Raw genomic sequence first — 114,331 nt, forward strand, 5'->3', positions numbered from 1 at the left:
ATAGGCGCTGGCACCGCCAATCGCCATGATGCCGGCGGCGGAGCTGATGTTGACGATGGCACCACCACCCGCCGCCTTCAGCGCTGGCAGCACCGCCTTCATCCCCAGCCAGCAGCCGGTCTGGTTGACCTGGATCACCTGCATGTATTCGTCGAGGCACATGTCCTCGATGCGGCCCCAGCGCAGGATGCCGGCGTTGTTCACCAGCACGTCGAGTCGTCCGAAGCGGGCCAGCGCCGCCTCGACCGCCGCCGCCCATTGCTGCGGGTCGGATACGTCGAGATGCACGGCAAGCGCATTGGGCCCGAGCTCATCGGCCAGCCGTGCGGCATCGCCATCCAGCACGTCGGCGAGCACCACGCACGCGCCCTCGGCGTGGAACAGCCTCGCTTCCACTTCACCCTGGCCGCGTGCGGCACCTGTGACCAGAACCACCTTGTTCTCGAAACGCTTCATCGACGACATCTCCTCGTGTGGGTTCGCTGCATGGGTCCGGCCTGCAAGAGCCGGCTTGAGTACCGGGTTCGACCGAAGAGCGTCGCCGCCCTCAGGCCAGCGGCGCGACGCCACTGAGCAGGACCCGCAGCAACTCGGCCTGGCGCGTGACGCCGGTCTTGGCGAAGATGGCGCGCACCTGGCAGCGCGCGGTGTTACGGCTGATGCCGAGAGCCTGCGCGGCCTCGTCGACGGTGCGCCCGGCCATCAGCTCGAGCGCGAGGCTGGCTTCGGCATTGGTGAGGCCGTACAGGCGCTTGAGCTGCTCGTCGGAGGCCAGCAGGCGCACATCCGGGTCGCGGATGATGACCATCGCGGCCGGTCGGCTGGAGGGCTCGGACCACTCGGTCGGGGGCATCGCGCGTACGGCAACGCCAAGCTGCGGGCCGCCCGAAGGCCGGCTGATCGACATGCCATCGACGACGCCGGGCTCGTGACGCGCGCCAGCGACAACGGCCCGTTCGATCAGCCCGCGCAGCGCCCGCCCTTCTCCATTCAAGGCTGCCGACAGGCTGCCTGCGACCACGCTCAGGCCGTCGCGCCGGCCAAGGATCTCGGTCGCCGCCTGGTTGAGGCGGAGAATGCGCGCATTGCGGTCGAGCAGCACCACACCGACCGACAGGCGATCGAGCATGCCGACGTAGCAATGGCGCTCGACCTCGGCGATGTCGAGGCTCGCGCGCAGTTGGACCGCCGCATGCAGATGAGGCAGCAACAGGTTGCAGATCGCGCGCTCGCGCTCGCCGAAACGTTCGGCCCAGGGTGGCCGCGACACGCGCAGGCGGCAGCTCGGCTCGGCCTCCATGCCGATGTCGGCGCCCATGTGGTAGCGCAGGTTCAACGGCTCGTGAAAGCTGCGGTAGTACACGCCCGCCTGCCAGGCAGCCTCGTCGATGAGCTCATCGAGCATCACCATGCGGTCGCGCGGCAGGTTGACAAAGGGGTCGACCGCGGCAAGCTCGGCCTCGTAGGGCTGCACGATCGCAGGCCGCGCCTCCCCGGCGAACACCACCTGCAGGGATTGGCTCGCCCCATGCGAGCGCAGGATCAGGGTGACGTAGTTCGCACCCAGCAGCGTGCGCAGGCTCTCCAGCAGCTGCATCCACGGCACCGCGTCCTGCGTGCCGCCGTAGGCAAGCGCAACGAGACTGTCGTAGTCGTCGAAATCCAGCCCGCTGCGCCGGAACAGCGTGTTGCGATCACCCGGTTCGAGCGCCCGCAACGGCACTCGCAACCCGGATGTCCCGCGCACGGCCGGATCGCCTGCATTGCTCTTCATCGTTCTCCCTGTCGGCCCCTGGCACGGCCGCGACATGGGCGGCCGGCTCGTTTTCCGTTCGGGCACTGTGTCATGCCTGCTGCACCGCCTCATCACCAGAATGGATGATGTATCCAGGCCGGCGAGACGCAGCCCGGTCCTTAAGCAGTTTGCACGATGACGACAAAGGCGGCGCCCGAATAATGAGCTGATCGCAATCCTGTCCCCGAAGGAGCACACCTTGCCGCTCGACCCCCAGGCCCAGGCCATCGCAGACCAGTTCGCCCGCCTCCCTCGCCCCGATCTCGACACCCTGAACGCTGCCGCCTACCGCGCTGGTCTGGCCGCCTTTGCCGCGCTGGCGCCCGCCCTGGACGCCGGTATCCGCATCGACAACCTTGTGCTGGACGGCCCTGCGGGCCCCCTTGCAGCGCGTGCTTACCAACCCGGCAGCGCCGACCCCCGGCCACTGGTGGTCTACTTCCATGGCGGCGGCTTCGTCAGCTGCGGCCTCGATACCCATGACGCCCTGTGCAGCCGCCTCGCCCTGCTCGCCGACGCGATCGTGGTCTCCATCGACTACCGCCTGGCGCCCGAGCACCCTTACCCGGCCGCCGTCGACGATGCGGTGGCGGCCGTGCAGGCGATCCACCGCGCGGCCGCAACGCTCGGTGCAGACCCGGCGCGCATCGCGGTTGCCGGCGACAGCGCTGGCGCCACGCTCGCCACCGTCAGCGCACGGCTGACGCGGGACAGCGGGCTTCGCCTGGCGCACCAGTTGCTGATCTACCCGGTGACCGACAGCGCCTGCGACACTGCATCGCACCGCGAGCATGGCGACGCGCCGATCCTGGATAGCGGGCTGATGCGCTGGTTCTGGCGCCAGTACCTGCCCAACCCAGAGGCTGGGCTCGACCCGCGCGCGTCGCCCCTGCGCGCGCCTGAGCTCGCCGCGATGCCACCGGCCACCGTGATCACGGCCGGCATCGACCCGCTGCGCGACGAAGGCGAAGCCTACGCCCTGGCGCTGGTCGCCGCCGGCGTGCCCGTCACGCTGCGGCGCTGGCCCGGCCAGTTCCACGGCTTCGCCAGCCTGCTCGGCCAGCTCGACGCGGCCGATGAAGCCCTCGCCTTCGCCGCGGCGCAGCTGCGCGGCGCACTGGCGCGCTGAGTCGGTCCCGCCCCTCGCACATCCCCCTGAAAAGGAATCGCCATGGACACCTCAGCCTCGACCCTCGCTGCACCGGCGCCACGCCGCCTGCGCATCGCCATCATCGGCGCCGGCATGGCCGGCATCCTCGCCGCCATTCGTCTCAAGGAAGCCGGCACGCACGAACTCGTCGTCTTCGAAAAAGCCGACCGCATCGGCGGCACCTGGCGCGAGAACACCTACCCCGGCCTCACCTGCGACGTGCCCGCACACGCCTATACCTATTCCTTCGCCCCGAATCCGGACTGGAGCAGCTTCCTCGCCCCGGGGCCGGAGATCCAGCGCTACTTCGAGGACGTCGTCCGCCGCTACGCGATTGCACCGCTGATCCGCTTCGGTTGTGCCATCCGGTCCTGCCGCTTCGACGACACCCGACGCCTGTGGACGATCACCGACGACCAGGGCCGCGATGACGATTTCGACGTCGTGATCGCCGCCACCGGCGTGCTCCACCACCCGAGCATGCCTGCCCTGCCGGGCCTGGGCGAGTTTGCCGGAGCGTGCTTCCACTCCGCACGCTGGGATCACGGCGTCGCACTCGACGGCCGTCGCATCGCGGTCGTCGGCAGCGGCTCGACCGGCGTGCAGATCGTCTCCGCGCTGGCGGGCCGCGCCGCCCGGCTGTATCACATCCAGCGCACGCCGCAATGGATCATGCCGATGCCCAACGAACCCTACAGCGAGGCCCAGCGTGCCGCCTTCCGCGCCGACCCCGGCCTCATCGACGAGATCCGCTACGGCGAACACTACACCGGCCTGGTACGCCGTTTCACACGCGCCATCATCGACGCCGATGCGCCCGAGATGCACGAGATCGAGACCATCGTCCGCGACAACCTGGAGCGCAGCGTACGTGACCCGCAGCTACGCGAAGCCCTGCGCCCGAACTACCGCGCAGCGTGCAAGCGGCTGATCTACTCGTCGGACTACTACGACAAGATCCAGCAGCCGGACGTGGAGGCCGTCGTCGGCGCCATCGAATGCATCGAGCCCGAGGGGGTGCGGATGAAGGACGGCAGCCTCAAGGAGGCCGACGTCCTCGTGCTCGCCACCGGCTTCCAGGCCGACCGTTTCGTACGGCCGATCAAGGTCCGCGGGCGCGGAGCTGCGGATCTCGATGCCCAATGGACGCCCAGCCCCTCGGCCTACCTCGGCATCACCCTGCCCAGCTTCCCGAACTTCTTCATGCTCAACGGCCCCACCGGACCGGTCGGCAACTTTTCGCTGATCGACATCGCCGAGCGCCAATGGGCCTACATCGAACAGTTGCTCGCCCCGCTCGCGCGCGCCGAGTGCGCCCTCGTCGAACTGCGTGCGGACACCCTGCGCGCCTACGACGAACGCCGCATCACCGCAGCGCGGCGGACGATCTTCGGCTCCGGCTGCTCGAGCTGGTACCTCGACGCCACCGGCATACCCGCAAGCTGGCCATGGACTTACGAGGCATTCGCCGAGCAGACCGCCAAGCCGCAGGCCGGGGACTATCTTTTCACGGCCTGAGACCGCGCAGGATCAGATGCCGATCGACCCGAAAAAAAAGCCGCCAACCCTTTCGGGAGGCGGCCTGAAGAGAGGAGGAACCATGCTACGAGACGACAACTACAGGTACTGCGAACCACAAAGCTGAAACCACTTCCGGCGTGAATGCCGGGACATCACATGTACAGGATCACCAGGTCGTTGATGACCGACGGCCGCTCGCTGCCGACGACATGGGTGACGATCTCCATCGTCAGCTGCATGCCCTTGGGGAGTTTCTCGACCGACTTGACGCGAGTACGTGCATGAATGCGTGAACCTGCGGGCACCGGCGCCGGGAAGCGCAGGCGGTCGGAGCCGTAATTGACCATGTTGTTGAAACCGACGACCTCGTAGTCGAGCGGGATGCGCAGGCGCGACTGCAGCACCTGCACCAGCGCACCGTGGGCGATGGTGCCGCCGAAGGGGCTCTGCTTGCGCGCGCGCTCGGGATCGGTGTGGATCCAGTAGTCATCGCCCGACAGCTTGGCAAACTCATCGATCAAGGCCTGATCGACCACGATCTGGTTGCTCCAGGCCGAGTAGGCCTCGCTCACCAGCGACTTCATCGCCGCCTCGTCGTCGAAGCGCACCTGGCGCTTGTCGGCCACCTCGGCCGTGCTCGCCGCCGCCTCGGCGGCCGCAGCCAGCGCCGCGGGCGTGCTGTCGATGCGTTCGGCCATATCCTTATCCGCGGCGGTGAATCGCAGCAGGGCCGTGCCATTTGCGCTCACGGTGTCGAACACCGGCTTCACCCGCATGCCGACCTTGATCTCGGATTCATCCACGCCGATCAGGGTGGTATTGATGCGCACGCCCTCGTCGAGCTCGACCACCGCCATCTTCTGCGGCATCTCGTCGGCGAAGTCGGGCAGCGTCGGGACGCGGGTCAGCGTGTAGGTGTAGAGCGTGCCCGTACCCTTGACCTCCTTCCACGCCAGGTCCTGCGACCAGCACTTGTCGCAATGGCGGCGGGGGAAGAAGACCCAGTGACCGCAGGACTTGCATTGCGGGATCGTGAGGCGGCCTGCCTTGAGGCCGTTCCAGAACGGTGCCGAGATCTCGGTGGCCGTCGGCAGCGGTTTGTTGGTCGACATGCTCGTCATGCTCCCTGGAGAATCAGTGCGCCCTGCTCGCTCATCACGCCGCCAGTGCCGGAAACGAACACGGTGTCGCAGCGCTTGAGCTGGCGCTCGCCGGCACGGCCGGAAATCTGGTGGAAGGCCTCGATCACCTGCGACATGCCGCCGGCGGTACCGCTCTGACCGAAGCTGAGCTGGCCGCCGTGAGTGTTCATCGGGAAGTTGCCCTTGTAGGTCAGGTCATGCTCGCGCACCCAGCGCATGCCCTCGCCCTTGGGGGCGAAACCGGCATCTTCCAGCGTCAGCAGCACGGTGATGGTGTAGCAGTCGTAGATCTGCGCGGCGTGGATGTCGCTGCGCTGGATGCCCGCCATCGCAAAGGCGCGCTCGGCGGCGGGGCCGATCGGGGTGTCGGTCATCTCGGTCGCGTAGGTCGGCGACTTGAAATACAGGTGCTCGCCAAAGCCGGTGATGCAGGCGCCACGGTTCTTCGCGCGCGCTGCCACCTCCTTCGAGGCGACGATCACCGCCGCGCCGCCGGCCACCGGCATCACGATCTCGAGTACGCGCAGCGGCTCGGCCACCATCTTGCTGGCGAGCACGTCCTCGATGGACAGCGGCTTGCCGAAGAAGCTGGCGTCCGGGTTGGCGAGCGCGTTGGTGCGCTGGTCGACCGCGATCTTGGCCATCGCCACCGGGTCGTAACCGTACTTGGCCGCGTAGCGCTGGGCGATCATTGCGTAGCCGGTGTTCTGGCCCATGTGGCCATAGGGCAGGTCGAACTCCGCCTCGGGCGCGCCGAAGGCGGTGCTGTGGCCACCGAAGCGCATCGCCCGCGCCATCCAGCTCGGATCCTCGTCCGGCCCGAAGGGCGCCATGCGCGCGGGAATCACGCACAGCACGGCCTGGCACAGGCCCATCTCGACCGCCATCGCCGCGCGCCACACCGCTGCCACCGACGAGCAGCCGCCCAGATCGACGACTTCGGCGAAGTTGAGCGACAGGCCAAGGTACTCGGCCGCCATCGCCGGCACGAAGACCTGCGCTTCGTGGAACTGCGGGCCGTGGATGACCAGACCGTCGATGTCCGAGGCCTTGAGCCCCGCATCGGCAAGCGCCTGGCCGGCCAGGTCGGCCACCTGCTCGAGATGGAACATCCGCGGCGCGGTCGCGTACTTCTCCGGCCTGTACTGCGCGGCGCCGACGATTGCTGCGTTTCCTTTGAGACCCATGCTCCCTTACCTCGCGTATGCGGGCACTGTCCGGCCCTGTGTTGAGCGCAACGATGCCACAGCGCCCACAGGGGGCAATCGTTCAAATCGACTAGGCGGGGCGGAGGATCCCATCCGGACGGACGATTCGCGCGCCCCGCCAGCGCCCGATCATGCACGAGTCATCCGCATCCCGCGGCCGCATTCATCCCCAAGGAGTCCCCACATGCGTCGCTCTCCCTTGAAGACAATGCTCACCGTACTGGCGGCGGGCTGCGTCCTCGTCATCCAGGCCCCCATCGCTGCGGCAGCGGCAGCGCAGGCCGCGCCTGCCGGCAGCGAATGGCCCCGCCATGGGCTGGACAGCGCCGAGACCCGCTTCAGCCCACTGCGCGCGATCGACGCCGCGTCGGTCGCGCAGCTCGGCCTGGCCTGGCATTTCCGCTTCGACCGCCCGCGCGGCGTGGAAGCCACCCCCATCATGGTCGGCGGCACGCTGTATGTAAGCGGCCCGTGGGGCGTGGTGTACGCGATCGACGCCCGCAACGGCCGGCTGAGGTGGCAGCACGACCCGCAGGTACCGGCCGGCAAGGGCATCCACGCCTGCTGCGATGTAGTCAATCGCGGCGTGGCGGTGGAAGACGGCCGCGTCTTCGTCGCCACCATCGACGGCCGCCTGCAGGCCTTGGACAGCAGCGACGGGCGCCTGCTGTGGTCCACGCCGACCTTCGACCCCGAGCTGCCCTACACGATCACTGGCGCACCGCGTGTAGCGGACGGACTGGTGATGATCGGCAACGGTGGCGCCGAGTACGGCGTGCGCGGCTTCGTGTCGGCCTACGATGCCGCGACCGGCGCCCTGCGCTGGCGCTTCTACACCGTGCCCGGCAACCCGGCAGAGGGCCCGGACGGGGCGATCTCGGACCTTCCGCTGCAAGCACTTGCGCTGCCCACCTGGCAGGGAGAATGGTGGCGCTATGGCGGAGGCGGCACGGTCTGGGACGCGATGGCCTGGGACCCCGAGCTCGACCTGCTCTATTTCGGCGTCGGCAACGGCTCACCGCACGACCGCGACCTGCGCAGTCCGGGAGGCGGCGACAACCTGTTCCTGTCGTCGATCGTCGCGGTCCGCCGCGCGACCGGCGAGTACGTGTGGCACTACCAGACCACGCCCGGAGACAGCTGGGACTACACCGCCACCCAGCACATGATCCTCGCCGAACTGGAGATCGACGGAACGCCGCGCAAGGTCCTGATGCAGGCCCCCAAGAACGGCTTCTTCTACGTCCTCGACCGTGCGACCGGCGAGCTGCTGGCCGCGGACAAGTACGTGCCGGTGAACTGGGCCAGCCATATCGACCCGGCCAGCGGACGGCCGGTGGAGGCCGCAGGCGCGCGCTACCCTGCCGGCCAGCCCTTCATGGTCCAGCCCTCGCAGCTGGGTGGCCACAACTGGCAGCCGATGGCGTGGAACCCGCACACAGGCCTGGTCTATATCCCCGCCCAGGAAAACGTCGGCTTCATGATGAAGGAGCCCGACTTCAGGCTCGAACCCGGACGCTGGAACACCGGCGTGCCGAACCCGCCCGTGCCGCCCGACGCCGCCATCATCGACCAGGCCAGGCAGTCGATGAGCGGCCACCTGCTGGCCTGGGACCCGGTACGACGCAGTGCCGCATGGCGCACACCGCATGCAGGGCCATGGAACGGCGGCGTACTCGCCACCGCCGGCGGGCTGGTGTTCCAGGGCGTGGGCGGAGAGGGGCTGGCAGCTTTCGATGCACGCACGGGCGAGCGCCTGTGGCAGTCGGACACCTGGCTCGACATCCTGGGCGGCCCGATCAGCTACGAGCTCGACGGCGAGCAGTACATCGCAGCCGCGGCCGGCTTTGGCAGCTCGATCCACCTCAGCTCGAGCGTGCTACTGCCCCGCCGCGGTGGCAACGCCGCAGGTGGCGTGTTCGTATGGAAGCTGGGCGGGACAGCACCCATGCCGGAGGCGGAAAGCCTGCCCATGCGTGCAGCGCCGCCGGACACCGGCAGCGCTGCCGCAGTGCGCCGTGGCGGCGAGCTGTACGCCCGCTACTGCATGCAGTGCCATGGCGCCGGCGCAGTCGCCGGCGGCGGCATACCCGACCTTCGCCACTCCCCCTACCTGGCCGAGGCCTCGCTGTTCCGCCGCCCCCTTGTCGACGGCCTGCTGGCCGCGCGCGGCATGCCCAGCTTCACCGATACGCTCGCAGCCGACGACGCCGACGCGATCCGCGCCTACGTCGTCCGCATGGCCCATATCACCCGAACTACCGACTGAGGGCCACCCCACCATGGAAAATGCCCTGCTTTCGCATATCGAAAGCAGGGCATCCTTGTCTTTGCCCGGCAGCAGCAAGCGCGCCGGCGATCAGTGCATTGCGAGCATCATGAAGAAACGATCGGTGGAACCGTTGACCGCCGCATTCGCGTTCTGGCACTGCTCCGCAGCACCGGCACAGGCCGGCATCTGCACGAGGGAGTCAAGCGCCCGGGCATGCCCCCGATCCAGCATCGCAGCAAACGCTGCAAGAAACCCCATGACGCAGCCACACAGCAGGGCCTTGGTGATCATGTCCTTCTCCTTCGCGATCCACACTCAGGCGCTCATGCCACACGCCGCCTGCAGGAACCGGGTACGACGCCGCTTTGCCGCGACTACCGTCCAGATGTCTCCTCCTGCACGGTGCTGAGATTGTCGCAAGCCGGCAAGGCAAACATCGTCCAAATGGACTAGGTCCAGAAAAATGGCGCCCGAAGGCGCCATGGCGGTCTCGACCCCGTTGCGGGCGTTCAGGCGAAGGGCGGCAAACCGGCGCGCTGGAGTGCTTCTTCCGAATAGGGCTGGTAGGTACCGGCCCGCTCGTCGCGCACGAACAGGGGGTCGTCGAACGCACTCGGGTCATAGCCCTGGCGCTGCAGATCGACCTTGCGCAGCTTGTAGGTGGTGGTGAGATCGGCCGCGCTCGACACGCGCACGAACTGCGGCGCCGCGTAGCGGGGCAGACGAGCCTCGGTGAGCGCGAAGAAGGCCTCGGGGTCGAACACCCTGCCCGGCTGCATCACGATCGCCGCCATGCCGGCACGACCCTCGTGCCCGGGCACCTTGACGCCGTAGATGTTCACCAGCTCCATGCCCGGATAGTCGGACAGCGCATCCGCCACCTCGGCGGTGGACACGTTCTCGCTCTTCCAGCGATAGGTGTCGCCAATGCGGTCGACGAAGTAGAAGTAGCCTTCGTCGTCATAGCGCAGCAGGTCGCCCGAGCTCCAGAACGCGTCGCCGTCGGCAAACACGTTGCGCAGGATCTTCTTCTCGGTCGCCTCCTGCGAGGTATAGCCCTCGAAGCGACCGCCACCGATCTCCGGGTGGTTGACGATGAAGCCGATGCCCTCGCCGACCTCGCCCGGCTTGCACAGGATGTAGCGGCCGTTGTCGTCGCGCGGATGCGACTCGGTCTCGACGTCGTAGCGCACCAGGCGGAAGTTGGTCTTGTTCCAGTCTGGCACCCGGCCGCAGGAGCCGATGTAGTTATCGACGTTGATGAGCGCCGTGTTGGCCTCGGTCGAACCCCAGCCCTCGAAGACCTGGATGGGGCCGAAGCGCTCGAGCCAGCGCGTCCAGGTCTCGGGCGTGAGCCCCGCACCCAACATGCAGCGCAGGCTGTGGTTGCGATCGTCCGCCTGCGGCGGCGCATTGAGCAGGTAGCGGCAGATCTCGCCGATGTACTGGAATATGGTGATGCGGTTCGCGCGCACGTCCTTCCAGAACTCGCGGGTGCTGAACTTGCGCCGCACCACGATGCTGCCGCCGGCCTTGAGCGCGGTCGAGGTCACCGAGGTGGCCGCGGCGCCGTGGTAGAGCGGCAGGCAGCAGTAGAAGACATCGTCGGGCGTGACGTCCAGCGTGACCTCCATGACGTCGCCGGACGACATCCAGCGCATGTGGCTGTAGCGCGCAGCCTTGGGCAGGCCGGTGGTGCCGGAGGTGAAGATCAGCAGCATCGAGGATTCGGCACGCACCTCGGCACGGCCCGCGCGCGGGAAGGTGCTGCGCGCCGCCGCGGCCACCTCTGCGGTGATGTCGGCTGCGGCAATGGCGCGCCGCGCCGCGCTGGCGGGCTTCTCTGCATCGGCCACGACATACAGCGGCTGAGCGGGGCGGTCGGCGGTGAGGACGAAGTTCTCCAGGCACTCCTCGCCCACGATCACTGCGCGCGCCTGGGTGGTCTCGAGCGCATGCACGAGCGGACGGCCATTCACCTGGGTGTTGATGACCGCGGTGACGACGCCCAACTTGGCCAGGCCGAACCAGTAGAAGAAGAACTCGGGCCGGTTCTCCATCGCCAGCGCGCACACGTCGCCACAACGCAGGCCGCGCGCATGCATGGCATGGGCGACCTGATCGGCGCGGGCATCGACCTCGGCATAGCTGTAGCGTTGGTCGCCGTAGATCAGGAAGACGTGGTCGCCTAGACGGCGTGCCTGCTCTTCGACGCGGTCGGCGATCGTGTACGTGTCGCCCGGCTTGATCAGGTTCGCAGCACGCGAACGCTGGTCGAGCTTGGCCTGGGTTTGCTCGCGCGGCACCACCTTGCTGGTGGCCGCCTGCGGGTTCAGGACAGCAGCGGAATCGGACATGCGCCCATCTCCATTTCGTGTTGTCGAGCTTGGCTCGCTTGCAGGTCGGTCACGCCAGTGTCAGCGCACACGGATCCGCGGATCCGGCGCACCGCGGCGCAGGGTTTTGAGGAAGCATTCGAGCGGCGCCGGCTCGGCCACCTCGGGCAGCTGAGCCTTGTCCGGGCGCGCAGCCCAGAACGCATTCCAGGACGGGAACAGGTCGTGAAAGGTGCCCTGGTAGGGCTCGCGCCCCGGCCAGCGCATCTTGCGGTCGCCGATGGGCGGCTTGTTGAGATCGGTGGCGTACCAGTAGCAGGGCAGGCGGCGGCGGAAATACCAGCGCCCATCGATTCTCTCGTAATCATCCCAGTACAACATCTGCATGATGACCCACTCCGGGCCGGTCTCATGCTCGTTCTTCGAGTACACCACGCCGATGGCATGGTCCGGATCGGTGAATTCGATGATGTGCTGGCCGAGATGGTGCGATGTACCGCTGAACTGGTCGCGCAGGGTGTCATCCACCCAGGCCTTGAGGTGGGCCCGGCCCACCTTCTCGCGACCGACGCGGATGTCGGGCGCAAAGAGGTTCACATGCGCATCGAGGTCGCGCATGTCGAGCGACAGCGAGTACTTTCCGGCAAGCTGGCGGATGGCCTCGATCGATTCCAGGCGGTCGATGCGGGCGAGCAGGTCGGCGGAGGCTGCGGCGTTGGTCATGGCACCGCCGCTCAGATGAAGGCCATGCCGCCATTGACGGCAATGTTCTGGCCGGTGATGAAACCGGCATCGTCGCTGGCAAGGAAGCCGGCGACGCGGGCGATCTCCTCCGGCTCGCACATGCGGCCGAGCGGGATGGCCTTGATCATGGCCTGCATCCATTCGTCGGGAATCCCGGCCATCATCGGCGTGTTGGTCGGCCCGGGGACGATGGTATTGACACGGATGCCGCTGGGCGCGAGTTCGCGCGCGATGCTGCGCGTCAGCCCCATGACGCCCGCCTTGGAGGCGCAGTAGTGGCTCGGCCCCTCGCCCGACATCGCGGCGGTGCTCGATACGTTGATGATCGCGCCCTTGGCGCCGCACTTCTGCATCAGGCGGGCGCCCTCGCGGCAGCACAGGAAGCTGCCGGTGAGGTTGACGCCGATCACCCGCATCCAGTTGTCGTCGGGGGTATCGAGGAAGGCGTCGACCGAACCGATGCCGGCGCTGTTGATCACCACGTCGACACGGCCGAAGCGCTCATCGACGGCCGCGAAGGCGGCCTTGACGGAGGCTGGGTCGGACACGTTGCAGGCCAGCGCGAGGCCGCGTTCGCCAAGCGCCGCAACCGCCTCGGCCGCAGCGTCTGCGTTGATGTCGGCAGCCACCACGCTCGCACCTGCTGTTGCGAAATGGGACACGATGGCGCGCCCCATGCCCTGGGCAGCGCCCGTCACGAATACCACCTTGCCTGCAAAGCTCATCGATCGTCTCCACGTATGCGTTCTGGCCAACCCACACCCTGGCCAGGCGTGGGACGCTATGGCGATCAGTGTTCTCCCGACGCACCCCATCGACATCGTCCAATGAGACTACCCACGCCGACAGCGCATACGGTGAAACGCCTGCCTGCAACCGTCGTCTGAATGGACGATGCCACGCTTGCCAGCGCAGCCGAGGATAGGCATGCACAAAGAGAAGAGCCGCCCGCCCGGCTGACAAACACTAGGAGACATGGCCGTGAGCACGAGCCCCGCTGCCCCGCACCGCGTGACCTGGCATAGCCACTATGCCCTTTTCATGCTCGCGGTGATTTACATCTTCAATTACATCGACCGCCTGGTGATCTCGATCCTGATCGAGCCGATCAAGCTCGAGTTCGGCATCTCGGACACCCAGATCGGCCTGCTGTCGGGCGTCGCGTTCGCGATCTTCTACACCTTATTCGGCTTCCCCTTCGGGCGCCTCGCAGACCGCATCGGGCGCAAGCCGGTGATCGCACTCGCCTGCATCGCCTGGAGCGCGATGACCATGCTGTGCGGCATCGCCACCAGCTTTGCGATGCTGCTGCTGTTCCGTATCGGCGTGGCCGTAGGCGAGGCCGGCGGCACGGCGCCATCGGTGGCGATGGTGTCCGAGCTCTACCCGCCCGAACAGCGCTCCCGCGCCCTCTCGGTGTTCCTCATGGGCCCCAGCCTCGGTGCAGTGTTCGGCCTGGGCCTGGGCGGCTGGATCGCCGAAACCTACGGCTGGCGCACCGCCTTCCTGGTCATCGGCGCACCGGGCGTGCTCATCGGCCTGATCTTCCTGCTCACCGTGCGCAGCCCGCGCATCGTCGCACCCGCGAGGAGCGCAGCCGGCGCGCAGGACGAGAACTGGCGCAGCACCCTGCGCGCGTTGTTCGAGACCCCCGCCTTCATGCTCGTGGTGGCCGCCGGCACGCTCGCCGCCGTCATGGGCTACGCCATCGGGACGTGGAACCCGAGCTTCCTGATCCGCTCGCACGGCCTGACCATGCAGCAGGCCGGCCTGCTCGTCGGCATCGGCGGCGGCGTCGCCTCCACCATCGCCACGCTGATGTGCGGCGCCATCACCGACCGCATGGTCGCCAAGGACCCGGGCTGGCAGTTGATCATTCCCATCATTGCCTGCGTGATCACCGTCCCCCTCGGGCTGGCCTTCTACCTCTGGCCGGCGGGCGTTGCCTTCCACATCGGCTCGCTCCCCGTCCCCGAGGCCTACCTGTTCTACCTGGGCTTCTGCTTCACGGCGATCTGGTGGTCGGTGCCCTGCTTCGGCGCGATCAGCCACCTCTTCCCGCCGCACCGCCTGGCACAGGCCACGGCCATCTTCGTCATGGCGATGACGCTGCTGGGCGTCGGCCTGGGTCCGATCATCGTCGGCGGCCTGAGCGACCTGATGAACCCCAGCCTCGGCCAGGAGGCGCTGCGCTACGCACTGGCGGCGTCGGTACTGCTGTACCTGCTCACCGCGGCCTGCCTGCTCGCCGCCCTGCCGCGCTATCGCCGCAAACTCCAGGCCACCACACCGCCGCCGGCCAACGCCGCAGTCGCGCGCGCCTGACCCTCAACAAGACAACCCAGCCCCCGGAGACCCGCGAATGACCTCATCATCCGATCTGCCCATCCCCCTCGACCAGTTCGCCGAGCTCGACAGCGGACTGCGCCTGCACTATCTCGATGTCGGCCAGGGGCCGGTGGTGGTGTGGCTGCACGGCAGCGGCCCGGGTGCGAGCGGCTACAGCAACTTCAAGGGCAACTACCCGGCCTTTGCCGAGGCCGGCTTCCGCAACATCGTGCTCGACCTGCCCGGCTTCGGGCGCTCGGACAAGCCCGCGGACGTGCAGTACAACCTGGCGTTCTTCGTCACCTGCCTGAACGCTTTCCTGGGCAAGATCGGCGTGGAGAAATGCACCCTGCTCGGCAACTCGCTGGGCGGCGCGATCGCGCTCGGCCAGGCACTGGCCCACCCGGACACGGTCGAGCGCCTGATCCTGATGGCGCCAGGTGGCGTCGAGGAGCGCGAGACCTACTTCAAGATGGAAGGCATCGTGCGCATGGTGGAAACCTTTGCCAAGGGCCCGATGGGCCCGGTCGAGATGCGCCATGTGATGAGCCTGCAGGTGTTCGACCCCAGCCTGCTCGACGACAGCATCATCAACGAGCGCGCGGCCATCGCCCCGTCGCAGCCGGCCAACCTGTTCTCGACCATGATGGTCCCGAACATGACCACGCGCCTGCACGAGATCAAGGCGCCGATCTTCGGCTTCTGGGGCACGGACGACAAGTTCAACCCGCACACCGGCGCGCTGAAGGTGATCGAGAACGCACCCAACGCGCGCATGATCCTGCTCAACCAGTGCGGCCACTGGGTGCAGGTTGAGCACCGTGAGCTGTTCAACCGCAGCTGCATCGATTTCCTGACCAAGGGGTAAGCCACGCCATGGGAGCCTTCGACAACCTGCTGCAGCCCGGCCGCATCGGCAACATGGAAGTGCGCAACCGCATCGTAATGGCACCGATGGGTTCGAACTTCGCCGAGGCGGACGGCACCTGCGGCGAACGCATCCAGGCCTATTACGAAGCGCGCGCCGCGGGCGGCGCCGGCCTGCTGACCATGGGCGTGGTCTCCATCGCCTACCCGCACGGCACTGCCGAGCCCTACCAGGTGGGCCTCTCGGACGACAAGTTCATCCCCGGGCTCAAGGGCATCGTCGACCGCGTGCACAAGCACGGCGCGAAGATCGCCGCCCAGCTGCAGCACGCCGGCAAGACCTCGGTACGCGACCTCGCCGAGGGCCGCGAGCTGTGGGTGCCGTCGATGCCGCCGGCGGTCAAGACCGACATGTTCGCCGCGCTGACGCAGGAAGAGCTCGGCGCCTTCATCAGCTCGTCGAAGGGCCGCGAGAAGGCCGGCGTGAAGATCCGCGTGATGGACAAGGCCGACATCGCGCAGATGATCGAATGGTTCGCCGCTGCCGCCGAACGCGCCCAGCGCGCCGGCTTCGACGGCGTCGAACTGCACGCCGCCCACAACTACATCATTGCCGGTTTCCTGTCGGGCTACTACAACAGGCGCGACGACGAATACGGCGGCTCGATCGAGAACCGTGGCCGCTTCCTGCGCGAAGTGATCGCCGGCGTGCGCGCTCGCGTCGGTGCCGACTACCCGGTGTGGCTGCGCCTGGACGCCTATGAGCTGCGCACCGAGGGCGGCATCACGCTGGAAGAAGCGAAGGTCTTCGCGCGCATGGCCGAACAGGCCGGCTGCGACGCGGTGAGCGTGTCGGCCTACGCCAACACCAGCACCGGCGTGGCCTTCACCGAGGCGCCGCTGGTGCAGCAGAAGGCCGGCTTCCTGCTGTGGGCAGCCGAGATCAAGGAGGCGGTGAAGGTCCCGGTGATCGCCGTCGGCCGCCTCGAGCCCGAGGTCGCCGACAACGCCATCGCCGCCGGCCAGTGCGACTTCGTCGCCATGGCGCGCAAGATGCTCGCCGACCCGGAACTGCCCAAGAAGCTGATCGAGGGCCGCCCCGAGGACATCCGCCCCTGCATCTACTGCTACGCCTGTGTCAGCCAGATCTTCGTCAACCAGCGCGTCAAATGCGCGGTCAACCCGATGACCGGCCACGAGGCCGAGATCCGCCTGGTGCCGGCCGTCAAACCGGGCCACGTGCTTGTCGTCGGCGGCGGCCCGGCCGGCATGGAGGCGGCGCGTGCCGCTGCGCTGCGCGGTCACAAGGTCACCCTGGTAGAGCGCAGCGGCCGGCTGGGCGGCACGCTGTTCTTCGCCGCACTGGCCTACGCCGAGAACGGCGCCCTGCTCGACTACCTGACGACGCAGATGAAGAAGCTCGACATCGACGTGCGCCTCAACACCGTCGCCACCCCCGAGCTCATCCGCCAGCTCGGCGCCACCGCAGTCATCGTCGCCACCGGCGCCGAGCGCAATGCGCCGCCGATCCCGGGGGCCGACATGGACCACGTGTGGTCGGGCGACGAACTGCGCCGCCTGATGACCGATGACCGCGCCGAGGAGATCGCCAAGCGCAAGCTCTCGCTCGCGCAGCGCGCACTGATGAAGGCTGGCAGCCTGGTCGGCGTCACCGACAGCACCGACGCCATCCAGAACCTGTCGCGGGTGTGGATGCCGCTTGGCAAGAAGGTCGCCATCATCGGCGGCGGCCTGGTCGGCGTCGAACTGGCCGAGTTCCTGGTCGATCGCGGCCGCGAGGTCGTGGTGCTGGAAGAAGGCCCCAGCCTGGGCCGCGAGCTGTCGATCGTGCGCCGCTGGCGGGTGCTGGACACCCTGCGCCAGCATGGCGTGGCGCTGCACACCAAGGTGAAGGTCGACGCGATCGACAAGAAGGCGCTGCGCTACACCGACGCCGAGGGGCAGCAACACACCCTGGCGGCCGATTCGGTCGTGCTCGCCGTCGGCGCCCGCCCGGACGACAGTCTGGCACGTGCGCTCGAAGCGGCCGGCGTGCCGGTCAGCGCGGTCGGCGACGGCGCGCAGATCGGCTACATCGAGGGTGCCGTCAAGTCCGGCATGCTCGCCGGGCTGTCGGCCTGAGCCTCACCATCGTCCCTGGGCCGGGCGCGCGGTGCACATGCCGCCGCCCGGTTTTTTTCGTTTCCGCCCACCCCACGCAGGGGCGACGCCCCCACGGGAGCACACGATGAGCACCGCCGCCACCGCAATCTGCAACCTCCTCTACCGCTACGCCGAAGCCATCGACGAAGGCCGCCTCGAGGACGCCGCCGCCCTCTTCCGCCACGCCCGCATCGAGACCGGCGCTGCCGGCCCGCTCGACGCCGACGGCCTGCTCGCCCTGTGGCGCAAGATCCTCGTCATCCACCCCTGCGGCACCCCCCGCACCCGCCACCTCGTCACCAACCCCATCCTCGACATCGACGAAGCGGCCGGCACCGCACAGGCCCGCTCCTGCTTCACCGTGATGCAGGCCACCGACGCCTTGCCGCTGCAGATCATCGCCAGCGGCCGCTACCACGACCGCTTCGCCCGTATCGACGGCGAGTGGTGTTTCGTCGAGCGCGACTACCGCCAGCTGGACTTCACCGGCGACCTCAGCCAGCACCTGCGCATCGCGATCAAGCCTCGGCCGCAGCCCTGAACGCCCAAGCGGCGGCGCACTTCCAATAGACTGTGCGCCCCGACACCTCCGCTGCGCAGACCGATGAAGATCGACAAGCTCCCGCCCGGCGCCCGCTTCCACTGGAAAGGCCGCAACTACACCAAGGTCGGCCCGATGACCGCCGCAGCGGACGGCGGCGGGGTGGACTTCATCCCCAAGCACGCAACGCTCCAGCCCATCCCAGGCGAAGCATGGGCCACCGAGGCAGAAGAGGAACCCACCCCCGCGCTGGATTCCGTAAAGGTCAGGGCCGCGTTCGAGACCTATCACCGCGCAGCGCTGCGGCTTGTGGACGACGCCGGACGGCTGGAACTGGAAAGCGCGCGCGTGCGCTTCCTGGCCGAGATCGGATGAGGCGCTTGCGATGCATGGGTGACGCGCAAGGCAGCGGCGATCTGTCGCGCTAGGCGCTAATCTGCTCGGAGACCTCTATGAGATTTCCATCCGGGTCGCGCAGATACACGGAAAGTATGGGCCCGATCGCCCCAGTACGCCTGACGGGGCCTTCGATGATGGGCCTACAGCCTCGCACACTGCGCGGCCCCGGGTCCATGCAATCCATCATCCTCATTCACCCTTATCAACCGAGGACCGTTCTCTCATGACCGATCTGTTCACCCCGCTCCAGGCCGGCGACCTCCTCCTGCCGAACCGCATCCTGATGGCGCCGCTGACACGCTGCCGCGCCGAGGACGGCCACGTACCCGGCGAGCTGATGGCCACCCACTACGCCCAGCGCGCCAGCGCCGGCCTGCTGATCGCCGAGGCGACGATGGCGATGGAAGGCAACTCCGCTTTCTGGCGCGAGCCCGGCATCCACTCCGAAGCCCAGGTCGCGGGCTGGAAGAAGGTCACCGACGCGGTGCATGCCGCCGGCGGACGCATCGTGCTGCAGATCTGGCATGGCGGCCGCGCCTGCCACCCGCTGCTCAACAACGGCCGCCAGCCAGTGGCGCCCAGCGCGCTCGCGATCACCGGCGACGAAGTCCATACGCCCGAGGGCAAGCAGCCCTACGTGGTGCCGCGTGAGCTGTGCGACGACGAGTTGCCGGCCATCGTCGCCGGCTTCGCACGTGCCGCCGAGAACGCGCGCGCCGCCGGTTTCGACGGCGTCGAGGTGCACGGCGCCAACGGCTACCTGCTCGACGAATTCCTGCGCGACGGCAGCAACAAGCGCAGCGGCCCCTACGGCGGCCCGCGCGAACACCGCGCCCGCCTGCTGTTCGAGGTCATCGAGGCGGTGTGCACGGTGTGGGGCAGCGGTCGCGTTGGTGTGCGCCTGTCTCCGCTCAACAGCTACAACGACATGGTCGACAGCGACCCGCTCGGCCTCATCGAGTGGCTCGCCGGCTGCCTCAACGACTACCGCCTCGCCTACCTGCACCTGATGCGCGGCGACTTCTTCGGCAAGCAGCACGGCGACGTGATGACGCCGGCGCGGGCGATGTTCCGCGGCGTGCTGATCGGCAACATGGGCTACAGCGCCGACGAAGCCGAGGCCGCGATCGCCGCCGGCAAGCTCGACGCAGTCGCCTTCGGCACCGCCTTCCTCGCCAACCCCGACCTGCCCGAGCGCATCCGTCGCAAGGCCGCGCTCAACACACCCGACCCCGCGACCTTCTACACCCCGGGACCGCAGGGCTACACCGACTATCCGACCCTGGCTGCGGGCGCGTAAGGCCCCGCCACACGGCGCCGGCACGCAGTCCTCAGCGTGCCGGCCTCCGCACTCGTCCCCTGCATTGGCCCGTCACCAGGCGGCGGAACACCCCGAAGCGCCATCGGTGTCCCCGTGTATCAACCCGTTCCGGGAGCGGGCGGCCACACGGGTGACCGTACTTCGTGTGCCCGTAATCTGCGCGATATCGTTCAGTGAGCCGAGTGAACCTGCTTAACGTCTAGCTTTTTTAACTCCGTGAAGGGCCCGAACCTGCGGTTAGCACATTAGCGCAACGACGCGCCCCAAACCGGCCGCTTCGTGCTCGCCGACGCAGTCGATGAGTTCGAAGTCCCGGAGTGCTGCGGCCGTGCCAGTCACGGAGTGGCCTATCAGCGCGATAAGCTGCGGTCTGCCTACCGACCGATGAAGCTTCGTCGCCGCATCGATCTCGAACTGCACCCACCGGCTCTCCATGGCGCCCGGCGAGAGGGCGACGATGAAGACATCGCACATACCGATGCTGCGCCGCAACTGATCAGCAACGGCCCGATCGCCGATGAGGGAATCGCGACCGAACCAACTGGCGAAGGGCATGAGCCAGTGCGGGATGTTGGCATGCTGAAGGACCCTGGCGACACGTCCTGCGAGTGCATCGTCTGACGAGGCATAGCTGACAAAACATGTTCGCTTGGTCGCAAGGTGGGGCATGAGCCCGAGGCGCTCGTCGTCGTCGGACCATTGCAGGCATTCCAGAAACTGTGCCGCGTCAAGCTGCGCAGCGAAGAAGCTCACGTGCCTGAGACGCGTCATGTACCAGATGGCACCCCGCAGGTCCGCATGGGAAAAACAGCACTGATACAGAGCCGCCTTAGAAAAGTTGGCGTTGATGCAAACCGCACTCGTCAGGTCGACTCCATCCAGCGCTGCATTGTCCAAATACGCATCGCTAAGGTCGGCGTGGGCAAGGTTCACATTGCTCAGTGTTCTGCCGCTTAGGAACGCATGGCGGCGTGAAGCGTGCTCGAAGTAGCGCTCTCCTCTCGCGTAGCGGGCCAGAAGTTCCTGGTGTCCAACAGGCGGTATGTAGCCTTGAGGCTTGCGATACTTGAACAGGGTCATCGGCGACCTCCTGGGCTGACTTCGCCTTAGTTGCGCTCGAAATTCCACGCATTCAACGTTGGAGGTAAGGAGCGCGTATCCGGGCTTCCGGTGGAGGGAGCAAACTAAGCCTCATACGACAGCAAGACCATTTCCGCTGCCTCCTGCCGAAGCGGGATGAGTGACTGATACGCAGCCGACGAAAACCAACTATTCAAAGCGGTGACGGTTGGAAAACGGATGACGACGATATCTGGATGTGGGTTATCGCCAGCAAGGGCAGCCAATTGTTTGCCACGAAAGACAAGTTCGCCTCCCCAAGGAGTTAATGTCCCAGGGACTTTGCTTCGATATTCCGCCCACATTTCGTGGTTCTTCACCGTGATGTGACCAACGACGTATGCGCCATTCATTCTCAAGAGTTCCAAAGGTGATTAAGAGTAGAGACACCCAACGAATAGGGTTTATCCCTCGCGCCGCAAGCGCCGTTCAGTGTGCGGGCGCCTGCCGCGAGGGATAAGCCTTGTCGAACTGAGCCGATCTGGCGGTAATGCTGCCGATTCTACGCTCGGGCCGGCAGCGCCCGGCCTTACGCTCAGTGGCGGCGCGAGCGTGCCGGTTTTTTCAACTGATCAATAGCCATGATACTCAGGAGCGCGAGCATCGGTCAGCCCAATACTTGAGCTGCTCGAACGAGTGAATCCGCTCGAAGCCGACAGGTTCCTCCTTGGCTTCTTCAGCATCCACCTTGCGCTTGAAGACGGGAATCTCCGGTGTGCAGCGGGCCGCAAGGTCACGAATGCAGTATTCATCTTCCTCGGAGATTCTCGGCCCCAGGAACACCCTGGTTATCGCGCTTCGTTCGAATGGAACAATCCGCGCTTCTGTAGCCTGCTCACTATCTGCCAAGAGGAGTAGCCTCCACTCTCCCTCGTCGCGCCAGTGCCAGTGCTTGATGCAGCACAGGGCACCACAAAGCCACTGGTCGAGAGTGAGCGAATCAGTGAGGAATTCCGATGGACACAACTCCAAGCGCTTCTCGAAATACAACACTGGCATGAGATAGGAGGCAAATCCGGCCCTGTCCGTTGATGTCGAGAACTCTATAACCGCGCCTGTGTGATTAGCTCCGTACGTTCCCCACATCCTTTGATTGTTTCGATACTGCGAGAAACAGGTTACGCCCGAGTGCCGCATGACACTAGAAAGCATTGCGTTAAGCTGCTGAATGAAATACGCGTAAGTCTCTGTCGCCTGACTCTCCAGATCGCCGCTCTTTATTGCCTCGACCGCCTCCTGCACGGAATCGAACCAGCGCTCGTGAACCAGTTGCTTTGCAAGCACGCGGTACTTGCTCTCGGGCACCTCGGTGTAGAGCGAACGGACACGAAACTCGTACAGGTCATTCAACTGCGAAACAGGGGCAAAGTAGAACGCGAGATCACGCATGATCTGCGCGACTCGAGGTGCAGATTGGTACTTGTAGATATAGTCAGGCTTCTCCATAGCGCGCCCTGCACCTCCCGTATGAGTCCGACGTCATGTCATGGATTCAACATAGACGAGCACCATGGACTCGCAAGTGGATTGCGGGCTGGGGTGGCACCACGACCTCAGCCCGCAGAGCATCGGCCCCGCCAGCATGTCGTCCGATCGGACGATGCTCCCCGACCATCAACTCTCGTAGCGTGGTTGGCACCGCATGCGCCCGCAGCGCCGGGCGTTGCGCCTACCCCATGGAGACAGTTAGATGGTCATCGACAACACAACAACAATTGGCGTCATCGGCGGCACCGGCAAGCTGGGCGCCGCGCTTGCGCGCCGCTGGGCAAAGGCGGGGCTGCGCGTCGAGATCGGCTCGCGTGACGCCGGCAAGGCGCGCGAAGCGGCGGCTGCGCTGGCTGCGGAGACCGGCGCCGCGGTCGGCTCGGGGCTCAATGCAGACGTCGCCGCCCGCGCCGACCTGATCGTGGTCAGCGTGCCCTTTGCATCGCAGGTGGCCACGCTGGAGGAGATCCGCGCCGCGGCGGCCGGCAAGCTGGTGGTGGATACCACGGTGCCGCTGATGCCGCCCAAGGTGATGCGCGTACAGCTGCCGCCCGAGGGCTGCGCCGCACTGCGCGCCCAGCACACGCTGGGCGAAGCCGCCCGCGTGGTCTCCGCCTTCCACAACGTGGCCGCGCACAAGCTGGCGACCGATGAGGACATCGCCTGCGACGTGCTCGTGTTCGGCGACGACAAGGCCGACCGCGCCCAGGTGGTCGCGCTGGCCGATGCCGCCGGCCTGCGCGGGCTGCACGGCGGCGCCCTGGCCAACTCCGCAGCGGCCGAGGCGATGACCTCGGTGCTGATCTTTCTCAACAAGACCTATCGTGTCGACGGCGCCGGCCTGTGCATCAGCGGCGAGCTCGACATGAACACCGACGCCTGAGGAGCCGGCCATGGGACGCCGGCTGTGTTTCGAAGCGCTTGCCGGCATCCCCGAGGTCCGGCCCGGCGACGCGCTGGCACCGATGATCGTGGCGGCGCTGGCGGCGACTGGCAGTGCGCTGGGCCACGACAGCATCGTCGTGGTGGCGCAGAAGATCGTGTCGAAGTCGGAAGGCCGCTTCGCCTGGCTCGATGAGATCGTCCCTTCTACCAAGGCGCAGGAGCTCGCCGACATCACGGGCAAGGATGCACGCCTGGTCGAGCTCACGCTGTCCGAGTCCACCCGCGTGCTGCGCGCGGTACCGGGGGTACTTATCGTGCGTCACCGCCTGGGTTACGTGATGGCCAACGCCGGCATCGACATGTCCAACGTGCCGGACGAGGTGGGCCGCGAACGCGCCCTGCTGCTGCCGCTCGACCCCGACGCCTCGGCCGCCGCGCTGCGCGAGGCCTTGCGCCTGGCCACCGGGCAGGCGGTGGGCGTGATCGTCAGCGACAGCTTCGGCCGCCCGTGGCGCAACGGCGTGGTTAACGTGGCGCTCGGCTCGGCCGGGATCCCCGCGCTGATCGACCGCCGCGGCGACACCGACCGCCACGGTCGCACCCTGCAGATCACCCAGACCGCCTTTGCCGACGCGGTGGCCGCCGGCGCCGCGGTGGTGATGGGCGAAGGCGACGAAGGCATGCCGGTGGTGGTCGCCAGCGGCTTCATGCCGGCCGCGCCCGAGACGGATTGCCGGGCGCTGGTGCGCCCGATCGACACGGACCTGTTCCAATGAGCGCAGCCAGCATCCTCGCCCTGAGCGGCGGCGTCGGTGGCGCCAAGCTCGCCGACGGCCTGCTGCACGCGGCCGGCCGCGGCCGGCTCACCGTCGTGGTCAATACCGGCGACGACTTCACCCACCTGGGCCTGCACGTCTCGCCCGACATCGACACCGCGCTATACACCCTGGCCGACCTCGCCAACCCCGAGACCGGTTGGGGCCGGCGCGACGAGACCTGGACCTTCATGGACGCGCTGGCCCGCCTGGGCGGCGAGACCTGGTTCCGCCTCGGCGACGGCGATCTCGCCACCCACGTCGAGCGCACCCGCCGGCTGGCGGCCGGCGAGCCGCTGTCGGCCATCGTTGCCGACTTCGCGCGCCGCCTCGGCATCGACGCCGACATCGTGCCGATGTCCGACCAGGCGCTGCGCACCCGCGTGCAGACGGATGAAGGCACGTTCGACTTCCAGGACTATTTCGTGCGCCAGCAATGCCGCCCGGTGACGCGTGCGGTCGAATTCGTGTTCGCACCCGACACGCGGCCCTGCGCCACGCTGGAACGCGCGCTCGCCGACGAGGCACTGGGCGCCATCGTGATCTGCCCTTCCAACCCCTACCTGAGCATCGCTCCCATTCTGGCCGTGCCCGGCCTGCGTGCGCTGCTGCGTGCACGCGGCGTGCCGATCGTTGCGGTTTCGCCCTTGGTCGGCGGCGCTGCGGTGAAGGGGCCGACGGCGAAGATCATGACCGAGCTGGGCGTTCCGGTAAGCGCAGACGAAATCGTCCGCCACTACGGCGACCTGCTCGACGGCTTCGTGCTGGATGCGCGCGATGCCCACCTGCGCGAGCGCATGGCGCTGCCGGTCCATGTCACCGACACACTGATGCTGAGCCCGGCCGACCGCGTCCGCGTTGCACGAGAGACGCTGGCCTTCGCGGCCGCGCTGCACCACAAGCCCTGAGCGAATCGCGTTCCATCCCATCGACGCAATCGCTCGCCCGAAAAACCGAGCTTTTTCAGCTTTAGCCTTATTGCATTACAAAGAAGCCAACAAAACATTGTTTTGATTGCGCTTTTTGCTTCTCCCTGACAGGCCGCCAGCACGCCAAAGCGAGTAGCCGTCGTCGTATCTGAGGTGTTTCAATTTTGCCAAGGACAGCACCAAGACCATGCAGACACGACACTCCACTCCCCTCGCAACCCTGGCCACAACGCCTGCCACGCAGCGCGCCGGGTGTGCTGCCGCCTCGGCGGGAGCGCGGCCATGAGCTGCTGGGCCGTGGTGCCGCTCAAGGCACGCCGCCTCGGCAAGATGCGGCTGGCCGGCATGCTCGACGAAGCCGCCCGCGCCAGACTGGTGCAGACGATGCTCGACACCGTGCTGTCGGCCCTTGCGGATGCGCAGGAGATCGACCACGTCGCCATCGTCAGCAGCGAACCCGAGCGTATCCCCACCGGCGTGCTGGCCCTGCCCGACCTCGGCCAGGGGCTGAACCCGGCCCTGAGCACGGCCGCCGACAGGCTGCGGGACCACGGTGCGAGTTCGCTGCTCGTCATCCACGCCGACCTGCCTCTGGTGCGAGCGAGCGAGATCGACCGCTTCGTCCGCGCCGGACGGCGACAGGGGCTGGCACTGGCGTCCGACCGCCACGGCACCGGCACCAATGCGCTGTTCATCGCGGACAGGCTGGACTTCCCCTTCCACTTTGGCACAAACAGCCTGTCGCACCACCTGGCGGAAGCACGCATCCGTCACATCACCCCGGCCCTGCCCGCATTGAACGGCCTCGCCATCGACATCGACACGCCCGCCGATCTCGCCTGCCTGCTGCCGGCAGCGGGCGTTTCCCTCAAGCCCTCCCGCTGGAGCCTGACGCCATGCACAACCTCGCCATGCACGACCTCGCTCTGAGCCTTCTCGACCGCGCGCAGGCTGGACACACGCTGTCGCCCGACGACATCCACCTGCTGGGCGAGCACGCGTCGCACGCCGAGCTGCTGCAGGCCGCCGAGGCCCTGACCGTGGCCGGCCATGGCACCAGCGTAGGCTACTCGCGCAAGGTCTTCATCCCGCTCACCCGGCTGTGTCGCAACACCTGCGGCTACTGCACCTTCGCCACCACGCCCAAGTCGGTGCCGAGTGCCTACCTGAGCGCCGACGAGGTGCTGGCCATCGCCCGCGCCGGCGCGGCGGCAGGCTGCCACGAGGCCTTGTTCACCCTTGGCGAACGCCCCGAGTCGCGCTACCAGGCAGCACGCGACGCCCTCGCCGCGCTCGGCCACGGCTCGACCATCGAATACCTGGCGGAGATGGCCGCGCTGGTGCATCGCGAGACCGGGCTGCTGCCGCATGTAAACCCCGGCACCATGAGCGCCGAAGAGATCGCCCTGCTGCGCCCGCTGTCGGCGTCGATGGGCATCATGCTGGAGTCCTCCTCCACCCGCCTGTGCGAACGCGGCGGCCCGCACTGGAAATGCGTGGACAAGCACCCCGAGGTTCGCCTCGAAACCTTGCGCCTGGCCGGCGAACAGGCGGTGCCGATGACCACCGGCATCCTGATCGGCATCGGCGAGACGCGGCGCGAACGCGTCGACGCCCTGCTCGCCCTGCGCGAGGTGCACGCGGCGCATGGGCACCTGCAGGAGATCATCGTGCAGAACTTCCGCGCCAAGCCGGGGACGGTGATGGCAGGGGCTGACGAACCCGGTCTGGACGATCACACCTGGACGATCGCGATGGCGCGCCTGATCTTCGGCGCCCGCCTGTCGATCCAGGCGCCGCCCAACCTGCGGCCTGGCGAGCTCGGCCCGCTGCTGCGCGCCGGCGTCAATGACTGGGGCGGCATCTCGCCGGTCACGCTCGATCACGTGAACCCGGAAGCAGCCTGGCCGCAGATCGACGCACTCGCCGCCGAGACCGCAGCCCACGGCCGCCACCTGCGCCCGCGCCTGCCGCTCATCCCCTCCTACGTGCGCGAGGCCGCGCGGTGGACCGACACGGCGATGTGCACCGCCCTGCTGCGCCGCGCCGACGCGAGCGGCTTCGCGCGCGCCGACGACTGGATCGCCGGCACCGGCCAGGCCCCCTCGCCCGCGGCGCTGCGCGTATTCGCACCGCAAGCCGGCGCCACGGCGCCCTCGCAGGCCATCCGCGCGCTGCTCGACAAGGCCCTGGCAGGTCGCGAGCTGGCCGAGGACGAGATCGTGTGCCTGTTCGATGCGCAGGGCGCCGACCTGCACGCCGTGATGGCGGCCGCCGACCGCCTGCGCCGCGACACCGTGGGCGAGGCGGTCACCCACGTGCGCAACTGCAACATCAACTACACCAACATCTGCCAGCACCGCTGCGGCTTCTGCGCCTTCGCCAAGAGCCACGCCGCCTCCACGCTGCGCGGCCCGGCCTACCGGCTCGAAGCCGAGCAGGTCGCCGCCCGTGCGCTCGAAGCCTGGGCGCGCGGCGCCACCGAGGTGTGCATGCAGGGCGGCATTCACCCGCACTACACCGGCGACACCTACCTCGAGCTGCTGGCGGCGGTGAAGCGCGCGACGCCCGACATGCACATCCATGCCTTCTCGCCGCTGGAGATCCGTCACGGCGCCGCCACCCTGGGCCTGTCGCTGCACGACTACCTGCGCCGCCTGCGCGACGCCGGCCTGCGCACCCTGCCGGGCACGGCGGCGGAGATCCTCGACGACGAGGTGCGCGCCATCATCTGCCCGGACAAGCTCGACAGCGCGCAATGGCTCGAGGTGATGGAGGCTGCGCACGCAGTCGGCATGCGCAGCACCGCGACCATCATGTTCGGCCATGTGGATGCGCCGCGGCACTGGGCGCGCCACCTGCTCGCCATCCGCCGCCTGCAGGCGAAGACCGGTGGCTTCACCGAGTTCGTGCCGCTGCCCTTCGTGCATATGGAGTCGCCGCTGTGGCACAAGGGCCGCGCCCGCTCCGGCCCGACGCTGCGCGAATCGGTGCTGATGCACGCGGTCGCCCGCCTGGTGCTGCATCCGCTGATCCCGAACATCCAGACCTCGTGGGTCAAGATGGGCGCCGAAGGCGCGGCGCTGTGCCTGCAGGCTGGCGCCAACGACCTCGGCGGCACGCTGATGTACGAATCGATCACGCGCGCCGCGGGCGGCGCCAACGGCCAGTTGATGGAGACCGCCGACCTGCGCGCGATTGCGGCGCGCTGCGAACGTCCGCTGCGACAGCGCAGCACGCTCTATGAGGCGGTGCCGCCCGCGGCCGATCGGGCCGCAGTCGGACCACCCCAACACCCGCGGCAGGTGCATAGGCTGCACGCGACCGCCTGAACCCCCACGCTCCACGCAGTACCGAACCGCGCCACCCCGGCGGCGCGGCCGGCCCCCTACGTCCCTAGATCCCGCAACAAGCTGGAGAATCCATGACACTCACCCACCTGCAACGGCTCGAAGCCGAAAGCATCCACATCCTGCGCGAGGTCGTCGCCGAAGCCGACAACCCGGTGATGCTCTACTCCATCGGCAAGGACAGCGCGGTCATGCTGCACCTGGCGATGAAGGCCTTCTACCCGGCCGTGCCGCCCTTCCCGCTGCTGCACGTCGATACGCGCTGGAAATTCCAGGAGATGTACCGCTTCCGCACCCGCATGGCGCAGGAGACGGGCATGGACCTGCTGGTGCACATCAACCCCGAGGGCGTGGAGAAGGACATCAACCCCTTCACCCACGGCTCGGCGATCCACACCGACATCATGAAGACCGAGGGCCTCAAGCAGGCGCTCGACCAGTACGGCTTCGACGTCGCCTTCGGCGGTGCGCGCCGCGACGAGGAGAAGTCGCGCGCCAAGGAGCGCGTGTTCTCGTTCCGCACCGCGCAGCACCGCTGGGACCCGAAGAACCAGCGCCCCGAGCTGTGGAAGCTCTACAACGCCAGAAAGCACAAGGGCGAGTCGATCCGCGTGTTCCCGCTGTCGAACTGGACCGAGCTCGACATCTGGCAGTACATCTACCTCGAGAACATCCCCATCGTGCCGCTGTACTACGCCGCCGAGCGCCCGGTGGTCGAGCGCGACGGCACGCTGATCATGGTCGACGACCACCGCATGCCCTTGAAGCCCGGCGAGGTGCCGATGATGAAGAAGGTGCGCTTCCGCACCCTGGGCTGCTACCCGCTCACCGGCGCGGTGGAGTCCGAGGCCGACACGCTGCCGGCGATCATCCAGGAGATGCTGCTCACCAAGACCTCCGAGCGCCAGGGCCGGGTGATCGACCACGATTCCGCCGCTTCCATGGAAAAGAAGAAACAAGAGGGGTATTTCTGACATGGCACACGTTTCCGACCTCATCGCCACCGACATCGAGCAGTACCTGAAGGCGCACGAACACAAGAGCCTGCTGCGCTTCATCACCTGCGGCAGCGTGGATGACGGCAAGAGCACGCTGATCGGCCGCCTGCTCTACGAATCGAAGATGCTGTTCGAGGACCAGCTTGCCGCGGTCGAGGCCGACTCGAAGAAGTTCGGCACCCAGGGCGACCAGATCGACTTCGCGCTGCTGGTCGATGGCCTGGCGGCCGAGCGCGAGCAGGGCATCACGATCGACGTGGCCTACCGCTTCTTCTCCACCGACAAGCGCAAGTTCATCGTCGCCGACACCCCGGGACACGAGCAGTACACCCGCAACATGGTCACCGGCGCTTCCACGGCGGATGTGGCGATCCTGATGGTCGATGCGCGCAGGGGCATCCTCACCCAGACGCGCCGCCACAGCTACCTGGTGTCGCTGCTGGGCATCCGCCACATCGTGGTGGCGATCAACAAGATGGATCTGGTCGACTACTCGGAGAAGGTCTTCCGCGACATCCGCGAGGACTACACCGCCTTCGCCGCACAGATCGGCCTCGAGGACGTGAGCTTCATCCCGCTGTCGGCCTTCAGGGGCGACAACATCATCGAGCCCAGCAGCGCGATGCCCTGGTACCACGGCAGTACGCTGATGGCCTACCTGGAAACGGTCGAGATCGACGACGCACGCATGCAGCGCGCGCCCTTCCGCCTCCCGGTGCAGTGGGTCAACCGCCCCAACCTGGATTTCCGCGGCTTCGCCGGCCAGGTGGCGAGCGGCGTGATCCGCCCGGGCGACCGCATCCGCGTGCAGCCCTCGGGGCGCGAGAGCACGGTGGCGCGCATCGTCACCCACGGCGGCGACCTGGCGCAGGCCGTCTCCGGCCAGTCGGTGACGCTGACGCTGGCCGACGAGATCGACATCTCGCGCGGCGACGTCATCTCCACGGTGGAAGCGCCCGCCGAGGTGGCCGACCAGTTCGAGACCACGCTGGTGTGGATGCACGACGAGCCGATGCTGCCCGGCCGCCCCTACCTGCTCAAGATCGGCGCCAAGACGGTCGCGGCCACGATCACCGACATCAAGTACCAGGTGAACGTGAACACGCTCGAGCACGTCGCGGCCAAGAAGCTGGAACTGAACGCGATCGGCGTGTGCAACATCAGCCTCGACCGTCCGATCGCCTTCGATGCCTACCGCGACAACCGCGACACCGGCGGCTTCATCCTCGTCGACCGGCTGTCCAACAACACCGTTGGTGCCGGCCTGCTGCACTTCGCGCTGCGCCGTGCGCACAACATCCACCTGCAGCATGTCGATGTCGACAAGGTGGCGCGCGCAACCCAGAAGCACCAGAAGAGCTGCGTGCTCTGGTTCACCGGCCTGTCGGGTGCGGGCAAGTCCTCGATCGCCAACCTGGTCGAGAAGAAGCTGCACGCGCTGGGCCACCACACTTACCTGCTCGACGGTGACAACGTGCGCCACGGGCTGAACAAGGACCTCGGCTTCACCGACGCCGACCGCGTCGAGAACATCCGCCGCGTGGCCGAGGTCGCGAAGCTGATGGTCGATGCCGGCCTCATCGTGCTCACTGCCTTCATCTCGCCCTTCAAGTCCGAACGGCGCATGGCGCGCAGCCTGATGGGCGACGACGAGTTCATCGAGATCTTCGTCGACACGCCGCTCGAGATCGCCGAGCAGCGCGACGTGAAGGGCCTCTACAAGAAGGCCCGGCGCGGCGAGCTGAAGAACTTCACCGGCATCGACTCGCCCTACGAGGCGCCGGAGAACCCCGAGCTGCGGCTGACCACGCCCCAGCTCTCCCTCGACGCGGCCGCCGACGCGGTCATCGCCACCCTGCGCCTGCGCGGCGTGATCGCCGACTGAAGGCAGCGGGCCCCGCCGGGGCCCGCCCCACCAACGCGAACTGGAACAAACATGACCAAGACCTCCGATCTACGCGCCCTGCTCGACGCCTTGTTGCCAATCGCCCGCGCCGCCGGCGACGAGATCATGCAGATCTACGCCACCGATTTCGCGGTACGCGGCAAGACCGACGCCTCCCCTGTGACCGAGGCCGACGAGCGCGCCGAAGCCCTCATCCTGCCCGCGCTCGCCCGCCTCAGCCCGGACATTCCGGTGGTCTCCGAGGAGGAAGCCGCGGCCGGGCGCATTCCCGCGGTGGGCGAGCGCTTCTGGCTGGTCGATCCGCTCGACGGCACCAAGGAGTTCATCAGCCGCAATGGCGAATTCACCGTAAACATCGCGCTCATCGAGCACGGTGCCCCCATGCTCGGCGTCGTCTTCGCCCCCGCCCTCGACCGCCTGTTCGCCGGCGCAGCCGGGATCGGCGCGACGGTGGAGGACAAGGGCGTGCGCCGCACGATCGCGTGCCGCACACCGCCCGCCGAAGGCCTCACCGTGGTGGCCAGCCGCTCGCACGGCGACGCCGAGGCGCTCACCGCCTTCCTCGCCGGACGCAAGGTCGCCAGCCAGACCAACGTCGGATCCTCGCTCAAGCTGTGCCTGGTTGCTGCCGGCGAGGCCGATGTCTATCCGCGCCTGGGCCGCACCATGGAGTGGGACATCGCCGCCGGCGACGCCGTGCTGCGCGCCGCCGGCGGCATCGTCCGCACGCTCGACGGCACCACCCTGCGTTATGGCAAGGCCGATTTCGCCAACCCCCACTTCGCCGCCTGGGGCACGACCGCCGCGGCCTAGCGCAACAAAAACCGAGCAAGGCTCAGTTTATGCGAAAGGGAATCTGAAGCAGCCTGCAAGCCACTGTTTACAAGACGCTTTGAATCCACCCGCCGTTCGCCTCCGTAAATCGAAAGCGAGTAGCCAGGCGGTGGATGGCTTGCTCCAATGACCACGTCACGCGAAGGAAAGCCCATGGCCTCCCACCACTCTCCACTGCGCCGCAGCCCGACCCAATCCCGAGCGACCGCGACCCTGCGTGCGATTCGCGAAGCGGCGCTGCGCATTCTTAAGGAGGAGGGGCATGCACGCCTGACCACCAACCGTATCGCCGAGGTTGCGGGGGTCAGCATCGGCAGCCTTTACCAGTACTACACCGACAAGCACGCCATCGCGGCCGACATCTGCAATGCGCTACTGACCTCGGAGCTCGACGAGATCAAGCGGCTCGACCGCCAGGCAATCGCCCTGGCGGAGAACTCGCTCGATGCGACGCTGGCCTTCTTCGTGGAGGAACAGGTTGCGCGCCACCGCCGCCTGTACCTGCAACTGCAGGACTTCTACCTCGAGATCCACTGGAAGTACGACTTCGAGGCCTATTCACGCAAGCGCTACCCCAACAAGCCAAGCACTGCCGAGTGGCTGCCGTCCGCCCTCGGACGCCACAAGGACGCGTTGCGGGTGAACAACTTCGCGCTCGCCGCGCAGATGGTGGCCAACGCGCTCGAAGGCACGATCCACGCCACGCTCGACCGCAACCCGGACCTGATCCTGACCCAGGACTTCGTCGACGAGCTGCACGCCATGCTCGTCCGCTATCTCAAGAAGATGCCCGGCGAAGGCATCCCGAACGACTAAGGAGACCCCCTTGCTGTACTACTTCGACTTCACCGTCTGGTTCAAGCTGCTGCGCCTCGTCGGCCAGGAGCCCAACTCGCGCCGGCGGCGCGGGCTGTACAAGCTCCTGCTGCTGCATGTGCCACTGCGCGCCGCGTTCACCGCCGTGTGCTTCTTCCTCGACGGCATCCTGTTCCCCGGCCTGTGGCGCACGCGCGTCAAGACGCCGGTCTTCATCATCGGCCACGCGCGCAGCGGCACCACGCTCGCCCACCGGCTGATGGATGCCGACGAGCGTTTCTCCACCTTCAAGTACTACGAGCTGCTGCTGCCCTCGCTGCTGCAGAAGAAGCTCGTGCGCCTGGCCGCATGGATCGACGCCCACCTGCTCGGCCGCGCGCTGGAGCGCAGGCTGCAGGCCTGGGAGAAGCGCAAGTTCGGCCCCATGCAGCACATCCACAAGATGGGCCTGACCATCCCGGAAGAAGACGACCTGCTGTACTTCAACTCCTGCGCATCGGGCTTCTGGCTGACCAAGCTGCCCTACATGAGCGAGCTCGACTTCTTCCACATCGACCAGCGCCCGGCCGCGAGCCGGCGCCGGATGATGAAGTTCTACAAGGAATGCGTGCGCCGCCAGCTCTACCTGAACGGCAGCGACCGCATCCACCTCAGCAAGAACCCCACCTACTGCGGTCGCGTCGAGTCCCTGATCGAAGCCTTTCCCGATGCGCGCTTCGTGATCCTCTACCGCAACCCGCACGAGACCATCCCCAGCCTGCTCAAGCTGCTCAACGTGGGCTGGAAGCTGCAGGGCAACCTGTCGGAGGACCGCATCCGCGAATCCAACCAGGTGATGACCGGACTCTCCTACGAGTCCTACCTGCATCCGCTCACGGTGCTGGAACGCCACCCCGAGACCCCGCGTGCAGTCATCGACTACCGCCGCCTGACCACCGACCCGAAGGGCACGATCGAGGACGTCTATCGCGATCTCGGGCTCGACATCACCCCCGCCTTTGCGAGCTTCCTGGAGGCCGAGGCCGCCCGTACCCGCAAGCACGAAACCGAACACCGCTACAGCCTGGCCGAATTCGGCCTCGACGACGCCGAGATCCGCGCGCGGCTGGCGCCGCTGTTCGAGCAATTCCACTGGGACGAAGACGTCCCCGCCGCCCAACACAAGGACAAGGAAAAGGAGCTGGCCCATGCATGAGCCCAACCCCCGGCACGATGCCGTCTTCGAGGCCGTCAAGGCCCACGTCGAGCCCCGCGACCCAGAGACACGCGACGCCGCAGTCCAGCTGCGCCAGGCCTGGGACGGCATGATCGCGCAGCTGCAGGACGCCCGCGACGCCATCGACGACCCCAAGCTGTGGCCCCCGCCCGCCACGCCGCGCAACCTCGCCGAAGGCTACCGCTACGTGCTCGGCTTCCTGTACGGCTCGATCTCGCGCTGTCTCGGTCCGACGCCGGAGTTCCCTTACTTCGTGCGCGCCATCCAGCCGCTCAACCGCTCGACCATCGACAACTGCGACGCTCTCTACCTGATGGCGCCGATCGACGGCAACTACAGCTACACCATCCGCGGTCGCGCCGCCGACACCAGCGCCTGGCGCGGCGGCAAGGCGCCGGCCGGGGTGCGCAAGGCCCCGCACTACGTGATCTTCGAGACGCCCAGCGGCTACTCGGGCGAAAGCGGCAGCCTCAAGGAGATGACCCCCGGCTCGCGCATCAACTGCGCGGAGCTGGACTGCACCGAGCTCAAGGTGGAGGCCGACGGCCGCTTCGAGATCCTGCTCGCGCCCGAGAAGCCGCCCGGCTACGAGGGAAACTTCATGCTCACCCGCGCCAGCCGCACGCGCAAGCAGAAGGACGGCAGCAGCGTCACGCGCGAATACGTGAGCCAGCTGGTGATGCTGCGCGAGCTGTTCTCCGACTGGGAGAACGAGGACCTGCTCGAGCTCTTCATCTACCGCAACGACCTGCTCGGCAAGCCGATGCCGGCCTACACGCCCGAGGTCGCGGCCAAGCAGATCGCAGACATCGGCCGCTTCACCCGCAACCAGGTGCACTTCTGGAACGAGTTCTACGCCGTCGTGTGCGAGTGCTACGGCGACATGAACGGCGACGGCCAGTGCTTCATGCCGCGCAACGACTTCAACAAGCCCAACGCCGCCTCGCTCGCCACCGCCGGCGGCATGGCCACCAACGTGTATTGCGGCGGCATCTTCGAGCTGGCAGCCGACGAGGCCCTGGTGGTCGAGATGCACCAGCCGGTGGAGCCGGTTTACATCGGCTTCAGCCTGGGCAACATGTGGGGCGAATCGCTGGACTTCGCCAACTACCAGAGCAGCCTCGGCGGCCTGCAGGCGCACCGCGATGCCGACAACGTCTTCCGCCTGGTGGTCTCGCACACCGACCCGGGCATCGCCAACTGGCTCGACACCACCGGCCAGCCCGAGGGCTACATGGCGATACGCTGGGCCTACCCGGTCAAGCCCATGGACAACCTGCCCTGGGCCACGGCGAAGAAGGTGCCGCTTGCCGAGCTGCGCCAGCACCTGCCGGCCGACACCCGCCTGATCTCGCCCGAGGAGCGCCGGCAGCAGATCGCGATCCGCCAGGAACACGTGCAGCGCCGCTACCGCCAGCACTGACAAGGAGCCCCGCATGCCCCACACCCTCAAGGACAAGGTGGCGATCGTCACCGGCGCCAGCCGCGGCATCGGCGCGGCAATCGCCGAACGCTTCGCCGCCGAAGGCGCCAAGGTCGTGCTCGTGGCGCGCACCGGCGAACCCGGCGGCAAGCTGCCCGGCTCGCTGGACGAGACCGCGGCGCGCATCCGCACGACGGGCGGCGACTGCCTGTGCGTGCAGGCCGACCTGGCCAGCGCCGCCGACCGCGAGCGCATCATGGGCGAAACGCTAGGTCATTACGGCGGCATCGACATCCTGGTCAACAACGCCGCCTGGGCGCGTTTCGGCGCGGGTTACGCACAGTCGCCGGAGCGCGTCCAGCTCGCCTATGCGGTCAACCTGTTCGCGCCCCACCACCTCGCCCAGCTCGCCATCCCGGCGATGAAGGCGCGCGGCGGCGGCTGGATCCTCAACCTGTCGAGTGCGACCAGCACCCGCCCCGGCCCGGCACCCTACGACCCGAAGGAACGCGCCTACCGCTTCCACACCACCCACTCGCCCACGCTCTACGGCTCGACCAAGGCCGCGCTCGAGCGCCTGAGCACCGGCATGGCGATGGAGCTCGCCGCCGACAACATCGCGGTGAACACGCTTGCCCCGGTGGAGGCCGTCGCCAGCGAGGGCGCGCTCGTCAGCGGCTCGATCGACGACCTCGCCCATATGGAGCCGGTGGAAGCCATGGCCGAAGCGGCCCTGGCCTTGTGCTCGCGCCCGCAGGCCGCGCTGTCGGGCCGGGTGGCGCTGAGCCTGCCGCTGCTGCGCGAGCTCGGCCTGCCCGTGATGCGCCTCGATGGCGCCGGCCCGCTGCCCGATTTCAAGCTTTGACCCTTGCCCTGGACTCCCCCCATGTTCGAGATCTTCGCCTCCACCCCTGAAAACCTGAACCTGGCCGACATGGGCGCTTTCGCCCGCCGCGTCGAAGCCATGGGCTACGACGGCCTGTTCGTGTCCGACGCGATCCACGACGGCCTGCTGCTCGCCTGCCAGGCGCTGTCCGCAACCTCGAAACTCAAGGTCGGCACCTCGGTGCTGATTGTCTTCCCACGCAGCCCGATGAACGTCGCGCTGGCGGCCTGGGACCTGCAGAAGATGTCGGGCGGCCGCTTCGAGCTCGGCATGGGCACGCAGATCAAGCAGAACATCGAGGATCGCTACTCGGCGCGCTGGCTGCCGCCGGCCGCCGGCATGCGCGAATACGTCGGCGCGCTGCGTGCCATCTTCCACGCCTTCCGCACCGGCGAGCGGCTCGAGTACATCGGCGAGCACTACAAGTTCACCCGCCTGCAGCCCTTCTTCAACCCGGGGCCGATCGATGCCCCGGACGTGCCGCTGATGCTCGGCGCGGTCGGCCCGAAGATGCTGGAGCTGGTCGGCAAGACCGCCGACGGCATCCACACCCATCCGACCAACACCTCGGTGCGTTACCTGAAGGAAGTGATCCTGCCGCAGATCGCGGTCGGCACCGCACAGCGCGACCCCGGGCGCGCCAAGCCCTTCATCAGCGCCAGCCAGTTCGTTGCCACCGGGCCGGACGACGCCACCGTCGCCGCCGAGCGCGAACGCTTCCGCGACATGCTCGCCTTCCTGTTCTCCACCCCGGCCTACTGGGCCAGCCTGGAGCTGTTCGGCTGGCAGCACGTCGGCGAACAGCTGCTTGCGCTCACCCGCGAGGGGCGCTGGAAGGACATGCCCGGCGTATTCACCGACGAGGTGCTCGACACCTTCCTGGTGTCCGGCCGCTACGACCAGTTGCCGGAGCAGCTCGCCGCGCGCTTCGGCGGCCTGGTCGACCGCATCACGCTCACGGTGCCGACCGACCCGGCGAACGACGCGGCGGCAGCGGAAGCGATCAGGCAGATCCGCGCCTATCGCTGACGCCCGCGCTCCCCCGACCTAGCGCGCGAAACGGAAGGTGGTGTCGCGGTTGAAGGCGTTCGGGTAGACGGTCTAGAAGCGGTTGGCCTGCAACCCGGCAAACGAGTCTGACCGTCCAATTACGCCCTTACCGTGAAGATTGATACCGAAGATGCGCTCGATGCGGCCTCAGAGCTCAACGAACCGATGCAGGCGCTGCATCTCGGCGCGGGCCTCTGCCAGCAGCTGGTCCCAGTCGTCCGGCGGATGACCACCTTCCAACATCCTGCGGAATACCCGGTAGGCGTCGTCACCACGCTCGTACGCGCGTTTGGTGTCCTCATCGTTCACCCAGGCGAAGACGATCAGCCTGGTGGGTGCGTGGTAGCGAAAGAACAGGCGGTACTGCTGGAAGAACTTTGCCCGGAACCAGTGCCTGTGCTCGCCACCCAGAGTGCTGCCCTGGCGGTACTCCGACCGCGTCGGATCCTGCGGGATGATGTCGAACGCCAGCCTGGTGATCGCCGCCAGCCGCTTGCTGACATTCTTCTTCACGTATCCGGCCGGATCCTTGCCCTTGAGGACCTCGACCTGCTGGGCGAGCGCGTCAAGCTGCGCGAGGAACAGCGGATGCGCGAAGACCGTCCAGCCGTGAATCACCAAGGGCTCAGGCTTGCTGCGCGTCATTCATCGTCTGCCGACAAGGCAGCGTCAAGATCCACCTCGACGCCGCCGACCAGCGCCTGCAGCCGATGAACAAAACCCGGGTCGACCGCCTGCAGGCGCTCTGGGTGACTGGCGATGTCGCGGGCGAGGAAGTCGAGGAAATGTCCGAGTACCGGATCATCGCCTGCGGAGGTCTCGGCGCGGGTCAGCACCACCTCGCCGCCGGGGCGGATGCTGTAGTGGATCCTGTCGCGCTTGCCCAGCCGAAGCGCGCGGCGCACGGTTTCCGGCACGGTGGTCTGGTAACGGTCGGTCAAGGTGGATTCGACTTCGAGGCTGGCGGGCATGGCGCACTCCGAGCAGATGGGGGTGATGCTCCAGATAGTAATGCGGTCGCCCTGCCCATGCAATGCAATCGCATTACTCAAGACCACTGCAGCGGTAGAAGGCTCGGCGTTTGCGACGTTTTCGGTCGCGCCCCTCGAAGCGCCCGTGGGCCGCGCGGCGGAGCACTCAGGCAACCGGCAGGCGGCGGAGGTTCGCGGCAGGCGGGCGAGGCGCCCTCTCAGGCCTCGACCCGCAGCGGCGCGACGCTGTTCAGCAGGATGCGAACCAGCTCGGTCTGCCGCCGCACCCCGGTCTTCGAGAAGATCGCGCGCAGGTGGGCACGCGCGGTATTGCGGCGAATCCCCAGCGCCTCCGCAGCCTCCTCGAGCGAGGTCCCATCGGCCAGCTTGAGCGCGACGGCGGTCTCCGTCGGGGTGAGGTTGAAGAGCTGGCGCACTGCCTCCGCGTCTGCCAGCGTGCGGCCCGCCGGGTCGCGTACGTACAACACCACAACCGGCCTGCCACGCCCGCCCGCCCACTCCCCCGGCGGCAACACCTCGACGACGATGCCCAGGTGCGGCTGACCCGATGGCCGCGATATCGACAAGGCCTCGGCCACGGCCGGCTGGCACGAGGCATGTCGTGCGAAGGCGCCGCGTATCAGGTTCTGCAGCGCGCGGTTGTCACTCGGATAGAAGGCCTCGAGCCGGCCTCCGGCCACTTTGAGGCCGTCGCCATTGGCAAGGATGTCACGCGCAATCGGATTCTGGTCGAACACCCGGCCGCGCTCATCGAGGACGACCGTGCCGACGGACAGGCGGCCCATCGCGCTGGAGTACATCCCGCCCAGGGACTCCTTCCGGCGCAGCTGATTGTGCAGTTGCAGCGCACGGCGCAAATGCGGCAGCAGGGCCTGGCAACGCGCGCGGTCGCGCTCGCTGAACGCGGGCGCGGACTCCGGGCGCGTGATCCGCAGCGGCAGACGCCCCGCCCCTGCGATCGAGATATCCACCGACATGACGTGAAAGACATCGTGCGGCCTGCACGACTGCTGAAAGTAGGCCGAGCGCCGCCAGTCCGAGCTCGCCATCAGGTCATCGACGACGTGGATCCGGTCCGCCGCCAGGTTCGCGAACGGCGTAAGGTCGTCACGGGCGGGCTCGAAGCGCGCGCTCCCGCCTTCGGCTCCGTCGCCGACCCAGACGATCAGCCCCGGGTCTTCAAGCGATGCCTCGCGCAGGATCAGGGTCAGGAAATTCGCGGCGAACAGGCCTCTCATTTCCTGCAGTGCATCCACCCATTTCTGGTGATCCATTGCGGATGCATAAATGATGCTCACGATGCGATCGTGATGCGCGATGTCCATGTCCGCCGCACGAAAGACCGCGGACGCATCGTGCGCGCTCACGCCATCACCTCAATCTCTAGCCTGCAATCGAGCCCGACATTCATGGAAGGACTATTCCCAAGCCCCCGGTGCAGCTCATCGTCCATCCGGACGATAAGGCCCTCGTCCCCTTTCACGATGTCACATCCGAGCCAGGACCCAACAATCGTCCGGAGCCGGCAGCTTGCCGCTCGAAACTTCAACAGGGGGTCGTGAGACATGCTCGATTTCGATGGAAGGACAATCTTGGTCACCGGTGGCGGTGCGGGTATCGGGCGGGCGACCGTCGAGAAATTCGCCGGCCTGAAGGCGAAGCTACGGGTGATCGAATCGGACGCGGCACGCGCGGCCGACGTGGAGGCCTGGCTCGCCGACCAGGGCGACGGACACCGGGTCTTCCATGGCGACGTGACCAGACCGGACGACGTCGTGCGCGTGTTCGCCGAGCTGACCGCGACGGACGGTGCGCTCGACGTCCTGGTGAACAACGTCGGCGACTCGCTGCAGATGGCAAAGCCCTTCGAAGCGTATTCGGATGCGGAGATCGACCGTCTCTACGGGACGAACCTGCGCCAGGTATTCGAGGTGACGCGCTGCGCCTTGCCGCTGCTGAAGGCTCATCGAAGCCCGACCGCAAGCATCGTCAATCTATCGACCATCGAAGCCTTCCGCGGCGTCCCCAACCTGGCGTTCTACTCGGCCTTCAAGACCGCGCTGGCCGGCTTTACCAAGAGCCTCGCCGTCGAGCTGGGTAGCCACGGCATCCGCATCAACCAGGTCGCCCCCGAAGCGACCGAGACCGCCCAGTTGCCCCTTTCGCAGTTCATCAAGCCCGAGTACCGCGAACGCCTGTCGGACTGGGTACCCCTGGGCCGCTATGGCACGGCCGCGGAGATCGCCGACGCTGTCGTCTATCTGGCCAGCGACATGGCGAGCTGGGTCAGCGGCACAACGCTGCATGTGGACGGCGGCGCCCTCGCGGCCAGCGGCTGGTACCGCACGCCGCAAGGCGGCTGGACCATCGCACCGGTCATCCAGACCAACGGTTTCAATTTCTGAGGAGACACACAAGCATGAAGACTCTCGTCGTCGGTGGTACCGGCCTGTTGGGCGGACACGCAGCCTTGCACCTGAAAGCGCATGGGTTCGACGTCACGATCGCATCGCGGACATCCCCCAAGGCCCCGCTGCTCGCTGCACTTCCATTCATCAGCATCGACTACACGAAAGCCACCGCCCCATCGGTGCTGAAAGGATTCGATGCGCTGCTGTTCTGCGCCGGCCAGGACATTCGCCATGTCGATCTCGGGCAGTCCCTGGACGAGCAATGGCACGAGCGCAACACCGTCGCCATCCCGCGCTTCTTCGCTGCCGCACGCGATGCGGGCATGCGCCGTGCAGTCCTGCTGGGCAGCTTCTATCCGCAAATGGCACCCGAGCTGATCGAGACGATTCCTTACGTCCGCTCCCGCCATCTGTCGGATGTCGGTGTACGCGCCCTGAACTCGGCCAGATTCGAAGTCGTGTCGGTCAACGCGCCCTTCATGGTCGGCCACGTGCCGGGCCTGCCGAACCCGATGTTCGAAGCCTACGTCGCCTATGCCAAGGGGCAGCTGCCCGATGTGCCGGTATTCGGGCCGAAGGGCGGCACCAACTTCATGTCGGTTGGCGCGCTGTCCGAAGCACTGCACCAGGCGCTGCTCAAGGGCACACCCGGCAAGGCCTATCTGGTCGGCGACGAGAATCTGAGCTTCGCCGAGTACTTCAGCCTGTTCTTCGAGGCCGTCGGCAATCCGCAGCCGGTCCCCGAGCTCGACGAGGAACACCCACTCCTGCCGGACGTCGCCATCTATACCGGGCGCGGCAACTACGCACGCTACGAGCCCAACATGTCCCTGGCCTATCGCCGCAATGACGTGAAGGCTGCCGTGCGCGCCTTGGTCGAGCAGATCAACGCATAGGGTCGGTTCGCGGTCGCATGCGCATGGCAAATGCGACCGCAACCGCGAAGCTCAGCGCCAGCAGCAGGAAGGCCTGCGCATAGGCCTGGAACAGCCCGCCCGTTCCCGCGCCCTCCACCGCCGCGCGCCACTCCACGAACACCGCCACCACCGCCACGCCCAGCACCCCGCCCAGCTGGCGGGTGTAGTTGCTCACCATCGACGCCTGCCCCATCAGCGCGGGCGCGACATGGGCCATGGTGGCCACCATCAGCGCCGGCACCGTCAGCCCGAGGCCAAGCCGGCCGAGCAGGCTGAAGGCGATCACTTCGGCATAGCTGATCTCACCGCCCCGCCAGGCGAACAGCACGAAGGACAGCCCGAACAGCGCCAGCCCCCACACCGTGATCCAGCGCGGCGAATGGCGATCGGTCAGCACGCCCGCGAGCGGGATCACGACGGCGAGCAGAATGCCCGAGGGCAGCAGGGCCAGCCCGGCATAGGTGGCGTCGTAGCCGAGCGCGCTCTGCAGGAAGACGGGGATCAGATAGGTGGAAGCGTAAAGCCCGAAGCCGTACACGACGGTGACCAGTGCCGCCATCGCAAAGCTGCGCTCGGCAAACAGATCGAGCGACACGATGGGCGCCGCGGCACGCCGGGCATGGCGCACGAAAGCGACGACACACAGCATCGACAGCGCCAGCAGGGCCAGCGTGCGCGCCGCGAGCAGGCCATGGCCGCGCAGGCTGGCGATGAAATCGATCGCCAACAGCGAGGCCGCACACAGGATCGCCACGCCCAACCAGTCGAAAGGCCGCGGCGGCGACGGTTCGTGGCGCGGCAGCAGGTACAGGCCCATGATGCCGGCAACGACGCAGAACGGCAGGCTCATCAGGAAGATCGACGGCCAGCCGAAGCGGTCGAGCAGCACGCCCGCCAGCGCTGGCGCCACCGCTGGCGCCAGCACGATGCCGAAGCCCAGCATGCCATGCGCCCGCCCCTGGCTCCCGGCCGGGAACAGGCGCATCACCGCCAGCATCGGCAAGGGCTGCAGCAGCCCCGCAGCCACTCCCTGCACGATGCGCATGGCGACGACGAAGCTGAAGCTGTCGCCCAGCGCACCGGCAACGCTGCTGGCCCCAAGCACCAGATTGGCACCGAGGAAGAGGCGCCGGAAGCCGATGCGGTCCAGCACCCAGGGCGTGGGCAGCATGGCCACGGTGAGCGCGGCCATGAAGCCCGTGATCGCCCACTGCACCTGATGCTGACCCAAGCCGAAGAACGCACCCAGCGCCGGAACCGCGACGTTGAAGCTCGTCGTCGCCAGCACCGCGGCGATGGTGCCCAGCCCCACCACCGTCAGCGCCAGCCATTTGAAGGCCGGGCCATGCTGGGCGCGCAGCTCTTCGCCCGTCCGGACCTGAGGCAGCCAGCGCACGCGCAGGGTGCCTCAGGCCTCGATCATGCTCAGGTCGCCGTAGCGCTGCACGTGGAAGTCGCCGTCGCCCAGGCTGGCCTGTGCGACGCGGATGCGCTTGAGGTGGAGTCCGACGTCGAGCTCGTCGGTGACGCCCATGCCGCCGTGCATCTGCACCGCCTCGCGGCTGATGCGGTGGGCTACGTCGCCGGCCTTCCACTTGGCGAGGCTGGCCATGCGCGCGCGTGCGGCGGCGTCGAGCGCCGGGTCGTCCATCGCCGCCAGCCCGGCCATCACCGCGCTGCGCGCGAGCTGCAGGTGGGCGTAGCACCATGCGGCGCGGTGCTGCAGGGCCTGGAAGCTGCCGATCGGCACGTCGAACTGCACGCGCGTCTTCAGGTACTCGACGGTGGTGTCGAACAGGCTCTGCGTGGCGCCCAGCAGCTCGGCCGCCAGGCACACGCGGCCGCGGTCCAGCGCCGCGTCGAGCGCGGCGAAGCCCTCGCCCTCCGCGCCCAGCAGCGCTGCGGCGCCGACACGCACCTCGTTCAGCACCAGCGTAGCGTGGTTGCGCGAGTCCAGCGTCTTCATCGGCGACACCTGCACGCCGACCGCATCGGCGGCGACGATGAACAGGCTGATGCCGCCCTGCTCGCCTGGCTGGCCGCCCGTACGCGCAGCGACGATGAAGGCATCCGCCCCCACGCCGTCGGCGACGAAGGCCTTGGTGCCGGTGAGCACGTAGACATCGCCTACGCGCGTGGCGCGCAGCGCGACCGCAGCCGGGTCGTGGCGCGGCGTTTCATCCACCGCCAGCGCGATGCGCTTGTCGCCACCGATCAGCGCCGCCATCCACTCCGCCTGCTGCGCTTCGGAGCCGGTGAGCTCGATCACCGAACCGCCGAGCACGACGCTCGACAGCAGCGGCGAGGCCGACAGGTTGCGGCCGATCTGCTCGAACACCGCGCCCAGGCCCTTGCAGCCAAAGGCGAGGCCACCGAGCGCCTCGGGGAAGGGAATCGCGCTCCAGCCCATGTCGACCATCTCGCGCCACAGCGCGGCATCGAAGCCCTCAGTGACGCCCCCTGCCACATCCCCATCGCGCAGCTTGCGCTGGGCGGTGACGGGGCTCTTCGCCATCAGGAACTCGGCGGCGGTGTCGGCCAGCAGTTGCTGCTCTTCGGAATAAACCAGACTCATGACACCCTGCTCCTCACTTGCCCTGCTTGCCGCTGTTGCCTTCGGGCAACTCCAGCACGCGCTTGGCGATCACGTTCAACTGCACCTCGGACGAGCCGCCGGCGATGGTCTGCGCAAAGCTGCCCAGCCACGCCTTGGTGAGCGCCAGCTCCTGCGCCTCGAAGGCGTCGCCTTCCCAGCCCAGGGCGCGGTGGCCGAGCACGTCGACCAGCACCTCGAACTTGTCCTTCTCCTGTTCGGAGTGCACCAGCTTCATGATCGACATCAGCCCGGACACGTTCTTGCGCGCGCGCGCTTCCTCACCCATACGCTGGGCGGTGAGGCTGTAGGCCATCTCGTCCATCGCCGTCGCATACACGCGCTGGCGCAGCGCAACGTCGGCCGGCGAGGACGCATCCTGCGCCGGCAGGTACTTGCCGGCGATCGACAGCAGGTCGAAGTGGGTCGGCAAAGCGAACTCGCCGAACTTGGACATCGCCCGCCGCTCGTGCTGCAGCAGCGCCTTTGCCAGGGTCCAGCCGCCGTTGAGCGGGCCGATGAGCTGGCCCTTGGGCACCTTCACGTTGTCGAAGAAGACCTGGCAGAAGGACGACTTGCCGCTGATGAGGTCGATCGGCCGCGCCTCGATGCCCGGCGAGGCCATGTCGACCACCAGCAGGCTGATGCCCTGCTGCTTGGGCACGTCGGGGTTGGTGCGCACCAGCATGTACATCCAGTCGGACTTGTCGCCGTAGGACGTCCAGATCTTGGTGCCATTGACCACGAAGTGGTCGCCGGCATCGACCGCGCTGGTCTTGAGGCTGGCAAGGTCGGAGCCGGCGTTGGGCTCGGAGAAGCCCTGGCACCAGCGGATCTCGCCGCGCGCCATCGGCGGCAGCAGCTCGCGCTTCTGTGCCTCGCTGCCGAACTCAAGGATCACCGGGCCCAGCATCCAGATGCCGAGGTTGATCTGCGGCGGGCGGCAGCGCAGGCGGCGCATTTCGGCCTCGAGCACCGCGTTCTGCTCCGGCGTCAGCCCGCCGCCGCCATACTCGGCCGGCCAGTCGGGGCAGAACCAGCCCTTGTCGCGCATGCGCTCGAACCACAGGCGCTGGTCCTCGTGCTTGAACTCGACCGTGCGCCCGCCCCATACCAGCTCGCCGTCGGGCATCGCGGTGCGCATCGAGGGCGGGCAGTTGGCCTCGAGCCAGGCCCGGGTCTCGCGGCGGAAATCTTCGAGGGTGCTCATGTCTTCTTCCTGTGCGGGGTTCAGCGCGAACGCGGCATGCCGAGGCCGAACTGTGCCACCAGTTCGCGCTGGATCTCGTTGGTGCCGCCGCCGAAGGTCAGCGTGACCGAGGCGCGCACTTCGTACTCGAGCTCGCCGAGCAGGGCGGCTGCGGCCGAGCCTTCGCGCACCAGGCCGCTGGCGCCGACGATCTCGGACAGCTTGCGCAGGATATCGACCACCGACTCCGAACCGTACACCTTGGTGGCCGAAGCCAGCGCCACGTCCATGTGGCCGCGCTCGAGGTCGGCGGCGATGCGGAAGTTGATCAGCCGCATGGCCTCGATCTTTGCGTAGCACTCGGCGAGCAGGCTGCGCACCCAGGCCGCATCGACCGCGCGGCGGCCGTTCTCGTCCTGGGCCTTGGCCCACAGCAGCACGCGGCGGAACAGGGCGACGACCTTGTCCGACCACGAGCCCAGGCCCAGGCGTTCGTGGTTGAGCTGGGCGGTGATCAGCTTCCAGCCGCCGTTGAGCTCGCCCACCAGCATGTCCCTGGGCACCTTGACGTTGTCGTAGTAGGTGGCGGCGGTGGGGTTGCTGCAGGTGGGGATGACAGTGTGCGAGAAGCCTTCCGCCCGGGTGTCCAGGATCAGGATGGACACGCCCTTGTGGCGCGGCAGGTTGGGGTCGGTGCGCGCGGCGAGCCAGACGTAGTCGGCAGCCTCGGCGCCCGAGGTCCACAGCTTGTTGCCGTTGACCACGAAGTGGTCGCCTTCGAGCCGCGCGCTGGTCTTGAGCGTGGCGAGGTCTGAGCCCGCCTCCGGCTCCGAATAGCCGATGGCGAACATGATCTCGCCGGCGGCGATGCCGGGCAGGAACTTCTTCTTCTGCAGCTCGGTGCCCGACTCCATCAGCGCCGGACCGACCGTGCTGATGGTGACGAAGGGCAGCGGCGCGCCGGCGATGTTGGCCTCTTCAAAGAAGATCAGCTGCTCGGTGGCGGCATAGCCCTGGCCGCCGTGCTCCTTGGGCCAGCCCACCGCCAGCCAGCCGTCCGCGCCCATCTTGCGGATGGTGTTGCGGTACAGCTCGCCGCCTTCCTTGCCGCGCAGCTCGCTGCGCAGCTCGGGGGTCATCAGGGTCTGGAAGTAGTCGCGCACCTGCAGGCGCAGCGCGTGTTGTTCCGGGGTCAGATCGACGAACATCGTTCGTTCTCCTTCGCTCAGGCGACGCCGAGGATGAGGCCGCTGGTGGGCACGCCGGTACCGGCGGTGACCAGCACGTTCTCGACATCGGCCACCTGGTTGGCGGCCGTGCCACGTACCTGGCGCACCGCCTCGGCGACGCCGTTCATGCCGTGGATGTAGGCCTCGCCGAGCTGGCCGCCGTGGGTGTTGATCGGCAGCTTGCCGCCGCGGGCATGCTCGCCGGCACGGATGAAGTCCTTCGCCTCGCCACGCTTGCAGAAGCCGAACTCTTCCAGCTGCGGCAGCACGAAGGGGGTGAAGTGGTCGTAGATGACGGCGGTCTGGAAGGCGTCGGGGCCGAGGCCGGACTGGGCGTAGAGCTCCTTGGCCACCACGCCCATCTCCGGCAGGCCGGTGATGTCGTCACGGTAGTAGGAGGTCATGCTCTGCTGGCCTTCGGTGATGCCCTGCGAGCCGGCCTTGATGATGACCGGCTTCTGCTTGAGGTCGCGGGCGCGCTCGGCCGAGGTGATGACCATCGCCACCGCACCGTCGGATTCCTGGCAGCAGTCGAGCAGACGCAGCGGCTCGGCGATCCACTTCGAGGCCTGGTGATCTTCCAGCGTGATCGGCTTGCCGTAGAAGAAGGCGGCCGGGTTGGTGGCGGCGAAGTCGCGCACGGCGACCGACACGCGGCCGAAGTCCTCGCTGGTGGCGCCGTATTCGTGCATGTAACGCTGGGCGAACATGCCCACCCAGGCGGCCGGGGTGTGGAAGCCGTAGGGCATGTACCAGCCGTAGTTCACGTTCTCGAAGATCGGCGTGTCGCCAAAGCCGTAGGTGCCGGTGCCGAAGCGGTACCACGAACGCTCGTTCATGGCGCGGAACACCACCACCACCTTGGCCAGGCCGGTGGCCACCGCCATCGCGGCATGCACCACCGGCGCGCAGGCGGCGCCGCCGCCGTGCGGGATCTGCGAGAAGAACTTGACGTTCTTGCAGCCGAGCAGGCGCGCGATCTCGTAGTCGGGCACCTTGTCCATGGTGTAGGACGAGAAGCCTTCGACCTCGGAGGGGTCGATGCCGGCATCGGCCAGCGCGGCCAGGGTGGATTCCATGGCCAGGCGCAGCTCGGTGCGGCCGGAGTTCTTGGAGAATTCGGTCGCGCCCAGGCCAACGATGGCGGCGCGGCCGGAAAGGGACATATCCGTCATGTGTTCGGTTCTCCGCGTGTCAGGGCAGCACCAGCGTGGCCGTGCCGGTCACGTGGCTGCCCATCGAGTTCTTGCCCTTGAGGGCGACGTCCACCTCGCGGCTGGCCGCATCGGTGCGGACGACCTCGCCGCTGAAAGTCATGGTGTCGCCCGGGTAGTTGGGCGCGCCGAGCTTGATCCGGAGATCCTTGAAGCGCGCCGCCGGACCGGCCCAGCCTTCCACGAAGCGCTGGGTGAGGCCGCTGGTGGTGAGGATGTTCATGAACACGTGCGGCGAGCCGAGCTGCTGGGCGGCTTCCATGTCGTGGTGGCCGGGGAAGTAGTCGCGGGTGGCGATCGCCGCCGAGGCGATCAGCGTCGTGGTGATCGGGATCGCCAGCTCGGGCAGCGCCTCGCCGAGGCGCACGTCGTCAAAGCGCTTGCTGTTCTTCGAGGTCATATTTCCATCCCAGCTTGTCGTTGTTGGCGAGCCAGTCGCCGAGTCGTTCGAGCGTGGCGGCGCTGCCGCCCAGGGTGATGCCGAGCGCGCGGCTCCAGTACAGGTAGCGGTGGATCGGGTAGGTCAGATCGACGCCGATGCCGCCATGCACGTGCTGCGCCTTGTGGCCGACGAGGTGGCCGCATTCGCTGGCGAGGTACTTGACCGCCAGCGCCTCGGACGGCGATGGCAGGCCGGCATCCAGGCGATACACCAGCTGCCACAGCGCGGAGCGCAGCGCCTCGATGGCGATGTGGGCGTCGGCCATGCTCATCTGCACGGCCTGGAAGGTGGCGATGGCGCGGTCGAACTGGCGGCGGTCGTTGATGTACTGGACCGTGCGGCGTACCTGCTCGGCGCTGACGCCCAGCTGCAGCGCTGCCAGCGCGGCGATCGCACGCTGCTCCAGCCAGGGCAGCGCGGCCTCGGGCAGCACTGCGTCCGCCGCAAGGCGGTGGGCGTTGAAGCCGAGGTCGGCGACCGCCTCGCGATGCGTGAACACGCCCGGTACTTTCTCGATGCCGGCTGCACGCAGGTCCACCGACACCAGGCGGGGGCCGTCGTCGGTCTCGGCCAGCAGCAGCGCGCGGCACACTTCCGCACCCAGCGCCACGGCGGCGACCTTGCCATCCAGCACCCAGCCGTCGCCCTCGCGGCGGGCCTTGAGCGCGATGCCGTGGGCACGCGCGGCGGCACCGAGCGCCAGCGTGATCATCAGCTTGCTCTCGGCGGCGGCTGCAGCGACCTCGGCACCGCTGGCGCCACCAAAGCGCGCCAGCGTGGCGGCGGCGAGCTGATGGCGCCACAGCGGCACATGGCCGAGGCCGCGCCCCTGGGCCTCGAGCACCAGCATCAGCTCGGTCATGCCCAGCCCGCTGCCGCCCGCTTCCTCGGGAATGGCCAGCGCATGCAGGCCGGTTTCGACGCACTGCTTCCACAGGTCGGCCATGAAGGGCTCGCCGGCGGTATCGAAGGCGCGCAGGCGGTCGTCGGTGCACAAGTCACCGAACAGGCTGCCTGCCATGTCGGCGATGGCGCGCTGGTCGTCAGTCAGTTGGAAATCCATGCTCTTCTCCTCAGGCCGCAACCGGGCGGAACATCGGCAGGGTCAGCTCGCCGTCGTCGAAGGACTGGAACTCGACCTGCACGCGCTGGCCGATCTTGACCTCGTCGCGCTTGACGCCGACCAGGCCGGCGATCAGGCGCACGCCCTCGTCGAGTTCGATGAGGCCGATCGGGTTGGGATGCTCGAAGGGCGGCACCTCGGGGTAGTGCATGACGACGAAGGAGTAGATGCTGCCCTTGCCGGAAGCCTCGACCGTGTCCCAGTCGAAGGAATGGCACTTGATGCACACCGGCGCCGGCGGATGGCGCAGCGTGCCGCAGCTGGTGCAGCGCTGGATCAGCAGCTTGCCGGCGGCGGCGCCTTCCCAGAAGAAGCGGGTGTCGTCGCTGACGCCCGGCTTGGGACGCTTGAACTTGGGTACCGCAGGCGCCGCGCCCTTCTCCACCGGCTTGGGCACGTTGGCGGGGCGGAACTTGAACACGCGGAACAGCAGCTGGCCCACTTTTTCATCACCGCCCGCCTTCTGCGAGAAGAAGCTCATGATCAGGGTGACGAAGTAGCCGGTGCCGAGCGCGGTGGTCTTCTCCTCGCCGACCGCATCCAGGCGGGTGGTGTAGTAGAGCTTTTCACCCAGCGTCACGTAGCGCTCGAAGCTGAGGTCGGAATTCACCGCCACCACCGAGGGGTAGCCGTGCGCTTCCATGATCTTGAGCACTTCGTAAGGGTTTTCGTCAGTCGAACCCGGCGCGTAGTTGTTCATGTGCAGGCCTTCGAGACACCAGGCCTGCAGCATTGCCGGCGGCGCCACGATGCCGCCGAACTCGGTGGTGGCGGCGTAATCCGCATCGAGGTAGAGCGGGTTATCGACGCCCATCACCTCGCACCACTGGCGGATCATCGGCGCGTTGACCTCGTCCCAGGCGTAGACGCGACCGTACTCGCGACCCACCTTGGCACGCACTTCGGACATCCATTCCTGTTCAGCCAAGTTCGTCTCCTGCTGTTGTGTGAGGCGCGCCCGATCGACGGCGGCGCCTGCGGGACCCTGCCGCGACCAGCGGCGCGCATGCATCTGGTGATGCGTCGCAGCTTTTCGCAGCGCTTGCAGCGAGTCTAAGAGCAGGACCCTCGGCGACACTTCGTCTGAACGGACGATGGACAAGGCAAGCGAAACCCGACATTCGGCAGCGAACCGGGTGCCGATCGCCGGCCTCCGTTTCCGAGCCCGCTTTAGTCCCATCGGACGATGTGTCCCCACCCCCCGGGCCCGACCATCCGCCCGACAGAACAAGGCGGCGCGCATCCGCATGCGCTGCATACGGAGACAGCCCATGGATTCACGTACCGACACGCGCTCAGCCTGGGCGGTGTATGCCGCGCTGCTGTTCGGCACCTTCATCACCATCGAGGCTGCCGCCTTCCAGGCCCCTGCGCTGCCGAGCGTGACCCGGCATTTCGGCATTCCGGTGAACATGTCGGCGCTGATCCTGATCCTGTACTCGCTGGCACTGACCGTGTTCGCGCCGATCATGGGCCGCCTGGGCGACCAGTACGGGCGCAAGCGGGTGATCACGATCGGCATGCTGGTGTTCGCAGTGTCGGAGTTCGCCGCCGCCTGGGCGCCCAACTTCGGCTTCTTCCTCGGCGCCCGCTTCGTCCAGGGCCTGGGCGCGGCCTGCATCCTGCCCGGCGTGTTCGCGTATGCGGCGCACCTGTTCCCGGACAACAAGCGCGGCCTGGCGCTGGGCATCCTCGCCTTCACGATGACTTTCGGCGCGGCCTCGGGCGGCCTGCTCGGCGGCCTGCTGATCGACCGCCTGGGCTGGCCCAGCGTGTACTGGATCAGCGGTGCGCTCACCCTGGTCGGCCTCGTCCCCGTGCGCATGCTGGTGCCCGAGATCGCCCCCGCCAAGCACCAGGCCGCCTTCGACTACACCGGTGCGATGCTGCTGTTTGCCGTCATCGCCTCGCTGCTGTCGCTGCCCACCTGGGCAACCAACTTCGGCAAGGAATCGCCCATCACCTGGGCCATCGTGGTCGTGGGCATCAGCGCGCTGGTGGTGCTGTGGCGCCACAGCAAGCGCGCGCCGAACCCGGTGATCGACCTCGGCATCCTGTCGCGCGGCGCCTTCGCCACGCCCTCGGCGATCTACTGGCTGCACATGATCTTCTCCAGCGGCGTCGTCTACTCGCTGGCCTTCTTCATCAACAGCCGCCCGGGCGGCACGGCCGCGCAGTTCGGCTTCGTCACCCTGTTCCTGTACGGCAGCGGGCTCATCAGCTCGCCGATCGCGGGCAAGCTGGTCGACCGCATCGAGCCGCGCGTACTGGTCATCATCGCCATGCTCGCCAGCCTGGGCGGCACCTTGCTCTTCCTCAACATCGACGTCACCACGCCGCTGTGGATGGTGATCGCGGTAGCCTGCATCATGGGCCTGTCGATCGGCTGCAACACCCCGGCGATCATGAAGCTGGCCCTGGGCGCGGTGCCCGCCAAGAACATGGGCGCCGGCAGCGGCCTGTTCAGCATGTTCCGCGACCTCGGCAGCCCCACCGGCTCGTCGCTGTCGCTGGCGGTGTTCGGCGCCAGCCTGGCCTACGCCACGCAGGACGCAATCATGCGCCAGACCGCAGCGCTAGGGCTCGACACGGCGAGCCTGGAGGCGCTGGCCCGCGCCACCGGCAGCCGCGCCCGCGAACTGCCCGCCGAAGTCGCCACCCGCCTGGGCGAGGCCGGCCTGTCGGCCAACACCGTGCTCGCCGAAGCCAACATCGCCGGCCTGAATACCGCCCTCACCAACGTGGGCTACATGCTGCTCGGCCTCATCGGCCTGGCGCTGGTGCTGAGCCTGCGGCTCAAGCGCACGCGCGCGGCGGCGGTGACGGGGGACGCGCAGGCGCGGGTGAGCTGAGGGAAGTACTTACGAAGCGCAAGGCCGCGGAGCCCTGGGCCATTGGGGGCTGGTCGCCGGCCATCAAGCCGGCACTTTCATTTTGCGAATGGGCTTGTGCACCACTGTTGCTCACAGGGGACACCATCATTGTTGCCGTCCATTCGAACGTTGGGGCAATTGCGAAGGAAGAAGGTGGCTTCAGCGCAGGACGTCATCTGCGAGCAGTGGATACGGCCATCGCACCGGTAGTTGGCTGAAACTTCCTGAACCTCCGGTTTGGGGCTGCTTGCCGGCAGCGGGGCGTTACGGCGGGAATACTCCTCGTAACCGTAGACGCCCAAACCCACCACAATCAACAGCGGAACGACCCGCCCGAACAATCCGGGACGCTCCTTGCGGGGAGAGGATGACGTCCTGCGGGAAGGGGTGGTGCGCACAGCGCTTGGTCGCTGGGGGCACAACAGGTTCTTGGCCCGCTTCTTTCCGTTGTTGTCGATCTCTATCTCAAAAGTGAGCTGCTCTCCGAGCGATGGCCGTACGCCATCCTTCGGAAATGCAGAGACATGAACAAAGATTTCCTGACCTCCCTGGGTGGGCGTGATGAACCCGAACCCACGGTCGTCGTTCCACTTCGAGAGAGTGCCTTCAATACGCATTGGGATGTCTATCGCAAAAAGTCACCGGGATAGCCGGAAGCAGTGAGGCCGAAATATCGGCAACGGGCAAGTTACGACCAGTGAGCACTGGAAGAACTTCGTCAAGGGATGAAAGTGCTTCGATGTTCATAGGCTGAGGAGAAAACCTTACGCTTCAGCGGACGACGAAATGCCCAGTCTTCCGTCCGTTGCAAGCAGTGGTTAGCCATTATGATTAAAAGGACTCATAACAGCCCCCTGTATTGCGGCGATGAATACAGCGACCATGGCGGTCTCGGCGATTGCCAGAACAAGAAAGAGCTGAAAGAACACGGGTTTGTTGTGTTTCCACGCGGCGCAAATCAGTCTCGATGTTCGCTTCCATGCTTTTAAGTCTTGTTTCTTTATGGCTGCAACTTGCTCGTCCAGCGCTGCATTAGAGGTAATTGCTGTATCGATGAAGAGACTGACATTGGCGACGGTTGCGCCAAAGAAGACAATCAAGCACATAACAAACGGCGCCGCGTTCGCTACTCCTTGACCACTCAAGTCGACTCTTGTGAGATCGAGCTTCATCCCTAACATTAATGCAAGCGTCAGAAACAGAATCTGAGGCGTCAGATTCCTGAGAAATTCGAGCAGTGCTCTTCGTGCCTCTCCGGTAAACATACTGCTCCTGCAAGTCTGGATTACTGGCTAACGTTTGAGCTCATTCCGCGGCTCGTCAGTGCCGTCGCGCCGGAAGCGAGTGGATAGAGAGCCTACACATCAACGCAAGCTTCCCACGAGTATTTCCTAGAAATAAGTTCACGGTATTTTTTACCTACATACAAAGCACCCATATCGTTGAACCGCTTAAGGTTCGCGATGGACGCTTGGTAGAGGGTCTCCAGACGAGGAACGCTCAGCTCGATAAATTCCTGCGGCTGCGCGGAAGTTAGCAACCCCGCGAGCGACTGCGCTGATGATATGAGGTTATCTGTTTCCTCCATCATGTAGCACAGAGCTTCAATACATTGCCGCTGCTCAGAGGTTAGCTCATCAACGACATCGGAAGTCAGCTGCCGTATTTGAGCCGTATTGAACCGAAGTAACGGCAACCCGTGTACGGCACTGCGGCCCTTGAGATCGGCTCGCATGCCGCGCAACGCGTCAATCTTTACCGAAGAAAGTGCAATGTTGAGCTCGATCTCGGCTGCGATCGCTCTCACCTTTCTCTTCGCCCTGCGTCGATCTGTCGCAACAACAAGCAAGAACGCAAAGAACGCTCCTAGAAACGCGCTAACAGATCCGTTGTCTAGAATCTCGAGTATGGCTTCCAATAGGACTCTCCAAGGCTCTCCAGCGACTAAGCTAACAGGCGAGCAAAAGCACAGCTGTTGTGAATCCAGTGAGCGCATAGAAGTCTGTTGAACGACCAGTTAGGCTGGAGAGCGGAGGCAGGATGATGGCGGTGCCGCCTACAAACCTCATGCCTTCTCCATAAGGAAGTATGGACCATCAGTGCCTGTTTCCTCTCGCAGAATCGTCCAACCTTGAGTTTTATAGAACTGCAATGCGTTGAAGTTTGCTACCAAACACTTAAGCGTTGAAGGCTTATTGAAGTACTTTGCACAGCTCCCAAGCAGCGCTTGACCTATGCCCTGTCGCGTTGCAGATGGATGAACAAACAGGTTGTGCAAAAAACTCTCTGGTTCCCATATCGATGCAAAGCCAAGGACTTCACCCTCTACTACAGCAACCAAAATTCGCTCACCTTCGGTGTGCGCATCGAAGTCTGCAAGTTGATGGTGATCGATCGGGCTCCATGTGAATGCCTTTTTTCGGGATTCCAGATACAAATGGCGGAGCGCTTCTCGATCAGACTCTTCGAATTCGCGAATGATGATGCGCATGAGTGGGGCCTAACGTTGTAGGTAAAGGGCGCTGCGCGGCGCTTTATCGCGCAGCGTCCAGCGACCGGAGGGAGCAGCTTTGACCGCAATGTTAGGCATGGCTACCGCCCTCTGAACGAGCGTGCAAAGCAGCACCAGCGCGGGCAAAAAATGCTCCACTAAGGATGCCAAGCGAGAGGCTGACCGCACCAATAAACCAAGGCTGAAAAGCGATGGCGAGGTTACGCGCCAAGGCATAGCCCGTAACGTACTTGATAAAGAAAATGGCCATCATGAGGGCAAGGGGCCACCAGCTACCCTGCACAAGAAAAGTACCCGCTGGCCCTGGTTGAACCGAAGCCTTTAACCTTTGCGAGAAAAGGGACGCGACGGCTCCAACGCCTAAAGCCCAGGCAAGACAGGAAAGCAACTCCAAACCGAAGGACGAAGCAACGCCATAGAAGGACAAACCGAGCATTGCCACGGGAAGCAGTAAGAGCCTTCCGCGCCCCACTGTTCGGTTACGGCTCTGCTGATAACCAAGAACAAGAAGGATGATGAACACGACAAAGACCCACGATGGCGTATGAGTCAGAACGGTGTGAAGTGAAGGCTGATTCACGGTGTAGCCTGACAAACGAATAGGGTTTATCCCTCGCGCCGCAAGCGCCGTTCAGTGCGCGGGCGCCTGCCGCGAGGGATAAGCCTTGTTGAACTGAACCGCCGCTCTGGCGGTGATACTGGGGATTCTACGCGCGGCTCATCCACATTGGATAGAGCGCGACAGACCCCTGGCATCAGCGGGTCGCCGCTCCCGGCTCAGCGCTCGCGGCCATCGCCGTAATCGGCCGCAATCGTGTGCCGACCGTGCGTCGGGCGTGTGGTGTCGGTCGCGTTCGCCAGTCCGGGAACGTGCCACGGCCTGCCTGTGCGAACGCCGCATCAGCGAGGATTGAGACGGGGGCGCGTGAGTGTTCATGGTGGCCCATCCCGACAGCGCGGCGCCGGCGCGGGCGGATCGCACCGGCGAGCGATGACGATCTCGACCGTGTGCCAACGCCCGACCCTACAGCGCGGGCAGCATCGCGGGTCTTCGCCACTGACGTGGTCGAGGAAGTCCTCGGCTGCTTCGATCACCACCGCTTGTGGTGCCAGCGTCTGAAGCGCCGCACGGGCGGCGGCGAGCCGGGCCCGCTTGTGGCCGCAGGCGAGCAGCCCGTAGTGGCGCAGGAAGCGTCCGATGAAGGTGGCGATCGGCGGGCTGACCGTGCGTCTGCCGCCGGTCTCGTTGTCGCGCACTCGATCGCGGGATTGAACAGGCGAGGTCGCTCGCTGCGTGGGCATTCTGCAGACGGGTGCGGTTGACCCCGATGTCTCTGGGTTTGAGCGCTGCCTGGTAGATAAGGCCTACGCTACGTCGGTGCCTTGCAACGCATGGCGCCGACCGCGTGTCCTCAGTGCCCTGGCCAGTTCAAGATCGCGAGGACATCCCGGGCGTGGTGCAGGACGCGAGCGATGGTGATCCCATTGTCCTCAACGACACAATCTGATCAATTAAGCGGTCGGCAGCCTCGACATTGGCCTCGGCGATGAACAGCCAAGCCTCAAGCAAATCGTTTTCCGCACTGGCGGAATACAGAACCTTGCTCACGCCGTCGCTACGCCGGTCGCCGAGCTGCCAGTGCTGCCCGGCCGCGTTGCTTGATTTCGTTGATGTCGAGCTCGCGCGCCCGGCCCGACGCGATGTCGGCGACACCTTGGGCGATGTCGGCTTTCAGACTGGCCAGGTTCGCCGCCTGCACGCCCTGGTAGGCCTCGAACAATCGCAGTGCTTCGCGGATGACTTCGCTCGCAGAGCTATAGAGGCCAGACTCCACGTGCTGGCGCACCCGCTTTTCCAGCTCCGGTGGTAAGGAGACGTTGAGGGACATGGCGCACTCCAGGCGATGCCAAGCAATGGCATAGTTTGCCACTAAACCGACTGCCCGTGCGCCTGGCAGCGCATTCCTGCAGCCTCGAAGAGCAGCTCCCTTTCCCCCACTCACCAATCCCCCCGCTCCCCCGCAAACTCCCCCGGCGTCGCCCCGAAATGCTCCCTGAAGCTGGCGATGAAGGCCGACACCGAGTCGTAGCCGCAGGCGATGGCGACATCGGTGACGCGCTCGCCGGCTTCCAGCAGGGGTAAGGCGCTGATCAGGCGCAGGCGTTGGCGCCAGAGGCGGAAGTTCAAGCCGGTGTGCTCGCGGAAGAGCCGCGCCAGTGTGCGTTCGGAACACCCCAGGCGTTCCGCCCAGGTGGCCAGGCCTTCGCGTGAGTCGGGTTCGGCCTCGAGCGCTTCGCAGAGCTGGCGCAGGCGGGGTTCCCGCGGCAGCGGCAGCATCAGGCCCAGCGTGGGCGCTGCGGCCACCTGGTCGAGCAGGACGGCTGCGAGCCGGCCGCCCGGGCCGCGCTCGTCATACTCCGCGGGCAAGTCGCCGAAGCTGCGGATCAGCTCGCGCAGCAGCGGGCTCACGGCAAGCACGCGGCAGCCGCCCTGCGCAGCGGGCAAGGCGGCGGGCTCGATGTACAGGCTGCGGATCTCGGTGTCGGCCGAGCAACGCACCTGATGCGCCACACCCGCGGGGATCCACACCGCGCGCTGCGGGGGCGCGATGAATCGCCCGCTGTCGGTGCGCACGTCGAGCACGCCCGCCACCGCATACGCGAACTGGACCCAGGGATGGACGTGGCGATAGCCGAGCGCGCGATTGGCCACCGACTCGGCGTGGCCGAAGACCGATCGCGGCAGGACGACGAGCCCGGCAAGTTCTTCTGATGGAGACAGCGGCATGTCTGGTCAGCGATATTGAAGAGCCGACTGGCGTTAGCTGGAAGTATCGCCCTTGGTTAGGCTCCCTCACAAGCGCGCCGCCGTCATGCCGAGCCCCCCTCCACAGGCCTGTTTCCAGCCCGTTTTCTACCGCTTTTCTTACGCAGCTTCCCGCACCGCCATGAACCTTCTGCATCTGCTTTTCGACCGCTTCACGATCCTGCTCACTGCCGTCGTGGTGCTGGCCACCGTTGTGCCGGCGCAGGGCGCATTCGCCGTGTTCTTCGACTGGCTGACCCATGCGGGGATCGCGTTGCTGTTCTTCCTGCACGGCGCACGGCTTTCGCGCCGCGCCATCATCGACGGGGCGATGCACTGGCGCCTGCACCTGCTGGTGTTCGTGTGCACCTTCGCGATGTTTCCCTTGCTCGGCCTGGCACTCGGGCCCGTGCTGCGGCCGCTGCTGGGCGACGCGCTCTGGCTTGGCATGCTCTATCTGTGCCTGCTGCCGGGCACGGTGCAGTCGGCCATCGCCTTCACCTCGATCGCACGCGGCAACATTCCGGCGGCCGTCTGCGCGGCGTCGGCCTCGAGCCTGGTGGGCATCGTGCTGACGCCGCTGCTGGCGGGCCTGGTGCTGGGCAGCACCGGGGCGGGCGTGCCGCTGGGGGAAGCCGTACTGAAGATCGGCCTGCAGTTGCTGCTGCCCTTCGCGGCCGGTCATGCCCTGCGGCCATGGATCGGCAGCTGGGTGATGCAGCAACAGCGCTGGCTGCGCCTTGTGGACCAGGGCTCGATCCTGCTCGTGGTGTACACGGCCTTCGGCGCGGCGGTGCTCGACGGGATCTGGCGCGTGGTGCCGGCCTGGGCACTGGCGCAGTTGGTGGTGTGCTGCGTGGTGCTGCTTGCGCTGGTGCTGGTCGCCACCACCTGGCTCGCGCGCACGCTCGGCTTCAGTGTCGAGGACGAGATCACGATCGTGTTCTGCGGCTCGAAGAAGAGCATGGCCACCGGGGTGCCGATGGCACAGATCATCTTCAGCGGCGGGGCGGCAGGCCTCGCCATCCTGCCCTTGATGGTGTTCCACCAGATCCAGTTGATGGTGTGCGCCGTGATGGCGAGGCGCTACGCCGATCGGGCGTCCCTGACCGAAGCGTCAGCTCCGCGTCAATGAGCCCGACCGACGCATATGCGCCGTGCTGCGATCTAGGTCCGGAAGTCCGAGATCGCACCGGCCAGGCGATGCGTCGCCTCGCGCAGGCTTGCCGCCGATTCACTCATTCGGCGTGCGGCGCCGCTGGTTTCCCCCGAGGACCGCGAGATTCTCTCCATGTTCTGAGCGATCTCGGTGCTGGCGATCTTCTGCTCCCTGACCGAGAGGGCAATCTCGTCGACGCCCCTTCCTGCGTGTTCGACCGATGTTCGTGCCTGTTCGAGCGTGGTCTCCACGTCGCCGGCAAGGCCAGAGCTCACCTCGACCGACCTCAGGCCCGCCTCCAGCGCAGTGCGTACCTGTGCCGTCCGTTCCATGATGCCGCGCGCAACGCCGTCGATCTCGGCTGCCGAGCTGGCAGACTTCTCTGCGAGCTTGCGGACTTCATCCGCCACCACGGCAAAGCCGCGTCCCTGCTCACCTGCCCGCGCTGCCTCGATAGCCGCGTTGAGCGCCAGCAGGTTGGTCTGGTCGGCGATATCCCTCACCTCGCCCGTCATGTGGGTGATCGCACTCGTACTGCTGACGAATTCCTCGACCGCATGCGCGATGCCGTCGACCGTGTTGCCGATCCGGCGAATTTCGGCAACGAGCTGGGCAACCTTTCGATGACCTTCGGTGCTGTTGGATACGCTCTCCAGGGATTGCCGGTGCACGACGTCGGCCGACTCCGCAACCGTGGCGATGGACACGGTGAGTTCCTCGACCGACGCAGCATTGCTTGATACCGCCTGGGACTGCTCCTCGGCGGTGTCCTGCAGGGTATCGGCCGTTTTCGCCACATCGCCCGCCGTACCATTGACGGACTGGACCGACACGGCGACCTGCCCAACCAGCGAATGCATCTTGGCCAACATCGCGTCAAGCGCATTGGCCATCTTGCCGATCTCGTCCTGGTTCGAGATCCTGGCGCGCAGCGTCAGATCATTCGTGCGGGCGACTTCCGCCATCGTGTGTTCGAGTTGCATGACCGGCCGGGTAATGGAGCGGATGATCATCCAGGCGAGGGCTGCGAGTATCGCAACCGCAGCTGCGATGAAAACCGCCAGTCCGGTCTTTACGGCAGCGTAAATGTCGCGCGCGGCCTGCGCCTCCGCCGTTGCCCGCTCGCTGGCAATCGCCACGATCCGCTCCACCAGACCATCAATCTGCGCAGTGGGCGCACGATCGACCCCCCTGACCAGCGCGTCGACCTTCGTTGCCGGGTCGAGGTCGTCACGATCGTAGGATCTGAGCGCATTCAGATAAGCCGGAGCCAGTTCAGCGAAGATCGTCCTGACCCGAGCGACCTCCAGACGATCGGCGATCCCCATCTCTCGACTCAGCGCCTCCAGGCGCTCCAAAGCGTCGGATACGGCCTTGTCCTGCTGGTTGAAGCCCTGGAGGTGGCGTTCGTAGCTGGCCGGATCCTTGCCCCGGAGCAGCACATTCTTCCACTCCTGGACCTGGGTCTTGAAACTGACCTGAGCGCTCCGGGCGGTATCCACGGCACGCATCAGCTTCTCGCTATCGCCGACGACAACCTCCAGGCGGTCGTTGAGCCTGCTGGCCTGAAAGAAGGAGAAGCCGCCGACGAGAATCAGAAGCAGTAGGCAACAGAGCGTCAGCAGGAACAGCCGCGCCTTGATCGTGATGTTCTTCATTTCCGGTTCTTCCTTGCTGTGAGCTAAGCAACTCTGAACGCCCTCGACGTTCAACATACGCCGGCAGCGAGGCGCGGCCGTGACAAGGCCCGGGAAACGAAGTCGTCACACGGCTCGGGCAGAAAGCGCTGTTGCGGACAATAACGGCAGATCGTCTCGATGAATTTAGACGGATTCATGCCTGCGGGTGAAGAAGATCGTCGTGCCCGCCCTGGCCCGACGGCTCGCCACCCCGCACGCCACGCCCACCGCTGGCGCAGCGGCCCTCTGCTAGCGCTGCTCCGCCGTATTTGCCGCCGCCAGGAAGGCCGGCCGCTCGCCGCCACCGTGCAGCAGCAGGTTGGTGCCGGCGAAGTAGGCCGCCATCGGCGAGCCGGCGTACAGGCAGGCGTTGGCGATGTCGTCCGGCGTGGCCATGCGGCCGGCAGGGATGGTGGCGCCCACCGCGGCGATGCCTGCGTCGTCGCCGTAGTGCAGGTGCGACTGCTCGGTCTGCACCAGCCCCGGGCTGACCGCGAGCACGCGCACCTTGGGCGCCCACTCCACCGCCAGTGACGATGCCAGCGACAGCACGCCGGCCTTGGCCGCGCCATACGCAGCGGTGCCCGGCGAAGGGCGCGAGGCGGCGACGCTGCCGATGAAGATGATGACGCCGCCTTCGGCCTGCTCCTGCATCAGCGCATTGGCTTGCTGGGCGACGTTGAGCGGGGCGATCAGGTTGAGGCGGATGATGCCTTCGTGAAAGCGCGGCGAGGCCTTGTCGGCAAGCGCGAAGGGCGCGCCGCCGGCGTTGTTGACCACCACGTCGAGGCGGCCGAAGCGCTCGCGAATGGTGGCGAACAGCGCCTGCAGCGACTCGATGTCGCGCACGTCGGCGGGGATGAAGTCGGCGCGGGCGCCGCCCGCCTCGGGCAGGGCCTCGGGCGCGTTGCGACCACACACGACCACCGCCGCCCCGGCGGCGAGAAACCCGCGCGCAATGCCCGCGCCGATGCCCTTGGTGCCGCCGGTCACGAGCACGACCTTGCCGTGGTAGCCGAGCGCTGCGGCGCCGGTGGAAGCCTGTGTGTTCATGCGTTTCTCCGCAATGGTTGGATGCCTGCGAGTCTAGGTGCGGCCCCCGTGGCATTCGTCGTCTGAACGGACGATGAGCCGCTTGCGCCGAGGGCGGAACATGCATCCCATCCCCTTCCCCGGTCGCCGCACCCGCACGGGCCGTCGCACCGGGAGCGTCCCCTGGAGGCTCCATGACCACAGACCCGACACCGCCGTCCGACCCGGCCTCGCCCCTGCTGCTCGAACGCCTCGACGGCGGCGTTGCCGTGCTGCGCCTGAACCGGCCGCAGGCGACCAACGCCCTGTCGCTCGAACTTCAGGCCCTGCTGTCGCAGCGCTTCACCGAGCTGGCGACCGACGACACCGTGCGCTGCATCGTGCTCACCGGCGGCGACAAGGTGTTCGCAGCCGGTGGCGACATCACCAGCATGGCCGGCGCCGGCCCGATCGAGATCACCCAACGCCACACCGAACGCGTGTGGGGCCCCATCCAGCATTGCCCCAAGCCGGTGATCGCCGCAGTGTGCGGCTACGCCTACGGCGGCGGCTGCGAGCTGGCGATGCTGGCCGACATCATCGTCGCCGGCGAGGGCGCGCGCTTCTGCCAGCCCGAGATCCGCATCGGCATCATGCCCGGCATCGGCGGCACCCAGCGCCTGGTGCGCGCAGTCGGCAAGGCCAAGGCGATGCGCATGGCGCTCACCGGCAAGCCGATCAGCGCGCACGAGGCGTGGACCGCCGGCCTGGTGAGCGACCTTGTGGCCGACGACCAGGTGATCCCGACCGCGATCGAACTGGCGAGCGTCATCGCCGCCATGCCGCCACTCGCCGCCGAGCAGATCAAGGAGTGCATCCTGCTCGGCATGGATGCCCCGCTCGAGACCGCGCTGGCGATGGAACGCCGCGCCAACGCGCTGCTGTTTGCCTCGCGCGACCAGAAGGAAGGCATGCAGGCCTTCATCGACAAGCGGCCACCGCGCTTCGAAGGCCGCTGAAAGCCTGTCTCCACACATTCCACCCGAACCAGAGGAAGCACGATGTCCGACTCACCGATGACCCCGGCCCTTTTCAGACTCGATGGCTGCGTTGCCATCGTCACCGGCGCCGGCCGCGGCATGGGCCGCGGCGTGGCCGAGACCCTGGCACGCCAGGGCGCCACCGTGGCGATCAATGACTTCTTCCCCGAGCGCGCCGAGGCCGCAGCCGCCGAGCTGCGCGCCGCCGGGCTCAAGGCCCTGGCCGCGCCCGCCGACGTCACCGATTACAACGCCGTGCAGAAGATGGTCGCCGCCGTGCGCGAGCAGGCCGGCATCGTGGACGTCTACGTCTCCAATGCCGGCGTACCGACCACCGGCATGGGCTACGGCAAGTTCCTCGAGTCGAAACCGGAGGATTGGGAACGCTTCGTCAAGCTCAACATGTACGGCCTGATGAACGGCTGCCACGCCGTGCTGCCCGGCATGATCGAGAAGAAGTGGGGCCGCATCGTCGCCATCACCTCCGAGTCCTGGCGTGCCGCGGTACCGATGGGCATCGCCGCCTACGCCGCATCCAAGGCCGGCGTGGTCGGCTTCGTGCGCCAGCTCGCTGCCGAGGTCGGACGCAAGGGCGTGAATGTGAATGCCCTGTCGCTGGGCACGATGAACAACTGGGAAGGCTCGGAGGAGCTGGCACGCAAGAACTGCATCATCCCGCGCGCCGGCTCGCCTGCCGATGTCGGCGCCGGCGTGGCTTACCTCGCTTCGCGCGAGGCCGAGTGGGTCACCGGCCAGATCGTGCCGCTGAACGGCGGCGGCATCACCGCCTGAGGCGGGTCGGCAGCCCAGCGGGGCAGCCGCCGAGTTTCGCGCCAGGCACCGCTAGTCTGGCCGCGAATTCTGGAGGATGCCCTCGATGATGCGGGCAGTGCTGAGCAGGCGCTTGACCGACTCGCGGGTGAACGCGTGGGTGCGGTCATCGATGCCCTCACGCAGTGCGTCCCAGAGCCCGTCCTCGGTTCGCCGGACCTTGCCCCGTTGGCGCAGCTTCTCGAGCTTGCGCCGCACGGTTTCCTTGGGCAGCCCCGTCACCTGGACGAGGTCGGTCAGGCGCACCGGGCGATGTGCGCCCAGAAGAAAGCCATCCGGCGCCAGCAGTTCGGTAGGCGGCGCCCCCGGCCGGATGGCTTGTGCCACGTTGAGGTGAGCCAGCGTCCCCCACAGCATCGCGCTCTCGAGATCCATGTCGAGGGTCGTGGTCATCCGGCGCATGTGATCCACCAGATGGCGGTTGGCCGCAAAGGCAACCATGGTGAAGGCCTTGTCGATACGGCGATCAAGGTCGTCCATCTCTTCGTACTCCTGTCAGGCTGGCCCAAAATGGGCCAGCAGCGCTGTCATGATGTGGATCGAGCCGTTACTCTGCAACGCTGGCGTCCGGATGCGGACCCTGCGCTGACAGATCTCTCGCCATGAAACTACTCATTTCGGGCCTCGGCCCAGACACCGACCTGGACACGCTCCGCGAGCGCATGCGGCATTTCGGGCCGGTCCTCGACATCCTCGTCGTGCGCGAAGGTGATCCCGAGCGACCATGGTTCATCATCGACATGGACATCACGCCCGACGTTGCCACCGAAGTCGCCCGCCGCATCGACGGCATCTATTTTCACGGCAGCTTTGTACACGCACGCGTGATGCTCCATGACTGACACCCTGAGCCGACAACGGCGATCGAAAGTTCGTCTGTCGCGCTTGTCCCTCCGTCACGATATGCGCTTAAGCTAGGCACTCCGGATGCCAAACCTCGATTCCGTCTCGATCATGCCTAATCAGAAACACCTCGCCGCTGCGACCGGCGCCGCACTGCTGCTCGCGCTGTCGGCATGCACCGAAGCGCCCGTCCCCGACAGCGCTCCGCCCGCCGTCAGGCCGGCACTGATCGTCACCGTCGGCGCCCAGGACACGCACGATGCGCTGCGCTTGCCTGGGCGCATCCGCGCTGCCAAACGCGCGGAGCTTTCCTTCGACGTGCCGGGCTTCGTCGACCGCTTCAGTCTCGAGGAAGGCCGCGAGGTGAAGGCCGGCGAGGTGGTCGCGCGCCTCGACGACAGCGTGTACCGGGCGAGGCTGGCGTCCGCCCGGGCCGAGTTCGAGCGCGCAAGGAACGATCTCGCGCGCTACCAGCGCCTGTGGGACACCGAAATGGCGGTCGCCCGTGCCGAGGTCGATGATCGCAGCGCCCGCCTCGAGCTCGCACGCACCAACCTCGCCGCAGCCGAGCAGGATCTGGCCAACACGGTCATCAAGGCGCCCTTCGCCGGCGTCATCACGCGCCGCCGCATCGAACCCTTCACCAACGTCCAGGCCAAGCAGCCGATCGCGGACCTGCAGGACCTGCGTGCGCTCGAGGTGGTGGTGAACGTGCCCGAACGGCTGGTGCGGCGCCTGCAGCCGCATCAGGAAGCCGTCGCCTTTCTCGACGGCGAGCCCGGGCAGCCTTTGGCGCTGGCGCTCAGATCGTTTGCTGCCGAGGCCGACCCGCAGACCCAGACCTACGTCGTCGTGCTTGCGCTGCAGACCATGCCGGCAGGCCTGAACCTGCTGCCCGGCATGGCGGTGAACGTGGAGCCGCTGGCCGCAACCCCGCGCGGGCAAGACGCCTCGCCCGCGGCCGGCGCGGCGCTCACCATCCCGCTTGCCGCGGTCGCTGCCGACGCCCAGGGCCAGCCGGGTGTGTGGGTCGTGGATGAAGACGGTCGCGTTGCGCGCGCGCCGATCCGCACCGGCGCTGTCGTGGGCGCGGAGATCGTCGTCGAGTCCGGGCTGGTGCCGGGCCAGCGCATCGTCGGCGCCGGCGTCGGCGCGGTGCGCGAAGGCATGCTCGTGCGCCCGCTCGAGTCGCGCTGAACGCGGGGACCAGGCCATGAACATCGCCGAATACACGATCCGCAAAGCGGTCGTCGCCTGGGTCGCCACCGTGCTCGTGCTGGTGGGCGGCTGGTTGTCCTACGAACGCCTCGGACGCTTCGAGGACCCGGAGTTCATCATCCGCCAGGCGGTGGTCGTCACCGCCTATCCGGGGGCCTCGCCGGCGCAGGTGGCCGAGGAAATCACCGACCTGATCGAGGGCGCCGTGCAGCAGATGCAGGAGGTGGAGGAAGTCACCTCGGTGTCGCGCGCAGGCGAGTCCATGGTCAAGGTGGAGGCCAAGCTTGCCTTCTCCCGCAGCCAGGCCGAACTCGACCAGGTTTGGGACAAGCTGCGCAGCAAGATTGCCGAGGCCGCGCGCGCACTGCCGCCGGGTGCGGCAGAGCCGGTGGTCAAGAGCGACTTCGGCGATGTGTTCGCGCTCTTCTACGCGGTCACCGGCGACGGCTACAGCCCGCGCCAGCTGTGGGACTACGTCGATCTGCTGCGCCGCGAGCTGGTGCTGGTGCCTGGCGTGGCACGGGTGGCCCTGCTCGGCGAGCGCAAGGAGGCGATCTACGTCGAGGTGTCGAGCGCGCGTGCGGCGCAGCTTGGCGTGCCGCTCGACCGCATCTATGCCTCGCTGCGTGCGCAGAACCTGATCACCCCGGCCGGCGCGGTCACCGCTGGCCCGCTGCGCCTGCAGATCCAGCCTGCGGACGGCGTGCTGTCGGTCGACGCGCTCGGCGAGCTCGTGGTCGCAGGCGACACCAGCAGTGGCCTGCTGCGCCTGCGCGACGTGGCCGAGATCCGCCGCGAGTACGTCGATCCCCCGGCAGCGCTGATGCGCCACGACGGTCGCCCGGCGATCGGGTTGGGCATCTCCAACGTGCAGGGCGGCAACGTGGTCGAGATGGGCGACGCGGTCAAGCGCCGGCTGGCGGAGCTGGAGGGGCAGCGCCCGGTCGGGATGGAGCTGAACGTGGTTTCCTTCCAGTCGGACTCCGTGCGCGCCGCGGTGTCGGGCTTCGTCGACAACCTGGTCGCCGCGGTGGCGATCGTGGTGGTGGTGTTGCTGTTGTTCATGGGGCTGCGCAGCGGCCTGATCATCGGCGCGGTGCTGGTGCTGACGGTCGCCGGCACCCTGATTGCGATGCTGATGGACGGCATCGCCATGCAGCGCGTCTCGCTCGGTGCGCTCATCATCGCGCTGGGCATGCTGGTGGATAACGCCATCGTCGTCACCGACGGCATCCTGGTGCGGCTGCAGAAAGGCGAGCGGGTCACGGCGGCGGCGGGCGCGGTGGTGCGCGCCACGGTGTGGCCGCTGCTCGGCGGCACCGTGGTCGGCATCCTGGCCTTCAGCGCGATCGGGCTGTCGCCCTCGGACATGGGGGAGTACACCGCCTCCCTGTTCTGGGTGATCCTGTATTCGATGCTGCTGTCGTGGCTGTTCGCGATCACCCTGACACCGCTGCTGTGCGCCGCCTTCCTCAAGGTGAAGGCGGACGCGGAGGTGCACGAAGGCCGCCTGCTGCGCGCCTACCGCGGCCTGTTGCAGGGTGTGCTGTCGCACCGTCTCAGCAGCGGCCTGGTGCTGGCCGGCCTGCTGGCCGCAGGCGTGGTCGCGTTCGGCCATGTGCTGCCGGGCTTCATGCCCGATTCGGCGCGGCCGCAGTTCGTGGTCGACCTCGCCCTTCCCCAGGGCACCGACATCCACACCACGGCGGCAGTCGTCGCCCGCGCCGAGCAGAAGGTGCGCGCCGCCCCCGGCGTCACCCACATCTCCAGCTTCATCGGCCAGGGCGGCCTGCGCTTCATGCTCACCTACAGCCCGGAAGATCCCAACCCGGCGTATGGTCAGTTGCTGGTCGACGTCGAACGCTTCGAGGACATCTCCGGCCTCATCGACCGCCTGCAGCCCGAGCTTGAGGCGGCCTTCCCTGAAGCCAGCGTGAAGGTGTGGAAGTTCATGCTCGGCCGCGGCGGCGGCAAGAAGATCGAGGCTGCCTTCCGCGGCCCCGACCCGGCAGTGCTGCGCCAGCTCGCCGAGGAGGCCAAGGCGATCATGGCTGCCGACCCCGAGGCAGTGGCGATCCAGGACGACTGGCGCCAGGCGGTGCCGGTGGTGCGCCCGCGCTTCTCGGTCGAGGCCGCGCAGCGTGCCGGCGTGCTGCCGTCGGACATCGCCGCCGCGCTCGAGCGCCACTACGTCGGCCAGCAGATCGGCGTGTATCGCGAACACGAGCGCCTGATCCCGATCATGGCGCGGGCGCCGGCAGACGAACGCCACGGCGTCGAAGACCTCGGCAACGCCCAGGTGTTCAGCGCCGCCGCCGGCAAGTACGTGCCGGTGAGCCAGTTCGTCGAGCGCGTCGACACGGTGTGGGAAGACGCGCTGATCCGGCGCGAGAACCGCTTCCCCACCATCAAGGCACAGTGCGACCCGCCCGCCGGACAGCTGTCTGCGCCGCTGTTCGAGCGCCTGCGCCCGCAGATCGAGGCCATTGCGCTGCCGCCGGGCTACGTGCTCGAATGGCACGGCGAGCACAAGGCCTCTGCCGAGGCCAACGCCGGGCTGGCCGCCGCCGCGCCCTTCGGCTTTGCAGCGATGGTGGTGGCGGTGATCGTAATGTTCAATGGCCTGCGCCAGACCGCGGTGATCTGGCTCACGGTGCCGCTGGCGGTGGTGGGGGTGGCGGTCGGGCTGCTGCTGTTCCAGGCGCCCTTCGAGTTCATGGCCATCCTGGGCTTCCTGAGCCTGACCGGCATGCTGATCAAGAACGCGATCGTTCTGGTGGACCAGATCGACGTCGAGATCCGCGACGGCAAGCCGCGCCTGCTCGCGGTGCTGGACGCCTCGGCAAGCCGCGCACGGCCGGTCTTCCTCGGCGCCGCGACGACGGTGCTGGGGGTGGCGCCGCTGCTGGTCGATCCCTTCTTCCGCAGCATGGCGGTGACGATCATGTTCGGCCTGATCTTCGCCACCGGGCTGACCCTGGTGGTGGTGCCGCTGCTGTACGCGAGCTTCTTCCGCATCCGGAACGACGAGATGGAGGCGGGTCGATGAAGCGATCGCCACACCCTGTGCGCATGCTGCCCATTCTTGCGCTGCTGCTGGCGGCGTGCCAGCCCTCGCCCGTGGTCCGGCCCGAGCTTCCGGTGCCCGCCGCCTGGCCGCAGACCGGGCATGCGGACACGGACCCGGCCGGTGCCAGCCTGGCCACCTTGCCCTGGAACGCACTCCTCCCGGTGCCGGAGCTGCATGCCCTGATCGCGGACGCGCTCGCGGCCAACACGGATCTGCGCATCGCGATTGAACGCATCGAACTGGCGCGCGCGCAACACGGCATCGAGCGCGCCGCGCTGTTCCCGGGCATCAACGCCAGCGCGGCGGCGAGCCGCGAACGCATGCCGGGCTTCGACCCGCGCGAGAATCGCATCGGCGAAAGTGCGTCGCTGGGGCTGTCGCTGCCAGCTTGGGAGATCGACCTGTGGGGGCGGCTCGCCGCACGTGCCGAGGCTGCGCGCATGGAGGTTCTGGCCAGCGCCGCGCTGGCTGACGGCGTACGTACCAGCCTGATCGCGCAGGTGTCCTCGCTCTACCTCGAGCTGCTCGACCTGGACGCCCAGCAAGCGATCACCGAGCGCACGCTCGACGGCCGGCGCAAGGCGCTTCGGCTCACCCGTGCGCGCTTCGAGGAGGGCATCTCGTCCATCCTCGATGTCCGCCAGGCCGAATCCCTGCTGGCCGGATCGGAGCAGGCCCTGGCCGACCAGGCACGACGCAGTGCCCAGGCCGAGAACGCGCTCGCCGTGCTGCTGGGGCGCAATCCGGGCCCGATCCCGCGCCACACCCGGCTGGACGACCTGGGCCCGCCGCAACGGGTCACCGCCGGCCTGCCTGCCGAACTGCTGCAGCGGCGCCCGGACATCCGCGCCGCCGAGGCGTCCCTGCTGGCCGCCGGGGCCAACGTGGAGGCCGCGCGCAAGGCCTTGCTGCCGCGGATCACACTGACCTCGCTGCTCGGCTTCGCGACCACCGATCTCGCGCAACTGTTCGACAGCGGCCGCCATGCCTGGTCGCTGCAGCCCGCGATCGGCTTGCCCCTGTTCGATGGCGGACGGCTGCAGGCCGGAGTCGATGCCGCCGAAGCCCAGCAGCGCATCCTGGTCGAGCAGTACGCCGCCGTCGTGCGCCAGGCGTTTCGCGAGGTGAGCGATGCACTCGCCGCGTTCGAGCACCTGAGCCGGCAGCGCGAGGCGACCCGCGCCGTGGTGCTCGCCAACCGCGAACGCCTGCGGGTGAGCAACGCCCGTTACCTGGCGGGGATCTCGAGCTATTTCGAAGTGATCGATGCCGAGCGCCAGTTGTTCGACAGCGAACTCGGCCTGTCCCAGACCACCCGCGCCCTGCACCAGGCGGTCGTACAACTGTACCGGGCGCTCGGGGGCGGGCTGTCCGACGCGCAGGCGGGCTGACGCCCGCGTTGCGCCCGCCTGCGCTCAGGCCAGGCGGAAGCGCCCGGAGAGTTCGTCCAGTGTACGCGCCAGCGCATCCAGCCCGGCAGCCGACTGCGCGCTGCGACCGGCACTTGCGGACAGATCGCCGGTGCCGCTGGACACGCTGTCGATACGGCGCACGATCTCGCGGGTGGATTCGGCCTGGGCCTTGATCAGCTCACCGATGCTGCCCACGGCCTCGAACACCGCATGGGTGCCCTCGCGGATGCTTTCGACCGAGACCTCGGCTTCGCGCGACAGCCCCTCTCCTGCCGCAACGCGCTCGACAACCTGCTTCATGCCGGCAGACACGCCGCGGGTACGGTCCTGGATGTCGCTGATGGTGACGATGATCTCCTGCGTCGACGCTGCCGTGCGTTCGGCGAGCTTGCGCACCTCATCGGCGACAACGGCGAAACCGCGCCCCTGTTCGCCTGCACGCGCGGCTTCGATCGCGGCGTTGAGGGCCAGCAGGTTGGTCTGCTCCGCCACCTCGCGGATGACATTGACCACGCCGCTGATGCGCTGCGACAGTTGCTCGAGCTCCTTGACCTGGACCGCCGTGCTGTCGACCACCTCGGCGACACGGTGCATCTCCTTGGCCATGCTGCGGATGAACTGGCGGCTGTCCTCGGCGCGGGCCGAGGAGCGCTCGGTGGTCTGCAGCGACACGCTGGCATGCGTCTCGACCTGGTCGATCGACTCGACCAGGGCGTTGGCGGCCTCGGACATGCGATTGAGCGCCTCTTCCTGCGACAGCGCATGCTCCGAGGCCGTGCCGGCGATGTCCGACATCTGGCGCGCCTCCACCCCGAGCTGCTTCACCTCGCGGCGCAGGTCGTCGACCAGGCCGTGGAGACGGTCGCGCATGTGGCCGATTTCGCCGAGCAACACCCCGAACTCGTCGGCCCCCAGCGCAGGCACGCTCACCGAGAGGTCGCCCTCCGCGATCGAGCGGGCGACGCCGGACGCCACGCCGAAGGCGGTGCGCAGGCGCCGGAGCGTGCTCACCGCGATGAAGACGCCGCACACGGTGCCGATGACCGAGAGCGCGATATAGGCAGTGATGGTGGCGTGGTAGCGCTGCTGCGCGGCCTCGTACATGCGCGCGGTAAGGTCGGTCTGGTGGGCATGCAGCGCCGCCAGGGCCTCGCCCGTGGCATCGCCCGCGGGCTCACCGCCCTGGACGAAGGCGCTCATGTAGGTCGGGCGAAAGTAGCCGGTGCGCAGCGAGGCAAGCACTTCGTCGACCTGGGCCAGCCACTCGCGGTAGTGCGCCTCGAACGCCTCGAACAAGGCTTCTTCCGCGGGGTCGCGCAGGCGCTCGCGCTGCGTCTGCAACAGGGCCTCGATCTCGCCGGTGTTGCGATCGATCTGCTCCAGATAATGCGACAGCGGGCGCTCGTGCGCCGAAGCCAGGCCGCCCTCGGGGTCGAGCTGGAAGGCCAGCGGGACCAGGCGGCGGTTCGACAACAGCCGCAACTGGATCGCCTCGAGCCGCCCCAGCGTGGCGATATTGATCTCGTGAACCTCGCGCAGGGATTCCTTGGCCTGGTGGAGTCCGTACCAGCCGAACGCCACCGCGGCCAGGAACAGGAAGCCGGAAACCGCCGCCCAGATCCACAGGCGCTGTGCAATGCTGAGTTTCGTCACGCTGGGATCCCCCCGTCAGCCCGCTGCACGCACGCGGTTGAGCGCCGGGTCGTTCGGCGCGTTGAGCACGCACATGGTGCCGGCCGGGTGGTAGATGTAGGGCACGCAGCGGTTGCAGTTGATGCAGCCCGAGGCCGTGGCCTCGCCGCGCGCGAACTTGTTGACCAGCTGTGCGTCGTGGATCAGCGGCCGCGCCATCACCACCGCGTCGAAGCCCTCGGCCATGGCCTGCTCGGCGTTGGCGAGCGAGCGCGCACCGCCCAGGTAGCCCAGGGGCACATCGACTGCAGCACGGATGCGGCGCGAGTATTCGAGGAAGTACATCTCGCGGAAGCTCACCTTGGGCGTGCCGAACTGCGCCAGCTTCATCATCAGCCCGGTGAGCCAGCTGCCCTTGAGCACCTTCTTCATCTCGTCCATGTCGAAGTTGCTGCCGAACATGAACCAGCCCGACTCGATGTTGCGCCCGCCTGACAACACCAGCAGGTCGGCACCCGCCTCCTGCAGCAGGCGGGCGGTGACGATGGCATCGTCCACCGTCGCGCCGCCGGCCACGCCGTCGGCCACGTTGATCTTGGCGAGCACCGCCATCTGCCGGCCGACCTTGTCCTTGACCCGGCGCAGCACCTCGGCCGGAAAGCGCGCGCGCTTGGCCGCAGTGCCGCCATAGTCGTCCTTGCGCTTGTTGGAGAGCGGCGAGATGAACTGGTTGAGCAGGTAGCCGTGACCCATGTGGATCTCGACCGCGTCGAAGCCGGCCTCGCGACACAGCTCGGCGGCGTCGACGAACTGCTGGGCGACGAGATCCATGTCAGCGCGGGTCATCGCGCGCTGAAAGAGGTTGCCGCGCATCATGCCGGCCTTGTTGATGCCGCCCGAGGCGCTCATGGTCGGCCCGTCGACCTTGAGCGAGGTGACGAAGGAGCCGCCATGGGTGAGCTGGTAGGAGATCGCGCCGCCCTCCGCGTGCACGGCATCGGCCAGGGCCTTGAGGTCGGGCAGGATCTCGCGGCGCATCCACACCTGGTTGGGCAGGGTACGGCCGACCTTGGCGACCGCGCCGTAGGCCACGGTGGTGAGACCCACACCGCCAGCGGCCATGTCGCGGTGGTGTTTGACCAACGCCTTCGTGGGCGCGCCATGGAGCACCATGCCCTCGTTGGCGCCGGCGCGGATGAAGCGGTTGCGCAGGCTGATCGGCCCCAGCTGGAAGGGGGCGAACAGTTGATTCTTCTGGCTCATGGATGCCTCATGGTGTCGATGGCTGGGCTGCGCTGACGCAGCGCAATCACGCAGAAACACGCAACTGCGCCCTCAGTTCGTTCTTGGCGACCTTGTTCGAAGCATTGACCGGCAGCGATACGAAGAAGCGCACCATGCGCGGCACCTTGTAGTTGGCCATGCGCTCGCGCGACCAGGCGATGAGCCCGGCTTCGTCCAGCGCCTGGCCGGGACGCAGCACGACGCAGGCGCAGCCGACCTCGCCCATGCGCTCGTCGGGCACGCCGATCACCGCCACCTGGGCGATCGCCGGGTGGGCGGTGAGCGCGGCCTCGATCTCGGCCGGGTAGCAGTTGAAGCCGCCGACGATGAACATGTCCTTGAGGCGGTCGGTGATGCGCAGGTAGCCGCGCGCGTCCAGGGTGCCGACGTCGCCCGTGTGCAGCCAGCCCTCGGCGTCGATGGTCTCGGCGGTGGCCTTGGCGTCCTGGAAGTAGCCCTGCATGACGTGGAAGCCGCGCAGGCAGATCTCGCCCGCCTCGCCGGCCGGCAGCGGGCGGTTGTCGGCGTCGACGATGCTCACCTCGGTGCCGGGGATGGCATGACCGCTGGTGAGGGCGACCGTCTCGGCGTCGTCGTCGGCAGCGCAGATCGTGGCCAGGCCGCCGCATTCGGTCAGGCCGTAGGCGGTGAGCACGACCTTGAAGCCGAGCTCGCGACGCATGCGCTCGATCAGCACCGGCGGGATGGTCGACGCACCGGTCACCGCCACGCGCAGGCTGGAGAGATCGGTGTGCGCCAGCTTCGGATGCGCAAGCATCGACAGATAGAGCGTGGGCGGCCCCGGCAGCACGCTGATGCGGTCGGCCTCGATGCGGCGGAACACCGCCTCGGCGTCGAACACCGGGTGCGGCAGCACGGTGGCACCGGCGATCAGGCAGGTGACCCAGCCGGCCTTGTAGCCGAAGGTGTGGAAGAAGGGATTGACGATCAGGTAGCGATCGCCGGCCCGGATGTCGGCGATCTTCACGTACTCGATGAAGGCCTGGATGATCTGGCGGTGGGCGCTGACCACGCCCTTGGGGCGGCCGGTGGTACCCGAGGTGAACATCAGGTCGGACATGTCGCCAGGCTGCACGCCCGCGGCGCGCGCGCGCGCCAGCGCTTCGCCCACGCCCGCAGCGCTGGCGATGAAGCTGTCCCAGTCGGTGTCGGCATGTGCGCCGGCGTGGCCGATCGCGACCACCTTTTCCAGCGTGGCCGGGCGGCAGTCGGCTAGCATGGCGGGGTAATCGACGTCCAGGAAGCGGTCTACGGCGAAGAGGACGCGGGCGCCACTGCGCTCGATGATGTCGGCTGCCTCGGCGCCCTTCATGCGCGTGTTGATCGGCACCATCGCCGCGCCGGCGCAATGGATGCCGAGCGCGGCGAGGATCCATTCGGCGCGGTTCTCGGCCCAGATCGCGACACGGTCGCCAGGTGCAATGCCATGGGCGATCAGGGCGCGGCCGACGGCGAACACGTGCGCAGGCAGGTCCGCATAGCGGATGCGGCGGTCGCCGTCTTCGATGAAGATGCGCTCGCCGTGGCGTTGCGCGGCCTCGAGGACGAGTGCGGGCAGGGTGCGGGCGGCGGGGGCGGTGAATGCTGCAGTCATGGTCGTTCCGGGAGTGTTGCGGCGGCTCAGATGCTCATGACGAACTGGCCGCTGTCGACGCGCAGCTCGATACCATTGACCGCGCGCGAACCATCCTCGGCAAGGAACAGGATGGCGGCGGCGACATCCTCGGGCAGGCAGGCGCGGTTCATCGGGTCGGCGTCGATGGTGAAGCGTGCCGGGTCGATGCCCTTCGGGTACGAGCCCGCAGTCATCGGCGTCATGATGCCGTCGGGGTGGATGGAATTGCAGCGGATGCGGTACTTGGCCTTGCGGCAATGCGCGGCAACCGCGCGCGTGAGGCCCGAGATGGCGGCCTTGGAGGCGCCGTAGGCGGCGTAGTCTTCCTTGGCGGCAATGCCGGCGATCGAGGACATGTTGATGATCGAGCCACCGCTGCCGGTCTTCATCAGCGCCACGGCGGCCTTGCAGCCGAGGAAGACGCTGTCGGCGTTGACCCGCATGAGGCGCTGCCAGTCGTCCAGCGAGGCGTCCTCGATCGATCCCTTGATCAGGATGCCGGCGTTGTTCACCAGGATGTCGAGGCGACCGAAGCGCTCGCGCACCGTCGCCATCACCGCGTCCCAGTCGGCCGCCGAAGCGGCATCCTGAAGGATGAAGAACGCCTTGCCGCCGAGCCCGGCGGCAAGTGACGCACCCGCGTCGGCGTTGAGGTCGGTGAACACGACCTGGGCGCCTTCCCTGACGAACAGTTCCACCGTTGCACGGCCAACGCCGCTCGCGCCCCCGGTGACGAGCGCCACCTTGCCTTCGATTCGTCCTGCCATGTGCGCTGTCTCCTGTCGATTCGTCACGCGTTGGCCGCGATGTGGTGCGCGGCGATGTAGCCGAAGGTCATCGCCGGCCCGATGGTGGCGCCGGCGCCCGGGTAGGCGGTCCCCATGACCGAGGCCGAGGTGTTGCCGATGGCGTAGAGGCCTTCGATCGCAGAACCGTCCGCGCGCACCACGCGGGCATGGGCGTCGGTCAGCAGCCCGCCCTTGGTGCCGATGTCGCCGGCGTCCATGCGCATGGCGTAGAACGGGCCCTTTTGGATCGGCGCCAGGCAGGGATTGGGCTTGACGTTGACGTCGCCGTAGTAGCGGTCGAACACGCTGTCGCCGCGGCCGAAATCGGCGTCCTTGCCGCTGCTGGCATAGGCGTTCATCTTCGCCACCGTGTCGTTGAGTCCGGCGGGATCGACGCCGATCTGGCGCGCCAGCTCGTCGAGGGTGTCGGCCTTCCAGTACACGCTGCCCAGCCACTCCTTGCGCAGGCGGCTGTCGGGCATGATCTGCGCCGGCATCAGCGGCCCCATCGCGTAGTTGAAACGGAAGTGGGCGTCGAAGATGCACCACGCCGGCACATTCTTGCCGCCGGTGGCGTCACGGTCCTTGTACATGGCGTCGCCGAACTCGAGGTAGCCCTGGGCTTCGTTGCAGAAGCGCTTGCCGAGGCTGTTGACCACGATCGCGCCGGGGAAGGCGCGCTCGGCGAACACGCCGCGCGGCTTGTCCTCGCCGACCACGGCGATGGTCGGCGCCCACCACGCCCATTCGAGCAGGTCGGTGGCGGCCCCCGCAGCCATGCCGGCCTCGAGCGCGGCGCCGGTGTTGTTGCCCGGCGGCGTGGCGCTCCAGGCGGCCTTGGTGGGCTGCGGCAGGTACTTCTCGCGCAGCGCCTGATTCTGTTCGAAGCCGCCGGCGCCGAGGATCACGCCGCAGCGGGCCATCAACGTCAGCTCACGGCCTTCGCGCGAGACGCGGACACCGATGACACGGTCGCCATCGAGCACGAGCTCGCGGAAGTCCGTCTTCAGCCACAGCGGCACCTTGCGGTCGAGCAGCGAGGCACGCAATGCACACACCAGCGAACTGCCGAGGCCGGCGCGGCGGTCGAACTTGCTCTTCCTGCGCCACCTGAAGTCGAACTTGTAGCGCAGCATCAGGCCGAGCACCTTGAAGCGCCAGCCGCGCTCGCGCGCCATGGCGACGTGGGCGTCGCGCGCGGTCCACGCGATGCGGCCCATGAGCAGGGTCGAAGGCGAAGGCCGGCGCAGGTTGGCGAGCTCGTCGCCGAGCGTGCTGGTATCGAACAGCTCGGGGTCGAGCGAGCGGCCGCCGGGCAAGGCGCCGGGCAGGTGCTGGTAGTAGTCGGGGTACTTCTCGGCCACCGCGTAGCGCACGCGGGACTTGTCCTCGAGGTACTTGATCATCTTGGGCGCGTGGTCGAGGTAGGCGCGCACCTTGGTCTCGTCGGCCTTGCCGCCACCGGCTGCCAGGATGTACTGCAGCGCCTTGTCGTAGCTGTCCTGGCCGCCCTTGGCCTTGAAGTAATGGTTGTTGGGAATCCAGATGCCGCCACCGGAGATCGCCGAGGTGCCGCCGAACTTGTCGCTCTTCTCGATCACCAGTACCGACAGCCCCTGGTCGGCGGCGACTACCGCCGAGGTCATCGCGCCCGCACCGGAGCCGACGACGATGACGTCCCAGCCCATCTGTGACTGATCTTGCACGCTCACGCTCCACCCCTGATCTTGTTGGAATGTGGGCGATGGTGGCGGCAGGCCGGGCACGCTTCATCGTCAATGCGGACTAGACGCGCACGCGCCGGTCGGCATGCGCGCCGACATCATCCAATCGAGGGATGCGGCACAGGCTGCGGGCTCCGATGATCGTGCGCGGAGACCTCCATGCAGCCAGATACGATAAGGAAAAGCACATGAGCACAAGCCCTTCCCCCACTCCCGACGCACCGCCCCGCCACAGCCCCGCCCGCGCCTGCCGGGTCGAGGAGGTGCCGCACTGGGACATCGAGACCGACATCGCCGTGATCGGCTTCGGTGCCGCCGGCAGCTGCGCGGCGATCGAGGCGCGCGCGGCCGGCGCCGACGTCCATGTCTTCGAGGTGGCAGCCGCCCCCGGCGGCAGCGCCTCGTGGTCGGGCGGCGAGGTCTATGTCGGCGGCAGCGGCGGCACCCGCGTGCAGCGCGAGCACGGCTTCGAGGACAGCACCGAGGATCTGCGCACCTACCTGATGATGGCCGGCGGCCCGGGCGCCGACGCGGACCGCGTGCGTCTGTACGCCGAAGAGGCCGCCGCCCACTTCGATTGGCTGGAGGCCCAGGGCGTGCCGTTCAAGGGCACTTACCTGCCGGGCAAGTGGATCGAGCCCACCACCGACGACACCCTGCTGTGGTCGGGCAGCGAGGCGGCCTGGCCGTTCAGCGCCAAGGCCAAGCCGGCGCCGCGCGGCCACACTGCGCAGTTCGAGGGCTGGGGCGGCGGCAAGGTGCTGATGGAGAAGCTGTGTGCGCGCGCCGAAGCCATGGGCGCGGTCGTGCATTGCAACAGCCGCGCGCTCAGCCTGATCGTGGACCGGACGAACAGCGTGGTCGGCGTGATCGTGCGCATCGAGGGCGCGGAAAAGTACGTGCGCGCCCGCAGGGGCGTGATCCTGTGCGCCGGGGGCTTCATCGTCAATCGCGAGATGGTGGCGCGTTTTGCGCCCGGCGCGCTGGCCTGCTCGGAGATCGTCTCCGGCGGCAACGACGACGGCTCGGGCATCCGCATGGGCATGAGCGTGGGCGGCGCCACGATCCACATGGAACAGTTCTTTGCCACCATCCCCTTCTTCCCGCCCGAGTCGCTGGTGAAGGGCATCTTCGTCAATGCGCGCGGCGAGCGCTTCATCAACGAGGACGCCTACCACGGCCGTGTCGGCCACTACGTGTTGCGCCAGCCCGAGGGCAAGGCCTGGCTACTGGTCGATAACGAGATCTTTGGCCGTCCGGTGATCCAGCCCGACCTCAAGATTGCCGCAGTCGGCGAGACCTGGGAGGAGGTGGAGCAGGAGCTTGGCCTGCCCACCGGCAGCCTGGTGCACACGGTGGCCGAGTTCAACCGCCATGCGGCCGAAGGCGAGGATCCCTTGCTGCACAAGGCGGCGAACTGGCTGCGTCCGCTCACCGAAGCGCCCTTCGCCGCGCTCAGCTACTGCAGCGAGGACATGAAGGCCCACGCCTTCACCATGGGCGGCCTGCACACGCGGCCCAGCGGCGAGGTGCTCGACGCGGATGGCCAGCCGATCGCCGGCCTGTACGCCGCCGGGCGCACGGCCTGCGGCCTGCCGCGCTGGGGCGAGGGCTACAGCTCGGGGATGTCGCTCGGCGACTCGACCTTCTTCGGCCGCCAGGCCGGACTGGCCGCTGCCCGGCGCTAGAGACGGCGCCGCGGGGGCGACGCACAACCACGACGCCAGAGCGGAAACGCCGCGCACACCCACCTGGGGTGGCGCGGCGTTTTTCGTTACCGCAGGACTGCACGCCCTGCCAGAGGCCGTCGCGGCGACGACCTCCTCCGGCGTGCCAGGCTCAGGGCGTGACCTGCGCCTCCATCATCGCCAGGAAGTGCTCGGAGTACGGCGGCAGCAGGCCCCATTCGCGGCGCGGATCGTAGGCCGGCGCCTTGAACACCGTGCGGGTGTGGCTGAACTCGAGGAAGCCTTCGCGGCCGTGGTAATGCCCCATGCCCGAATCGCCCACGCCACCGAAGGGGGCGTCTTCCATCGCGGCGTGGAACATCGCCTCGTTGATCGTGACGCCGCCCGACAGGGTGTGCTCGAGCACGCGCTGCTGCTCGGCCGCATCCTCGCCGAAGTAGTACAGCGCCAGCGGACGCGGGCGGCCGTTGATGTCGGCGATCACGGCGTCGATCGCGTCATAGGGCTTCACCACCACCGCCGGGCCAAAGATCTCCTCCTGCATGATCTTCGCGCCTTGCGGCGGATCGATGACGATGGCGAGCGGACGCTGACGCCCCGCCGCGTCCGCCGCCAGCGGGGCCGGGGCGCATTCCACCCGGGCGCCCGCCTGGGCGGCGTCGCTGAGGTAGGACTCGACACGCGCCAGATGGCGCTCGTTCACCACCGCGACCATGTCCGGGTTGCCGGCCACGCTGGGGAACAGCTCGCCGAAGCTGCGCTTGAGCGCAGCAACGAAATCCTCGAGTTGCTCGCGAGCCACGTAGACGACGTCCGGGTTCACGCACAGCTGGCCGCCGTTACTCGCCTTCGCGGCGGCGATGCGGAAGGCCGCGGTCGCCAGGTCGGCGCTGCGGGCGACGATGGTGGGCGACTTGCCACCCAGTTCCAGCGTCACCGGCACCAGGTTCTGCGCTGCGTTGCGCATCACCGCCTTGCCGACCTGGGTGCTGCCGGTGAACACAATGTGGTCGAAGGGCTGGGCGGTGAAGGCCTCGCCCATGTCCGGGCCGCCGGTAACGACGCCGACCACGAGCGGATCGAACATGTCCACCACCGCCTCGGCCACCACCTGCGCGGTACGCGACACCACCTCCGAAGGCTTGAGAATGGCGCGGTTGCCAGCGGCGAGCGCGCTGGCGAGCGGGCTGAACAGGGTAAACAGCGGCGCGTTCCAGGTGCCGATGATGCCCACCGTACCCTTGGGCTGATACATCACCCAGGCCTGGGCGCCGAGCTGGTCATAGGGCGGGAAGGGGGTGCGCGGCTCGCTCGCCATCCACGGCTCGAAGTGGTCGCGGGCGTACTTGAGCGAGGTCAGCGAACCGAGCACGTCGTTCATCAGCGAATAACCCTTGGGGCGGCCGCCGAAGTCGGCATCCATCGCCTCGACGAGGGGCTTGTGATACTTCACCAGCAGGTCGATGGCGGTCTGGATGCGGCGCTTGCGCTCGGCCGCGGGGACGGCGCCGGCGGCGGCAAAGGCCTGCTTGTGCGCCTGCAGCAGCAGGCCTAGGTCTTCCGGGCGGGTGATGATCTGTCTGTTCACGGCAAGCACTCCGGGGTCGAAGGTCGATAAAGGAAGGGCGGGCGGGTCGGCGCCGGACACGCACTCCGGTTGCTGACCCTGCACACGCAATCATGGGCGGACCATACCCTGCGCCCGCAGGCCTTGCGTAGTCCAATCGGACGAGCGCATCGGCAGCGCTGCCCGCTGTGCCGGGAAAACCGTTAGTCCGTTGGGACGATGCCTGCGCCCCTGCCCCACTTTCATACTCGGCACCATCTCCACCCGTCCCGCGAGACACGACATGACGACGCACAAGGGGTTCGACCCCCAGGACTTCCGCGCGGCGCTCGGCACCTTCACCACCGGCGTCACCATCATCACCACCCGCGCCGCGGACGGCGAGCCCATCGGGATCACCGCCAACAGCTTCAACTCGGTGTCGTTGAACCCGCCGCTGGTGCTGTGGAGCCTGGCCAAGAACGCACGCAGCCGCGAGGCCTTCGCCAACGCCAAGCACTGGAACGTGCATGTGCTGTCGGCCGCACAGGAGGCCTTGTCGGGCCGCTTCGCGCGCCAGGGCGAAGACAAGTTCTCCGGGCTTGAGCTCGACGAGGGCATCAGCAAGGCGCCGCTGCTCAACGGCTGCACCGCCCGCTTCCAGTGCCGCACCGCGTTCAGCTACGACGGCGGCGACCACATCATCTTCGTCGGCGAAGTCCTCGCCTACGACCGCAGCGAACTGCCGCCGCTGGTGTTCCAGAGCGGCCAATACGCGCTTGCCGCGCGCAAGCCGCGCGAGGAAGTGCGCCTGGGTTCGACGCCGCCGCCCGAATGCAGCTACACCGAGGACCTGCTCGGCTACCTGCTCGGCCGCGCCCACTACCAGATGCTGCACGCGCTGCGCCAGTTGCTGAGCACGCAGGCGCTCGACGAGCGCTCCTTCTTCATCCTGTCGGTGCTGTCGATCCGCGACGGGCTAAGCCTGCAGGAGATCAACGGCTTCATCTCCTACACCGGCATGCTCGCGGACGAGACGTCGATGAGCGCGCTGGAGTCGCAGCGGCTGGTGGCCATCGAGCAGGACGAGGAGCGGACCCGCTACGTGCTGACGGCCGACGGCCGTGAAGCCTCGCTGCGCCAGATCGCGCTCGCCAAGGCGGTGGAAGAGGACGTTGCCGCCAAGCTCGGCACCGGCGACACCATGGCCTTGAAGCTGCTGCTCAAGCGCCTGATCGCTTCCAGCGACCCCGGCATGCCCGACCTGTGGTCGCCACGCTGACCCCTGCATAAAGGAACCTACTGCATGAGCATCATCCAACGCTTCAGCCTGGAAGGCCAGGTTGCGATCATCACCGGCGCCGGCCGCGGCATCGGCCGCGGCATTGCTCTGGCCTACGCCGAGGCCGGCGCGGACATCGTCTGCGCCGCGCGCACGCTGGCCGACGTCGAAGCGGTCGCCGCCGAGGTGCGCGCCCTCGGCCGTCGCGCCATTGCCGTCAGCTGCGACGTCACCGACCTGGCCCAGCTCGGCGGCGTGGTCGATGCCGCGCTCAAGGAATTCGGCCGCATCACCCACCTGGTCAACAACGCCGGCGGCTCGGGCCCGAACGACCCGCTGAAGATGTCCACCGACAAGTTCGAGGGGGTGTTCCGCTTCAACGTCAGCTCGGCCTACGAACTGACCCGCCTGTGCGTACCCCACATGCGCGCGGCCGGCGGCGGCAACATCGTCAATATCACCTCGGGTGCGGCGCGCTACGCCCAGCCCCACTTCAGCGCCTACGGCACGGCCAAGGCCGCGCTCACCCAGCTCACCCGCCTGCTGGCACAGGATTTTGCCCCGGTCGTGCGCATCAACGCGATTGCCCCCGGCCCGATCATGACCGCCGCGCTCGACCGTGCGCTGCCCGCCAACATGCGCGAAGGCATGATCAACAACACGCCGCTCAAGCGTCTCGGCGAAGTCGAGGACATCGCGGCCGCAGCACTCTACCTCGCAACCCCGGCCTCGGCCTGGGTGACCGGCAAGGTCATCGAAGTGGACGGCGGCGCCGAATCGAGCGTGTGGCCGGGCTGACCGCTCAGGCTCCCAGACCAGGAAACCGCTCATGGACCCGAACCTGATCCGCCAGCTCGGCGACGAGCTCTACGCAGCATTGCGCCAGGCGCGCACGCTCGTCCCGCTGACCGAACGCCACCCCGGGATCGGCATCGAGGACGCCTACCATGTCTCGCTGCACATGCTGTCGCGGCGTGAGGCCGACGGCGAACGCGTGATCGGCAAGAAGATCGGCGTGACCAGCAAGCCGGTGCAGGACATGCTGAACGTGCATCAGCCCGATTTCGGCTTCCTCACCGACGCCATGCAGCACGCAGACGGCGCGGCCATCGACATTGCCGCGACAGGCTTGATCCAGCCGCGCGCCGAGGGCGAGATCGCCTTCATGCTGAAGGCCGACCTGAAAGGCCCTGGCGTGACCCGCGACGCAGTGCTGGCCGCCACCGCCTGGGTCGCGCCCTGCTTCGAGATCGTCGATTCGCGCATCGACGACTGGCGGATCCGCATCCAGGACACGGTCGCCGACAACGCATCCTGCGGTGTCTTCGTGGTCGGCGAGACGCGGACCGACCCGCGTGAGCTCGACCTGGCGGCGGTGCGCATGCGCATGTCGCGCAATGGCGAACCCTGCGGCGAAGGCCTGGGGTCGGCCGTGCAGGGCCATCCGGCCGAAGCCGTGGCCTGGCTCGCGAACACCCTGGGCCAGTTCGGCATCCCTTTCCGCGCCGGAGAGCTGATCCTCTCGGGTTCGCTGGCGCCGCTGGTGCCGGCACGTGCCGGCGACCGCTTCGAGATGCAGATCGAAGGCCTCGGCGGCTGTTCGGTGAGCTTTCGCTAGCAGCGTGTTCCTCGCAGCCGCGCGGCGGGCATCCCTCCCTCCTCCGTCCGCCGCGCGCGCTGCACCTCTCAGCCAACGTCATGCCGAGCCGGACTGCAAGCGGCCGGCACACCCTACGGGACTGAACCCATGAACAAGATCAAATGCGCCCTGATCGGTCCGGGCAACATCGGTACCGACCTGCTGTACAAACTCAAGCGCAGTCCGGTGCTCGAGCCGGTGTGGATGGTCGGCATCGATGCCACCTCCGAAGGCCTGGCGCGTGCGCGCGAGCTCGGCCTCAAGACCACCGCCGAGGGCGTCGACGGCCTGCTGCCGCATGTGCTGGCCGACGGCGTGCAGATCGCCTTCGATGCCACCTCGGCCTATGTGCACGCCGAGAACAGCCGCAAGCTCAATGAACTGGGCGTGCTGATGATCGACCTCACCCCGGCGGCGATCGGCCCCTTCTGCGTGCCGCCGGTCAATCTGGTGGAACACGTCGGTAAGGGTGAAATGAACGTGAACATGGTCACCTGCGGCGGCCAGGCCACGATCCCGATGGTCGCGGCCGTCTCCCGCGTGCAGCCGGTGGCCTACGGCGAGATCGTCGCCACCGTGTCCTCCAAGTCGGCCGGCCCCGGCACGCGCAAGAACATCGACGAATTCACCCGCACCACCGCGGGCGCGGTCGAGAAGGTCGGCGGCGCGAAGCAGGGCAAGGCGATCATCATCCTCAACCCGGCCGAACCGCCCTTGATCATGCGCGACACGGTGCACTGCCTGACCGAGACCGAACCCGACCAGGCGGCGATCACCGAATCCATCCACGCCATGATCCGCGAGGTGCAGAAGTACGTGCCCGGCTACCGCCTGGTCAATGGCCCGGTGTTCGACGGCAAGCGCGTCTCGGTGTACCTCCAGGTCGAAGGCCTGGGCGACTACCTGCCCAAGTACGCCGGCAACCTCGACATCATGACCGCGGCCGGTGCGCGCACCGCCGAGATGTTCGCCGAGGAGATCCTGGCCGGTCGCCTCAAGCTTGAATCCAACCGCGCCACGATGGTGGCCTGAGCGCCCCGGCCACAAGGAGAGATGAACATGGAACTTCGCGGCAAGAAAGTCACCGTGCATGACATGACCCTGCGCGACGGCATGCACCCCAAGCGCCACCTGATGACGCTCGAGCAGATGAAGACCATCGCCTGCGGCCTGGACGAGGCGGGCATCCCGCTGATCGAGGTCACCCACGGCGACGGCCTGGGCGGCAGCTCGGTGAACTACGGCTTCCCGGCCCACAGCGACGAGGAGTACCTGTCCGCCGTGATCCCGCTGATGAAGCAGGCCAGGGTGTCGGCGCTGCTGCTGCCGGGCATCGGCACGGTCGATCACCTCAAGATGGCGCACGAACTGGGCGTCTCCACCATCCGCGTGGCCACCCACTGCACCGAGGCCGACGTCTCCGAGCAACACATCGGCTACGCCCGCAAGCTCGGCATGGACACCGTCGGCTTTCTGATGATGGCGCACATGAACAGCCCCGAAGGCCTGGTCAAGCAAGCCAAGCTGATGGAGAGCTACGGCGCCAACTGCATCTACGTCACCGACTCGGCCGGCCACCTGCTGCCCGACACGGTCAAGTCGCGTCTCAGTGCGGTGCGCAATGCGCTCAAGCCCGAGACCGAACTCGGCTTCCACGGCCACCACAACCTGGCCATGGGCGTGGCCAACAGCCTGGCCGCGCTCGAAGTCGGTGCCAGTCGCATCGACGCCGCGGCCGCTGGCCTGGGGGCCGGCGCGGGCAACACCCCGATGGAAGTGTTCATCGCGGTGTGCGACCTGATGGGGATCGAGACCGGCGTGGATGTGTTCAAGATCCAGGACGTGGCCGAGGACCTGGTGGTGCCGATCATGGACTTCCCGATCCGCATCGACCGCGATGCGCTCACGCTGGGCTACGCCGGCGTGTATGGCTCCTTCCTGCTGTTCGCCAAGCGCGCCGAGAAGAAGTACGGCGTGCCCGCGCGCGAGATCCTGGTCGAGATGGGCCGACGCGGCATGGTCGGCGGCCAGGAAGACATGATCGAGGATACGGCGCTCAACCTGGCGCGCGCACGACAGGCATAGCGCGGAGTCCGCAACGGCCATGCACGACACGTCCCCGTCTGCGCCCGCCCCCTTGTCCGCGTGGCGCACGCATGGCCTGCTGTTCCTGCTCGCCTTCCTGTACGCCGACAACTTCATCGGCCGCCAGATCGTCGCGGTGATGATCGAGCCGATCCGGCTCGAGTTCGGCGCCAGCGACACCTCCATGGGCCTGATCTCCGGCCTCGCCTTTGCCGCCGTGTTCGCAGTGCTGGGCCTGCCGGCGGGGCGTCTTGCCGACCGCATGTCGCGCACCCGCCTGCTCGCCCTGTCCAGCCTGTGCTGGGGCGTCGCCACCATCCTGTGCGCGCTGTCGGGCAACTTCGTGCTGCTGGTCGCCGCCAGGATGCTGGTGGCGGCGGTCGAGGCCCCCGCCGCACCGGCCGCCCTGTCGCTGATCGCGGATCTGTACCCGCCGCAGCGCCGCGCCTTCGCCATCAGCTGCTTCACCGCCGCCCCCACCTTCGCCGCCATCCTGGCGCTGAGCCTCGGCGCCTGGCTGGTTGACCAGTACGGCTGGCGCACGACCTTCGTCATCGTCGGCACCCCAGCCTTGCTGATCTCTGCCCTGCTTGCCTTCGGTGCGCGCGAACCGGTGCGCGGGGCCTGGGACGGCAGCGCCCGGGTCGAACTCTCCACCAGCCTGCTGGCCACCGTCGGGCAGCTGTGGGCGAACAGGCCGGTACGCTACCTGATCCTCGCCGGTGCGGTGGCAACCCTGGGCGGCAACGCGTTCGGCATGTGGAATGCAAGTTTCCTGGTGCGCTCGCACGGCCTGGAGCTGCGCCACGCAGGGCTGCTGACCGGACTGATCGGCGGCACCGCCGCCGGCCTCGGCGTGCTGTTCAGCGGCTGGCTGACCGACCACCTGGGCAAGCGCGACGCGCGCTGGCGCTTCCGCATCCCGCTCGTCGGCCATGTCGTCGGCATTGCTACGCTCGCCGCCTACCTGAGCTGGCCGACGGACGTGCTGACCTCGATCGCAGGCGTGCCGGTTCCCACGGCGATGCTGTGGTGCGGTATCAACGGCTTCTTCATGGTGTGGTGGCTGGGGCCGTCCTTCAGCATGCTGACAAGCCTGGTCGCCCCGGCCAACCGCGCCGTGGCGATGGCCCTGCAGACCATGCTCAGCACCCTGTGCGGCGTCGGCCTGGGCCCGGTGCTCACCGGCGCCCTAAGCGACCTGCTGCAGCCGGCCTTCGGTGTCGAGTCGCTGCGTTACGCGATGTTCCTGAGCTGCACCGCCACCAGCGTGGCGATCGTGCTGTTCCTGGTCATGCGCGCAGCGCTGCTGCGCGAGCAGCCTGCGCAGGCCGTCATGACGACGGCCTGACAGCCTACACGGCCAGATCGTCGAAGGCCGCGTACACGGCCTTCAGCCAGCTCTTGACGCGCTGGCGCTCGAGCATGCCCAAGGCATCATCGCCCGCACGCCGGTTCATCGCCGCCCAGAAGCTGGCATCCTGGCGATCGATCTTGCGCATGCTGGCTTCGTGCAGTTCCGGCAGGTTGATCACACGGGCCCCCATGGCTTGTGCGGCAGCAAGCTCGGCCGATGCGTCGAGCTGGGAAAAGTCGCTTCCACGGCCATGGTTCTTGACCACCACATAGCGCGGACCTTCGCCGTAGGTGTCGAGCAGCGCGCCCAGCAGGTCGACAGAATCCTTGCCGGCATCGGCCAGGTGCCAGAAGTTGACCTGCACGCCGAGCTCGGCAAGCAGTTCCAGCAGTTCGGACGTCTTGATCCAGCGCGCCAGCGGTGCGGCCGTCTGTGCTGCAAGATCGACAATCACGCTGTGGCCGATGCCCTCTTCTGGTGCGTCCTCGAACGGCAGCGCGATCTGGTCCAGCCCCTCGTAGCGGTCCACCACCACGGGGGCGGCATAGTCGGCGTAGAAACGGGCGAAGGTAGTGTGCGAGCGATCGGTATCGAAGCCGGTGAAGGGCCGGCCCTTGTCGATGTAGTACTGGGCCAGGGCGCGAGCAACAACCGACTTGCCCACGCCGCCCTTTTCGCCGCCGATGAAGTTGAGGGAACGCATTGTGTGTCCTGAGTGAATTACGCGGTGCTCCGCTTGCTGGCAAAGGCGCCATGCCAACGGCTACAAGCAACGATCGGGCCACAAGGAGAGCATCGCAAGGATGGGGCAGCGAAGCGACTTCAGCCCCACGCGCACAGGACACGATTTCCGTACGGATCAACACAAAGCAAAATGGGCCAGGTCCGTTAAGACCTGACCCATTGAATTCTCTGGCGCGCCCGAGACGATTCGAACGTCCGACCCCTGCCTTCGGAGGGCAGTACTCTATCCAGCTGAGCTACGGGCGCGCGGTGTGCGTGGAAAGACGTCCACGCAAGGCCGGGAAGCATAGCCGCGTTTGCAGGCAAAGTCCATGCCGCACTGCCACAATGGTTTTTACACAGCTATAATCGCGGCTTTAGATCTCGTCTTGCGCCACCAGTCAAAGGACCCAAGCATGTCGAACCAACGCAACCAGCGCCCCGTCCGCCTCGCAATGCCTGTCGTCGCCATGGTCGCAGCCGCGCTGCTGGCGGGCTGTGGCAAGCAGAGCTCCGTCGATCCGGAGCTCACGGCGACCCTGATCCAGCCCGTCGCCCGCGTCGAGATCCAGGCGGTCACGATTACCCCGGGGACGCGGACCGGCGAGCAGATCTACAAGTCGATCTGCGCAGCCTGCCACGACTCGGGCGCCGTGGGCGCACCGAAGACGGGTGACGCCGCTGGCTGGAGCGATCGTCTCGGCCTGGGCTTCGAGGGCCTGACCGCCTCGGCCATCGCCGGCAAGGGTGCGATGCCCGCACGCGGCGGCGGCAGCGACCTGACCGATACCGAAGTCGCACGCGCAGTGGCCTATCTGGCCAACACGGTCGGCGCCGGCTACACCGAGCCGCCGGTCGAGCAGTAAGACCCGCAGCGGCACCCGACTCGGGACACGCACCGCAGCAACTGAAAGGGCAGCCTCGCGCTGCCCTTTTTTGTGGCTGTCACTGCGCGCGCAGCCGGTTCAGGCCTTGCCGTCGCGGTTCTCGAACATCGCCATCAGGTTGGCCAGCCGCGCCTTTCCCTCTTCTTTCGACACCGGCTGGGCGGTCTTGCGGTCGTTCATCTTGATGTCGCCGCCCATCTCCGCGATGAAGCGGCTCGGCTCGCAAGGGCGGAACTCCTTGCCCGACTTGCGCCGCTCGCACCAGGTGATGTTGAGGCTGCGCTGGGCGCGGGTGATGCCCACATACATGAGCCGGCGCTCTTCCTCGACCTTGTCCTCGTCGATGCTGCTCTGGTGGGGCAGCAGGCCTTCCTCGACGCCAACCAGGAAGACGTGGGGGAACTCCAGGCCCTTGGAGGCGTGAAGGGTGGCCATCTGGACGCCGTCGAAGTCGGGGTCTTCCTTGTCGAGCATGGACATCAGCGCGATGGTCTGGGTGAGCTCGAGCAGGTTCTTGCCGTCCTCCTCACCCTTGCGGCCCAGCCAGCCGACGAAGTCGCGCACGTTGCTCCACTTGGATTCGGCCTCGCGCGTGTCGCAGTGCTCGAACAGCCAGGCCTCGTAGCGGATGGCGGCCAACAAGTCTTCGAGCAATTGCGCCGCGGGCTCGCGCGGGGCACGGTACTGCAGGCGGTTGATGTAGGCCGCAAACTCCTGCACACCCTGCAGTTGCTTGGCGTTGAGGTGCTGGGTCAGCCCTTCCTCGAACACTGCGGCGAACAGGCTGGACTGGCGATGCCCGGCATAGGCGCCGAGCGCTTCGATGGTGGCGGCACCGATGCCACGGCGCGGGGTGGTGATGGCGCGGATGAAGGCGAGGTCGTCGTCTTCATTGACCAGCAGGCGCAGCCAGGCGATCAGGTCGCGGATCTCGGCCTTGTCGAAGAAGCTCTGCCCGCCCGACATCACATAGGGGATACGGTGGTTGCGCAACTGCTGCTCGATGATGCGCGCCTGATGGTTGCCACGGTAGAGGATGGCGTAGTCCTTGAAGCGGGTGCGGTGCTCGAACTTGTGCGCGGTGATCTTGGTCGCCACCCATTCGGCCTCGTGCTCGGCGTCGCGGCAGTTGGTGACGACGATCTGCTCGCCCTGGCCGTGCTCGGACCACAGGCGCTTGTCGAAGAGCTTCTCGTTGTTGGCGATGACGGTGTTGGCGGCCTCGAGGATGCGGCGCGAGGAGCGGTAGTTCTGCTCCAGCTTGATGACCCTGAGCTTGGGATAGTCCTGCTGCAGCAGCTTCAGGTTCTCCACATCCGCGCCGCGCCAGGCGTAGATGGCCTGGTCGTCGTCGCCGACCGCGGTGAAGGCGCCGCGCACGCCTGACAGCAACCTCAGCAGCCGGTACTGGGCACGGTTGGTGTCCTGGTATTCGTCCACGAGCAGATAGCGCAGCTTGTTCTGCCAGCGCTCGCGCACCTCGGGGTGCTCGTCGAACAGGCGCACCGGCAGCGAGATGAGGTCGTCGAAGTCCACTGCCTGGTAGGCGCGCAGGGTGCGCTCGTATTCCTTGTAGAGCTTGGCGGCGACCGAAGCGATCTCGCTGTCGGCGAGCTGCGCCGCCTCCTCGGGCGTGATCATCGCGTTCTTCCACGACGAGATCTGCCACTGCATCTGCTTGGCGATGCCCTTGTCGTTATCGCCGGCAACGTCCGACACGATCTGCACGGTGTCCGAAGCATCGAGGATGGAGAACTGCGGCTTCAGCCCGCAGTGCTTCGCCTCCTGGCGGATGATGCGCACACCGAGCGCGTGGAAGGTGCATACCGTGAGCCCGCCCGGCGCCCGCCCGCCCATGATGTGGGCGACGCGTTCCTGCATCTCCTTGGCGGCCTTGTTGGTGAAGGTGATGGCAGCGATGTTGGACGGGTTGAGCCCGCACTCGTTGATCAGATGCGCGATCTTGTGCGTGATCACCCGCGTCTTGCCACTGCCGGCGCCGGCCAGCACCAGGCAGGGGCCGTCGAGATAGCGGATCGCTTCGCGCTGGGGCGCGTTGAGGAGGGCGGACATCGTGGCGGCACGGCAAAAAACGAAGCCACCCGGGCGGGTGGCGGAGGCCAATTCTAGCCGATCGCACCCGCCAGGAGCGCCATCGTTACAGATCGAGCGGGACGATCACGTCAAACAGGCACCAAACCTCGGCCAGCCACGCGCCCGGGTCGACAAACGGCTTGTCGAACCCGCATGATCCCGTACTGTCGTACCCAGGGCGGCGTTCCGCTGCCATCGACAGCCCTCCATCATCACCAGCCACTGCCCATGCCCACGACCCGCGCCGTGCTGTTCGCTGCCCTCTCCGCAGCGGCCCTGCTCACCCTGCCACCGCCCGCCGAAGCCCAGCGCGCCGGCAACGTCGGTGGCTGCGACATCCGCCGCGGCACCCTGTGCACCAACATGAACCTGAACGGCGCCGAGCTACCCGGGGTGAATCTCGCCAACTCGCAGTTCACCCGATCGGACCTGTCAGGTGCCAACCTGCGCGGCGCCACGCTCAACGAGGCGAACTTCTCGCAGGCCGAGATGGGCGCGATCGCCCTCGACGGGGCCTCGATGCTGCGCACCAACCTGCGCGGCGCCCGCCTGGGCGATGCCAGCCTCAAGGAGGCGAACCTGCGCAACGCCATCCTGCAGAACGCCGATCTACACGGTGTGGACTTCAGCGCGGCGCAGCTTGGTGGCGCCGACCTGACCAATGCCCGGGCGGAGGGCGCCCGCTTCGACGGCGCCGACCTGCAGCGCGCCAACCTGCGCGCGGCCAAGCTGTCGGGCGCGTCTTTCGCAGGCGCCAACCTGCAGGGCGCCAACTTCACCCGCGCCCAGCTCACCAACGCCGACCTGAGCGGGGCCAACATCGAGCAGGCGATCTTCCTCAACGCCCAGACCGACGGCTGCAAGGGTTGCCCGTGAGCAAGCGAGGAACGACCACCGCGCTGAGCGGGGGACAACTCAGTCGAGCGTGAACTCGAAGGTGCTGACCACGCGCAAACGCTTGCCGATGGTGCGCGAGCTGTCCATCTCCGAGCCATCGTCGTCGAGGATGCGGATCGTGCCCTGGTTGGCACTGCGCAAGGCACCGAGCCTTGCACCAGCGTCAGCGGCAAACTTGCGTGCCTGTTCGCGGGCGCTGAGGGTGGCTTCCTCGAGCAGCATCGGCTTGACGTCGTTGAAGCCGCGCAGCTGATACAGCGGCGCGCCGTCGCCGCCTTCTCCGCCAAGCTGGATGCCGGCCTCGATGAGCGGATCGACCCGGTTCGACGACGCCGCCACCAGGTCTACGCGCGCCGACTTGACCACCACCTGTCCGCGGCCGTTGAAGCGCAGGGCAACCTGATCGGGACCATACTCGCGCGCGAGCAGGTCCTGCACCTGCAGGGGGCGGGCGTCGATCTCGTCGTCGGTGAAACCCTGCGCGCGCAGGAAGGCGAGCACGCGCTCACGATCGGCGGTGAGTGCCTGTTGCACGCGTCCGAAGTCGTTGTCGGCGCGGCGGAAGGCGAGGGTCCACACCGCAAAGTCGCTCTTGACGTCGCGCTCGGCGAGACCCTTCACGGTGATGGTGCGCTCGGCCATGCGAAAGCGCTCGATGCCCTTTGCCACCTGCATGCCGGCAAAGCCGATGCCGATGGCCAGGATCAGCGCCGGGAGGACCCCGATCCGGCTGTCGGCCATGATTACACCACGCCTGCGCCGTGCGCCTGCTGGTCGGCCCAGTAGCTCGAACGCACCATCGGACCGCAGGCGGCGTTCTTGAAGCCCATCTTCAGCGCTTCGGTTTCGAACATCTTGAAGGTGTCCGGATGCACGTAGCGCAGCACCGGCAGGTGGCCACCGGAGGGTTGCAGGTACTGGCCTATGGTGAGCATCTCGACGTCGTGGGCGCGCATGTCGCGCATGACCTCGAGGATCTCGTCGTCGGTCTCGCCCAGGCCCACCATGAGCCCGGACTTGGTCGGCACCTCGGGATGACGGGCCTTGAACTCCTTGAGCAGCTTGAGCGAGTAGGCGTAGTCCGAGCCGGGGCGCGCCTGCTTGTAGAGGCGCGGCACGGTCTCGAGGTTGTGGTTCATGACGTCGGGCGGGGCGGCGTCGAAGATGTCGAGTGCGATCTCCATGCGGCCGCGGAAGTCCGGCACCAGCACCTCGATGGTGGTCTTGGGCGACACCGCACGCGTCTCGCGGATGCAGTCCACGAAGTGCTGGGCGCCGCCGTCGCGCAGGTCGTCGCGGTCCACCGAGGTGATGACGACGTAGTTCAGGCGCATCGCGGCGATGGTGCGGGCCAGGTCGATCGGCTCGTTCGGATTGAGCGGGTCGGGACGGCCGTGGCCGACGTCGCAGAACGGGCAGCGCCGCGTACAGATGTCGCCCATGATCATGAAGGTGGCCGTGCCCTTGCCGAAGCATTCATGGATGTTCGGGCACGAGGCTTCCTCGCATACCGTATGGAGCTTGTGCTCGCGCAGCGTCTCCTTGATCTCGTTGAAGCGCTCGGCTTCCTGGCCGGCACCGAGCTTGATGCGGATCCAGTCGGGCTTCTTGAGGCGTTCGGCGGGGACGATCTTGATCGGGATGCGGGCGGTCTTGTCTGCGCCGCGCTGCTTGCGCACTGGGGTTTCCATGGTCGCTGTTCTCTGTAGGTTCGGCGTGGGACGCGCTGGGGGAGCGGGGGATTATGAACCGGAGCGCGTCGCTTAGACAGCCTGCTCGGCGCGATGTGCAGTATCGGTGGCGCCAGCGGTATCCGCCAACGGCGGCAGCAGACGCTGCAGATGAGCGAGCAGGACTTCGCCGACCTCCTCCACGCTGGCCTCGATGCCGAAATCGCGCATGCGGATCGTCTTGAGGCCTTCGTAGCCGCAAGGGTTGATCCAGCCGAAGGGGGCGAGGTCGGCATCGACGTTGATGGCGAGGCCGTGGTAACTGCAGCCGTTCCTGACCCGCAGGCCAAGCGCGGCGATCTTGTCGCCTGCGACGTACACACCGGGCGCACCGTCCTTGCGCTCGGCATGCAAGCCATAACCGGCCAGGGTGTCGATGATGGCCTGCTCCATCAGGTGCACCAGTTCGCGCACCTTGAGCCGGCGCCGGTGCAGGTCCAGCAACAGGTAGGCTACCAGCTGGCCGGGACCGTGGTAGGTGATCTGCCCGCCGCGGTCGATGTGTACCAGCGGGATGGCGGCCGGATTCTGCAGCAGATGCTCGGGCTTGCCCGCCTGGCCCAGGGTGTACACCGGCGGGTGCTGCAACAGCCAGATCTCGTCGGGGGTGTCGGCGCCGCGTTCGGCGGTGAACACGCGCATGGCCTCGAGCGCCGGCGCGTACTCCACCAGGCCGAGGCGCTTGACGATCACAGCACCACCTTGACCATCGGGTGCGAGGTGAGCTCGCGGTACAGGGCGTCGACCTGCGCCTGGGACACGGCACGGAAGGTGCAGGTCACGGCCAGGTAGTTGCCCTTGCTCGAGGGCCGCATCTCGGCACCTGCGGGGTCGAAGTCGGGCGCATGGCGCAGCACGACATCGGTGACCGCCTGGGCAAAGCCATCCACGCGCACACCCATCACCTTGATGGGGAAGCTGCAGGGGTATTCGATCAGGGTCTGGCGCGTCTGCGCGCCGGGAGCGTCAGCCATTTCGCATCACCGTAAGCTTGAAATCCTGGTACCAGGCGTACATCTGGCGGCCCATCGGGCCAGGCTCGCCGCTGCCCACCGGGCGGCCGTCGAGCGTGGTGATGGGCAGCACCTCCTTGGTGGAGGAGGTCATCCACAACTCGTCGGCGCTGCGCACCTCGGCTTCAAGCACCTCGCGCACCTCATGCCGCATGCCGCGGCTGCGGGCGAGTTCGAGCACCACGTCGTAGGTGATGCCGGGCAGCATGAGGTGGCTCTTGGGCGGCACCAGCAGCACACCGTCCTTGCACACGAAGATGCTGGAGGCGGCACCTTCGGTGAGGAAACTGTCGCGGAACAGCACGGTCTCCGCGCAGCCGTTGTCGATCGCGTGCTGGCGCAGCAGACAGTTGGCCAGCATCGATACGGTCTTGAGGTCGCAGCGCAGCCAGCGGATGTCGGCCGCGCTCACCGCCGCGACACCGCGCGCGAGCTGCTCGGCGCCCGGCGTGACCAGCGGCTCGCTCATCAGGAAGACAGTGGGCTGGACTTCGGGGCCGGGGAAGGCGTGGTTGCGCTTGCTGTCGGCGCCGCGCGTCACCTGCAGGTAGACCGACTGGTCCTCCCACGGGTTGCGGGCGACGATCTCGCCGATGATCGCCTTCCAAGCCTGTGCCGTATGGGGGTTGTTCAGCCGCATCGCCGCCAGCGTGCTGGCCAGGCGGGCGACGTGCTCATCGACGCGGAAGGGCCGCCGCGAGTACACCGGGATGACCTCGTAGGCGCCATCGCCGAACAGGAAGCCGCGGTCCATCGGCGACACACGCGCCTCGGCAAGCGGGAGGTACTGGCCATTGACGAAAGCAGTCACCATCGTGGGGTCTCCAACTGAGAGGCTCGCGCCGATCACAGGCGCTTGAACAACATCACGATCGCATCCCACAGGCGGCCGAAGAAACCGGCCACCGGCACGTCCTGGAGGGCAAGCACAGGGTACTGGCCGATCTGCTCGCCATCGATCCGCAGCGACAGCACGCCCACCTCCTGGCCCTTCTCGATCGGCGCGACGAGCGGCTGGCGGCTCTCCAGCGTGACCTGGATCTTGTCGGCCGATTCCTTGGGCAGCGACATCACGAAGTCGGTGGTGAAGCCCACCGGCAGCTCGTTCACCTTGCCCTTCCAGACGCGGAACTGCGACAGCGCCTCCTCGGCCTTGTAGAGCTTGACCGTGTCGTAGAACTGGAAGCCGAAATTGAGCAGCTTGAGCGACTCCTGCGCGCGCACGGTGTCCGAGGCGGCGCCGAGCACGACCGCCACCAGGCGGCGGGGGCCGCGCTCGGCAGTGGACACCAGGCAGTAGCCGGCCGTGCTGGTGTGGCCGGTCTTCATGCCATCGACGGTGGGGTCCATGTACAGCAGGCGGTTGCGGTTGGGCTGGCGGATGTTGTTGTAGGTGAACTCCTTCATCGAGTACAGGCTGAAGTACTCGGGGAAGTCGCGGATGATCGCGCTCGCCAGCAGGGCAAGGTCGTTGGCGGTGGTGTAGAGCTGCGGATCGGGCAGGCCGGTGGAGTTGGTAAAGTTGGTGTTGCGCATGCCCAGGCGCTGGGCCTCGCGATTCATGAGCGCCGCGAAGGCCTCCTCGCTGCCGGCGATCAGCTCGGAGATGGCGACGCAGGCGTCGTTGCCCGACTGCACGATGATGCCCTTGATCAGCTCATCGACCGTGACCTCCTTGCGCGGCTCGATGAACATGCGCGAGCCCTCCATGCGCCATGCACGCTCGGACACCGGCACCACCTGGTCGGCGCTGATCGTGCCCGCCTTGAGCGCCGAGAAGGTGAGATAGGCCGTCATCAGCTTGGTGAGCGAGGCCGGCTCGATGCGGGTGTCCGCATCTTTGGCGACCAGGGTCTGGCCGGTGGCGTGGTCCGCCAGGACCCAGGCATTGGCGGCCAGCACCGGCGGCGGCACGGACTGCGCAAGTGCAGTCAACGAAAACAGCGAGACAAGAACGGCGATCAGAAAACGCATGACGAAACCCGGGGAATGGAAGAAGGAAGACGCGGGGCGGCACGAGCGGCTCGGCGCGGGGCCCTGTCGGCCCCACTGGCTGGCTGGCCCCGGCGCAGCGGCCCAATTATAGGCGCCGGTCGATGACAGACCCAAAACGAAAGGCTTTGTTGCATCCCGCCTGCCGCGCTGGCTCAGCGCACCACCACGAAGGGCTTGAGCTTGAGCAGGCTGCCCATGCGCTCGGCGGCGCTGCGTGCCGCATCGACCGACTCGTAGGGACCGGCATGGAGCCGGAAGCGTTCGCCGTCGGCGAGCAGCTCGAAGCGCTCGGCCAGCGCCGCCGCCCTGCCCTGCACGGTGTCGCGGAAACCCTCGGCGTTGGCGTAGGACGCGAAGGCGCCGAGCTGCAGGAAGATGCCGCCGCTGGCCGATGCGATGGGCGGCACCAGCCCGCCGGCGCCATCGGCCGTTGCGAGTGCGGCGGACGTCGGCGCCGGCGCTGTGCTGCCCTGCATGTCGACCGCTGACGCGGCCGGCGCGGGCAGGGGCTCGAGCGCACGTGCGGCCAGCGCCGGTTCGCCGGCAGCGACCACGCCCTCGTCGGCGCGCGCAGCGAGCGGCGGTACCGGCCGCGTGCTCGCCACCAGGGGAGCCTCGTCGGGCAGGATCTGCTCGACCTCCACCTGCGCGCTGCCGGCGTTGATATAGCCCAGACGGTGGGCAGCAGCGTACGACAGGTCGATGACACGGCCGCGCAGGAAGGGGCCGCGGTCATTGACCCGCACCACCACCGAACGCCCGTTGTCGAGATGGGTGACGCGCACGTAGCTCGGGATCGGCAGCGTCGGGTGCGCAGCCGTCATGGCGTACATGTCGTAGGGCTCGCCGCTCGAGGTCGGCCGGCCGTGGAAGCGCCGCCCGTACCAGCTCGCGTGGCCACGCTGGCGGAAAGGGCGCACTTCGGTCACCGGCACGAAGCTCTGCCCCATCACGTGGTAAGGCCTGTTGGCAAAGCGGTGCAGAGGCTCCGCGCGAGGCTCGGCATCGGGGATGTTGTCGAGGTCGTCGGGCAACACGTCGTCGGGACCGTCGTCCAGGTAATAGCCCCCGCCACGCGTCGCGCGCGCCGGTGCTGGCGCGCGCGCAGCCGGCTGCGTCGTCGGCGCGCTGGCGACCGGTTCGTCGCCCTGCCTGGGGGTCGAACCGCAACCGGAGAGCAGGCCGGCGAACAGGGCCAGGCAAAACGACAGGGGCAGGAGCCGGCTGCCGGCAGCGCGCGCGGCACCGGCAGGGGAGGTCGAAGGCGTCGGATTCATCTTTCCGTCCGAAGGTCAGGTCTTGTCTGCAAAGCGGCTGCGCTGGATGCTCATCAGGATACCGATGCCCAGACAGAGCGTGACCAGTGCAGTTCCGCCATAACTGATGAAGGGCAGTGGCACGCCCACTACGGGCAGGATGCCGCTGACCATGCCCATGTTCACGAAGGCGTAGGTAAACAGGATCATCGTGATTGCGCCGGCCAGCAGCCGCGTCGCATGGGTCGGCGCGTTGGCAGCAATGTGAAAGCCGCGCAGCAGCATGAGCACGTACACGACGAGCAGGGCCACCGCACCGATCAGGCCGAACTCCTCGGCGAGCACGGCGAAGATGAAGTCGGTGTGGCGCTCGGGCAGGAAGGCAAGGTGGGTCTGGGTGCCATCCATCCATCCCTTGCCCATGAGGCCGCCCGAGCCGATCGCGATCGTCGACTGGATGATGTGGAAGCCCTTGCCGAGCGGGTCGCGGGTGGGGTCGAGCAGGGTGCACACGCGCTGCTTCTGGTACTCGCGCAGCACCTGCCAGTCCACTTCGGGCTGGCACAGCGTGTCGCCGAAGGCGACGATCGAGCCCAGGCCGATCACGCCGGCGACCACCAACGGAATGATCAGCTTCCACGACAGCCCGGCGAAGAAGATCACGAAAATACCCGAGGCCGCCACCAGCAGGCTGGTACCCAGGTCGGGCTGGATCACGATCAGCGCCACGGGGACCACGAGCAATGCCGCCGCGACGAAAAAATCCAGCGCCCGCGTCTGGGCCTCGCGCTGCTGGAAGAACCAGGCCAGCATCAACGGCATGGCGATCTTCATCAGTTCCGAGGGCTGGATACGTGCCACGCCCAGGTCCAGCCAGCGCTGCGCACCCTTCGACACCTCGCCGAACAGCTCCACCGCGATCAGCAGCAACACGCCCAGCACGTAGAGTGGCACCGCCAGCGCGAGCAGGCGCTGCGGCTTGAGCAGCGCCAACGCCCACATGCCCAGCAGCGCGATGGCGAAATGGGTGAGTTGCGAATCGACACGCTCGGGCGAGGCGCTCTGCATCAGGATGTGGGCGCTCGCCAGCAGCACGGCGAGCAGCACCAGCAGCACCGGGTCGAGCGGGCGAACGGCGGCGCGCAGCAGCGCGAACGGATTGAAGCGGGTCTCGTTCATCGCGTCACCCTCGTCGGCTGCCCAGGCACCAATGCTGCCTGCGGCACGGCGGGCGCAGCAGGTTCGCGCGGCGGCGGATCACCCTCGCCGGTACGCGCCGGCGCTGTGCCATTGGCCGCATCCTCGGACTCGGTGGCGTTGTCGTCTTCCGCTGCAGGCGCACCTGCGCGCTGGTCGAGCAGGTAGTAGTCGATCACCTGGCGGGCAATGGGTGCAGCCGACTGCGAGCCGAAGCCGCCGTTCTCGACCAGCACGGCAAGCGCGATCTTGGGGTTCTCGGCGGGCGCGTAGGCGACGAACCAGGAGTGGTCGCGCAGGCGCTCGCGCACGTTCTTCTCGACATAGCGCTGGCCGCGCAGCGAGAACACCTGGGCGGTACCGGTCTTGCCGCCAACGCTGTAGGGCGCACCCTGGAAGGCCCGCCGCCCGGTGCCGCTCTTGTTTACATCCACCATGGCGTCCAGCACGGCCTTGAGATGCGCCTGCTTGAGCGGGATCTCACGCAGCGGCTCGGGCTCGATCGCCCGCCGCTCGCCGGTACGCGAATCGACCACGTACTTGACCACGTGCGGGCGGAACAGCTTGCCGTCATTGACCAGGGCTGCCATCGCGTTGGCGAGCTGCAGCGGCGTGAAGGCGTTGTAGCCCTGGCCGATGCCGACCGAGATGGTCTCGCCCGCGTACCAGCGCTGTTGCTCGGGCTTGCGGAAGCGGTTGCGCTTCCATTCCGGGGACGGCAGCACACCGATGGCTTCGCCCGGCAGGTCGATGCCGGTGCGATCACCGAAGCCGAAGGGCGCCATGAAGCTGGCGATGCCCTCGATGCCGAGCTCGTTGGCGAGCTGGTAGTAGTAGGTGTTGCACGACACCACGATCGACTTGTGCAGGTCGACCATGCCGTGGCCGCCGATCTTGTCATCCATGAAGCGATGGCCGCCGAAGTTGAAATAACCGACGTCGTGGATTGCCTGCCTCGCCGTGCGCTTGCCGGTTTCCAGCCCGGCCAGCGCCATGAAGGGCTTGAAGGTGGAGCCTGGCGGATAGGTGGAGTAGATGGCGCGGTGCAGCAGGGGATGGTCGGGCGACTCGTTGAGCGCGCGCCAGTCCTGCGTGGAGATGCCATCGACGAAGAGGTTGGGGTCGTAGGTCGGCATCGATACCAGGGCGAGCACGCCGCCGGTGGAGGGCTCGATCGCCACCAGCGCACCGCGGCGGTCGCCGAAGGCAGTCTCGGCCACCCGCTGCAACTCGATGTCCAGGGTAAGCTCGAGATCGTTGCCCGAACTGGCCGGGGTGTGGGACAGCGCGCGCACCGCACGCCCGCTGGCGTTGACTTCGACCTGCTCGACGCCGGTGGTGCCATGCAGTTCGGCCTCGTAGGACTGTTCCAGGCCGGCCTTGCCGATGTGCAGGGTGCCGCGATAGTTGGCGGTCTGGCCGCGCTCCTCGATGCGCTCGACGTCGCGCTCGTTGATGCGGCCGATGTAGCCCACCACATGCGCCGCGGTCGTGCCCTGGGGGTAGTCGCGCAGCAGGCGGGCACGCACATCCACCCCGGGCAGGCGGTAGCGCTGCGACACCACACGCGCCACCTCCTCGTCGGTGAGCCGGCTGCGCACCGGCACGCTCTCGAAGTTGCGACTCTCCTCGAACAGCTTGCGGAAGCGGCGCAGGTCGCGGGGCTCGATCGGCACCAGGGTGGAAAGCTCGGCCAGCGTCCCCTCGAGGTCGCGCACCTCGGAAGGCATGATCTCCAGGGTGTAGGTGGCGTAGTTGCGCGCCAGCACGACGCCGTTGCGGTCGACAATGGTGCCGCGGTGCGGCACCACCGGCAGCAGCGCGATGCGGTTGTCTTCGGCGCGGGTCAGGAAGTAGTCGTGACGCTGGACCTGCAGGAAGTGGAAGCGTGCCGCGAGCAGGCCGAGGCAGATGAGGACGAACACGGCCGCCACCACTACACGCAGCCTGAAGCGGGCAAGATCGGCGGCCGGTGTGCGAAACTCGGTCATCGGCGCCCCGCCTCAGATGGGGCGATTGTCATCGCGCTCCACCGGCTGGTATTGCGGCAGCAGCAGCAGGAAGGACAGCGGCGCCCACAGCAGCGCACTGCTGAAGCTCGACAGGAAATAGGACCAGCCGGGGAACTCCCCTCCCGCCAGCAGGCGTACCGCCATCATCAGGAGCTGCGCCAGCAGCAGCAGGGGCAGCACATGCAGCGCCTGCTGCCACGACGGGAACCACAGCACGCGGCGCGCCAGGGTGTTGGCAAGGTAGGCGAGCACCACGTAGGCCAGCGCATGCTGGCCCATGGCCGCGCCCAGGCCGACATCGACCAGCAGGCCAAACACGAAGCCCACGCCCATGCCGATGCGCAGCGGCTCGCGCACGCACCAGAAGGCGAGCACCAGCGCCACCCAGTCGGGCAGGCCGGGGGTGCGGCCAGTCGGGATGTATTCGAGGCCCAGTGCCGCGAACAGGCTCAGGTAAACGAACCAGAGCTTGACCGGCAGCAGGATGCGGCTGGAGCGGTTGGTCGGCTGCATGGCTCAGCGCCTCCCTTCGGGCTCGGAGGCCGGGGGCGGAGGCGGATACGCCGCACGCCCCACCACCAGCACCTGCACACTGCGCTCGATGGCGGCGAGCGGTTCGCAGTCGATGCGGGCAAAGGCATCGGCCTCGCGATTGACGCTGAGCACCTTCGCCACCGGCAGGCCCGGCACATAGACGCCGTCCAGGCCGGACGTCACCAGCTGGTCGCCGGGCTGAATATCGACGTCGGCCAGCACATGACGCATCTCCAGGCTGCCGCGACCGGTGCCGTAGAGCACGCCGCGCACGCCGTTGCGCACCACGCTCACCGGAATCGACTGGCGACGGTCGGTGAGCAGCGTCACCTCGGACTGGATCGGATGCACACGCGTGACCTGCCCGATGACGCCCTGGGCATCGACCACCGCCAGCCCCGGCTCCACGCCCTGCTGCGCGCCGCGATCGAGGATGACCTTGCGTGCGAAGGGGTCGGGCGCGTTGTAGAGGATGTCGGCGGCGACGCTGCGTACGGCGATGCGCTGCGACATCTCGAGCAGGCCGCGCAGCTCGGCGTTCTCGCGCTCGAGATGGTCGAAGCGCAACAGGCGCTCACCGACGTCGAGCTGGTGGCGGCGCAGCTCGGCGTTCTCGAGCTGGACGTCGATCAGGGTGCCGAAGTAGCGCGCGGCATTGCGCACCACGTCGGCCGGCGTGGAAGCCGCCATCTGCAGCGGATAGGTGATCACCGACAGGCCGTTGCGCACCACCTCGAGGTAGCGGAAGCGCAGGTCGGCCACCAGCAGCACCAGGCACAAGGCGACGAACATGAACAGGCGCGCCAGGGGGGCCAGGCCGCGCTTGAAGATCGGAGGAGGCTGATGGCCGACGAAAGACATCCGCTAGAAACCAGGGCCGTCAGGTTGAGGCGCGAAGCCGGGCCCCGGCGCGCAGGCCGGGGCGGGGCATCACTCGGAGGTGAAGATGGAAGCGAGCTGGTCCATCTTGTCGAGCGCCATGCCGCAGCCGCGGGCGACGCAGGTCAGCGGCTCCTCGGCCACGACCACCGGCAGGCCGGTCTCTTCCATCAGCAGGCGGTCGAGGTCGCGCACCAAGGCGCCGCCGCCGGTGAGCATCATGCCGCGCTCGGCGATGTCGGCACCCAGTTCGGGCGGGGTCTGCTCGAGGCCGATCTTGACCGCGGACACGATCTGGTTCATCGGCTCGGTGAGCGCCTCGAGGATCTCGTTGGACGAGATGGTGAAGCTGCGCGGAATGCCCTCGGCCAGGTTGCGGCCCTTGACCTCCATCTCGCGCACCTCGGAACCGGGGAAGGCGGAGCCGATTTCCTTCTTGATGTTCTCGGCGGTGGTCTCGCCGATGAGCATGCCGTAGTTGCGGCGGATGTAATTGACGATGGCTTCGTCGAACTTGTCGCCACCGACACGCACACTGCCTGCATAGACCATGCCGCCGAGCGAGATCACGCCGACCTCGGTGGTGCCGCCACCGATGTCGACCACCATCGAGCCGGTGGCGTCCGACACCGGCAGGCCGGCGCCGATCGCCGCCGCCATGGGCTCCTCGATCAGGAATACCTGCGAGGCGCCGGCCGCCAGGGCCGCGTCGCGGATCGCGCGGCGCTCGACCTGGGTCGAACCGCAGGGCACGCAGATGATGATGCGCGGACTGGGCGACAGCAGGCGCGAGTCGTGCACCTTCTTGATGAACTGCTTGATCATCTGCTCGGTGACGACGAAATCGGCGATCACGCCGTCCTTCATCGGCCGGATGGCAGTGATGTTGCCGGGCGTCTTGCCGAGCATGAGCTTGGCCTGGTGACCGACCGCCTGGATGGAGCGCTTGGCGTTGGGCCCGCCCTCGGTGCGGATCGCCACCACCGAGGGTTCGTCGAGGACGATGCCCTTGCCGCGCACGTAGATCAGGGTGTTGGCGGTGCCGAGATCGATCGCGAGATCGTTGGAGAAGTAGGAGCGGAGAAAACCGAACATGAATGGTTCCGAAACCGGTGGAGTGGTCGAGCCGCGTGCCGCATCGCCTGAATCCCGCAGCAACACGAAACCCCGCCCGTGCTGCAATGCAGTGCAGCCCCAGGCGGGGCAAAGATGATTATGATAACCTACAAACCTTTGTGGATTCAGCAGGTTTTGTTACCTCATGTCGCTGTCCAATGATCAAGTCGGGCACATCGCCCGCCTCGCGCGCATCGCGCTCTCCGACGCCGAACTGGACGCCACCCGTGCCAAGCTGAACGGGATCTTCGAGCTCATCGAGCAGATGCAGGCGGTCGACACCAAAGGGGTCGAGCCGATGAGCCATCCGCAGGAGCTCGCCACCCGCCTGCGCCCCGACCTCGTCACCGAGCCAGACCGCCGCGACGCCTTCCAGAAGGTCGCACCGCAGACCGAAGCCGGCCTCTATCTGGTGCCGAAAGTCATCGAATGACCCGCCCCGCGGTCCTGCCCCCGTCGTTGGCCGCCACCGCGGCATCCACCTGCCCGCCCAGACCATGATCAACGCCTCCCTTCCGGAACTGCGCCGCGCACTCGATACGCGGCAGCTCTCCGCCGTCGAGCTTGCAAGCCTGTTCCTCGACCGCATCGACGCTCACAACCCGGGCCTCAATGCCTTCATCACCGTCGACCGCGACGGTGCGCTCGCCGCGGCCCGTGCCGCCGACGAACGCATCGCTGCCGGTACGGCCGGCGCCCTCACCGGCATCCCGCTCGCGCACAAGGACGTGTTCTGCACCGAAGGCGTGCTGACCACCTGCGGCTCGAAGATGCTCGGCAATTTCGTCAGCCCTTACGACGCCCACGTCGTCAGCCTGCTCAAGGCCGCCGGCGCCGTGTGCCTGGGCAAGGCCAACATGGACGAATTCGCGATGGGCTCGTCCAACGAGAACTCGGCCTTCGGCGCAGTGAAGAACCCCTGGAACACGGCGCGCGTGCCCGGCGGCTCTTCGGGCGGCTCCGCCGCTGCCGTGGCCGCGCGCCTGGTGCCGGTCGCCACCGGCACCGATACCGGCGGCTCGGTGCGCCAGCCGGCCGCCTTCTGCGGTATCACCGGCATCAAGCCCAGCTACGGCCTGGTGAGCCGCTACGGCATGATCGCCTACGCCTCCTCGCTCGACCAGGCCGGGGCCTTCGGCGCCAGCGCCGAGGACTGCGCACTGCTGCTGTCGGCGATGACGGGCTTCGACGAGCGCGACTCCACCAGCCTGGAGCGCCCGACCGAGGACTACGCCGCTGCACTTGCCGCCCCCGCGGCGGCAAAGCCGCTGGAGGGCCTGCGCATCGGCCTGCCGCGCGAGTTCTTCGCCGAGGGCATGGCCGACGACGTGCGCGCCGCCATCGAGACGGCGCTCGACCAGTACCGCGCGCTCGGCGCGACAACGGTCGAAGTGTCGCTGCCGAACGCGAAGCTGGCGATCCCCGCCTATTACGTGATCGCACCTGCCGAGTGCTCGAGCAACCTGTCCCGCTTCGACGGCGTGCGCTACGGCCACCGCGCCGCAGACTACGGCGACCTCGCAGACATGTACAGCAAGAGCCGTGCGGAGGGCTTCGGCGCCGAGGTCAAGCGCCGCATCCTGGTCGGCACCTACGTGCTCTCGCACGGCTACTACGACGCCTACTACCTGCAGGCGCAACGCCTGCGCCGCCTGATCGCACAGGACTTCCAGGCTGCACTGCAGCACTGCGACGTGATCGCCGGCCCGACCACGCCGACCACCGCCTGGGCCCTAGGCGAGAAGTCCGACGACCCGGTGCAGATGTATCTGTCGGACATCTACACCATCGCAGTCAACCTCGCCGGCCTGCCCGGGCTGTCTCACCCGGCCGGCTTTGGCGCCGATGGCCTGCCGGTGGGCCTGCAACTGATCGGCGACTACTTCGCCGAGGCGCGCCTGCTGCAAGCTGCGCACCGCTTCCAGCAGGCCACCGACTGGCATGCCCGCCGGCCGGCGGGCACTGCCTGAGCCTCGGAGCGGGTATGCAGCGGCGGCAGCCTGCAAGCCGGATCGCAGCGCTGACAGCAGCGATGCTGCTGGGCGCATGCGCCCAGCCTGGTACGCCGCCTGCCGACGCCGTGAGTGACGAGGCGCTCGCCAGCCCGAGCTCGGCCGGAGCACGCCTGCGACCGATGCCCTGGCGCCCGCTCGAGGTGCGCTCCGACTGCAGCTTCCGCGACGAGGCCGGCTACGCGACGCGCATCACGCTGGCCGTGGCGCAATCGCGGGTGGAAACTTTCAGCGCCGTGGTCGATATCCCGCAGCGCGGCCGCTGCAGCTTCCATGGCCCGTTCGTGCAGACGCGCGAAAAGCCAAGTGTGCGCCTGCAGGCAGACGACGGCTGCACGGTGGACATCTTCGAGCAGGGCAATGCCGTCACCGTGGGCTTTGCCAACTGCGCCGCACGCTGCACCCGCGGCGCCTTCGATTACCTGTGGCCGATCATCGTCGATCGGTCCAACGGCCAGTGCCACTGACCCCCGGTGGCGGGCCGCACGCAACACGAGAACACACCATGAGCCGATCCGATTGGGAAGTCGTCATCGGGCTGGAAGTCCACGCCCAGCTCAACACCGCCAGCAAGATCTTCTCCGGCGCCAGCACCGCCTTCGGCGCCGAAGCCAACCGCCAGGCGAGCGCGGTGGACATCGCCCTGCCCGGCGTGCTGCCGGTGCTCAACCGCGGCGCGGTCGAGCGCGCGATCCGCTTTGGCCTCGCGATCGGCGCCGAAGTGGCCGAGAAGAGCGTGTTCGCGCGCAAGAACTACTTCTACCCCGACCTCCCCAAGGGCTACCAGATCAGCCAGATGGACCTGCCTGTGGTGGTCGGCGGCGAGATCACCATCCGCGTCGGCGAGGGCGAGGCGGCCTACGAGAAGACGGTGCGCCTGACCCGTGCCCACCTCGAGGAAGACGCCGGCAAGAGCCTTCACGAGGACTTCCACGGCATGACCGGTATCGACCTCAACCGCGCCGGCACGCCACTGCTCGAGATCGTCTCCGAGCCCGACATGCGCTCCGCTGCCGAAGCCGTGGCCTACGCCCGCACGCTGCACGCGCTGGTACGCTGGATCGACATCTGCGATGGCAACATGCAGGAGGGCTCGTTCCGCTGCGACGCCAACGTGTCGGTGCGCAAGAAGGGCGCGACCGAATTCGGCACCCGGCGTGAGATCAAGAACCTCAATTCCTTCCGCTTTCTGCAACAGGCCATCGACTTTGAAGTTCAGTGGCAGATCGACACCCTGGAGGACGGCGGCCGCATCCAGCAGGCCACGGTCCTGTTCGACCCCGACACGGGCGAGACGCGCATGATGCGCAGCAAGGAAGACGCCCACGACTACCGCTACTTCCCCGACCCCGACCTGCTGCCGCTGATGATCTCCCCGGACTGGAAAGCGCGCGTGCAGGCTGCGATGCCCGAATTGCCGGTGGCGATGAAGGCGCGCTTCATGGACGACTGGGGCCTGTCCGCCTACGATGCCACCACGCTCACCGCGTCCAAGGAAGTCGCCGACTTCTACCAGGCCACGGTGTCGGCCGCAGGCACGGCGCTGGCCGCTCAGTTGCCCAAGCTCTGCGCCAACTGGGTGATGGGCGACCTCGCCGCCCGCCTCAACAAGGCCGAGCTCGACATCACCGACTCACCGGTGTCGCCCGCGCAGCTGGCCGGGCTGGTCGCACGCATTGCCGACAACACCATCTCCAACGCCATCGGCAAGAAGGTGTTCGAGGCGCTGTGGAACGGCGAGGGCGCTACGGCTGACGAAGTCATCGACAAGCAGGGCCTCAGGCAGGTCACCGACAGCGGCGCGATCGAAGCGATGATCGACGAGGTTCTCGCCGCCAACCAGAAATCCGTGGATGAGTTCCGCGCTGGCAAGGACAAGGCCTTCAACGCGCTCGTGGGCCAGGTCATGAAGGCCAGCAAGGGCAAGGCCAGCCCGGCGCAGGTCAATGAGCTGCTCAGGAAGAAGCTCGGCAGCTGACGTCGAAGGCTGACGAGAACGGAGGGTTAGACGATGTGCCAGTTGCTGGGCATGAACTGCAACGTGCCGACCGACATCTGCTTTTCGTTTTCGGGCTTTCGCGCGCGCGGTGGCCTCACCGACCACCACCGCGACGGCTGGGGCATCGCCTTCTTCGAAGGGCGTGGGGTACGCGTCTTCCTCGACCCCGCCCCCAGCGCACACTCGCCGGTGGCGGAGTTGGTCAAGCACTACCCGATCCGCTCACTGAACGTCATCGCCCACATCCGCAAGGCGACGCAGGGCGAGGTGCGGCTGGAGAACACCCACCCCTTCCAGCGCGAGCTGTGGGGCCGCTACTGGATCTTTGCCCACAATGGCAACCTGAAGGACTTCGCCCCGTCGCTGTCCGGACGCTTTACCCCCGTCGGCACGACCGATTCGGAACTCGCCTTCTGCTTCATCATGGACACGCTGGCCCAGCGCTTCGGCGACGGCGCACCGACACCCGAGGCGCTGTTCGCGGCGCTGCGCGAGCTGGCTTGCGAGATCGGCCGCCTCGGCGAGTTCAACTTCCTGCTCTCGGACGGCGACTGGCTGTTCGTGCATTGCTCGTCGCGCCTGTGCTACATCGTGCGCCAGGCGCCATTCCCGCTTGCACATCTGTCCGACGAGGACCTCACGGTCGACTTCAACGAGGTGACCACGCCCGAGGACCGCGTCGCCGTCATCGCCACCACTGCACTCACCGACAACGAGGCGTGGAACGACATTCCCGCCGGCACACTGATCGCGTTCCAGAACGGCCATCCGGTCGAACTCGGCCCGGGCGCGACGGTCGCTCAGGACTATCCGCGCACGGCGGCAGGCGACAGCTCCCATAACGCGTAACAGTTCCTCGTCCATAATCATGGCGACGGGTTAAAGTGTAGGTCCGTGACTCCAAATTCCAGGATCGAAGACGCGCATGGACTGTCCTCTGTGCTCCCTGCCCCCGGAGCAAGTCGTCTGGGAAGACGATCGCTGCCGGGTCATCCGTGTCGATGACGCAGCCCACCCCGGTTTTTGCCGCGTGGTGTGGCGTGAGCATGTGGCCGAGATGACCGACCTCATGCCCGCCGACCGCCAGCACCTGCTCGACATCGTGATGGCGACCGAGAGTGCGCTGCGCGGGCTCCTGCACCCGGACAAGATCAACCTCGCGAGCTTCGGCAACATGGTGCCGCACCTTCACTGGCACGTCATACCGCGCTACCGGGACGACCGCCATTACCCCGAGTCCATCTGGGGCGCTCCCCAGCGCGAAGGCATCGCACATGCGGGCGCCGAGGCGGTCGCACTGGCGCGTGCGATCGAGGCGGCGCTGGGCCCGCGGTCCCACTGACTACCCAGCCGTGCATATCGAATCCGACCTCATGGACTACACCCAGCCCTCCTTCTGCCTGGAGCAGTTGCGGAATCTGCGCACAGTCGACGTCCACGCGACGCATGAAACGCTCGGCCTGATCATTCGCGGCCTGCTCGAGGGCAAGCCCGCCCCCAACCAGCACCTCGAGGTTCTGGAGGCTGCGCGCGAAGCGCTCGACTTCGTCCAGACCGAGCTGGGGGGGCGCTATGCGGCCCGCCCGCTGCCGCCGGACGGTGACGAGAACCGCACCCTGCACGAGGTGGTTGCGCTGTGGCAGGACGTGGCGCGGTCGTATGCGCACATCGCCGAACGGGACGCCGACGAGGGCACCCTGGAGGACCAGCGCCCGCTCCTCGCGGAACGCCGGATCTTCTACGCCGGCCTTGCCCTGTTCGAGTACTTCAGGGCGCACCGCGCGCTCGAGCCCGGCATGTGGCACACCGTGCACGAGGCCTATGGCGCGGCACTGCATGCGGGGCTCGCCGAGATCCGCGTTGCCGAGCCGCTCAACGAGACCTGGCACGCCCAGAGTCCGCGCGAAACCTACGTCGCGATCCTCCTCGTCGACCTGGCAAATCCCTATGGCCGCAGTGAACGGGAGCTCAGGTGGGTGCTGCGCTGGGCGCAGCGCTTTGCCCCCTACTGCACGCTCGATGAGCACATCGACGAAGCCAAATCGACAACCTACGGTGTGGAGCTCGACTCCGACCTGGGCCTGCGCCCGCTCGGCCTGCTTTCGCGCACCGCAACCCTGCTCCGCTTCGACGGCTCGACACTGGCGACACAGATTCAGGCCGTGATGGCGCAGTTCCGCCATGGCGCCAAACCCGCATCACTCGGCCTCGGCAAGGACTGCTCGACGGCCGACGCCGGCCGGCTGCTGCTGTCGCTCTACCGGCCGTGGGGGCTGGCCAGCGCAGGGCGGCGCTTCCCGCGCCGCAACAAGACGGGCGAGGTGGCGCTGTCCGGCGACTGGCTGGCCATGGGCTACCTCATCCAGGGCGAAGTCTTCCAGCAGCCGAATGGTGGACGCCACATCGGGGCACTGCGCGACGACATTTCGCTGCTGACCTTCGGCGAACTCGTGCCCGAGATCGACACCCCGGAAAAGCTGGCCCGGCGCCGCCGCGAGCAAGCCGCCCTGCTTGGCCTGGAGGCGGCATCGTGGACCCTCCTCGACCAGTCCGTCGGCGGCTTCAGACTCCAGCTGCTGCGTGACGGCGACCAGGCCCGCCTGGAACATCATCAGCTCGTCGCCATCCGGCCGCCCGACGGACAGGCTTTCCTGCTTGCCGACATCTGCTGGATGATGTTCCGCGACGACGGCGCGCTGGAACTCGGCATCAACGTGCTGGCGGGCATGCCGCGCGTAGTCGCCGCACGACCTTCATCGGCCGCGAGCAGGGACCCCTACCACCAGGCTTTTCTGCTGCCGGCCACGCCTGCACTCAAGGCCGCTGAGTCGGTGGTACTGCCCGCACAGTGGTTCCGCAAGGCGCGCGTGGTCGAACTGCGCGATGGCGCAGCCACCCGCATGATCGAACTCGACAAGCTGCTGCTGCGCGGCCCCAACTTCGACCAGTGCAGCTTCACCGACGTTACGGGCGCTGCATCCTGAGTCGCGGCGCAGGAAAACGCATCGCGAAGCGGCTGCCCTTGCCGAGTTCGCTTTCGATGACGAGCTCGCCCTGGTGCCGGGTCACGATGTGCTTGACGATCGCCAGTCCGAGCCCGGTTCCGCCCGTCTCCCGCGAACGCCCGCGATCGACACGATAGAAGCGTTCGGTCAGGCGCGGGATATGAGCCGGATCGATACCGATTCCGTCGTCACGAACCCAGTACTCACCGCACTCCAGCCCGGCGCGCCAGCCGATCTCTATATGTCCTCCGGCCGGGGTGTAGCGTACCGCGTTGCTTGCCAGGTTGGAGAACGCACTGTGAAGCTCCTTGCGGCTGCCAAGCAGGGCTGCCTCGCCTTCGACCACCAGACTCAGCGTGTGGCGCCCGGCCGACAGCAGTTCAGCCTCGGCCGCCACCTCACGCACCAAGCCCACCGCATCGACCGGCTCGTCGTCGATCTGGGCCGGCGCACCGGTCTCGAGTGCGGACAGGGTAAGCAGCTCCTCGATGAGACGCTGCATGCGCGTGGATTGCTCGCTGGCCAGGGTCAGGAAGTGGATGACGTCTTCGCGTGAAAAATCGTCGAGCCCATCGATCAGCGTCTCGAGGAAGCCCCCCACCACGGTCAGGGGCGTGCGCATCTCGTGCGAGACGTTGGCCACGAAGTCGCGGCGTACGTTCTCCAGGCGCTCGAGCTGCGATACATCGCGCGACAGCACCATGCGTTGCTTGCCCGCGAACGGAATGACCAGTACCTGGAGAGTGCCATCCCGTCGCCGCAGGGCATGCAGCACGAGAGGCTCGGAATAATCCCTGGACGCAAGATAGGCTGCGAACTCGGGCTGGCGGACCAGGTTGGGCAGCGGGCTGCGCAGATCCTTGCGACGATCGAGCCCGAAATGCTGCTCGGCCATCGGGTTCATCCACTCGATGGCATCGTCCTCATCGAGATACAGCACCCCATCGGGCATGGCCTGCGCGGCGTGCTGGAAGCGGGCCAGTTCGGCCGACAGCTTCTCCTTGACGTCGCATTCGCGCTGCAGGCGCTCGCCGATCTCGGCGAATACCGTCCCCCACAGCCCCTCGCCCTGTGGTGGTGGCGTACCGACCGGCTGGCGCGCCCACTCGACGAGGAGACGCAGGTTGCGCGCGAGCAGCATAGCCGCAGCCACGAAACCGATCATGAGCAGCGCCAGCGCGGCATCGCTGCCGCGCAAAGCCGCAGCGAGCATCGCCAGTACGAGCACGGCGACAAATGGCGCCACCGCGGCCACCCCGATGTTTCGAGTCGATCGATGGATCACGCCATTCCCACGCGAGAGCGAAGGCACGATTATGACGCGTTCGATGCCAGCGGCGCATGCACCGAGAAGCGGTAGCCGCTTCCGCGCACGGTCTGGATCAAGGCGTCGTGGGCGGTCGGCTCGAGTGCGCAACGCAGGCGCCGGATGTGGACATCCACCGTGCGCTCCTCGACGAAAACATGATCGCCCCAAACCTGGTCGAGCAGTTGGGCACGGGAGTGGACACGCTCGGGATGCGTCATCAGGAAATGCAGCAGGCGGAACTCGGTCGGGCCGAGTGAGAGTGCGGTTTCACCCGCACTGACGCGGTGCGTGGCCGGGTCCAGGCGCAAGCCGCCAAGCTCCACCGCATCCTCGGTCGCCTGCGGTGCGCGCCTGCGCAGCACCGCCTTGATGCGGGCGACGAGTTCGCGCGGACTGAAGGGCTTGGTGATGTAGTCATCAGCACCGGTCTCGAGGCCGGTCACCTTGTCCTGCTCCTCGCCACGCGCGGTGAGCATGATGATCGGAATGTCGCGGGTGCGCTCCTCGGCACGCAGGCGGCGGGCAAACTCGATCCCTGAAGCGCCCGGTAGCATCCAGTCGAGCAGCACGAGATCCGGCAAGGCCTCGCGCACGATACGATGCGCCGTCTCCGCGTCCGCGGCGCGCACCACATGGTGCCCCGCACGGCTCAGGTTTGCCGCGATGAGCTCCTGAATCGCCGGTTCGTCTTCCACAAGCAATATGTTCGCTGGCATGCCTGAACTCCCTGTTAGCAGCAGCGGCAGTGTATTGCAGCTCTTTGACGCTTTCATGACACGTCATCGCAATGCAATACCCGCACCCACGATCCCGCGCCCCTCACGCAAGCCAACCCCGGAACGAGCAGCCTCCGATTCGGGTATGATTGTGACCCCATAATCGGGATTCAAGCCATGGCCGGACTCGACCAGAACACGCCGACTCCCACCGACATCACGGTACACCGCAAGTCCAGGACGCTCGAGATCGCCTTCGACGACGGCAGCCGCTTCCAGCTGCCCTTCGAGTTCCTGCGCGTCTATTCCCCTTCTGCCGAGGTCCGCGGCCACGGACCGGGCCAGGAGACGCTGCAGCAGGGCAAGCGCGACATCGATATCGTCGACATCTCGCCGGTCGGAAACTACGCGATCAAGCCGGTATTTTCGGACGGCCACGACAGCGGCCTGTACTCCTGGGACTACCTCTACGGCCTCGGACGCGAGCAGGAGGCCCTGTGGGCGGCCTACCTCGAGCGCCTCGAGCAACAAGGCGGCACGCGCGACCCCGCCCTGGTACCGGCAGCTGCTCCCAAGGCGGGCGGCTGCGGCCATCACCACTGAGAACGGCATGAGCGACAAGACCACGCACTTCGGCTTCGAAACCGTCGCCGAGGAACAGAAGGAAAAGAAGGTCGCCGAGGTATTCTCCTCGGTTGCCCAGAAGTACGACATCATGAACGACCTGATGTCGCTCGGACTGCACCGCGTCTGGAAGCACTTCGCCATTCAGGTGTCGGGCGTGCGCGAAGGCGACCGCGTACTCGACGTTGCCGGCGGCACCGCAGACCTCTCGCTGGCGTTTTCGCGCAAGGTCGGCCGCAAGGGCCAGGTCTGGCTCACGGACATCAATCACGCGATGCTCTCGCGTGGCCGCGACCGTCTCGTCGACCACGGATTCGCAATGCCCGTGGCGCAGTGCAACGCCGAAAAGCTTCCCTTCCCCGACGACTGGTTCGACTGCGTCACCGTCGCCTTCGGCCTGCGCAACATGACGCACAAGGACGTCGCGCTCGCCGAGATGCGCCGCGTGCTGCGTCCGGGCGGCCGCCTGCTGGTACTCGAGTTCTCGCGGGTGTGGAAGCCGCTGTCACCGTTCTATGACCTGTACTCCTTCAAGCTGCTGCCCTGGATGGGGCAAAAGGTGGCGAACGACGCCGACAGCTACCGCTACCTGGCCGAATCGATCCGCATGCATCCTGGCCAGGAAGAATTGAAGTCGATGATGGAACAAGCCGGGCTCTCCCGAGTCGACTACTTCAACCTCAGTGCAGGCGTCGTTGCGCTGCACCGCGGATACAAGCTTTGAAACCGGAGACCACGTACCAATGAAATCCTTCTTCATGACCCTCGTCCTCGCGATCGCCTCGTTTGCCTTCGTGATCCCTGAGGCCGAAGCCAAGCGCCTCGGCGGCGGCAGCAGCTTCGGCATGCAGCGCCAGGCCACGCCGCCGGCCCAGCCGCGCCAACCCGCTGCCACGCAACAGGCACCGCGCCAGGGGGCCGCTGCACCGGCCGCGCAGAGCCGCTCTTGGATGGGCCCGATCGCCGGCCTCGCCGCCGGTCTCGGCCTGGCCGCCCTGTTCTCGCACCTGGGCCTGGGCGAAGGCTTTGCCAACTTCTTCATGATCCTGCTGCTGGCTGCTGCCGCCTTCTTCATCTTCCGCATGATCTTCCGCCGTGGTGCGGCTGCCGGTACGCAGCCCAACCGCATGCAGTACGCAGGCGCCTCCGCCGGCGCTGCGGCGAGCCCGGCCGGCACCACCGCCTTCCAGGCCCAGCAGCCGTTCGGCGGCAGCGGTGAAGCTGGAGCAGTCGCAGCCAGCGGCCTCGAAAAGGCCGTCGCCTCCGGCTTCGACGCCGACGGCTTCGCCCGTCAGGCCAAGCTGAACTTCATCCGCCTGCAGGCAGCGAACGACGCCGGCAACCTGGACGACCTGCGCGAATTCACCACGCCCGAGGTGTTCGCCGAGTTGTGCATGCAACTCAACGAGCGCCGCGGCGCCGAACAGCGCACCGACGTCGTCGAGCTCAACGCCGAGGTCATCGATGTGGAGGAGGCCGACAACCGCTACATCGTGAGCGTGCGCTTCACCGGCTTGCTGCGCGAAGAGGCTGACGCCGCACCTGTGGCGTTCGACGAGATCTGGCACCTCACCAAGCCGATCAGCGGCGAAGGTGGCTGGCTGAT

At 67.3% G+C, this 114,331-nt stretch carries 106 protein-coding genes, 1 tRNA gene and 1 pseudogene (2 of these 108 cut by a window edge); 51 read left to right on the top strand and 57 right to left on the bottom strand.

Going from position 1 to position 114,331, the window contains the following annotated elements:
- Together C662_RS03875 and C662_RS03880 are read right to left on the bottom strand one after the other, a co-directional pair.
- A protein-coding gene (locus C662_RS03875; protein ID WP_002925194.1) for an SDR family NAD(P)-dependent oxidoreductase crosses the window boundary here: on the bottom strand, nt 1–456 show its 5' portion. 294 nt of this gene lie to the left of the window's left edge; only the first 456 of its 750 coding nucleotides appear in the window; its start codon is at nt 454–456; the stop codon falls past the left edge of the window.
- Nucleotides 457–547: 91 nt separating this feature from the next.
- Complete coding sequence (locus C662_RS03880) at nt 548–1,774, bottom strand: helix-turn-helix transcriptional regulator (protein ID WP_002925195.1); 1,227 nt, start codon at nt 1,772–1,774, stop codon at nt 548–550.
- Nucleotides 1,775–1,994: 220 nt separating this feature from the next.
- On the opposite strand from C662_RS03880, the gene C662_RS03885 reads away from it, so the two are divergent.
- Both C662_RS03885 and C662_RS03890 read left to right on the top strand, forming a co-directional pair.
- Nucleotides 1,995–2,924 (top strand): alpha/beta hydrolase, encoded by a 930-nt coding sequence (locus tag C662_RS03885; RefSeq protein ID WP_002925196.1) that lies wholly within the window; start codon nt 1,995–1,997, stop codon nt 2,922–2,924.
- A 42-nt stretch (nt 2,925–2,966) separates the two neighbouring features.
- Nucleotides 2,967–4,463 carry a flavin-containing monooxygenase gene (locus C662_RS03890; protein WP_002925197.1) on the top strand — a complete coding sequence of 499 codons (1,497 nt, stop codon included), beginning with the start codon at nt 2,967–2,969 and terminating at the stop codon, nt 4,461–4,463.
- A gap of 155 nt (nt 4,464–4,618) precedes the next feature.
- Here the strand turns inward: C662_RS03890 and C662_RS03895 are convergent, their stop codons facing one another.
- Nucleotides 4,619–5,578, bottom strand: a complete 960-nt coding sequence (locus tag C662_RS03895) for a bifunctional OB-fold nucleic acid binding domain-containing protein/MaoC family dehydratase (protein ID WP_002925198.1) — start codon at nt 5,576–5,578, stop codon at nt 4,619–4,621.
- A 5-nt stretch (nt 5,579–5,583) separates the two neighbouring features.
- Nucleotides 5,584–6,795 carry a thiolase family protein gene (locus C662_RS03900; RefSeq protein WP_002925199.1) on the bottom strand — a complete coding sequence of 404 codons (1,212 nt, stop codon included), beginning with the start codon at nt 6,793–6,795 and terminating at the stop codon, nt 5,584–5,586.
- A gap of 205 nt (nt 6,796–7,000) precedes the next feature.
- On the opposite strand from C662_RS03900, the gene C662_RS03905 reads away from it, so the two are divergent.
- Nucleotides 7,001–9,085, top strand: coding sequence for a PQQ-dependent dehydrogenase, methanol/ethanol family (locus C662_RS03905; protein ID WP_002925202.1), 2,085 nt, complete (start codon nt 7,001–7,003; stop codon nt 9,083–9,085).
- A 90-nt stretch (nt 9,086–9,175) separates the two neighbouring features.
- On the opposite strand, the gene C662_RS03910 is transcribed toward C662_RS03905, so the two are convergent.
- The 4 genes from C662_RS03910 to C662_RS03925 form a co-directional block, all read right to left on the bottom strand.
- Complete coding sequence (locus tag C662_RS03910; RefSeq protein ID WP_232431604.1) at nt 9,176–9,379, bottom strand: hypothetical protein; 204 nt, start codon at nt 9,377–9,379, stop codon at nt 9,176–9,178.
- A gap of 218 nt (nt 9,380–9,597) precedes the next feature.
- On the bottom strand, nt 9,598–11,445 hold the full coding sequence (locus C662_RS03915; protein WP_002925207.1) for a long-chain-acyl-CoA synthetase: 1,848 nt from the start codon (nt 11,443–11,445) through the stop codon (nt 9,598–9,600).
- A 60-nt stretch (nt 11,446–11,505) separates the two neighbouring features.
- A complete protein-coding gene (locus C662_RS03920) occupies nt 11,506–12,147 on the bottom strand; it encodes a nuclear transport factor 2 family protein (RefSeq protein WP_002925210.1) in 642 nt (213 codons plus the stop codon).
- Between the two features lie 11 nt (nt 12,148–12,158).
- Nucleotides 12,159–12,893 (bottom strand): SDR family NAD(P)-dependent oxidoreductase, encoded by a 735-nt coding sequence (locus C662_RS03925; protein WP_002925211.1) that lies wholly within the window; start codon nt 12,891–12,893, stop codon nt 12,159–12,161.
- A gap of 250 nt (nt 12,894–13,143) precedes the next feature.
- Between C662_RS03925 and C662_RS03930 the strand changes: the two genes are divergently transcribed.
- The 6 genes from C662_RS03930 (at nt 13,144) to C662_RS03960 (ending at nt 19,766) form a co-directional block, all read left to right on the top strand.
- Nucleotides 13,144–14,493, top strand: a complete 1,350-nt coding sequence (locus C662_RS03930; RefSeq protein WP_002925214.1) for a spinster family MFS transporter — start codon at nt 13,144–13,146, stop codon at nt 14,491–14,493.
- 37 nt (nt 14,494–14,530) lie between these two features.
- Nucleotides 14,531–15,364 carry an alpha/beta fold hydrolase gene (locus C662_RS03935; protein WP_002925216.1) on the top strand — a complete coding sequence of 278 codons (834 nt, stop codon included), beginning with the start codon at nt 14,531–14,533 and terminating at the stop codon, nt 15,362–15,364.
- Nucleotides 15,365–15,372: 8 nt separating this feature from the next.
- Nucleotides 15,373–17,505 (top strand): oxidoreductase, encoded by a 2,133-nt coding sequence (locus tag C662_RS03940; RefSeq protein ID WP_002925219.1) that lies wholly within the window; start codon nt 15,373–15,375, stop codon nt 17,503–17,505.
- Nucleotides 17,506–17,611: 106 nt separating this feature from the next.
- A complete protein-coding gene (locus C662_RS03945; RefSeq protein WP_002925220.1) occupies nt 17,612–18,067 on the top strand; it encodes a nuclear transport factor 2 family protein in 456 nt (151 codons plus the stop codon).
- Nucleotides 18,068–18,130: 63 nt separating this feature from the next.
- On the top strand, nt 18,131–18,442 hold the full coding sequence (locus tag C662_RS03950; protein ID WP_002925223.1) for a hypothetical protein: 312 nt from the start codon (nt 18,131–18,133) through the stop codon (nt 18,440–18,442).
- A gap of 247 nt (nt 18,443–18,689) precedes the next feature.
- Nucleotides 18,690–19,766 carry an alkene reductase gene (locus tag C662_RS03960; RefSeq protein WP_002925227.1) on the top strand — a complete coding sequence of 359 codons (1,077 nt, stop codon included), beginning with the start codon at nt 18,690–18,692 and terminating at the stop codon, nt 19,764–19,766.
- Between the two features lie 258 nt (nt 19,767–20,024).
- Here C662_RS03960 and C662_RS03965 read toward each other — a convergent pair whose 3' ends face one another.
- The 3 genes from C662_RS03965 to C662_RS03970 all read right to left on the bottom strand — a co-directional run bounded on the left by C662_RS03965 (nt 20,025) and on the right by C662_RS03970 (nt 22,352).
- Complete coding sequence (locus tag C662_RS03965; RefSeq protein ID WP_002925229.1) at nt 20,025–20,867, bottom strand: toll/interleukin-1 receptor domain-containing protein; 843 nt, start codon at nt 20,865–20,867, stop codon at nt 20,025–20,027.
- Nucleotides 20,868–20,971: 104 nt separating this feature from the next.
- Nucleotides 20,972–21,259, bottom strand: coding sequence for a DUF1330 domain-containing protein (locus tag C662_RS19970; RefSeq protein WP_002925232.1), 288 nt, complete (start codon nt 21,257–21,259; stop codon nt 20,972–20,974).
- Between the two features lie 235 nt (nt 21,260–21,494).
- Entirely contained in the window at nt 21,495–22,352 is an 858-nt protein-coding gene (locus C662_RS03970) for a DUF2971 domain-containing protein (RefSeq protein WP_002925233.1), read from the bottom strand.
- A gap of 244 nt (nt 22,353–22,596) precedes the next feature.
- Between C662_RS03970 and npdG the strand changes: the two genes are divergently transcribed.
- From npdG to C662_RS04035, 13 genes are all read left to right on the top strand, one after another.
- A complete protein-coding gene (npdG, locus tag C662_RS03975; RefSeq protein ID WP_002925234.1) occupies nt 22,597–23,277 on the top strand; it encodes an NADPH-dependent F420 reductase in 681 nt (226 codons plus the stop codon).
- Nucleotides 23,278–23,287: 10 nt separating this feature from the next.
- Complete coding sequence (gene cofE, locus C662_RS03980; protein WP_002925235.1) at nt 23,288–24,055, top strand: coenzyme F420-0:L-glutamate ligase; 768 nt, start codon at nt 23,288–23,290, stop codon at nt 24,053–24,055.
- A complete protein-coding gene (gene cofD / locus C662_RS03985; protein WP_002925236.1) occupies nt 24,052–25,002 on the top strand; it encodes a 2-phospho-L-lactate transferase in 951 nt (316 codons plus the stop codon). Before cofE ends, cofD begins: the two co-directional genes overlap by 4 nt.
- A gap of 303 nt (nt 25,003–25,305) precedes the next feature.
- Complete coding sequence (gene cofC / locus C662_RS03990; RefSeq protein ID WP_002925237.1) at nt 25,306–25,953, top strand: 2-phospho-L-lactate guanylyltransferase; 648 nt, start codon at nt 25,306–25,308, stop codon at nt 25,951–25,953.
- On the top strand, nt 25,920–28,355 hold the full coding sequence (gene cofH / locus C662_RS03995) for a 5-amino-6-(D-ribitylamino)uracil--L-tyrosine 4-hydroxyphenyl transferase CofH (RefSeq protein ID WP_002925238.1): 2,436 nt from the start codon (nt 25,920–25,922) through the stop codon (nt 28,353–28,355). The genes cofC and cofH overlap by 34 nt, the downstream gene beginning before the upstream one ends.
- A gap of 92 nt (nt 28,356–28,447) precedes the next feature.
- Nucleotides 28,448–29,347: a sulfate adenylyltransferase subunit CysD gene (gene cysD / locus C662_RS04000; protein WP_002925240.1), complete on the top strand. Its 900-nt coding sequence runs from the start codon at nt 28,448–28,450 to the stop codon at nt 29,345–29,347.
- 1 nt (nt 29,348) lies between these two features.
- The gene (gene cysN, locus C662_RS04005) at nt 29,349–31,256 is read left to right on the top strand and encodes a sulfate adenylyltransferase subunit CysN (protein WP_002925248.1); all 1,908 of its coding nucleotides are present in this window, start codon (nt 29,349–29,351) and stop codon (nt 31,254–31,256) included.
- A gap of 51 nt (nt 31,257–31,307) precedes the next feature.
- Nucleotides 31,308–32,090 carry a 3'(2'),5'-bisphosphate nucleotidase CysQ gene (cysQ, locus tag C662_RS04010; protein WP_002925251.1) on the top strand — a complete coding sequence of 261 codons (783 nt, stop codon included), beginning with the start codon at nt 31,308–31,310 and terminating at the stop codon, nt 32,088–32,090.
- A 174-nt stretch (nt 32,091–32,264) separates the two neighbouring features.
- Complete coding sequence (locus C662_RS04015) at nt 32,265–32,927, top strand: TetR/AcrR family transcriptional regulator (RefSeq protein ID WP_002925257.1); 663 nt, start codon at nt 32,265–32,267, stop codon at nt 32,925–32,927.
- Between the two features lie 10 nt (nt 32,928–32,937).
- Complete coding sequence (locus C662_RS04020; protein WP_002925259.1) at nt 32,938–34,122, top strand: sulfotransferase; 1,185 nt, start codon at nt 32,938–32,940, stop codon at nt 34,120–34,122.
- Nucleotides 34,115–35,566: a hypothetical protein gene (locus tag C662_RS04025; RefSeq protein ID WP_002925261.1), complete on the top strand. Its 1,452-nt coding sequence runs from the start codon at nt 34,115–34,117 to the stop codon at nt 35,564–35,566. Before C662_RS04020 ends, C662_RS04025 begins: the two co-directional genes overlap by 8 nt.
- A 13-nt stretch (nt 35,567–35,579) precedes the next feature.
- Nucleotides 35,580–36,431 carry an SDR family NAD(P)-dependent oxidoreductase gene (locus C662_RS04030; protein WP_002925266.1) on the top strand — a complete coding sequence of 284 codons (852 nt, stop codon included), beginning with the start codon at nt 35,580–35,582 and terminating at the stop codon, nt 36,429–36,431.
- A 21-nt stretch (nt 36,432–36,452) separates the two neighbouring features.
- Nucleotides 36,453–37,481: a TIGR03617 family F420-dependent LLM class oxidoreductase gene (locus C662_RS04035; RefSeq protein WP_002925267.1), complete on the top strand. Its 1,029-nt coding sequence runs from the start codon at nt 36,453–36,455 to the stop codon at nt 37,479–37,481.
- Between the two features lie 168 nt (nt 37,482–37,649).
- Here C662_RS04035 and C662_RS04040 read toward each other — a convergent pair whose 3' ends face one another.
- From C662_RS04040 to C662_RS04050, 3 genes are all read right to left on the bottom strand, one after another.
- The gene (locus C662_RS04040) at nt 37,650–38,147 is read right to left on the bottom strand and encodes a type II toxin-antitoxin system YhaV family toxin (protein WP_002925269.1); all 498 of its coding nucleotides are present in this window, start codon (nt 38,145–38,147) and stop codon (nt 37,650–37,652) included.
- A complete protein-coding gene (locus tag C662_RS04045) occupies nt 38,144–38,473 on the bottom strand; it encodes a type II toxin-antitoxin system PrlF family antitoxin (protein WP_002925271.1) in 330 nt (109 codons plus the stop codon). The genes C662_RS04040 and C662_RS04045 overlap by 4 nt, the downstream gene beginning before the upstream one ends.
- A 218-nt stretch (nt 38,474–38,691) precedes the next feature.
- The gene (locus tag C662_RS04050; protein ID WP_002925273.1) at nt 38,692–39,861 is read right to left on the bottom strand and encodes a helix-turn-helix transcriptional regulator; all 1,170 of its coding nucleotides are present in this window, start codon (nt 39,859–39,861) and stop codon (nt 38,692–38,694) included.
- Nucleotides 39,862–40,086: 225 nt separating this feature from the next.
- Here C662_RS04050 and C662_RS04060 point away from each other — a divergent pair, with 225 nt between their 5' ends.
- Nucleotides 40,087–40,899 carry an SDR family NAD(P)-dependent oxidoreductase gene (locus tag C662_RS04060; RefSeq protein ID WP_232433208.1) on the top strand — a complete coding sequence of 271 codons (813 nt, stop codon included), beginning with the start codon at nt 40,087–40,089 and terminating at the stop codon, nt 40,897–40,899.
- A gap of 14 nt (nt 40,900–40,913) precedes the next feature.
- Nucleotides 40,914–41,801: an NAD-dependent epimerase/dehydratase family protein gene (locus C662_RS04065; protein ID WP_002925281.1), complete on the top strand. Its 888-nt coding sequence runs from the start codon at nt 40,914–40,916 to the stop codon at nt 41,799–41,801.
- On the opposite strand, the gene C662_RS04070 is transcribed toward C662_RS04065, so the two are convergent.
- The 8 genes from C662_RS04070 to C662_RS04105 are packed head-to-tail and all read right to left on the bottom strand — an operon-like array spanning nt 41,791 to nt 50,540.
- Nucleotides 41,791–43,218, bottom strand: a complete 1,428-nt coding sequence (locus tag C662_RS04070) for a DHA2 family efflux MFS transporter permease subunit (protein ID WP_002925283.1) — start codon at nt 43,216–43,218, stop codon at nt 41,791–41,793. The two genes, C662_RS04065 and C662_RS04070, sit on opposite strands and share 11 nt — an antisense overlap.
- Before the next feature lie 12 nt (nt 43,219–43,230).
- Nucleotides 43,231–44,397 carry an acyl-CoA dehydrogenase family protein gene (locus C662_RS04075; protein WP_002925285.1) on the bottom strand — a complete coding sequence of 389 codons (1,167 nt, stop codon included), beginning with the start codon at nt 44,395–44,397 and terminating at the stop codon, nt 43,231–43,233.
- A gap of 13 nt (nt 44,398–44,410) precedes the next feature.
- Nucleotides 44,411–45,625, bottom strand: coding sequence for an acyl-CoA dehydrogenase family protein (locus C662_RS04080; RefSeq protein ID WP_002925287.1), 1,215 nt, complete (start codon nt 45,623–45,625; stop codon nt 44,411–44,413).
- 20 nt (nt 45,626–45,645) lie between these two features.
- Complete coding sequence (locus C662_RS04085) at nt 45,646–46,812, bottom strand: acyl-CoA dehydrogenase family protein (protein ID WP_002925291.1); 1,167 nt, start codon at nt 46,810–46,812, stop codon at nt 45,646–45,648.
- Nucleotides 46,813–46,829: 17 nt separating this feature from the next.
- Nucleotides 46,830–48,008 (bottom strand): lipid-transfer protein, encoded by a 1,179-nt coding sequence (locus C662_RS04090; protein WP_002925294.1) that lies wholly within the window; start codon nt 48,006–48,008, stop codon nt 46,830–46,832.
- Nucleotides 48,009–48,027: 19 nt separating this feature from the next.
- Nucleotides 48,028–48,447, bottom strand: a complete 420-nt coding sequence (locus C662_RS04095; protein WP_002925295.1) for a MaoC family dehydratase — start codon at nt 48,445–48,447, stop codon at nt 48,028–48,030.
- On the bottom strand, nt 48,419–49,552 hold the full coding sequence (locus C662_RS04100; RefSeq protein ID WP_002925297.1) for an acyl-CoA dehydrogenase family protein: 1,134 nt from the start codon (nt 49,550–49,552) through the stop codon (nt 48,419–48,421). The genes C662_RS04095 and C662_RS04100 overlap by 29 nt, the downstream gene beginning before the upstream one ends.
- Before the next feature lie 10 nt (nt 49,553–49,562).
- Entirely contained in the window at nt 49,563–50,540 is a 978-nt protein-coding gene (locus tag C662_RS04105; protein ID WP_232433209.1) for a bifunctional MaoC family dehydratase N-terminal/OB-fold nucleic acid binding domain-containing protein, read from the bottom strand.
- Nucleotides 50,541–50,883: 343 nt separating this feature from the next.
- Here C662_RS04105 and C662_RS04110 point away from each other — a divergent pair, with 343 nt between their 5' ends.
- Nucleotides 50,884–52,464 (top strand): MFS transporter, encoded by a 1,581-nt coding sequence (locus C662_RS04110; RefSeq protein WP_002925300.1) that lies wholly within the window; start codon nt 50,884–50,886, stop codon nt 52,462–52,464.
- Between the two features lie 77 nt (nt 52,465–52,541).
- On the opposite strand, the gene C662_RS19975 is transcribed toward C662_RS04110, so the two are convergent.
- From C662_RS19975 to C662_RS04140, 9 genes and pseudogenes are all read right to left on the bottom strand, one after another.
- Nucleotides 52,542–53,102, bottom strand: a complete 561-nt coding sequence (locus tag C662_RS19975; RefSeq protein ID WP_002925302.1) for a cold shock domain-containing protein — start codon at nt 53,100–53,102, stop codon at nt 52,542–52,544.
- 201 nt (nt 53,103–53,303) lie between these two features.
- Nucleotides 53,304–53,750, bottom strand: a complete 447-nt coding sequence (locus C662_RS04115) for a hypothetical protein (protein WP_002925303.1) — start codon at nt 53,748–53,750, stop codon at nt 53,304–53,306.
- Nucleotides 53,751–53,842: 92 nt separating this feature from the next.
- Nucleotides 53,843–54,403: a hypothetical protein gene (locus C662_RS04120; protein ID WP_002925304.1), complete on the bottom strand. Its 561-nt coding sequence runs from the start codon at nt 54,401–54,403 to the stop codon at nt 53,843–53,845.
- 147 nt (nt 54,404–54,550) lie between these two features.
- The gene (locus tag C662_RS19980; RefSeq protein ID WP_002925305.1) at nt 54,551–54,976 is read right to left on the bottom strand and encodes a GNAT family N-acetyltransferase; all 426 of its coding nucleotides are present in this window, start codon (nt 54,974–54,976) and stop codon (nt 54,551–54,553) included.
- A gap of 91 nt (nt 54,977–55,067) precedes the next feature.
- Nucleotides 55,068–55,577, bottom strand: a complete 510-nt coding sequence (locus C662_RS20250) for a DUF6622 family protein (RefSeq protein WP_157354453.1) — start codon at nt 55,575–55,577, stop codon at nt 55,068–55,070.
- A gap of 353 nt (nt 55,578–55,930) precedes the next feature.
- Nucleotides 55,931–56,269: pseudogene (locus C662_RS04130) on the bottom strand (IS91 family transposase); the annotation flags it as partial.
- A 157-nt stretch (nt 56,270–56,426) separates the two neighbouring features.
- Nucleotides 56,427–56,606: a type II toxin-antitoxin system RelE/ParE family toxin gene (locus C662_RS20420; RefSeq protein ID WP_198291878.1), complete on the bottom strand. Its 180-nt coding sequence runs from the start codon at nt 56,604–56,606 to the stop codon at nt 56,427–56,429.
- Between the two features lie 7 nt (nt 56,607–56,613).
- A complete protein-coding gene (locus tag C662_RS04135; RefSeq protein WP_002925310.1) occupies nt 56,614–56,886 on the bottom strand; it encodes a type II toxin-antitoxin system ParD family antitoxin in 273 nt (90 codons plus the stop codon).
- Between the two features lie 110 nt (nt 56,887–56,996).
- A complete protein-coding gene (locus C662_RS04140; RefSeq protein WP_002925313.1) occupies nt 56,997–57,785 on the bottom strand; it encodes an AraC family transcriptional regulator in 789 nt (262 codons plus the stop codon).
- A 160-nt stretch (nt 57,786–57,945) separates the two neighbouring features.
- Between C662_RS04140 and C662_RS04145 the strand changes: the two genes are divergently transcribed.
- On the top strand, nt 57,946–58,938 hold the full coding sequence (locus tag C662_RS04145) for a bile acid:sodium symporter family protein (protein ID WP_002925315.1): 993 nt from the start codon (nt 57,946–57,948) through the stop codon (nt 58,936–58,938).
- 32 nt (nt 58,939–58,970) lie between these two features.
- Here C662_RS04145 and C662_RS04150 read toward each other — a convergent pair whose 3' ends face one another.
- Together C662_RS04150 and C662_RS04155 are read right to left on the bottom strand one after the other, a co-directional pair.
- Nucleotides 58,971–60,674: a methyl-accepting chemotaxis protein gene (locus C662_RS04150; protein WP_232433210.1), complete on the bottom strand. Its 1,704-nt coding sequence runs from the start codon at nt 60,672–60,674 to the stop codon at nt 58,971–58,973.
- Nucleotides 60,675–60,890: 216 nt separating this feature from the next.
- Nucleotides 60,891–61,694 (bottom strand): SDR family oxidoreductase, encoded by an 804-nt coding sequence (locus C662_RS04155; RefSeq protein ID WP_002925323.1) that lies wholly within the window; start codon nt 61,692–61,694, stop codon nt 60,891–60,893.
- Between the two features lie 173 nt (nt 61,695–61,867).
- Between C662_RS04155 and C662_RS04160 the strand changes: the two genes are divergently transcribed.
- Together C662_RS04160 and C662_RS04165 are read left to right on the top strand one after the other, a co-directional pair.
- Entirely contained in the window at nt 61,868–62,671 is an 804-nt protein-coding gene (locus C662_RS04160) for an enoyl-CoA hydratase (RefSeq protein WP_002925326.1), read from the top strand.
- 42 nt (nt 62,672–62,713) lie between these two features.
- A complete protein-coding gene (locus C662_RS04165) occupies nt 62,714–63,484 on the top strand; it encodes an SDR family NAD(P)-dependent oxidoreductase (RefSeq protein WP_232433211.1) in 771 nt (256 codons plus the stop codon).
- 51 nt (nt 63,485–63,535) lie between these two features.
- On the opposite strand, the gene C662_RS04170 is transcribed toward C662_RS04165, so the two are convergent.
- Nucleotides 63,536–64,003 (bottom strand): helix-turn-helix domain-containing protein, encoded by a 468-nt coding sequence (locus C662_RS04170; protein ID WP_002925331.1) that lies wholly within the window; start codon nt 64,001–64,003, stop codon nt 63,536–63,538.
- A 122-nt stretch (nt 64,004–64,125) separates the two neighbouring features.
- Between C662_RS04170 and C662_RS04175 the strand changes: the two genes are divergently transcribed.
- From C662_RS04175 to C662_RS04190, 4 genes are all read left to right on the top strand, one after another.
- Entirely contained in the window at nt 64,126–64,365 is a 240-nt protein-coding gene (locus tag C662_RS04175; RefSeq protein WP_002925334.1) for an RNA recognition motif domain-containing protein, read from the top strand.
- A gap of 112 nt (nt 64,366–64,477) precedes the next feature.
- Nucleotides 64,478–65,563 (top strand): efflux RND transporter periplasmic adaptor subunit, encoded by a 1,086-nt coding sequence (locus C662_RS04180; protein ID WP_232433212.1) that lies wholly within the window; start codon nt 64,478–64,480, stop codon nt 65,561–65,563.
- Between the two features lie 16 nt (nt 65,564–65,579).
- Nucleotides 65,580–68,633: an efflux RND transporter permease subunit gene (locus C662_RS04185; protein WP_002925338.1), complete on the top strand. Its 3,054-nt coding sequence runs from the start codon at nt 65,580–65,582 to the stop codon at nt 68,631–68,633.
- Entirely contained in the window at nt 68,630–70,045 is a 1,416-nt protein-coding gene (locus C662_RS04190) for an efflux transporter outer membrane subunit (protein WP_002925340.1), read from the top strand. Before C662_RS04185 ends, C662_RS04190 begins: the two co-directional genes overlap by 4 nt.
- A 24-nt stretch (nt 70,046–70,069) precedes the next feature.
- Here the strand turns inward: C662_RS04190 and C662_RS04195 are convergent, their stop codons facing one another.
- From C662_RS04195 to C662_RS04215, 5 genes are read right to left on the bottom strand one after another with little or no spacing between them, the layout of a single operon-like run.
- Nucleotides 70,070–71,719 (bottom strand): HAMP domain-containing methyl-accepting chemotaxis protein, encoded by a 1,650-nt coding sequence (locus tag C662_RS04195; protein ID WP_002925342.1) that lies wholly within the window; start codon nt 71,717–71,719, stop codon nt 70,070–70,072.
- 15 nt (nt 71,720–71,734) lie between these two features.
- Nucleotides 71,735–72,961: an NADH:flavin oxidoreductase gene (locus tag C662_RS04200; RefSeq protein WP_002925344.1), complete on the bottom strand. Its 1,227-nt coding sequence runs from the start codon at nt 72,959–72,961 to the stop codon at nt 71,735–71,737.
- 46 nt (nt 72,962–73,007) lie between these two features.
- Nucleotides 73,008–74,597, bottom strand: a complete 1,590-nt coding sequence (locus tag C662_RS04205; RefSeq protein ID WP_002925346.1) for a FadD3 family acyl-CoA ligase — start codon at nt 74,595–74,597, stop codon at nt 73,008–73,010.
- A gap of 26 nt (nt 74,598–74,623) precedes the next feature.
- Nucleotides 74,624–75,385: an SDR family oxidoreductase gene (locus C662_RS04210; protein ID WP_002925348.1), complete on the bottom strand. Its 762-nt coding sequence runs from the start codon at nt 75,383–75,385 to the stop codon at nt 74,624–74,626.
- Between the two features lie 23 nt (nt 75,386–75,408).
- Entirely contained in the window at nt 75,409–77,112 is a 1,704-nt protein-coding gene (locus C662_RS04215; protein ID WP_232433213.1) for an FAD-binding protein, read from the bottom strand.
- Nucleotides 77,113–77,318: 206 nt separating this feature from the next.
- On the opposite strand from C662_RS04215, the gene C662_RS04220 reads away from it, so the two are divergent.
- Nucleotides 77,319–78,818, top strand: a complete 1,500-nt coding sequence (locus C662_RS04220) for an FAD-dependent oxidoreductase (RefSeq protein ID WP_002925353.1) — start codon at nt 77,319–77,321, stop codon at nt 78,816–78,818.
- A 151-nt stretch (nt 78,819–78,969) separates the two neighbouring features.
- Here C662_RS04220 and C662_RS04225 read toward each other — a convergent pair whose 3' ends face one another.
- Nucleotides 78,970–80,406 carry an aldehyde dehydrogenase family protein gene (locus C662_RS04225; protein ID WP_002925355.1) on the bottom strand — a complete coding sequence of 479 codons (1,437 nt, stop codon included), beginning with the start codon at nt 80,404–80,406 and terminating at the stop codon, nt 78,970–78,972.
- A gap of 262 nt (nt 80,407–80,668) precedes the next feature.
- Here C662_RS04225 and C662_RS04230 point away from each other — a divergent pair, with 262 nt between their 5' ends.
- From C662_RS04230 to C662_RS04255, 6 genes are all read left to right on the top strand, one after another.
- A complete protein-coding gene (locus C662_RS04230) occupies nt 80,669–81,646 on the top strand; it encodes a flavin reductase family protein (protein WP_002925356.1) in 978 nt (325 codons plus the stop codon).
- A gap of 24 nt (nt 81,647–81,670) precedes the next feature.
- The gene (locus tag C662_RS04235) at nt 81,671–82,444 is read left to right on the top strand and encodes a glucose 1-dehydrogenase (RefSeq protein ID WP_002925358.1); all 774 of its coding nucleotides are present in this window, start codon (nt 81,671–81,673) and stop codon (nt 82,442–82,444) included.
- Between the two features lie 31 nt (nt 82,445–82,475).
- Complete coding sequence (locus C662_RS04240) at nt 82,476–83,264, top strand: fumarylacetoacetate hydrolase family protein (RefSeq protein WP_002925360.1); 789 nt, start codon at nt 82,476–82,478, stop codon at nt 83,262–83,264.
- A 129-nt stretch (nt 83,265–83,393) separates the two neighbouring features.
- Complete coding sequence (locus tag C662_RS04245; protein ID WP_002925362.1) at nt 83,394–84,317, top strand: acetaldehyde dehydrogenase (acetylating); 924 nt, start codon at nt 83,394–83,396, stop codon at nt 84,315–84,317.
- 27 nt (nt 84,318–84,344) lie between these two features.
- On the top strand, nt 84,345–85,370 hold the full coding sequence (gene dmpG, locus C662_RS04250; RefSeq protein WP_002925365.1) for a 4-hydroxy-2-oxovalerate aldolase: 1,026 nt from the start codon (nt 84,345–84,347) through the stop codon (nt 85,368–85,370).
- A 19-nt stretch (nt 85,371–85,389) separates the two neighbouring features.
- Nucleotides 85,390–86,721, top strand: a complete 1,332-nt coding sequence (locus tag C662_RS04255) for a spinster family MFS transporter (RefSeq protein ID WP_002925367.1) — start codon at nt 85,390–85,392, stop codon at nt 86,719–86,721.
- Between the two features lie 4 nt (nt 86,722–86,725).
- Here the strand turns inward: C662_RS04255 and C662_RS04260 are convergent, their stop codons facing one another.
- Entirely contained in the window at nt 86,726–87,430 is a 705-nt protein-coding gene (locus tag C662_RS04260; RefSeq protein WP_002925369.1) for a hypothetical protein, read from the bottom strand.
- Nucleotides 87,431–87,640: 210 nt separating this feature from the next.
- Nucleotides 87,641–87,717, bottom strand: a tRNA-Arg gene (locus C662_RS04265).
- Nucleotides 87,718–87,866: 149 nt separating this feature from the next.
- Here C662_RS04265 and C662_RS04270 point away from each other — a divergent pair.
- Entirely contained in the window at nt 87,867–88,316 is a 450-nt protein-coding gene (locus C662_RS04270) for a c-type cytochrome (protein ID WP_002925370.1), read from the top strand.
- Nucleotides 88,317–88,415: 99 nt separating this feature from the next.
- Here the strand turns inward: C662_RS04270 and C662_RS04275 are convergent, their stop codons facing one another.
- Nucleotides 88,416–90,410 carry a UvrD-helicase domain-containing protein gene (locus C662_RS04275; RefSeq protein ID WP_002925371.1) on the bottom strand — a complete coding sequence of 665 codons (1,995 nt, stop codon included), beginning with the start codon at nt 90,408–90,410 and terminating at the stop codon, nt 88,416–88,418.
- A 249-nt stretch (nt 90,411–90,659) separates the two neighbouring features.
- Between C662_RS04275 and C662_RS04280 the strand changes: the two genes are divergently transcribed.
- Nucleotides 90,660–91,307, top strand: coding sequence for a pentapeptide repeat-containing protein (locus C662_RS04280; RefSeq protein WP_002925372.1), 648 nt, complete (start codon nt 90,660–90,662; stop codon nt 91,305–91,307).
- Nucleotides 91,308–91,346: 39 nt separating this feature from the next.
- Here the strand turns inward: C662_RS04280 and C662_RS04285 are convergent, their stop codons facing one another.
- The 12 genes from C662_RS04285 to C662_RS04340 all read right to left on the bottom strand — a co-directional run bounded on the left by C662_RS04285 (nt 91,347) and on the right by C662_RS04340 (nt 103,039).
- Nucleotides 91,347–92,069, bottom strand: coding sequence for an SIMPL domain-containing protein (locus C662_RS04285; protein ID WP_002925373.1), 723 nt, complete (start codon nt 92,067–92,069; stop codon nt 91,347–91,349).
- A 2-nt stretch (nt 92,070–92,071) separates the two neighbouring features.
- On the bottom strand, nt 92,072–93,019 hold the full coding sequence (lipA, locus tag C662_RS04290) for a lipoyl synthase (protein WP_002925374.1): 948 nt from the start codon (nt 93,017–93,019) through the stop codon (nt 92,072–92,074).
- Between the two features lie 72 nt (nt 93,020–93,091).
- On the bottom strand, nt 93,092–93,751 hold the full coding sequence (lipB, locus tag C662_RS04295; RefSeq protein ID WP_002925375.1) for a lipoyl(octanoyl) transferase LipB: 660 nt from the start codon (nt 93,749–93,751) through the stop codon (nt 93,092–93,094).
- Nucleotides 93,748–94,032 carry a YbeD family protein gene (locus tag C662_RS04300; protein WP_002925378.1) on the bottom strand — a complete coding sequence of 95 codons (285 nt, stop codon included), beginning with the start codon at nt 94,030–94,032 and terminating at the stop codon, nt 93,748–93,750. The genes lipB and C662_RS04300 overlap by 4 nt, the downstream gene beginning before the upstream one ends.
- Nucleotides 94,025–94,885, bottom strand: coding sequence for a D-amino acid aminotransferase (locus C662_RS04305; RefSeq protein ID WP_002925380.1), 861 nt, complete (start codon nt 94,883–94,885; stop codon nt 94,025–94,027). Before C662_RS04305 ends, C662_RS04300 begins: the two co-directional genes overlap by 8 nt.
- A 32-nt stretch (nt 94,886–94,917) precedes the next feature.
- Nucleotides 94,918–96,045 carry a D-alanyl-D-alanine carboxypeptidase family protein gene (locus tag C662_RS04310; RefSeq protein WP_002925385.1) on the bottom strand — a complete coding sequence of 376 codons (1,128 nt, stop codon included), beginning with the start codon at nt 96,043–96,045 and terminating at the stop codon, nt 94,918–94,920.
- Nucleotides 96,046–96,218: 173 nt separating this feature from the next.
- Nucleotides 96,219–97,343: a septal ring lytic transglycosylase RlpA family protein gene (locus tag C662_RS04315; RefSeq protein ID WP_002925387.1), complete on the bottom strand. Its 1,125-nt coding sequence runs from the start codon at nt 97,341–97,343 to the stop codon at nt 96,219–96,221.
- Between the two features lie 15 nt (nt 97,344–97,358).
- A complete protein-coding gene (gene rodA / locus C662_RS04320; protein ID WP_002925390.1) occupies nt 97,359–98,501 on the bottom strand; it encodes a rod shape-determining protein RodA in 1,143 nt (380 codons plus the stop codon).
- Nucleotides 98,498–100,510 carry a penicillin-binding protein 2 gene (gene mrdA, locus C662_RS04325; protein WP_002925393.1) on the bottom strand — a complete coding sequence of 671 codons (2,013 nt, stop codon included), beginning with the start codon at nt 100,508–100,510 and terminating at the stop codon, nt 98,498–98,500. Before mrdA ends, rodA begins: the two co-directional genes overlap by 4 nt.
- Nucleotides 100,511–100,522: 12 nt before the next feature.
- Nucleotides 100,523–101,044, bottom strand: coding sequence for a rod shape-determining protein MreD (gene mreD, locus C662_RS04330; RefSeq protein WP_002925394.1), 522 nt, complete (start codon nt 101,042–101,044; stop codon nt 100,523–100,525).
- 3 nt (nt 101,045–101,047) lie between these two features.
- A complete protein-coding gene (gene mreC, locus C662_RS04335; protein ID WP_002925397.1) occupies nt 101,048–101,926 on the bottom strand; it encodes a rod shape-determining protein MreC in 879 nt (292 codons plus the stop codon).
- A 69-nt stretch (nt 101,927–101,995) separates the two neighbouring features.
- Entirely contained in the window at nt 101,996–103,039 is a 1,044-nt protein-coding gene (locus C662_RS04340; protein WP_002925399.1) for a rod shape-determining protein, read from the bottom strand.
- Nucleotides 103,040–103,205: 166 nt separating this feature from the next.
- On the opposite strand from C662_RS04340, the gene gatC reads away from it, so the two are divergent.
- The 7 genes from gatC to C662_RS04375 all read left to right on the top strand — a co-directional run bounded on the left by gatC (nt 103,206) and on the right by C662_RS04375 (nt 110,055).
- The gene (gene gatC / locus C662_RS04345; protein WP_002925403.1) at nt 103,206–103,493 is read left to right on the top strand and encodes an Asp-tRNA(Asn)/Glu-tRNA(Gln) amidotransferase subunit GatC; all 288 of its coding nucleotides are present in this window, start codon (nt 103,206–103,208) and stop codon (nt 103,491–103,493) included.
- Between the two features lie 64 nt (nt 103,494–103,557).
- Nucleotides 103,558–105,030, top strand: a complete 1,473-nt coding sequence (gatA, locus tag C662_RS04350) for an Asp-tRNA(Asn)/Glu-tRNA(Gln) amidotransferase subunit GatA (RefSeq protein WP_002925410.1) — start codon at nt 103,558–103,560, stop codon at nt 105,028–105,030.
- A gap of 14 nt (nt 105,031–105,044) precedes the next feature.
- Complete coding sequence (locus C662_RS04355; RefSeq protein WP_002925412.1) at nt 105,045–105,539, top strand: hypothetical protein; 495 nt, start codon at nt 105,045–105,047, stop codon at nt 105,537–105,539.
- Nucleotides 105,540–105,577: 38 nt separating this feature from the next.
- Complete coding sequence (gene gatB, locus C662_RS04360; RefSeq protein WP_002925414.1) at nt 105,578–107,050, top strand: Asp-tRNA(Asn)/Glu-tRNA(Gln) amidotransferase subunit GatB; 1,473 nt, start codon at nt 105,578–105,580, stop codon at nt 107,048–107,050.
- Between the two features lie 33 nt (nt 107,051–107,083).
- A complete protein-coding gene (locus tag C662_RS04365) occupies nt 107,084–107,920 on the top strand; it encodes a class II glutamine amidotransferase (protein WP_002925416.1) in 837 nt (278 codons plus the stop codon).
- A 76-nt stretch (nt 107,921–107,996) separates the two neighbouring features.
- Entirely contained in the window at nt 107,997–108,413 is a 417-nt protein-coding gene (locus tag C662_RS04370) for an HIT family protein (RefSeq protein ID WP_002925418.1), read from the top strand.
- 31 nt (nt 108,414–108,444) lie between these two features.
- Nucleotides 108,445–110,055 (top strand): hypothetical protein, encoded by a 1,611-nt coding sequence (locus tag C662_RS04375; protein WP_002925419.1) that lies wholly within the window; start codon nt 108,445–108,447, stop codon nt 110,053–110,055.
- Here C662_RS04375 and phoR read toward each other — a convergent pair.
- Entirely contained in the window at nt 110,036–111,331 is a 1,296-nt protein-coding gene (phoR, locus tag C662_RS04380; protein WP_002925420.1) for a phosphate regulon sensor histidine kinase PhoR, read from the bottom strand. The two genes, C662_RS04375 and phoR, sit on opposite strands and share 20 nt — an antisense overlap.
- 59 nt (nt 111,332–111,390) lie before the next feature.
- A complete protein-coding gene (gene phoB / locus C662_RS04385) occupies nt 111,391–112,101 on the bottom strand; it encodes a phosphate regulon transcriptional regulator PhoB (RefSeq protein ID WP_002925421.1) in 711 nt (236 codons plus the stop codon).
- 177 nt (nt 112,102–112,278) lie between these two features.
- On the opposite strand from phoB, the gene C662_RS04390 reads away from it, so the two are divergent.
- The 3 genes in view from C662_RS04390 to C662_RS04400 are tightly spaced (at most 19 nt apart) and all read left to right on the top strand, a layout consistent with a single transcriptional unit that may run on beyond the window.
- Entirely contained in the window at nt 112,279–112,704 is a 426-nt protein-coding gene (locus tag C662_RS04390; protein ID WP_002925422.1) for a gamma-butyrobetaine hydroxylase-like domain-containing protein, read from the top strand.
- Nucleotides 112,705–112,711: 7 nt separating this feature from the next.
- Nucleotides 112,712–113,449, top strand: a complete 738-nt coding sequence (gene ubiE, locus C662_RS04395) for a bifunctional demethylmenaquinone methyltransferase/2-methoxy-6-polyprenyl-1,4-benzoquinol methylase UbiE (RefSeq protein WP_002925423.1) — start codon at nt 112,712–112,714, stop codon at nt 113,447–113,449.
- 19 nt (nt 113,450–113,468) lie between these two features.
- Nucleotides 113,469–114,331, top strand: the 5' portion of a protein-coding gene (locus tag C662_RS04400) for a Tim44 domain-containing protein (protein WP_002925425.1). 25 nt of this gene lie beyond the right edge of the window; the window shows 863 of its 888 coding nt (coding positions 1–863); the start codon lies at nt 113,469–113,471; its stop codon lies beyond the right edge, outside the window.

It is taken from the genome of Thauera sp. 28 (assembly GCF_000310145.2).
Lineage (GTDB): Bacteria > Pseudomonadota > Gammaproteobacteria > Burkholderiales > Rhodocyclaceae > Thauera > Thauera mechernichensis.

Coding starts and splice junctions, on each gene's coding strand:
- C662_RS03880 (WP_002925195.1), bottom strand. CDS start 1,774: ATGAAGAGCAATGCAGGCGATCCGGCCGTGCGCGGGACATCCGGGTTG.
- C662_RS03890 (WP_002925197.1), top strand. CDS start 2,967: ATGGACACCTCAGCCTCGACCCTCGCTGCACCGGCGCCACGCCGCCTG.
- C662_RS03895 (WP_002925198.1), bottom strand. CDS start 5,578: ATGTCGACCAACAAACCGCTGCCGACGGCCACCGAGATCTCGGCACCG.
- C662_RS03900 (WP_002925199.1), bottom strand. CDS start 6,795: ATGGGTCTCAAAGGAAACGCAGCAATCGTCGGCGCCGCGCAGTACAGG.
- C662_RS03905 (WP_002925202.1), top strand. CDS start 7,001: ATGCGTCGCTCTCCCTTGAAGACAATGCTCACCGTACTGGCGGCGGGC.
- C662_RS03910 (WP_232431604.1), bottom strand. CDS start 9,379: ATGATCACCAAGGCCCTGCTGTGTGGCTGCGTCATGGGGTTTCTTGCA.
- C662_RS03915 (WP_002925207.1), bottom strand. CDS start 11,445: ATGTCCGATTCCGCTGCTGTCCTGAACCCGCAGGCGGCCACCAGCAAG.
- C662_RS03920 (WP_002925210.1), bottom strand. CDS start 12,147: ATGACCAACGCCGCAGCCTCCGCCGACCTGCTCGCCCGCATCGACCGC.
- C662_RS03925 (WP_002925211.1), bottom strand. CDS start 12,893: ATGAGCTTTGCAGGCAAGGTGGTATTCGTGACGGGCGCTGCCCAGGGC.
- C662_RS03930 (WP_002925214.1), top strand. CDS start 13,144: ATGGCCGTGAGCACGAGCCCCGCTGCCCCGCACCGCGTGACCTGGCAT.
- C662_RS03935 (WP_002925216.1), top strand. CDS start 14,531: ATGACCTCATCATCCGATCTGCCCATCCCCCTCGACCAGTTCGCCGAG.
- C662_RS03940 (WP_002925219.1), top strand. CDS start 15,373: ATGGGAGCCTTCGACAACCTGCTGCAGCCCGGCCGCATCGGCAACATG.
- C662_RS03945 (WP_002925220.1), top strand. CDS start 17,612: ATGAGCACCGCCGCCACCGCAATCTGCAACCTCCTCTACCGCTACGCC.
- C662_RS03950 (WP_002925223.1), top strand. CDS start 18,131: ATGAAGATCGACAAGCTCCCGCCCGGCGCCCGCTTCCACTGGAAAGGC.
- C662_RS03960 (WP_002925227.1), top strand. CDS start 18,690: ATGACCGATCTGTTCACCCCGCTCCAGGCCGGCGACCTCCTCCTGCCG.
- C662_RS03965 (WP_002925229.1), bottom strand. CDS start 20,867: ATGACCCTGTTCAAGTATCGCAAGCCTCAAGGCTACATACCGCCTGTT.
- C662_RS19970 (WP_002925232.1), bottom strand. CDS start 21,259: ATGAATGGCGCATACGTCGTTGGTCACATCACGGTGAAGAACCACGAA.
- C662_RS03970 (WP_002925233.1), bottom strand. CDS start 22,352: ATGGAGAAGCCTGACTATATCTACAAGTACCAATCTGCACCTCGAGTC.
- npdG (WP_002925234.1), top strand. CDS start 22,597: ATGGTCATCGACAACACAACAACAATTGGCGTCATCGGCGGCACCGGC.
- cofE (WP_002925235.1), top strand. CDS start 23,288: ATGGGACGCCGGCTGTGTTTCGAAGCGCTTGCCGGCATCCCCGAGGTC.
- cofD (WP_002925236.1), top strand. CDS start 24,052: ATGAGCGCAGCCAGCATCCTCGCCCTGAGCGGCGGCGTCGGTGGCGCC.
- cofC (WP_002925237.1), top strand. CDS start 25,306: ATGAGCTGCTGGGCCGTGGTGCCGCTCAAGGCACGCCGCCTCGGCAAG.
- cofH (WP_002925238.1), top strand. CDS start 25,920: ATGCACAACCTCGCCATGCACGACCTCGCTCTGAGCCTTCTCGACCGC.
- cysD (WP_002925240.1), top strand. CDS start 28,448: ATGACACTCACCCACCTGCAACGGCTCGAAGCCGAAAGCATCCACATC.
- cysN (WP_002925248.1), top strand. CDS start 29,349: ATGGCACACGTTTCCGACCTCATCGCCACCGACATCGAGCAGTACCTG.
- cysQ (WP_002925251.1), top strand. CDS start 31,308: ATGACCAAGACCTCCGATCTACGCGCCCTGCTCGACGCCTTGTTGCCA.
- C662_RS04015 (WP_002925257.1), top strand. CDS start 32,265: ATGGCCTCCCACCACTCTCCACTGCGCCGCAGCCCGACCCAATCCCGA.
- C662_RS04025 (WP_002925261.1), top strand. CDS start 34,115: ATGCATGAGCCCAACCCCCGGCACGATGCCGTCTTCGAGGCCGTCAAG.
- C662_RS04030 (WP_002925266.1), top strand. CDS start 35,580: ATGCCCCACACCCTCAAGGACAAGGTGGCGATCGTCACCGGCGCCAGC.
- C662_RS04035 (WP_002925267.1), top strand. CDS start 36,453: ATGTTCGAGATCTTCGCCTCCACCCCTGAAAACCTGAACCTGGCCGAC.
- C662_RS04040 (WP_002925269.1), bottom strand. CDS start 38,147: ATGACGCGCAGCAAGCCTGAGCCCTTGGTGATTCACGGCTGGACGGTC.
- C662_RS04045 (WP_002925271.1), bottom strand. CDS start 38,473: ATGCCCGCCAGCCTCGAAGTCGAATCCACCTTGACCGACCGTTACCAG.
- C662_RS04065 (WP_002925281.1), top strand. CDS start 40,914: ATGAAGACTCTCGTCGTCGGTGGTACCGGCCTGTTGGGCGGACACGCA.
- C662_RS04075 (WP_002925285.1), bottom strand. CDS start 44,397: ATGAGTCTGGTTTATTCCGAAGAGCAGCAACTGCTGGCCGACACCGCC.
- C662_RS04080 (WP_002925287.1), bottom strand. CDS start 45,625: ATGAGCACCCTCGAAGATTTCCGCCGCGAGACCCGGGCCTGGCTCGAG.
- C662_RS04085 (WP_002925291.1), bottom strand. CDS start 46,812: ATGTTCGTCGATCTGACCCCGGAACAACACGCGCTGCGCCTGCAGGTG.
- C662_RS04090 (WP_002925294.1), bottom strand. CDS start 48,008: ATGACGGATATGTCCCTTTCCGGCCGCGCCGCCATCGTTGGCCTGGGC.
- C662_RS04095 (WP_002925295.1), bottom strand. CDS start 48,447: ATGACCTCGAAGAACAGCAAGCGCTTTGACGACGTGCGCCTCGGCGAG.
- C662_RS04100 (WP_002925297.1), bottom strand. CDS start 49,552: ATGGATTTCCAACTGACTGACGACCAGCGCGCCATCGCCGACATGGCA.
- C662_RS04110 (WP_002925300.1), top strand. CDS start 50,884: ATGGATTCACGTACCGACACGCGCTCAGCCTGGGCGGTGTATGCCGCG.
- C662_RS19975 (WP_002925302.1), bottom strand. CDS start 53,102: ATGCGTATTGAAGGCACTCTCTCGAAGTGGAACGACGACCGTGGGTTC.
- C662_RS04115 (WP_002925303.1), bottom strand. CDS start 53,750: ATGTTTACCGGAGAGGCACGAAGAGCACTGCTCGAATTTCTCAGGAAT.
- C662_RS19980 (WP_002925305.1), bottom strand. CDS start 54,976: ATGCGCATCATCATTCGCGAATTCGAAGAGTCTGATCGAGAAGCGCTC.
- C662_RS04135 (WP_002925310.1), bottom strand. CDS start 56,886: ATGTCCCTCAACGTCTCCTTACCACCGGAGCTGGAAAAGCGGGTGCGC.
- C662_RS04140 (WP_002925313.1), bottom strand. CDS start 57,785: ATGCCGCTGTCTCCATCAGAAGAACTTGCCGGGCTCGTCGTCCTGCCG.
- C662_RS04145 (WP_002925315.1), top strand. CDS start 57,946: ATGAACCTTCTGCATCTGCTTTTCGACCGCTTCACGATCCTGCTCACT.
- C662_RS04155 (WP_002925323.1), bottom strand. CDS start 61,694: ATGAACACACAGGCTTCCACCGGCGCCGCAGCGCTCGGCTACCACGGC.
- C662_RS04160 (WP_002925326.1), top strand. CDS start 61,868: ATGACCACAGACCCGACACCGCCGTCCGACCCGGCCTCGCCCCTGCTG.
- C662_RS04165 (WP_232433211.1), top strand. CDS start 62,714: ATGTCCGACTCACCGATGACCCCGGCCCTTTTCAGACTCGATGGCTGC.
- C662_RS04170 (WP_002925331.1), bottom strand. CDS start 64,003: ATGGACGACCTTGATCGCCGTATCGACAAGGCCTTCACCATGGTTGCC.
- C662_RS04175 (WP_002925334.1), top strand. CDS start 64,126: ATGAAACTACTCATTTCGGGCCTCGGCCCAGACACCGACCTGGACACG.
- C662_RS04180 (WP_232433212.1), top strand. CDS start 64,478: ATGCCTAATCAGAAACACCTCGCCGCTGCGACCGGCGCCGCACTGCTG.
- C662_RS04185 (WP_002925338.1), top strand. CDS start 65,580: ATGAACATCGCCGAATACACGATCCGCAAAGCGGTCGTCGCCTGGGTC.
- C662_RS04190 (WP_002925340.1), top strand. CDS start 68,630: ATGAAGCGATCGCCACACCCTGTGCGCATGCTGCCCATTCTTGCGCTG.
- C662_RS04200 (WP_002925344.1), bottom strand. CDS start 72,961: ATGAGCCAGAAGAATCAACTGTTCGCCCCCTTCCAGCTGGGGCCGATC.
- C662_RS04205 (WP_002925346.1), bottom strand. CDS start 74,597: ATGACTGCAGCATTCACCGCCCCCGCCGCCCGCACCCTGCCCGCACTC.
- C662_RS04210 (WP_002925348.1), bottom strand. CDS start 75,385: ATGGCAGGACGAATCGAAGGCAAGGTGGCGCTCGTCACCGGGGGCGCG.
- C662_RS04220 (WP_002925353.1), top strand. CDS start 77,319: ATGAGCACAAGCCCTTCCCCCACTCCCGACGCACCGCCCCGCCACAGC.
- C662_RS04230 (WP_002925356.1), top strand. CDS start 80,669: ATGACGACGCACAAGGGGTTCGACCCCCAGGACTTCCGCGCGGCGCTC.
- C662_RS04235 (WP_002925358.1), top strand. CDS start 81,671: ATGAGCATCATCCAACGCTTCAGCCTGGAAGGCCAGGTTGCGATCATC.
- C662_RS04240 (WP_002925360.1), top strand. CDS start 82,476: ATGGACCCGAACCTGATCCGCCAGCTCGGCGACGAGCTCTACGCAGCA.
- C662_RS04245 (WP_002925362.1), top strand. CDS start 83,394: ATGAACAAGATCAAATGCGCCCTGATCGGTCCGGGCAACATCGGTACC.
- dmpG (WP_002925365.1), top strand. CDS start 84,345: ATGGAACTTCGCGGCAAGAAAGTCACCGTGCATGACATGACCCTGCGC.
- C662_RS04255 (WP_002925367.1), top strand. CDS start 85,390: ATGCACGACACGTCCCCGTCTGCGCCCGCCCCCTTGTCCGCGTGGCGC.
- C662_RS04260 (WP_002925369.1), bottom strand. CDS start 87,430: ATGCGTTCCCTCAACTTCATCGGCGGCGAAAAGGGCGGCGTGGGCAAG.
- C662_RS04270 (WP_002925370.1), top strand. CDS start 87,867: ATGTCGAACCAACGCAACCAGCGCCCCGTCCGCCTCGCAATGCCTGTC.
- C662_RS04275 (WP_002925371.1), bottom strand. CDS start 90,410: ATGTCCGCCCTCCTCAACGCGCCCCAGCGCGAAGCGATCCGCTATCTC.
- C662_RS04280 (WP_002925372.1), top strand. CDS start 90,660: ATGCCCACGACCCGCGCCGTGCTGTTCGCTGCCCTCTCCGCAGCGGCC.
- C662_RS04285 (WP_002925373.1), bottom strand. CDS start 92,069: ATGGCCGACAGCCGGATCGGGGTCCTCCCGGCGCTGATCCTGGCCATC.
- lipA (WP_002925374.1), bottom strand. CDS start 93,019: ATGGAAACCCCAGTGCGCAAGCAGCGCGGCGCAGACAAGACCGCCCGC.
- C662_RS04300 (WP_002925378.1), bottom strand. CDS start 94,032: ATGGCTGACGCTCCCGGCGCGCAGACGCGCCAGACCCTGATCGAATAC.
- C662_RS04305 (WP_002925380.1), bottom strand. CDS start 94,885: ATGGTGACTGCTTTCGTCAATGGCCAGTACCTCCCGCTTGCCGAGGCG.
- C662_RS04310 (WP_002925385.1), bottom strand. CDS start 96,045: ATGCGTTTTCTGATCGCCGTTCTTGTCTCGCTGTTTTCGTTGACTGCA.
- C662_RS04315 (WP_002925387.1), bottom strand. CDS start 97,343: ATGAATCCGACGCCTTCGACCTCCCCTGCCGGTGCCGCGCGCGCTGCC.
- rodA (WP_002925390.1), bottom strand. CDS start 98,501: ATGAACGAGACCCGCTTCAATCCGTTCGCGCTGCTGCGCGCCGCCGTT.
- mrdA (WP_002925393.1), bottom strand. CDS start 100,510: ATGACCGAGTTTCGCACACCGGCCGCCGATCTTGCCCGCTTCAGGCTG.
- mreD (WP_002925394.1), bottom strand. CDS start 101,044: ATGCAGCCGACCAACCGCTCCAGCCGCATCCTGCTGCCGGTCAAGCTC.
- mreC (WP_002925397.1), bottom strand. CDS start 101,926: ATGTCTTTCGTCGGCCATCAGCCTCCTCCGATCTTCAAGCGCGGCCTG.
- C662_RS04340 (WP_002925399.1), bottom strand. CDS start 103,039: ATGTTCGGTTTTCTCCGCTCCTACTTCTCCAACGATCTCGCGATCGAT.
- gatC (WP_002925403.1), top strand. CDS start 103,206: ATGTCGCTGTCCAATGATCAAGTCGGGCACATCGCCCGCCTCGCGCGC.
- gatA (WP_002925410.1), top strand. CDS start 103,558: ATGATCAACGCCTCCCTTCCGGAACTGCGCCGCGCACTCGATACGCGG.
- C662_RS04355 (WP_002925412.1), top strand. CDS start 105,045: ATGCAGCGGCGGCAGCCTGCAAGCCGGATCGCAGCGCTGACAGCAGCG.
- gatB (WP_002925414.1), top strand. CDS start 105,578: ATGAGCCGATCCGATTGGGAAGTCGTCATCGGGCTGGAAGTCCACGCC.
- C662_RS04365 (WP_002925416.1), top strand. CDS start 107,084: ATGTGCCAGTTGCTGGGCATGAACTGCAACGTGCCGACCGACATCTGC.
- C662_RS04370 (WP_002925418.1), top strand. CDS start 107,997: ATGGACTGTCCTCTGTGCTCCCTGCCCCCGGAGCAAGTCGTCTGGGAA.
- C662_RS04375 (WP_002925419.1), top strand. CDS start 108,445: ATGGACTACACCCAGCCCTCCTTCTGCCTGGAGCAGTTGCGGAATCTG.
- phoB (WP_002925421.1), bottom strand. CDS start 112,101: ATGCCAGCGAACATATTGCTTGTGGAAGACGAACCGGCGATTCAGGAG.
- C662_RS04390 (WP_002925422.1), top strand. CDS start 112,279: ATGGCCGGACTCGACCAGAACACGCCGACTCCCACCGACATCACGGTA.
- ubiE (WP_002925423.1), top strand. CDS start 112,712: ATGAGCGACAAGACCACGCACTTCGGCTTCGAAACCGTCGCCGAGGAA.